Origin of the sequence: Chromobacterium fluminis (assembly GCF_011602385.1) — a bacterium.
Classification (GTDB): domain Bacteria; phylum Pseudomonadota; class Gammaproteobacteria; order Burkholderiales; family Chromobacteriaceae; genus Chromobacterium; species Chromobacterium fluminis.
Map to the genome: position 1 here is coordinate 1 of NZ_JAAOMA010000015.1, position 113,745 is coordinate 113,745.

The 113,745-nt window shown below is 62.8% G+C and carries 105 protein-coding genes and 1 tRNA gene (1 of these 106 only partly in view); 48 read left to right on the top strand and 58 right to left on the bottom strand.

What is annotated here, in order from left to right:
• The 5 genes from HA052_RS12030 to HA052_RS12050 all read right to left on the bottom strand — a co-directional run.
• Positions 1-1,259, bottom strand: a 1,259-nt coding sequence (locus HA052_RS12030) for a bifunctional 5-dehydro-2-deoxygluconokinase/5-dehydro-2-deoxyphosphogluconate aldolase (protein ID WP_166452105.1), incomplete at its 3' end; no start/stop codon positions are given.
• A gap of 14 nt (positions 1,260-1,273) precedes the next feature.
• Positions 1,274-2,068 carry an ATP-binding cassette domain-containing protein gene (locus HA052_RS12035; RefSeq protein WP_166452106.1) on the bottom strand — a complete coding sequence of 265 codons (795 nt, stop codon included), beginning with the start codon at positions 2,066-2,068 and terminating at the stop codon, positions 1,274-1,276.
• On the bottom strand, positions 2,055-2,279 hold the full coding sequence (locus HA052_RS12040; RefSeq protein WP_166452107.1) for a hypothetical protein: 225 nt from the start codon (positions 2,277-2,279) through the stop codon (positions 2,055-2,057). Before HA052_RS12040 ends, HA052_RS12035 begins: the two co-directional genes overlap by 14 nt.
• 65 nt (positions 2,280-2,344) lie before the next feature.
• Entirely contained in the window at positions 2,345-3,490 is a 1,146-nt protein-coding gene (locus tag HA052_RS12045) for an ABC transporter permease (protein WP_166452108.1), read from the bottom strand.
• Positions 3,491-3,553: 63 nt separating this feature from the next.
• Positions 3,554-4,597, bottom strand: a complete 1,044-nt coding sequence (locus HA052_RS12050; RefSeq protein ID WP_166452109.1) for a sugar ABC transporter substrate-binding protein — start codon at positions 4,595-4,597, stop codon at positions 3,554-3,556.
• Between the two features lie 205 nt (positions 4,598-4,802).
• On the opposite strand from HA052_RS12050, the gene HA052_RS12055 reads away from it, so the two are divergent.
• The 7 genes from HA052_RS12055 (at position 4,803) to dcuC (ending at position 12,459) form a co-directional block, all read left to right on the top strand.
• Entirely contained in the window at positions 4,803-5,669 is an 867-nt protein-coding gene (locus tag HA052_RS12055) for a MurR/RpiR family transcriptional regulator (RefSeq protein WP_166452110.1), read from the top strand.
• A complete protein-coding gene (gene iolG / locus HA052_RS12060; protein WP_166452111.1) occupies positions 5,662-6,657 on the top strand; it encodes an inositol 2-dehydrogenase in 996 nt (331 codons plus the stop codon). Before HA052_RS12055 ends, iolG begins: the two co-directional genes overlap by 8 nt.
• Before the next feature lie 161 nt (positions 6,658-6,818).
• Entirely contained in the window at positions 6,819-7,835 is a 1,017-nt protein-coding gene (locus tag HA052_RS12065; protein WP_166452112.1) for a Gfo/Idh/MocA family oxidoreductase, read from the top strand.
• A 278-nt stretch (positions 7,836-8,113) separates the two neighbouring features.
• Entirely contained in the window at positions 8,114-9,190 is a 1,077-nt protein-coding gene (glpQ, locus tag HA052_RS12070) for a glycerophosphodiester phosphodiesterase (protein ID WP_166452113.1), read from the top strand.
• Between the two features lie 424 nt (positions 9,191-9,614).
• Entirely contained in the window at positions 9,615-10,256 is a 642-nt protein-coding gene (locus tag HA052_RS12075) for a DUF5610 domain-containing protein (RefSeq protein ID WP_166452114.1), read from the top strand.
• 153 nt (positions 10,257-10,409) lie between these two features.
• A complete protein-coding gene (locus HA052_RS12080) occupies positions 10,410-10,931 on the top strand; it encodes a DUF5610 domain-containing protein (protein ID WP_166452115.1) in 522 nt (173 codons plus the stop codon).
• Between the two features lie 178 nt (positions 10,932-11,109).
• Positions 11,110-12,459, top strand: a complete 1,350-nt coding sequence (gene dcuC / locus HA052_RS12085) for an anaerobic C4-dicarboxylate transporter DcuC (RefSeq protein WP_081545861.1) — start codon at positions 11,110-11,112, stop codon at positions 12,457-12,459.
• 276 nt (positions 12,460-12,735) lie between these two features.
• Here dcuC and HA052_RS12090 read toward each other — a convergent pair whose 3' ends face one another.
• Positions 12,736-13,848 (bottom strand): M35 family metalloendopeptidase, encoded by a 1,113-nt coding sequence (locus HA052_RS12090; protein WP_166452116.1) that lies wholly within the window; start codon positions 13,846-13,848, stop codon positions 12,736-12,738.
• Positions 13,849-14,209: 361 nt separating this feature from the next.
• Between HA052_RS12090 and queC the strand changes: the two genes are divergently transcribed.
• The 10 genes from queC (at position 14,210) to HA052_RS12140 (ending at position 21,407) form a co-directional block, all read left to right on the top strand.
• The gene (queC, locus tag HA052_RS12095; RefSeq protein ID WP_043590351.1) at positions 14,210-14,908 is read left to right on the top strand and encodes a 7-cyano-7-deazaguanine synthase QueC; all 699 of its coding nucleotides are present in this window, start codon (positions 14,210-14,212) and stop codon (positions 14,906-14,908) included.
• A gap of 1 nt (position 14,909) precedes the next feature.
• Entirely contained in the window at positions 14,910-15,929 is a 1,020-nt protein-coding gene (locus tag HA052_RS28350; RefSeq protein ID WP_166452117.1) for a 6-pyruvoyl trahydropterin synthase family protein, read from the top strand.
• A gap of 185 nt (positions 15,930-16,114) precedes the next feature.
• Complete coding sequence (gene queE / locus HA052_RS12105; protein WP_166452118.1) at positions 16,115-16,750, top strand: 7-carboxy-7-deazaguanine synthase; 636 nt, start codon at positions 16,115-16,117, stop codon at positions 16,748-16,750.
• 309 nt (positions 16,751-17,059) lie between these two features.
• A complete protein-coding gene (locus HA052_RS12110; RefSeq protein WP_166452119.1) occupies positions 17,060-17,320 on the top strand; it encodes a BufA1 family periplasmic bufferin-type metallophore in 261 nt (86 codons plus the stop codon).
• A gap of 163 nt (positions 17,321-17,483) precedes the next feature.
• On the top strand, positions 17,484-17,759 hold the full coding sequence (locus HA052_RS12115) for a BufA1 family periplasmic bufferin-type metallophore (protein ID WP_166452120.1): 276 nt from the start codon (positions 17,484-17,486) through the stop codon (positions 17,757-17,759).
• Positions 17,760-17,805: 46 nt separating this feature from the next.
• Positions 17,806-18,633, top strand: a complete 828-nt coding sequence (gene bufB / locus HA052_RS12120; protein WP_240937347.1) for an MNIO family bufferin maturase — start codon at positions 17,806-17,808, stop codon at positions 18,631-18,633.
• Positions 18,620-19,369 carry an HvfC/BufC N-terminal domain-containing protein gene (locus tag HA052_RS12125; protein ID WP_166452121.1) on the top strand — a complete coding sequence of 250 codons (750 nt, stop codon included), beginning with the start codon at positions 18,620-18,622 and terminating at the stop codon, positions 19,367-19,369. The genes bufB and HA052_RS12125 overlap by 14 nt, the downstream gene beginning before the upstream one ends.
• Positions 19,370-19,489: 120 nt before the next feature.
• Complete coding sequence (locus HA052_RS12130) at positions 19,490-19,960, top strand: DoxX family membrane protein (protein WP_166452122.1); 471 nt, start codon at positions 19,490-19,492, stop codon at positions 19,958-19,960.
• Positions 19,961-20,020: 60 nt separating this feature from the next.
• The gene (gene serB / locus HA052_RS12135) at positions 20,021-20,869 is read left to right on the top strand and encodes a phosphoserine phosphatase SerB (protein WP_166452123.1); all 849 of its coding nucleotides are present in this window, start codon (positions 20,021-20,023) and stop codon (positions 20,867-20,869) included.
• A gap of 25 nt (positions 20,870-20,894) precedes the next feature.
• Positions 20,895-21,407, top strand: coding sequence for a hypothetical protein (locus HA052_RS12140; protein ID WP_166452124.1), 513 nt, complete (start codon positions 20,895-20,897; stop codon positions 21,405-21,407).
• A gap of 140 nt (positions 21,408-21,547) precedes the next feature.
• Here HA052_RS12140 and HA052_RS12145 read toward each other — a convergent pair whose 3' ends face one another.
• From HA052_RS12145 to phhA, 4 genes are all read right to left on the bottom strand, one after another.
• Entirely contained in the window at positions 21,548-22,603 is a 1,056-nt protein-coding gene (locus tag HA052_RS12145) for an ABC transporter ATP-binding protein (protein ID WP_166452125.1), read from the bottom strand.
• 10 nt (positions 22,604-22,613) lie between these two features.
• Positions 22,614-24,224: an ABC transporter permease gene (locus HA052_RS12150; RefSeq protein WP_166452126.1), complete on the bottom strand. Its 1,611-nt coding sequence runs from the start codon at positions 24,222-24,224 to the stop codon at positions 22,614-22,616.
• Positions 24,225-24,332: 108 nt separating this feature from the next.
• Positions 24,333-25,325: an extracellular solute-binding protein gene (locus tag HA052_RS12155; protein ID WP_081545883.1), complete on the bottom strand. Its 993-nt coding sequence runs from the start codon at positions 25,323-25,325 to the stop codon at positions 24,333-24,335.
• Between the two features lie 312 nt (positions 25,326-25,637).
• Positions 25,638-26,531 (bottom strand): phenylalanine 4-monooxygenase, encoded by an 894-nt coding sequence (gene phhA / locus HA052_RS12160; RefSeq protein ID WP_166452127.1) that lies wholly within the window; start codon positions 26,529-26,531, stop codon positions 25,638-25,640.
• 131 nt (positions 26,532-26,662) lie between these two features.
• On the opposite strand from phhA, the gene HA052_RS12165 reads away from it, so the two are divergent.
• Positions 26,663-27,145, top strand: coding sequence for an Lrp/AsnC family transcriptional regulator (locus HA052_RS12165; protein WP_227104270.1), 483 nt, complete (start codon positions 26,663-26,665; stop codon positions 27,143-27,145).
• 41 nt (positions 27,146-27,186) lie between these two features.
• Here the strand turns inward: HA052_RS12165 and HA052_RS12170 are convergent, their stop codons facing one another.
• The 7 genes from HA052_RS12170 to HA052_RS12200 all read right to left on the bottom strand — a co-directional run bounded on the left by HA052_RS12170 (position 27,187) and on the right by HA052_RS12200 (position 34,114).
• Entirely contained in the window at positions 27,187-29,499 is a 2,313-nt protein-coding gene (locus HA052_RS12170; protein ID WP_166452128.1) for a Tex family protein, read from the bottom strand.
• 109 nt (positions 29,500-29,608) lie between these two features.
• Positions 29,609-29,971, bottom strand: coding sequence for a SpoIIAA family protein (locus HA052_RS12175; RefSeq protein WP_081545927.1), 363 nt, complete (start codon positions 29,969-29,971; stop codon positions 29,609-29,611).
• A 67-nt stretch (positions 29,972-30,038) separates the two neighbouring features.
• Complete coding sequence (locus HA052_RS12180; RefSeq protein ID WP_166452129.1) at positions 30,039-30,566, bottom strand: ClbS/DfsB family four-helix bundle protein; 528 nt, start codon at positions 30,564-30,566, stop codon at positions 30,039-30,041.
• 48 nt (positions 30,567-30,614) lie between these two features.
• The gene (locus tag HA052_RS12185; RefSeq protein ID WP_166452183.1) at positions 30,615-31,427 is read right to left on the bottom strand and encodes a DMT family transporter; all 813 of its coding nucleotides are present in this window, start codon (positions 31,425-31,427) and stop codon (positions 30,615-30,617) included.
• An 87-nt stretch (positions 31,428-31,514) separates the two neighbouring features.
• Entirely contained in the window at positions 31,515-32,405 is an 891-nt protein-coding gene (locus HA052_RS12190) for a DMT family transporter (protein WP_240937349.1), read from the bottom strand.
• Positions 32,402-32,929, bottom strand: coding sequence for a hypothetical protein (locus HA052_RS12195; RefSeq protein ID WP_048415453.1), 528 nt, complete (start codon positions 32,927-32,929; stop codon positions 32,402-32,404). The genes HA052_RS12190 and HA052_RS12195 overlap by 4 nt, the downstream gene beginning before the upstream one ends.
• Before the next feature lie 75 nt (positions 32,930-33,004).
• Entirely contained in the window at positions 33,005-34,114 is a 1,110-nt protein-coding gene (locus HA052_RS12200) for an aromatic ring-hydroxylating oxygenase subunit alpha (RefSeq protein ID WP_166452130.1), read from the bottom strand.
• A 672-nt stretch (positions 34,115-34,786) separates the two neighbouring features.
• Here HA052_RS12200 and pta point away from each other — a divergent pair.
• On the top strand, positions 34,787-36,880 hold the full coding sequence (gene pta, locus HA052_RS12205) for a phosphate acetyltransferase (RefSeq protein WP_081545896.1): 2,094 nt from the start codon (positions 34,787-34,789) through the stop codon (positions 36,878-36,880).
• A gap of 204 nt (positions 36,881-37,084) precedes the next feature.
• Positions 37,085-38,569: a methyl-accepting chemotaxis protein gene (locus HA052_RS12210; protein WP_166452131.1), complete on the top strand. Its 1,485-nt coding sequence runs from the start codon at positions 37,085-37,087 to the stop codon at positions 38,567-38,569.
• A 48-nt stretch (positions 38,570-38,617) separates the two neighbouring features.
• On the opposite strand, the gene HA052_RS12215 is transcribed toward HA052_RS12210, so the two are convergent.
• The 3 genes from HA052_RS12215 to HA052_RS12225 all read right to left on the bottom strand — a co-directional run bounded on the left by HA052_RS12215 (position 38,618) and on the right by HA052_RS12225 (position 42,165).
• Positions 38,618-39,088, bottom strand: coding sequence for a serine protease external chaperone (locus HA052_RS12215; RefSeq protein ID WP_166452132.1), 471 nt, complete (start codon positions 39,086-39,088; stop codon positions 38,618-38,620).
• A gap of 2 nt (positions 39,089-39,090) precedes the next feature.
• Positions 39,091-40,881, bottom strand: a complete 1,791-nt coding sequence (locus tag HA052_RS12220) for a S8 family peptidase (RefSeq protein ID WP_166452133.1) — start codon at positions 40,879-40,881, stop codon at positions 39,091-39,093.
• Between the two features lie 594 nt (positions 40,882-41,475).
• Entirely contained in the window at positions 41,476-42,165 is a 690-nt protein-coding gene (locus tag HA052_RS12225) for a Bax inhibitor-1 family protein (protein ID WP_166452134.1), read from the bottom strand.
• A 166-nt stretch (positions 42,166-42,331) separates the two neighbouring features.
• Between HA052_RS12225 and HA052_RS12230 the strand changes: the two genes are divergently transcribed.
• Positions 42,332-42,416 (top strand) — tRNA-Leu (locus HA052_RS12230).
• A gap of 349 nt (positions 42,417-42,765) precedes the next feature.
• On the opposite strand, the gene HA052_RS12235 is transcribed toward HA052_RS12230, so the two are convergent.
• The 4 genes from HA052_RS12235 to HA052_RS12250 all read right to left on the bottom strand — a co-directional run bounded on the left by HA052_RS12235 (position 42,766) and on the right by HA052_RS12250 (position 46,993).
• Positions 42,766-44,082, bottom strand: coding sequence for an L-cysteine desulfidase family protein (locus HA052_RS12235; protein WP_166452135.1), 1,317 nt, complete (start codon positions 44,080-44,082; stop codon positions 42,766-42,768).
• Positions 44,083-44,147: 65 nt separating this feature from the next.
• The gene (locus HA052_RS12240) at positions 44,148-45,464 is read right to left on the bottom strand and encodes an SLC5/6 family protein (RefSeq protein WP_166452136.1); all 1,317 of its coding nucleotides are present in this window, start codon (positions 45,462-45,464) and stop codon (positions 44,148-44,150) included.
• A gap of 126 nt (positions 45,465-45,590) precedes the next feature.
• Positions 45,591-46,223, bottom strand: a complete 633-nt coding sequence (locus HA052_RS12245; RefSeq protein ID WP_166452137.1) for a helix-turn-helix transcriptional regulator — start codon at positions 46,221-46,223, stop codon at positions 45,591-45,593.
• 239 nt (positions 46,224-46,462) lie between these two features.
• Positions 46,463-46,993, bottom strand: coding sequence for a GNAT family N-acetyltransferase (locus tag HA052_RS12250; RefSeq protein WP_166452138.1), 531 nt, complete (start codon positions 46,991-46,993; stop codon positions 46,463-46,465).
• Between the two features lie 163 nt (positions 46,994-47,156).
• Between HA052_RS12250 and HA052_RS12255 the strand changes: the two genes are divergently transcribed.
• Both HA052_RS12255 and serS read left to right on the top strand, forming a co-directional pair.
• Positions 47,157-48,473, top strand: a complete 1,317-nt coding sequence (locus tag HA052_RS12255; protein WP_166452139.1) for a replication-associated recombination protein A — start codon at positions 47,157-47,159, stop codon at positions 48,471-48,473.
• Between the two features lie 26 nt (positions 48,474-48,499).
• The gene (gene serS / locus HA052_RS12260) at positions 48,500-49,786 is read left to right on the top strand and encodes a serine--tRNA ligase (protein ID WP_166452140.1); all 1,287 of its coding nucleotides are present in this window, start codon (positions 48,500-48,502) and stop codon (positions 49,784-49,786) included.
• Positions 49,787-49,844: 58 nt separating this feature from the next.
• Here serS and HA052_RS12265 read toward each other — a convergent pair whose 3' ends face one another.
• The gene (locus HA052_RS12265; protein ID WP_081550981.1) at positions 49,845-52,340 is read right to left on the bottom strand and encodes an EAL domain-containing protein; all 2,496 of its coding nucleotides are present in this window, start codon (positions 52,338-52,340) and stop codon (positions 49,845-49,847) included.
• Between the two features lie 368 nt (positions 52,341-52,708).
• Here HA052_RS12265 and hypF point away from each other — a divergent pair, with 368 nt between their 5' ends.
• Positions 52,709-55,000: a carbamoyltransferase HypF gene (hypF, locus tag HA052_RS12270; protein ID WP_166452141.1), complete on the top strand. Its 2,292-nt coding sequence runs from the start codon at positions 52,709-52,711 to the stop codon at positions 54,998-55,000.
• Positions 55,001-55,060: 60 nt separating this feature from the next.
• On the opposite strand, the gene rimO is transcribed toward hypF, so the two are convergent.
• The gene (rimO, locus tag HA052_RS12275) at positions 55,061-56,386 is read right to left on the bottom strand and encodes a 30S ribosomal protein S12 methylthiotransferase RimO (protein WP_166452142.1); all 1,326 of its coding nucleotides are present in this window, start codon (positions 56,384-56,386) and stop codon (positions 55,061-55,063) included.
• A 229-nt stretch (positions 56,387-56,615) separates the two neighbouring features.
• Between rimO and HA052_RS12280 the strand changes: the two genes are divergently transcribed.
• Positions 56,616-57,143, top strand: coding sequence for a TIGR00645 family protein (locus tag HA052_RS12280; RefSeq protein ID WP_081550985.1), 528 nt, complete (start codon positions 56,616-56,618; stop codon positions 57,141-57,143).
• A 94-nt stretch (positions 57,144-57,237) separates the two neighbouring features.
• On the opposite strand, the gene HA052_RS12285 is transcribed toward HA052_RS12280, so the two are convergent.
• Entirely contained in the window at positions 57,238-58,539 is a 1,302-nt protein-coding gene (locus HA052_RS12285; protein ID WP_166452143.1) for a tetratricopeptide repeat protein, read from the bottom strand.
• A 302-nt stretch (positions 58,540-58,841) separates the two neighbouring features.
• Positions 58,842-59,408, bottom strand: a complete 567-nt coding sequence (gene phaR, locus HA052_RS12290) for a polyhydroxyalkanoate synthesis repressor PhaR (protein WP_081550989.1) — start codon at positions 59,406-59,408, stop codon at positions 58,842-58,844.
• A 199-nt stretch (positions 59,409-59,607) separates the two neighbouring features.
• Here phaR and HA052_RS12295 point away from each other — a divergent pair, with 199 nt between their 5' ends.
• Positions 59,608-60,162, top strand: a complete 555-nt coding sequence (locus HA052_RS12295) for a phasin family protein (protein ID WP_019101299.1) — start codon at positions 59,608-59,610, stop codon at positions 60,160-60,162.
• Between the two features lie 141 nt (positions 60,163-60,303).
• Positions 60,304-61,434, top strand: a complete 1,131-nt coding sequence (locus HA052_RS12300; protein WP_166452144.1) for a M14 family metallopeptidase — start codon at positions 60,304-60,306, stop codon at positions 61,432-61,434.
• 64 nt (positions 61,435-61,498) lie between these two features.
• On the opposite strand, the gene HA052_RS12305 is transcribed toward HA052_RS12300, so the two are convergent.
• Positions 61,499-62,146: an HAD family hydrolase gene (locus tag HA052_RS12305; protein WP_166452145.1), complete on the bottom strand. Its 648-nt coding sequence runs from the start codon at positions 62,144-62,146 to the stop codon at positions 61,499-61,501.
• Positions 62,147-62,209: 63 nt separating this feature from the next.
• Positions 62,210-63,739, bottom strand: coding sequence for a threonine ammonia-lyase, biosynthetic (ilvA, locus tag HA052_RS12310; RefSeq protein WP_166452146.1), 1,530 nt, complete (start codon positions 63,737-63,739; stop codon positions 62,210-62,212).
• A 228-nt stretch (positions 63,740-63,967) separates the two neighbouring features.
• On the opposite strand from ilvA, the gene HA052_RS12315 reads away from it, so the two are divergent.
• The 4 genes from HA052_RS12315 (at position 63,968) to lipA (ending at position 67,292) form a co-directional block, all read left to right on the top strand.
• Entirely contained in the window at positions 63,968-65,113 is a 1,146-nt protein-coding gene (locus HA052_RS12315) for a D-alanyl-D-alanine carboxypeptidase family protein (RefSeq protein WP_166452147.1), read from the top strand.
• A 328-nt stretch (positions 65,114-65,441) separates the two neighbouring features.
• The gene (locus tag HA052_RS12320; protein WP_107798628.1) at positions 65,442-65,708 is read left to right on the top strand and encodes an HP0495 family protein; all 267 of its coding nucleotides are present in this window, start codon (positions 65,442-65,444) and stop codon (positions 65,706-65,708) included.
• Between the two features lie 16 nt (positions 65,709-65,724).
• On the top strand, positions 65,725-66,348 hold the full coding sequence (gene lipB, locus HA052_RS12325; RefSeq protein ID WP_166452148.1) for a lipoyl(octanoyl) transferase LipB: 624 nt from the start codon (positions 65,725-65,727) through the stop codon (positions 66,346-66,348).
• Positions 66,345-67,292 (top strand): lipoyl synthase, encoded by a 948-nt coding sequence (lipA, locus tag HA052_RS12330; RefSeq protein WP_166452149.1) that lies wholly within the window; start codon positions 66,345-66,347, stop codon positions 67,290-67,292. The genes lipB and lipA overlap by 4 nt, the downstream gene beginning before the upstream one ends.
• Before the next feature lie 217 nt (positions 67,293-67,509).
• Here lipA and dctA read toward each other — a convergent pair whose 3' ends face one another.
• Both dctA and HA052_RS12340 read right to left on the bottom strand, forming a co-directional pair.
• Positions 67,510-68,829: a C4-dicarboxylate transporter DctA gene (gene dctA, locus HA052_RS12335; protein ID WP_166452150.1), complete on the bottom strand. Its 1,320-nt coding sequence runs from the start codon at positions 68,827-68,829 to the stop codon at positions 67,510-67,512.
• 114 nt (positions 68,830-68,943) lie between these two features.
• Positions 68,944-69,690 (bottom strand): FadR/GntR family transcriptional regulator, encoded by a 747-nt coding sequence (locus HA052_RS12340; protein WP_206118885.1) that lies wholly within the window; start codon positions 69,688-69,690, stop codon positions 68,944-68,946.
• A 503-nt stretch (positions 69,691-70,193) separates the two neighbouring features.
• On the opposite strand from HA052_RS12340, the gene HA052_RS12345 reads away from it, so the two are divergent.
• Both HA052_RS12345 and HA052_RS12350 read left to right on the top strand, forming a co-directional pair.
• Positions 70,194-71,057: a hypothetical protein gene (locus HA052_RS12345; protein ID WP_166452151.1), complete on the top strand. Its 864-nt coding sequence runs from the start codon at positions 70,194-70,196 to the stop codon at positions 71,055-71,057.
• 12 nt (positions 71,058-71,069) lie between these two features.
• A complete protein-coding gene (locus HA052_RS12350; protein WP_166452152.1) occupies positions 71,070-71,375 on the top strand; it encodes a hypothetical protein in 306 nt (101 codons plus the stop codon).
• Positions 71,376-71,393: 18 nt separating this feature from the next.
• On the opposite strand, the gene HA052_RS12355 is transcribed toward HA052_RS12350, so the two are convergent.
• Positions 71,394-72,761 (bottom strand): sodium:solute symporter family protein, encoded by a 1,368-nt coding sequence (locus tag HA052_RS12355; protein WP_166452153.1) that lies wholly within the window; start codon positions 72,759-72,761, stop codon positions 71,394-71,396.
• A gap of 70 nt (positions 72,762-72,831) precedes the next feature.
• On the bottom strand, positions 72,832-73,782 hold the full coding sequence (gene speB, locus HA052_RS12360) for an agmatinase (RefSeq protein WP_107798622.1): 951 nt from the start codon (positions 73,780-73,782) through the stop codon (positions 72,832-72,834).
• 148 nt (positions 73,783-73,930) lie between these two features.
• Here speB and HA052_RS12365 point away from each other — a divergent pair, with 148 nt between their 5' ends.
• On the top strand, positions 73,931-74,851 hold the full coding sequence (locus tag HA052_RS12365) for a LysR family transcriptional regulator (RefSeq protein WP_166452154.1): 921 nt from the start codon (positions 73,931-73,933) through the stop codon (positions 74,849-74,851).
• A 69-nt stretch (positions 74,852-74,920) separates the two neighbouring features.
• On the opposite strand, the gene HA052_RS12370 is transcribed toward HA052_RS12365, so the two are convergent.
• The 5 genes from HA052_RS12370 to htpX all read right to left on the bottom strand — a co-directional run bounded on the left by HA052_RS12370 (position 74,921) and on the right by htpX (position 80,825).
• Positions 74,921-76,012: a porin gene (locus HA052_RS12370; RefSeq protein WP_166452155.1), complete on the bottom strand. Its 1,092-nt coding sequence runs from the start codon at positions 76,010-76,012 to the stop codon at positions 74,921-74,923.
• A 490-nt stretch (positions 76,013-76,502) separates the two neighbouring features.
• Positions 76,503-77,954, bottom strand: a complete 1,452-nt coding sequence (locus HA052_RS12375) for an ATP-binding protein (protein WP_166452156.1) — start codon at positions 77,952-77,954, stop codon at positions 76,503-76,505.
• Positions 77,951-78,670 carry a response regulator gene (locus HA052_RS12380; protein WP_081550016.1) on the bottom strand — a complete coding sequence of 240 codons (720 nt, stop codon included), beginning with the start codon at positions 78,668-78,670 and terminating at the stop codon, positions 77,951-77,953. The genes HA052_RS12375 and HA052_RS12380 overlap by 4 nt, the downstream gene beginning before the upstream one ends.
• Before the next feature lie 185 nt (positions 78,671-78,855).
• Positions 78,856-79,842 carry a TerC family protein gene (locus HA052_RS12385; RefSeq protein WP_166452157.1) on the bottom strand — a complete coding sequence of 329 codons (987 nt, stop codon included), beginning with the start codon at positions 79,840-79,842 and terminating at the stop codon, positions 78,856-78,858.
• 101 nt (positions 79,843-79,943) lie between these two features.
• Positions 79,944-80,825, bottom strand: coding sequence for a protease HtpX (gene htpX / locus HA052_RS12390; protein ID WP_048414926.1), 882 nt, complete (start codon positions 80,823-80,825; stop codon positions 79,944-79,946).
• 127 nt (positions 80,826-80,952) lie between these two features.
• Here htpX and HA052_RS12395 point away from each other — a divergent pair, with 127 nt between their 5' ends.
• Positions 80,953-81,843, top strand: coding sequence for a LysR family transcriptional regulator (locus tag HA052_RS12395; protein ID WP_166452158.1), 891 nt, complete (start codon positions 80,953-80,955; stop codon positions 81,841-81,843).
• A 48-nt stretch (positions 81,844-81,891) separates the two neighbouring features.
• Here the strand turns inward: HA052_RS12395 and HA052_RS12400 are convergent, their stop codons facing one another.
• The 4 genes from HA052_RS12400 to HA052_RS12415 are packed head-to-tail and all read right to left on the bottom strand — an operon-like array spanning position 81,892 to position 85,415.
• The gene (locus HA052_RS12400) at positions 81,892-82,602 is read right to left on the bottom strand and encodes an ABC transporter ATP-binding protein (protein ID WP_166452159.1); all 711 of its coding nucleotides are present in this window, start codon (positions 82,600-82,602) and stop codon (positions 81,892-81,894) included.
• Positions 82,599-83,369 (bottom strand): ABC transporter ATP-binding protein, encoded by a 771-nt coding sequence (locus tag HA052_RS12405; protein WP_107798614.1) that lies wholly within the window; start codon positions 83,367-83,369, stop codon positions 82,599-82,601. Before HA052_RS12405 ends, HA052_RS12400 begins: the two co-directional genes overlap by 4 nt.
• Positions 83,370-83,372: 3 nt before the next feature.
• Complete coding sequence (locus tag HA052_RS12410; protein ID WP_166452160.1) at positions 83,373-84,473, bottom strand: ABC transporter permease subunit; 1,101 nt, start codon at positions 84,471-84,473, stop codon at positions 83,373-83,375.
• 18 nt (positions 84,474-84,491) lie between these two features.
• On the bottom strand, positions 84,492-85,415 hold the full coding sequence (locus HA052_RS12415) for an ABC transporter permease subunit (RefSeq protein ID WP_166452161.1): 924 nt from the start codon (positions 85,413-85,415) through the stop codon (positions 84,492-84,494).
• A 222-nt stretch (positions 85,416-85,637) separates the two neighbouring features.
• Here HA052_RS12415 and HA052_RS12420 point away from each other — a divergent pair, with 222 nt between their 5' ends.
• The 4 genes from HA052_RS12420 (at position 85,638) to HA052_RS12435 (ending at position 90,232) form a co-directional block, all read left to right on the top strand.
• Entirely contained in the window at positions 85,638-85,961 is a 324-nt protein-coding gene (locus HA052_RS12420) for a hypothetical protein (RefSeq protein ID WP_166452162.1), read from the top strand.
• A gap of 309 nt (positions 85,962-86,270) precedes the next feature.
• Positions 86,271-87,137, top strand: coding sequence for an MBL fold metallo-hydrolase (locus HA052_RS12425; protein WP_166452163.1), 867 nt, complete (start codon positions 86,271-86,273; stop codon positions 87,135-87,137).
• The gene (locus tag HA052_RS12430; protein WP_166452164.1) at positions 87,131-87,829 is read left to right on the top strand and encodes a DsbA family protein; all 699 of its coding nucleotides are present in this window, start codon (positions 87,131-87,133) and stop codon (positions 87,827-87,829) included. Before HA052_RS12425 ends, HA052_RS12430 begins: the two co-directional genes overlap by 7 nt.
• Positions 87,830-88,156: 327 nt before the next feature.
• Entirely contained in the window at positions 88,157-90,232 is a 2,076-nt protein-coding gene (locus HA052_RS12435; protein ID WP_166452165.1) for a prolyl oligopeptidase family serine peptidase, read from the top strand.
• 370 nt (positions 90,233-90,602) lie between these two features.
• Here the strand turns inward: HA052_RS12435 and HA052_RS12445 are convergent, their stop codons facing one another.
• Positions 90,603-91,388: an enoyl-CoA hydratase gene (locus HA052_RS12445; protein WP_081550036.1), complete on the bottom strand. Its 786-nt coding sequence runs from the start codon at positions 91,386-91,388 to the stop codon at positions 90,603-90,605.
• Positions 91,389-91,696: 308 nt separating this feature from the next.
• Between HA052_RS12445 and HA052_RS12450 the strand changes: the two genes are divergently transcribed.
• Complete coding sequence (locus HA052_RS12450; protein ID WP_166452166.1) at positions 91,697-92,362, top strand: sulfite exporter TauE/SafE family protein; 666 nt, start codon at positions 91,697-91,699, stop codon at positions 92,360-92,362.
• On the opposite strand, the gene HA052_RS12455 is transcribed toward HA052_RS12450, so the two are convergent.
• The 6 genes from HA052_RS12455 to HA052_RS12480 are packed head-to-tail and all read right to left on the bottom strand — an operon-like array spanning position 92,355 to position 96,436.
• Positions 92,355-93,260 carry a metal ABC transporter solute-binding protein, Zn/Mn family gene (locus tag HA052_RS12455; RefSeq protein ID WP_166452167.1) on the bottom strand — a complete coding sequence of 302 codons (906 nt, stop codon included), beginning with the start codon at positions 93,258-93,260 and terminating at the stop codon, positions 92,355-92,357. The genes HA052_RS12450 and HA052_RS12455 overlap by 8 nt on opposite strands.
• Positions 93,261-93,281: 21 nt before the next feature.
• Positions 93,282-94,154, bottom strand: a complete 873-nt coding sequence (locus HA052_RS12460) for a metal ABC transporter permease (protein WP_176219620.1) — start codon at positions 94,152-94,154, stop codon at positions 93,282-93,284.
• Positions 94,155-94,156: 2 nt separating this feature from the next.
• Positions 94,157-94,900 carry a metal ABC transporter ATP-binding protein gene (locus tag HA052_RS12465; protein WP_081550044.1) on the bottom strand — a complete coding sequence of 248 codons (744 nt, stop codon included), beginning with the start codon at positions 94,898-94,900 and terminating at the stop codon, positions 94,157-94,159.
• Positions 94,897-95,067, bottom strand: a complete 171-nt coding sequence (locus HA052_RS12470; RefSeq protein ID WP_166452104.1) for a hypothetical protein — start codon at positions 95,065-95,067, stop codon at positions 94,897-94,899. Before HA052_RS12470 ends, HA052_RS12465 begins: the two co-directional genes overlap by 4 nt.
• Positions 95,064-95,981 carry a CobW family GTP-binding protein gene (locus HA052_RS12475; protein WP_166452168.1) on the bottom strand — a complete coding sequence of 306 codons (918 nt, stop codon included), beginning with the start codon at positions 95,979-95,981 and terminating at the stop codon, positions 95,064-95,066. The genes HA052_RS12470 and HA052_RS12475 overlap by 4 nt, the downstream gene beginning before the upstream one ends.
• 20 nt (positions 95,982-96,001) lie before the next feature.
• A complete protein-coding gene (locus HA052_RS12480; protein WP_081550048.1) occupies positions 96,002-96,436 on the bottom strand; it encodes a Fur family transcriptional regulator in 435 nt (144 codons plus the stop codon).
• A 172-nt stretch (positions 96,437-96,608) separates the two neighbouring features.
• On the opposite strand from HA052_RS12480, the gene HA052_RS12485 reads away from it, so the two are divergent.
• Positions 96,609-97,037 carry a c-type cytochrome gene (locus HA052_RS12485; RefSeq protein ID WP_166452169.1) on the top strand — a complete coding sequence of 143 codons (429 nt, stop codon included), beginning with the start codon at positions 96,609-96,611 and terminating at the stop codon, positions 97,035-97,037.
• 88 nt (positions 97,038-97,125) lie between these two features.
• Positions 97,126-97,563, top strand: a complete 438-nt coding sequence (locus HA052_RS12490; RefSeq protein WP_166452170.1) for a c-type cytochrome — start codon at positions 97,126-97,128, stop codon at positions 97,561-97,563.
• Positions 97,564-97,646: 83 nt separating this feature from the next.
• Here HA052_RS12490 and HA052_RS12495 read toward each other — a convergent pair whose 3' ends face one another.
• Positions 97,647-98,306, bottom strand: a complete 660-nt coding sequence (locus HA052_RS12495; RefSeq protein ID WP_166452171.1) for a cytochrome b/b6 domain-containing protein — start codon at positions 98,304-98,306, stop codon at positions 97,647-97,649.
• A gap of 288 nt (positions 98,307-98,594) precedes the next feature.
• Between HA052_RS12495 and tyrS the strand changes: the two genes are divergently transcribed.
• Positions 98,595-99,869 (top strand): tyrosine--tRNA ligase, encoded by a 1,275-nt coding sequence (tyrS, locus tag HA052_RS12500; RefSeq protein ID WP_166452172.1) that lies wholly within the window; start codon positions 98,595-98,597, stop codon positions 99,867-99,869.
• Between the two features lie 59 nt (positions 99,870-99,928).
• Here the strand turns inward: tyrS and HA052_RS12505 are convergent, their stop codons facing one another.
• The 6 genes from HA052_RS12505 to radC form a co-directional block, all read right to left on the bottom strand.
• Entirely contained in the window at positions 99,929-100,492 is a 564-nt protein-coding gene (locus tag HA052_RS12505; RefSeq protein WP_166452173.1) for a flavin reductase family protein, read from the bottom strand.
• 189 nt (positions 100,493-100,681) lie between these two features.
• Entirely contained in the window at positions 100,682-101,911 is a 1,230-nt protein-coding gene (locus HA052_RS12510) for a DUF3443 domain-containing protein (protein WP_166452174.1), read from the bottom strand.
• Between the two features lie 16 nt (positions 101,912-101,927).
• Positions 101,928-102,386, bottom strand: a complete 459-nt coding sequence (locus tag HA052_RS12515) for a DUF2844 domain-containing protein (protein ID WP_166452175.1) — start codon at positions 102,384-102,386, stop codon at positions 101,928-101,930.
• Positions 102,387-102,614: 228 nt separating this feature from the next.
• Positions 102,615-102,992, bottom strand: a complete 378-nt coding sequence (locus tag HA052_RS12520) for an oxidoreductase (RefSeq protein ID WP_081550056.1) — start codon at positions 102,990-102,992, stop codon at positions 102,615-102,617.
• A 156-nt stretch (positions 102,993-103,148) separates the two neighbouring features.
• On the bottom strand, positions 103,149-103,400 hold the full coding sequence (locus HA052_RS12525; protein WP_019101157.1) for a hypothetical protein: 252 nt from the start codon (positions 103,398-103,400) through the stop codon (positions 103,149-103,151).
• A 99-nt stretch (positions 103,401-103,499) separates the two neighbouring features.
• A complete protein-coding gene (gene radC / locus HA052_RS12530; protein WP_166452176.1) occupies positions 103,500-104,174 on the bottom strand; it encodes a RadC family protein in 675 nt (224 codons plus the stop codon).
• 157 nt (positions 104,175-104,331) lie between these two features.
• Here radC and coaBC point away from each other — a divergent pair, with 157 nt between their 5' ends.
• From coaBC to HA052_RS12545, 3 genes are all read left to right on the top strand, one after another.
• Entirely contained in the window at positions 104,332-105,516 is a 1,185-nt protein-coding gene (gene coaBC, locus HA052_RS12535; RefSeq protein WP_166452177.1) for a bifunctional phosphopantothenoylcysteine decarboxylase/phosphopantothenate--cysteine ligase CoaBC, read from the top strand.
• A 48-nt stretch (positions 105,517-105,564) separates the two neighbouring features.
• A complete protein-coding gene (dut, locus tag HA052_RS12540; RefSeq protein WP_081550062.1) occupies positions 105,565-106,020 on the top strand; it encodes a dUTP diphosphatase in 456 nt (151 codons plus the stop codon).
• 148 nt (positions 106,021-106,168) lie between these two features.
• Positions 106,169-107,182: a GGDEF domain-containing protein gene (locus HA052_RS12545; protein ID WP_166452178.1), complete on the top strand. Its 1,014-nt coding sequence runs from the start codon at positions 106,169-106,171 to the stop codon at positions 107,180-107,182.
• A 105-nt stretch (positions 107,183-107,287) separates the two neighbouring features.
• On the opposite strand, the gene HA052_RS12550 is transcribed toward HA052_RS12545, so the two are convergent.
• Positions 107,288-112,099 carry an NAD-glutamate dehydrogenase gene (locus tag HA052_RS12550; RefSeq protein ID WP_166452179.1) on the bottom strand — a complete coding sequence of 1,604 codons (4,812 nt, stop codon included), beginning with the start codon at positions 112,097-112,099 and terminating at the stop codon, positions 107,288-107,290.
• 515 nt (positions 112,100-112,614) lie between these two features.
• Between HA052_RS12550 and HA052_RS12555 the strand changes: the two genes are divergently transcribed.
• Both HA052_RS12555 and HA052_RS12560 read left to right on the top strand, forming a co-directional pair.
• Positions 112,615-113,379: an ABC transporter substrate-binding protein gene (locus tag HA052_RS12555; protein WP_081550068.1), complete on the top strand. Its 765-nt coding sequence runs from the start codon at positions 112,615-112,617 to the stop codon at positions 113,377-113,379.
• Between the two features lie 163 nt (positions 113,380-113,542).
• A protein-coding gene (locus HA052_RS12560; protein ID WP_081550070.1) for an ABC transporter permease crosses the window boundary here: on the top strand, positions 113,543-113,745 show its start. Its footprint extends 487 nt past the window's final position; the window shows 203 of its 690 coding nt (coding positions 1-203); the start codon lies at positions 113,543-113,545; its stop codon lies beyond the right edge, outside the window.

Consider the following 113,745-nt stretch of genomic DNA (forward strand, 5'->3'; position numbering starts at 1 on the left):
TCTATCAGCACCCCCACCCGCCCGCGCAGGCCCAAGCGCTGCTCTACGCCGGCCACCGCTTGCACCAGCAGCTGTTTCAAACGCGGCAGCCGCGCCTCGTCCGCGCCCGCCGCGCGCGCCAGTTCGAAGAACTGGCTGCGGTGGTCGAAGGCGAACACGCACAATTCGTCCCAGCGCGGCCGCGCCGCGCTGACCCGATGCAGCCGGCTCAAGGCCGCGTCCTCGCCAGGCCGCCGCATCGGCGCGGCGAGAAAGCGCTCCAGCTCGGCCGGGGTCGGCATCGCCGGCGCGCAGCCGTGGCGCGACACCACCAGCGCGCCGCAGGCGTTGGCGCGGCGGCAGCATTCGGCGTAGTCGCCGCCGCGCAGCCAGGCGGACAGGAAGCCGGCCAGGAAGGCGTCGCCGGCACCCAACACATTCATCACCTCCACTGGCGCGCCGGCCACGCTGAAGGCGTCCTCGATGCGCGCCGGCACCGCGTCGGGAATCACCGCGCAGCCCAGCGGCCCCAGCTTGACCACCAGCACCGCCCGGCTCAACGCGCGCACTCGGGCCAAGGCCGGCATTAGCTCGGCCTCGCCGCCGGCGATCAGGAACTCCTCCTCGGTGCCGACGATCAGGTCGAACTCGGAGAGCAGGCTCTGCAAATGGGCGCTAACCTCGGCGCTGGCGATGTAGCGGGTTTCGCCGTCGCCTCGGCCGGCCAGGCCCCACAGCACCGGCCGGTAGTCGATGTCCAACACCGTGCGCGCGTCGTGGCGGCGCGCGTATTGCAGCGCTCGGCGGCTGGCCGCCTCCACTCCGGGCCGGGACAGATGGGTGCCGGTGATCAGCAAGGCCCGGCTGCCGGCGATGAAGCCCTCGTCGATATCGTCGGCGCAGATCGCCATATCGGCGCAGTTTTCGCGGTAGAACAGTAAAGGAAAGGTATCCCGGTCCTTGATGCCCAGCAGGGTCAGGCCGGTCAGCCGCTCCGGGTCCACCTTCACCTGGCTGACGTCGCAGCCTTCGGCGCGCAGGGTCTTGAGCAGGAAGCGCCCCATCTGTTCATCGCCGACGCGGGACAGCATCGCCGATTTCAAACCTAGCCGGGCCGCGCCGAAGGCGATGTTGGCGGAGGAGCCGCCCAGGTACTTGGCGAAGCTGGCCGCGTCTTCCAGCGGCGCGCCCAGTTGCTGCGCGTACAGGTCCACCGCCAGCCGGCCCAGGCAGACCAGGTCGCGGTCTCGGCCGCTGGCGAAACGGGTGGTGTTTTGCATGCTAGATCTACCTTTCAGATGTGGACGCCGTCCAGCTCGGCCATCAGTTTCTGCATTTCCGCGCCGCCGGCCATCATGTCCAGCACTTCCTCCTTGCTGACCGAGTCCTTGGCGTAAGTACCCAGCGAGCGGCCGCGATTGAGCAGGGTGAAGCGGTCGCCTATCGGATAGGCGTGGTTGACGTTGTGGGTGATGAAGATCACCGAGATGCCCTTCTCCCGCGCCTTGGAAATCAGCTTGAGCACATTGACGCTCTGCTTGACGCCCAGCGCGGCGGTGGGCTCGTCCAGGATCAGCACCCGCGCGCCGAAGTGAATGGCGCGGGCGATGGCCAGGCATTGCTTTTCGCCGCCGGACAGGGTGCCTATCGCCTGGTGCGGATCGCGAATGTGGATGCCCATTTCCGCCAGCTTGTCGCGCGCCACTTCGCCGGCCAGCTCCAAGTCCAGCACCGGCAGCAGGCCCAGCCATTTCTTCATCGGCTCCCGCCCCAGGAAGAAGTTGCGCGCCACCGACATCAGTGGCACCAGAGCCAAGTCCTGGTAAACAGTGGCGATGCCCTGGTCCAGCGCCTGGCGCGGCGATTCGAAGCGCACCGGCTGTCCGTCCACCCGGTATTCGCCGCCGCTGGGCCGGTGCACCCCGGCCAGGGTCTTGATCAGCGTGGACTTGCCGGCGCCGTTGTCGCCCAGCAGGCAATGCACCTCGCCGCGGCGCAGTTGCAGATCCACCTTCTGCAAGGCGATCACCGAGCCGAAGGTCTTGCTGACCTGGTCCAGCTCCAGGATGTAGTCGTCACACGGTTTCATCTTCGACTCCTTGCGGCCCGCGGCCAGGATTGTTCAGCGCAGCGGCCGCGGCAAGGCGCGCCGACGCGGACAGTACATTGAGTACGGCAAGGAGGCGCAACGCGGCCGCAGGGATTTTGCCGGTCGTGACCCAGAGCCGGCTCACGATCTGGCGAGCTAAAGCGAGACAAGGCGAAAACGGCTGAGAAAGCGGAATGTACGGTTGGTACATGAGCATTTCGAAGACGTACTCACCGTGTAACGCTCCACGACGCGCAGCGGATCGAGGGCCGGCTCTCATTTGGCCTCCGTCACGCGGCGTCGGACATAGTGATTGAACAACACCGCCATCAGCAGCATCAGGCCGAGGAAGACGCGGAACCAATCCGAGTTGATATTGGTGTAGGTGATGCCGATCTGCACCACGCCGAAGATCAGCGCGCCGACGCAGGCGCCCACCACCGAGCCGTAGCCGCCGGTGAGCAGACAGCCGCCTATCACCGCGGCGATGATGGCCTCGAACTCCTTTTGCAGGCCGCGGTCAGCGGCGGCGGAACCGACGTCGCACACTTGCAGCACCGCGAACAGGCAGGCGCAAAAGGCGGTGAACATGAACAGGCCTATCTTCACCTGCTTGACCGGCACCCCCACGTTCTTGGCGGCGTTGGCGTCGCCGCCGGCGGCGAAGATCCAGTTGCCGATCCGGGTGCGCGCCAGCACGAAGGCCGCGATCGCCGCCAGCGCCAGCCACCACAGCAGCACCTTGGGCACGCCGGCCGCCGCCGCGCCGCCGTCCGGCAGGGAAGCGATGGCGCCGATGCCGGCCAGCCAGTGGAACAGGCCGGCGCCGACGTGGCCGACGAACAGCCATTGCGCCAGCGGGTCCGCCGCCGCCAGGTCGCCGACGCCGCTGACGATGGTGCGGTTGGCGAACAGGATGGACAGCGCCAGCGTCAGGCCGCGCAGAATGAACAGAAAAGCCAGGGTGACGATGAAGGACGGCAGCCGGGTCTTGAGCACCAGATAGCCGTTGAGCCAGCCCACCGCCAGCGAGCCGGCGAAGGCGAACAGGACGGCCAGCCAGAACGGCCAGCCGAAGTACAGCGGCGGAATCGCCACCATCATGCCGGCGAAGCCTATCATCGAGCCCAGGCTCAGATCGAACTCGCCGGCTATCATCAGCAGGCAGGCGCCGATGGCGATGATGCCGAGATAGGCCGCCACCTGCGACCAGTTGACGATGCCGTCCACCGCGAACATGCCGGAACCGCCTGCGCCGACGCCGAACACCGCGAACACCAGCGCCGCGCCGGCGACGGCGGCGAACTCCGGCCGGCCCATCAGCCGGTCGAACAGCGACAGCCGCCGCACTCTTTCATCGTCGCCGGGCGGCGCCATACGGATGCCCGCGGCCTTGCCCGGGCTGGCCTTGCTCATGCTCATTGCTATGCTCCTCGCCTCGGAGCCGTCGCGGCGCCGGGCGTCAGATCCATCGGAAAACGGCGGCTAGCGGTACTGCCCGGCGTACTTCTCCACCTTGGCGATATTGTCCTTGGTGACGAAGCCGGGGCCGGAGTTGATGTGACGGCCCTTGTAGAGGGGCGCCAGCCCGTACTCCTTCAGCCTGGCCTGGAACTTGGGACTGGCCTTGAGCGCGGCTTCCACCTTGGCCGGATCCGTGGTCTTGTCGCGCTTCATGATGGCCAAGGCCGCTACCGGGATATAGCCCTGCAGATAGGGCTGCTGGTCGATGGCGAACTTGATGGTGCCGTCCTTGATCGCCTTGGAGATGTCCTCGGACAGGTCGAAGGTGGCGAAGTAGAGCTTGCCGGCCAGGCCCATCTTCTTCACCGCCTTGATCGCCGGGCTGGCCGAGGTCGGCCCCAGCGTCAGCAGCGCCTGGGTGCCGGGGTTGTTGCGCAGATAGGCGCTGACCTTGCTTTCGATGCCGGTGGGGTCGTCGCCGGCGTCCAGCGTGGATTTGCGCACATCGGCGCCGATGGCGTCGGCGAAGCCCTTGCAACGCTCGAAGGAGGCCGGGTTGGTGGCGTAGTGGTTGACGCAGAGAAAGGTCTTGATGCCGGCGGCCTTGGCCTGCTTGCCGGAATCGAAGCCGGCGTCGTATTCCGGCTGGCCGACGTGCAGGGCCGCGCCCAGGCTTTCGCTTTGCTTGACGGTGCCGGAATTGATGGTGATCAGCGGGATCTTCTTGGCCACCACCTGGCCCAGCGGCCGCTTCAGCACATCGTAATCGGCAATGCTGGCGATCACGCCGTCGTAGCGCCGCGCCGCCGCCTGCTCGATCAGCCGCGCCATATCGGCCAGGTCGCCGTTGGGCGGATTGCGGTAATCCACCTGCACGTTGAAATCCTCGCCGGCCTGCTTGATGGCGTTCTTGATGGTGTTCCACCAGGCGTCGGAATCCGGCGCGTGGCTGACCAGCACGAAACGGGCGTCGGCCGCCAAGGCCGGCTGGGCCAGCGCGCAGAACGCCAGCGCCGCCGCGGGCAGCGCCCGCTTCCACTTACTCTTCCAGAGTCGCTGCTGCATCTCTCTCCTCCTTATTCTCCGCCGGCCCATCGTGGGGCCCGCTATGGTGTCGGCCGCGGCCGCTGTCTGGCGGCGGGCGTGAAATCACCTTATGAGCTTTCGCTCTACTCTGCAAATAATTTTCCAAAATTGATTTTCAATAGAAAAATATTTTCGAACACAAGGACAAAACGTATACTGGCCAAAACCTTAGGAAAGCCCGCTCATGGCCAATACCGCCCCCGCGGAGGAATTGATGCAGCGCATTGCCGCCGAATACGACACGCTGAGCAAGCAGCTGAAAGTGATTGCCGCTTACGTGGAGCAGCACCGGGGCACGCTGATGCTGCAGCGCATTACCGACATCGCCCAGGCTTGCGAGGTGCAGCCCTCCGCCATCGTCCGCTTCGCTCAGCGCTTCGGCTTTGCCGGCTTTTCCGATATGCAGGCCGTGTTCCGTGACGCATTTACGCCACAGGGCGCGCCGCAACCCAATTACCGGCAGCGCATCCAGAGCCTGATCGCCAACCGCGACGAGCAGCGCTCCGCCGGCGGCATGACCCGCGACTTCATCGCCGCCTGCCAGCAAGGCCTGCAAGAGCTGGACGCCTCGCTGGACGATGCGCAGCTGGAAGCGGCGGTGGAGCTGCTGTTGAACGCCGACAACATCTATGTGGCCGGGGTGCGGCGCATGTTTCCCATCGCCTCCTACATCGCCTACGCCTTGCAGCACACCGCCAAAAAAGTGCATTTGCTGTCCGGCCTGGGCGGCATGTTTCCGCAGCAAATCCGCAGCATTGGAGAAAAAGACGTGCTGATCGCCATCAGCTTCCAGCCCTACGGCAAGGAAAGCCGCTATTGCGCGCGAGTGGCGGCGCAGCATAAGGCCAAGCTGTTGGTGATCACCGACAGCCAGCTCAGCCCGCTGGCGCGCGGGGCCGACGCGGTATTGACGGTCCGGGAAGGCTCCGCCTTCGCCTTCCGTTCGCTGACCAGCACCATCTGTCTGTGCCAGGCGCTGTTCATCGCACTGGCCTGCCGGCTGGAGCTGAACATAGAAGAAACCAAGGAGACTGGAGGATACGATGATTGACACAGCGCTGTTCGGGGCCGGCCGCATCGGCAAGATCCACGCCGCCAACCTCGCCCGCCTGCCGGGCATGCGGCTCAAGTACGTGGTGGACAGCCATGCGCCGGCGGCGCGGGAACTGGCCGCCGTCCACGGCGCCGAGGCCTGCTCCGCGGAACAGGCGCTGGACGATCCGGCAGTGCGCGCCGTGGTCATCGCCGCCAGCACCGACACCCACGCCGAACTGATCCTGGCCGCCGCCGCGCGCGGCAAGGCCATCTTCTGCGAAAAACCGGTGGACCTGGAGCTGGAGCGCGCACGCCAGTGCGCCCAGGCGGTGGCCGCGGCCGGCGTGCCCTGCCTGATCGGCTTCCAGCGCCGCTACGACCCCACCTTCGCCGCGCTCAAGGCCAGGCTGGCCGCCGGCGAGATCGGCGCGCCGGAAATGCTCATCGTCACCAGCCGCGACCCCGGCGCGCCGCCGCTGGACTATATCCGCCGCTCCGGCGGCATCTTCAAGGACATGCTGATCCACGACTTCGACATCTGCCGCTGGATTCTGGACGACGAAGTCCTCAGCGTGCACGCCAGCGCCAGCGCGCTGAGCGACCCAGCCATCGCCGCCGCCGGCGACGCCGACAGTACGGCGGTGACGCTGCGCACCCGCCAGGGCCGGCTGTGCCAGATCAACACCAGCCGCCGCGCCGCCTACGGCTACGACCAGCGCTTCGAAGTGCTGGGCAGCCGCGGCATGCTGCAGGCCGGCAACCACCGGCCCACCGAGGTGATCGCCTACGGCGAGCGCGCCGTGGCCGCCGACCTGCCCGAGCCCTTCTTCCTGGAGCGCTACCGCCAGGCCTACGCCGCCGAGATGGCCCACTTCCTGGAGGTGATGCGCGACGGCGCCGCGCCGCGCACCACGGTGGAAGACGGCGTGCGCGCGCTGGAGCTGGCCGACGCCGCCACCCGCTCCTGGCGCTCGGGTCAGGTCGTCGAATTGGATCAGGTCTAAGAGCCTGTTCACAATCTCGCGAGCAAGAGCGAGACAAGGCGTTGCGGCTGAGAAAGCGGAATGTACAAATGGTACATCAGCATTTCGAAGCGGTTTTCAACGCGGTATCGCCGCAGCGCAGCAGATCGTGAACAGGTTCTAGCTCAACAGGGAGGCTTGTCATGTCTACATTAAACCTCGGCGTCGCCGGCCTGGGCCGGCTGGGCCGCCGCCACGCGCTCAATCTGCGCGAGCGCATCGTCGGCGCGCGCGTGATCGCCGTCTGCTCGCCGCTACCGGAAGAACTGGACTGGGCGCGCCGGGAACTGCCCGACGCCGCCGGCCACGCCGCGCTGGAGGGCCTGCTGGCCGAACCGGGGCTGGACGCGGTCTTGCTGGCCACCCCCACCGCGCTGCACGCCGAGCAGATCATCGCCTGCCTGGACGCCGGCAAACACGTGTTCTGCGAAAAGCCGCTGGCGCTGAACCTGGACGATTGCCTGCGGGTGGAGCGCGCCGCCGCCCGCCGCCCGGAACTCAAAGCCATGGTGGGTTTCGTGCGCCGTTTCGACCCCAGCTATCAGGACGCCGCCGCCAAATTGGCGCAAGGCCTGGTGGGTCAGCCCTATCTGGTGCGCTCGCAGACTTGCGACCTCAACGACGACAGCGGCTTCTTCGTGCAGTTCGCGGCCAGCAGCGGCGGCATCTTCATGGATTGCAGCATCCACGACATCGACCTGGCGCGCTGGCTGCTGGGCTCGCCGCGCCCGTTGCGGGTATGGGCCAGCGGCGTCAACGCGGTGCACGGCGCGCTGGCGCAATACGGCGACGTGGACAACGGCGTGGCCATGTGCGAGTTCGAGGACGGCAAGCTGGCCTGCTTCTACGCCTCGCGCACTCAGGCGCACGGCCATGAAACGCTGACCGAGATCTTCGCCACCCAGGGCCGGCTGAGCGTGGGCGCCAACCCGCGCGCCAACCGGGTGGAGATCAGCGACCGCCACGGCGTGCGCAATGAATGCGTGACGGATTTCTATCAGCGCTTCGCCGAAGCCTTCGCGCTGGAGCTGCAGCATTTCGTCGACGCCGCGCGCCTGGATCTGCCGCTGGCCTTGAGCCTGGCCGACGCCCGTGAAGCCACCCGCATCGGCCTGGCCATTACCGAGGCCTTGAGGACCCGGCAGGCGGTCGAGTTGTAAGAACCTGTTTACGATCTAGCACACGTCGGCGGGATGAATGGGGCATGGTGAGAGAGCCGCTAGTCCCGCTGTCCCCCTCAAGCATGTGAACATCTTCAAAACTACCGCGCCGGGGAGCTTGCCGCCGGCGCGGCGATACCCTATCGTCCTACTCCTTTCAGCAAAAACAAAACCATGGCGATGCCGATGGACTTGCCGGATTTCATCACGCCGACATCCGCGCATCCGATCATGGCGTCGCGCCAACGCCCCTTGCGAACTTATATAGAGGAGAACCCATGTCATTCGCTTGCAAACCCCTGCTCGCCACCGTCGCGCTGGCCATCGGCCTGGCCGCGTCCGTCCAGGCAGCCGACAAGATCGTCATCGCCCACCGCGGCGCCAGCGGTTACCTGCCGGAACACACGCTGCCGTCCAAAGCGCTGGCCTACGCCCAGGGCGCGGACTATCTGGAGCAGGACCTGGTGATGACCAAGGACGACAGGCTGATCGTGCTGCACGACCATTACCTGGACCGCGTCACCGACGTGGCCGAGCGCTTCCCCGAACGCGCGCGCAAGGACGGACGCTATTACGCGATCGACTTCACCCTGGCCGAGATCAAATCGCTGCGCTTCACCGAAGGCTTCGACATCGACAAGGGCGTCAAGCGTCAGAGCTACCCCGGCCGCTTCCCCATGGGCAAGTCCGATTTCCGCATCCACACTTTTGAAGAGGAAATCGAATTCATCCAGGGCCTGAACCACTCCACCGGCCGAGACATCGGCTTGTACCCGGAGATCAAGGCGCCGTGGTTCCACCGCCAGGAAGGCAAGGACATCACGGTGAAGGCGCTGGAAGTGCTCAAGCGCTACGGCTACACCGGCAAGAACGACAAGGTCTATCTGCAATGCTTCGACTTCAATGAACTCAAGCGCATCAAGACCCAGTTGATGCCCAAGGCCGGCATGGACCTCAAGCTGGTGCAGCTGATCGCTTACACCGACTGGCAGGAAACCTTCGAGCAGAACGCCGCCGGCCAGTGGGTGAACTACAACTACGACTGGATGTTCCGTCCGGAAGGCATGAAGGAAATCGCCAAGTACGCCGACGGCATCGGCCCGCAATACCCGATGCTGATAGACAAGACCTCGACGCTGGGCAAGATCAAGCTCACCGGCATGGGCCGCGCCGCGCACGCCAACGGCCTGGCGATCCACCCTTACACCCTGCGCAAGGACGCGCTGCCGGCCTACGCCAAGAATATGAACCAGTTGCTGGACGCGGTGTACAACCGCGCCCAGGTGGACGGCGCCTTCAGCGACTTCCCGGACCTGGCGGTGGATTTCCTGCGCCGTCAGAAGCAGCACCGCTAAGAGCCGCTAACAAAACCCCTGATCCTGCGTTGCGCCTCCTTGTCGTACCACTTGTACTGCCTGCGTCGGCGCGCCTTGGCTCAGGTACGCTGCGCGGTTTTGTTAGCGGCCCTAAGCCCGCGTTCCGAAGCCGGCGGCCGCCGGCTTTCAAAGGCAGAGCCAGGCCGGCCCAACGCCAGCCCGGCCTCAGCCTGCCGATTGCGCACGCTCACCGAAATAAGCCTCAAGTTTCCGCGGGCCCGGCCGAAAATATGGCCATACTGAGGTAAGGCAGCCCTCGGTTTCCTTGCGCCCGCTGCGCAAGCCCCCAACAACACAGCAGGTTCAGACCAGGTCGACCAACACCAACAGCGCCTTGGGCATGAAGGCGTCGCGCCGCTTCCGGCCGTCGATCACAACCGCCCTTTCCGCTTAGGAGCGCACTATGTCCGTCAATTCCGTGAACACCCCGTCCGTCGGCAGTCAGCTCAGCGCCAGCGTCCAGCAGAGCCAGACCAGCAGCAGCGCCAGCCAGAACGTCAGCAGCTCCGCCACCGCGCGCAATCAATTGAACGCGCAACTGGTGGCCAATCTGGACGTTTCCACCAACGCCGACGGCAAATCGCTGTCCCTGCTCTACCGCACCGCCATCGACAGCATCAACCAGATCCTGGCCGATCAGCTGAACGGCGGCGCGGGTGCCCAGCCCGCGTCCGATGGCCAGAGCGCCCAGGGAGCGCAGCAGACGCCCAACATCCTGCAGCAGAAGATGAGCGAGGACAATTCGCCGGAAGGGACGTCCCAGCGCATCCTATCCGGCGCGCTCAGCTTCTTCAGCACCTACGCCAAACAGCACCCGGAACTGAGCCAGGAAGAACAGGCCAAGAACTTCGTCGACATCGTGCGCGGCGGCTTCGAAAAAGGCTATGCCGAGGCCGTGGACGTCCTCAACGGCCTCAAGGTGTTCAACGGCAATATCGCCGACGAGGTCAAGAAAACCCGCGATCTGGTCAACAAGGGCTTCGACGACTTCGTCGCCAGCATGAAGCCCAAAACCCAAAGCGACGCGGCCGCGGCAACAAGCTGACGGTTAAAACTGAATGCAGCGTTAAATTAAAAATAAAGTTTTCCCCGACCGTGTCGAAAATAGGGCATGGCCGGGGAAACGAATCAGATCCAGACTGCGTTTCCGGCCGAACGCCGCCAGCCAGACCGGCGGCACGCTCGCAAGGAGACCGTCATGCCCATCCTGCCCGTTACCCTGACCCAGGCCGGCCGTTCCGCCGGACACCAGCTCTCGCAACAGGAGCAAGGCGGAAAACACGGCCGCCAGCGCGAGCCCGCCGCCGCCGCGGCCAGCCCCGACGCCGACAGCCGTTTCTCCGCCGACAAGCAATTTCTGGATTTATTCCACCACGCGGTGATGGACCCGCTCAGTTGCGCGCTGGACCTGCCGCTAATGGGCAAGGACCTGCTGACCGGCCTCGGCCTGGAACACAACCCCGGCTACGCGGCGGAACGGATCATCCGCGACTTCTACCAGCTGTTCGCCCTCTATCGGCAGCAACACCCCAAGCAATCGCCGATGCAGCAGCTGTTCATCTTCCTGGCCGTCGCGCGGCAAAGCCTGGATTGCGGCTTCAATGAAACCCATCAGGTGCTGGAAAGCATGAATATGCTTCACGTCGCTTACCACGATCTGGTCTCCGCCAAGGAGCAAGTGACGGTGGCGCTGATCAATTTCGGCCAACCGCCGGTCTAGGCAACGATTCCGGCTCTAGCACGGAACACGCCTCAAGAGCCTGTCCCTCTCTCCCTGCGCTCCCCTAAGCGCGGCCGCGCGCCGCGTTCTTGCCCCATATCAATTTTGATTCATCTAAAAATATGCTCACCCGTATTTTTTAGTAAATTATAATTTTGTTATTTACATTGAGCCGGATATGGAATTACTGATAGGCACGATAGTCACGCTGCTGGTGGGCCGGGCTATCTTCAAAGGCTACTCCGCCACCGGCGTGCTGATGCTGGGCGGCCTGGCGCTGCTGATCGCTACCGCCTTGCAAGGCTTGCCGGTGCTGCCCAAGAACGTGGCGGCCACCGGTCACGCCGCCACCGACATCGCCGAGTTCGTGAAATCCCTGCTCAGCAGCCGCGCCGCGGACCTAGGCCTGATGGTGATGGCGCTGTGCGGCTTCGCCGGCTATATGACCCATATCGGCGCCAACGACATGGTGGTCAAGCTGGCTTCCAAGCCGCTCAGCCGCATCAAGTCGCCGTACGTGCTAATGGTGGCGGCTTACTTCGTCGCCTGCCTGCTGTCGCTGGCGGTGTCCTCCGCCACCGGCCTGGGCGTATTGCTGATGGCCACTTTGTTCCCGCTGATGGTGAACATGGGCATCAGCCGCGGCGCGGCCGCGGCCATCTGCGCATCGCCGGCGGCGCTGATCTTGTCGCCCACCTCCGGCGACGTGGTGATCGCCGCCCAAGCCTCGGGCATGCCGCTGATCGACTTCGCCTTCAAGACCACGCTGCCCATTTCCCTGCTGGCCATCGCCGGCATAGGCTGCGCCCACTTCTTCTGGCAGCGCTACCTGGACCGCAAGGAAAACCTGCCGCTGACGCGCCAGGACGTGCACGAGATCGTCACCGACGCGCCGGCGCTGTACTGCCTGCTGCCGTTCACGCCCATCGCCGGCGTGCTGGTGTTCAACGGCAAGCTGGCGCCGGAACTGCACATCGTCACCGTATTGATCCTGTGCATCGCGCTGGCCGCGCTGGTGGAATTCCTGCGCCATCGCCGCGCCGCGCCGGTGTTCGCTGGCTTGGAAGTGGCTTACAAAGGCATGGGCGACGCCTTCAGCAGCGTGGTGATGCTGATCGTGGCCGCCGGCGTGTTCGCCCACGGCCTATCCGCGCTGGGCTTCATCAATCAGCTGATCGGCCTGGCGCAGTCCTTCGGCTCCGGGGCCATGGTGTTGATGCTGGTGCTGGTGGCGATCACCACGCTGGCCGCGCTGACCACCGGCTCCGGCAACGCGCCCTTCTACGCCTTCGTGGAACTGATCCCCAAACTGGCGGCCGAAGCCGGCATCAACCCCGCCTTCCTCGCCATCCCCATGCTGCAGGCGTCCAATCTGGGCCGCACCGTGTCGCCGGTGTCGGGTGTGGTGGTGGCCTGCGCCGGCATGGGCCAGGTGTCCCCGTTCGAGATCGTCAAGCGCACCTCGGTGCCGGTGATCGTCGGCCTGGTGATTGTGGTGCTGGGCACGCTGGCGCTGGTGCCGGCCTGAGAACCCGTTCAATGTCTGCTGCGCGTCGGCAGGATGGATATAAGAAGCGCGTTGAAAACAGCTCCGAAATGCTCATGTACCGTATGTACATTCCGCTTCCTTAGCCGCAACGCCTTGTCTCGCCCTAGCTCGCGAGACTTTGAACAGGCTCTGAGAACCCGTTTCCGATCTGCTGCGCTTCAGCAATAAGGCGTTTGAAGCGCCGCCAAACCCGGCGCCCGCGAAGAGAAAACGGCCGCCCTCAGGCGGCCGCTTCTCATTGCGCAGGGGTAAAGCTTATTGCTGGGCCGGGGTGTTCTCTGCGAAGTATTCGTGGTTGTCGGCGTTGTTCAAGGCCTGGGTCGGATTGGTCTTCGCCAGGTTCTTGGCGCCCGCCTGGCCATAAACGTGGTCGTCGGTGCCCGCCACCACGGTGAAGTGGGACAACTCATGCACCAGGGTGCCGCCCTTGGAGTCGGTGCCGCTGGTCGGCGCGTTCCAGAAGGCGCCGCACAGATAGATCTTGTACGGCTGCGCCGGATAGACGTAGGCGTAAGTGCCAGCCTGGGTGCAACCGCAATCGATGCTGATCGGCTTGGAGTCCAGCGCGTCCTTGATGCTGACGTAATGGGACTTGGCGGTGTTCCAGTTGGCCAGCGCGTACTTGCCGAACCACGTGGTGTAGCGCGGGGTGCCGGACGGAGAGCCGGACAGATAGCTGACCGAATCGTTGGCCATATTGATGGCCGCGCTGACGCCGCCGTTGGTCTGGCTTTGCTGGGTCACCGAGCAATTGGCCGCGTAAGTGACGCTGGAAGCGGCCGCCTTGCGGCTGAGGATGGACCATTCGCGCTGCGCGTCCAGCGACTGCTTCAGCAGCTTGCTGCTGCGGCCGGCCACCGACACGCTGGCGGTATTGGAGCTGAGCACCTCGTCGGCCACGACGGCGGCGTCCGCGCCGGAGGCGATCTTGGCGTTAAGCTGCGGCGCGGCGCGGTTCAGCACGCGGGAACTGGCCGCCTGGAAGCGCACGTCGAAACGGCCGCTTTTCGACATATCGTAATAGTCGGACACCTTGACCTTGACGCTCAGCGAAGCACCCGGCGCCAGCGCCACGGTATCCTTGATGGTGGGCACAGCGCGCTTGTAGCGCGGCCCCAGATAGCTCACCGGCTTGCCGTCGCGGCTCACCTCGAAAATCTGTTCCTGCAGTTCCTGCCCCGGCACGTACCACTTGTAGATACGCAAGGTTTCTTTGCCGGTATTGCGGTAATTCAGCACCACCTCGACATCCTGATCCGCCGCCACCGAGGCCTGCTGCTTGGCCACGCTCACTTGCAGATCATGCGCCTGAACCAGGCCGCTCCCCAAAGCCATCACGAACAAGGCAATCGGCAACAATTTTTTCATTGATCTTCTCCTGGTGGAAACACCGGCTAGTCCCGCCGCGCTTGTGGCCCGGCAAGGCTTCCAGCCCTTCCAACCCCTTTGTCATCACGTGTTTATTAAAATGGATCGCAAACATATTTCGAATGCGAAAGTCATTAATTACATGACGAAGACATGATTTCAATCAAGAAAAGCGCCCTTGCCGACACGGAATCGGCGGCTGTCTGATTTTTGGCACGCTTCATAAAACAGCCTGTTCTAGGTTAAAGTAGCGGGTTGCCCTGCTTGGTGAGACCGATCCAGGCAGGCGACATGTCGGCAGGCCCGCGCCGCGCCCGGCTCCACATCTCAAGCTTCGACTGTTTATCGAATGGCGAACACAATGAATCAGACACCTGAAAAGGCTCTGGTCGTCCTTTCCGGCGGCCAGGACTCCACTACCTGCCTGTATTGGGCCTTGCAAACCTTCGGCCATGGCAATGTCGAGGCCGTGACCTTCGACTACGGCCAGCGCCATCGCGTCGAGTTGGACTGCGCGCGCAAGATCGCCGCGCTCGCTGGCGTGCGCCAAACAGTGCTGCCCATCGACACCTTCGCCGCCATCGGCGGCAACGCGTTGACCGACGCCGACATTGCGCCGGAAGACGGCGCCCGCGACGACGACGCGCTGCCCAACACCTTCGTGCCCGGTCGCAATCTGATCTTCCTGACCTTCGCCGCCGCGCTGGCCTATACCCGCGGCGCGCGCCACCTGGTCGCCGGCGTCGCGCAGACCGATTACTCCGGCTATCCCGATTGCCGTGAAAACACCCTCAAGGCGCTGGAAGTGGCCTTGCGGCTGGGCATGGACAGCCGGGTGGAGCTGCACGCGCCGCTGATGTATCTATCCAAGGCGGAAACCGTCGCTTTGGCGCAACAAGTTGGCGCGATGGACGCATTATCCTGGAGTCACACCTGTTATAACGGACAGGTGCCGCCTTGCGGCCATTGCGCGTCTTGCGAGTTGCGCGCCAAGGGTTTCGCCGAAGCCGGCGTGCCCGACCCGCTGATCGTCCGCTGCCAAACTCGCCGGGAGGACTAAGATGCACACCTCCAGCCTGATCGCCGGCGCCCGCTTCGAAGCCGCCCGGCAGGTGAGCGGCGCGCCCGACCTCACCGCGCGCCCGCACGGCCACAGCTTCCGCGTCATCGCCCGCGCCGATGCCCAATACCCCGGCCAGGAACAGCTGCAGGCGGCTTTGGATGCCGCCGTCGCGCCGCTGGACTACGCTGATCTCAATCGCCAACTGGCCCAATGCGACGATCTGGCGCTGGCCGCCCACCTGCGTTCCGCCCTGCCCTGCCCGGCGGCGCTGAGCCTGCAAAGCTCGCCGCAGCGCGGCGTGGCCCTGGACGGCGACACCGCCCTCAATTGGATACAGGTTCAGTTCGAAGCCGCCCATCAACTGCCCCATGTGCCGGCTGGCCATAAATGCGGCCGTCTGCACGGCCACGGTTTCGGCGTGCGTCTAGCCGCCGACGCCAGGCTCTGCGGCCATCCGCGGCTGGAGGCCGCCTGGCGGCCGCTGTTCCTCGAACTCAATCACCGTTACCTCAACAACATCGCCGGCCTGGACAATCCCACCAGCGAAGTGTTGGCGCAGTGGCTGCACCAGCGGCTGGCCGACACGCTGCCGGGTCTGGCTTGGGTGGAGGTGCGCGAAACTCATAGCGCCGGCAGCCAGTTCGACGGCCAGCGCTTCCGCATCTGGAAAGAGCAGCGCTTTGAAAGCGCCAGGCCCTTCGACGACAAGGGCGCCTACACCGGCCACAGCTACCTGGTCCGGCTGATGCTCAGCGGCGAACTGGACCAGGCCATGGGCTGGCTGCTGGACTTCGGCGACGTCAAAGACCGCTTCAAGCCCCTCTACCGCCAACTGGACCACAATCCGCTGGACCAGCTCAGCGGCGTGCGCGGCGGCGACACCGTCTCGGTGGCGGAATGGGTGCACGCCCATCTCTCGCCGCTGGTACCGGAACTGGCGCGCATCGATCTGATGGAACAGGAACTGCGCGGCGTGTCGCTGATGTTCCGCGACGATATGCGCTGGCCCCTGCTGTAAGAACCTGTTTACGATCTGCTGCGCGTCGGCGGGATGGATAGAAATGGGCGTTGAAACCGAACTCAGTGCTCATGTACCACGTGTACAGTCCGCTTTTTCGCTCGTTTTCGCCTTGTCTCGCCTTAGCTCGCAAGATCGTAAACACGTTCTAAGCCTGTCCCTTCATTACATTTAGAGAACGCGCTGTGACGACTTACACGGTCAAGGAAATCTTCTACACGCTGCAGGGCGAGGGCCGGCAGGCCGGCCGCGCCGCGGTGTTCTGCCGCTTCGCCGGCTGCAATCTATGGTCCGGCCGCGAGGAGGACCGCGCCAAGGCGGTCTGCCAATTCTGCGATACCGACTTCGTCGGCGTCGGCCCGGACGGCGGCAAGTTCAAGAGCGCGGCGGCGCTGGCCGAGCGCATCGCCTCGGAATGGCCGGCCGGCGCCGGCGGCGCGCCCTATGTGGTGTGCACCGGCGGCGAGCCGCTGCTGCAACTGGACGCCGAGCTGATCGCCGAACTGCACCGGCTCGGCTTCGAAGTGGCGGTGGAAACCAACGGCACCGTGGCCGCGCCGCCGGGGCTGGACTGGATCTGCGTCAGCCCCAAGGCCGGCGCGGAACTGCTGCTGCGCTGCGGCGACGAACTCAAGCTGGTCTACCCGCAGGCGACGCAGATGCCGGAAACCGTAGAGCAACTGGACTTCGACACCTTCTATCTGCAGCCCATGGACGGCCCGAACCTTGCGGCCAACACCCGCGCCGCCATCGCCTACTGCATGACGCACCCGCGCTGGCGGCTGTCGGTTCAGACACATAAAGTTACCAATATCCGCTGAACTTGCCGGGCCCTTCGGGGCCCAATTCTTATCCGCCTCCCCCGCCCCCTTCGTTCCTCCCGCAAAAAATATCGCGCTCCGCTGTAAGGAGGCCGCGCCGACGCCGACTCATGGCCAGGAAGAACTGCCGACCGCATCTGGCGCCACGATAAAAAAAATCGCGACTACAGTGTAAGAATCCGGAAACGACCTCGACTCAATGAATGTCCGGACCCGGCAAGCTTTCTCAATGCGAGAGTCCGGCAGACTGGCTCGTTTATAATCACCCCATCATGATTCGGCCTCCGGCCGTTAAACAGGAGAAACACCATGAGTACCAGCAAAACCCTGATCGCCTCCGCACTTAGCGCCGTCGTCGCCATCGGCGCGCTGGCTTCCGCTCCAGCGGCCGCCGCCGACAAGGAGAAGTGCTACGGCATCGCCCAAGCCGGCAAGAACGACTGCGCGTCCGCCACCGGCGCCCACTCCTGCGCCGGCCAGGCCAAGATGGACAAGGACCCGGGCGACTGGAAATACGTGGCCAAGGGCAGCTGCGAGAAAATGGGCGGCAGCACCGCTCCCAAGAAGTAAGCCGGATCCGGCCGGAGCGCGGCCTTTGTCGCGCTCCGGCCGGAATCTGAACGAAATCTGAAAGAACAAATTTCAAATCCATGTAGTCTCAGCGAGGTTTGCCAAACGTCGGCCTTGAAATGCTCTCCAAGGCTGGCCCGCACCTACCTCACAGGAGACTGACATGAACACCGCTCGCAAACTGCTTGCCTCCGCCGTTGGCGCCGTCATCGCGCTGGGCGTAGCCGCCTCGGCTCAGGCCGAAGACGCGCCTCAGCCCAAGGAAAAATGCTACGGCGTCACCCCGGCCGGCAAGAACGACTGCGCTTCCGCCGACGGCGCCCATTATTGCGCCGGCGAGGCCAAGGTCGACAACGATCCAAACGAGTGGCACAACGTGCCCAAGGGCACATGTGAGGGCCTGGGCGGCCGCACCACGCCGCCCCCCAAACAATCCTAATCGCGCCGCCGGGCCCGCCCGGATAGGCGACCCGAGGTGAATGATGATGGAAACCAAGCTTCCAGCGGTCTGCGGCATCGGCCTGCGCGCCCCGCATTACCGCGAAGCCCTGGACAGCCGCCCGAACCTGGGCTGGGTGGAAGTGCACAGCGAGAACTTCTTCGACGGCGGCATGCCCTGGAGCATGCTGCGCGAGGTGGCCGCCTGTTGGCCGCTGTCGCTGCACGGCGTCGGCCTGGGCCTGGGCTCGGCCGCGCGCCCGGACCCGGCCCATCTGGCCTCGCTCAAGCGGCTGGTGGACGCCGTGCAGCCGGCGGCGGTGTCGGAGCACCTGTCCTTCAATCATTCCGAACGCCGCTTCGTCAACGATCTGCTGCCCATCCCTTATACCCGCGAATCGCTGGCGACGATCGCCGGCCACGTCGAGGAAACCCAGGACACGCTGGGCCGTCCCATCCTGCTGGAAAACCTGTCCAGCTATCTGGAGTTTCCCGGCAACGAGATGCACGAGGGCGAATTCCTCGCGGAACTAGTGCGCCGTACCGGCTGCGGCATCCTGCTGGACATCAATAATCTCTACGTCAACCGCGTCAATCTGGGCGTGGACACCGACGCGGTGCTGGACGCGCTGCCGCCGGCGGCGATAGGCGAGATCCACCTGGCCGGCTACAGCGAACGCGAGGGCATGCTGGTGGACACCCACAGCCAGCCGGTGCACGACGGCGTCTGGCAACTGTACCGCGAGGCCATCGCCCGGCTGGGGCCTCGCCCCACGCTGATCGAATGGGACCTGGAGATTCCGCCGCTGGCCACCTTGCGCGGCGAAGCCGCCAAGGCCCAGGCCATCCTGGAGGCCGCGCATGAGCTGGTCTGATTGGCAGGCGGAACTGCTGGAACAAATCGCCGATCCGGCGCACGCAGCGGAGGCGGCGCCCGCGCTGAACCCGGCCGGACTCGCGGTCTACCGCAACAACTACCGGGTGGGCTTGATCGACACCCTGGCCTTTATTTACCCGGTCTGCCGCCAACTGGTGGGCGAGGACTTCTTCACCGGACTGGCCCGCGTCTTCATCGGCGGCCACCCGTCGCACAGCGGCAATCTGCATCTGTACGGCGCCGCCTTCGGCGACTTCGTCGCCGGCTTCGAACACGCCCGCGAGCTGCCCTATCTGGCGGACGTCGCGCGGCTGGAGTGGCGGGTCCACCGCGCCTACTACGCCGCCGACGCCGCGCCGGCCGACAGCGCCGCGCTGGCCGCCTTCCCGCAACCGCGCTGGGGCGAACTCCGGCTGCGGCCGCTGCCCGATGTCGCCGCTCTGCTCAGCCCCTGGCCAGCGGCGTCGATCTGGCTGGCCCACCAGCGCCAGCCGGTGGAACTGGACGTGGACCTGCACCGGCAGCCGGAAACGATGCTGGTCCACCGCTCCCAAGGCCGGGTTCAGGTCGACATCGTCGGCGCCGGCCTGGCCGCGCTGCTGCAAGCCTTCCTCGACGGCGCGACGCTGGAAAACGCGGTGGAACAGGCACTGGCCGCCGAAGCGGGCTTCGACCTGCAAGCCGGCCTGCTGCGGCTGTTCCAGCAGCGCCTGATCCAAGACGTTACGCTGTAAACACGCTTAAACCCTGAGTGCGGAATCTCATCCAAGCTTGCGGGCATGGAGGGGGAACGCACGCCCGCGGCTTGCCATGCACCGCCGCTGAACCATACTCAACACACAGGAGATACCGCCATGAACCCCTTGACCTGCTCCCGCCTCAACGCGCCCTACCGCTGGCTGATCCGCGGCGGCGATCTGCTGCAGCCGCTGCTCTCGCTGCTGTTCCGGCTGTGGATCGCCAATGTGTTCTTCAAGTCCGGCCTGACCAAGATAGACGACTGGGACACCACCATTCTGTTGTTCACCGAGGAATACCACGTGCCGCTGCTGCCGCCCGCCATCGCCGCGGCCTTGGCCGCCGCCGGCGAACTGGGCCTGTCCGCACTGCTGGCGCTGGGCCTGGGCGCGCGCTTCGCCGCCGCCGGCCTGTTCATCCTCAACGCGGTGGCGGTAATCAGCTACCCGGGCCTGACCGAAGCCACGCGCGAATTCCATTACTACTGGGGCATGCTGATCGCCGTGGTGTTCGCCTTCGGCCCCGGCCTGCTGTCCGTGGACGCGCCACTGCGGCGCTGGGCCGGACGCTGCGCGGCGCGGGACTGAACCAGCTACCGGCGCGGCGTGGCATAATGCCCGTTCCGACACGCATTGACCCGCCACGCCATGAGCCTCGCCTACACCCTGGTGATCCAAGCCGACACGCTAGACCCCCATCATCTGCATGAACTGGCCCACCTCGCCGAGGCCACCCATATGGACCATCCCAGCCCCAGCGTGGCGCGCCTGCGCGGGGCGGCGCCGGCACAACGGACCGCGGCGCTGGCGCTGTGCGAGCAATGGGGCTACGACGGCGCCTATGTCGAAGCCGGCCGCAGCTTCGCCGATTTCGGCCTGCTGGTGTCGGATATGGACTCCACGCTGATCACCATCGAGTGCATAGACGAAATCGCCGACATGAACGGCCTCAAGCCTCAGGTGGCGGCCATCACCGAGCGCTCGATGCATGGCGAACTGGACTTCGCCGCCTCGCTGACGGAGCGGGTGGCGCTGCTGCGCGGGCTGCCGGAAAGCGCGCTGGAACAGGTCTATCGTGAAAGAGTCAGATTGATGCCGGGCGCCGAGGCCTTGCTGGCCGCCTGCAAACGCCACGGCGTCAAATTCATGCTGGTGTCCGGCGGCTTCACCTTCTTCACCGACAGACTGAAAGCCGAGCTGGGCCTGGACTACGCCTTCGCCAATCAGTTGGAAGTGGAAAACGGCGCCTTGACCGGCCGGGTGCGCGGCCCCATCGTCGACGCCGCCGCCAAGAAGCGCTTGCTGATCCAGCAGCGCGAGGCGCTGGGACTGAAGCCGGAGCAAGTGCTGGCGATGGGCGACGGCGCCAACGACTTGCAGATGCTGGCCGAAGCCGGCGTCGGCATCGCCGTGCACGCCAAGCCGGTGGTGCGCGCCCAGGCCGACATCGCCGTCAATCACGGCGGCTTGGACCGCATCCTGAACCTGTATCACTGAACGGCCACGCCGCGGGAGCCGACCGATGAGCTTATTTCCTGAACTGGACAGCGCCAGCTTCGACGCCGAATTGCCGTTCTCGGTCCAGCCCCTGCCTGGCGGGATCTGCCCGGCGCGCCAAGAGCGTGAAACCCGGCTAGCGCTGCGGGTGCTCGCCGCTCCCACCGAAACCCTGCCCGAGGCCGATCCAATGCTGGTCAGGCTGGAGGCCAAGCTGGACCTGGCGCTGGAAGTGTCGCTGCTGTCCCGCCACCCGGAGCGCCCGCCGCTGACGCCGTGCCGGCTGGGCCTGGACAGCATCGCCTGGATCTCAGACCACGCCAACCACGGCAGCGAACCGGTGCTGGTCGCCTTATGCCCCAATCCCGATTCCGCGCTGCTGCTCTTCCTCGCCGCACGCATCAACACAGTGACGCCGGGCGAAAACGGCAATTACCTGATCCGCGCCGACATCGCCGGCGCCTTCGACGAAACCACTCGCCTGCTGTGGGAGAAATGGGTGTTCCGCCGCCATCGCAAGGCGATACTGGAACGCTAAGAGCGTGTTCACGATCTCGCGAGCTAAGGCGAGACAAGGCGAAAACGGCTGAGAAAGCGGAATGTACACACGGTACATGAGCATTTCGAAGCGGGTTTCAACGCGGTATCGCCGACGCGCAGCAGATCGTAAACAGGTTCTTAGCCCTCGCGCGGAAAGGCGATCAAATGATCCAGCTCCAGCCGGATGCCTATCGCCTCCCCCACCGCGTGGTCGTGATGGCTGGGCACCTGGGCCAGCACCCGCTGGCCGGACGGCAGCGCCAGCGTGTAATGGAACTCCGCGCCGCGGAACACCTTGGCGCAGACCAGGGCCCGCGTCGGACTGGCGTCGTCGTGCTGCACATCGTCGGGCCGCACCAGCACGTCCACCTCGTCCCCTGTCTCGAACTGCAAGGGCACGATGCCGCAGAATTCGCCTATCTCCAACGCCACGCAACGCGGCCCGGTCACCTTGCCGGCCAGGAACACGCCCTGGCCGATGAAGTCGGCGACGTAGCGGGTGGCCGGCTCGTGATAAAGCCGGTATGGCGCGTCCCACTGCAATAGCCGGCCCTGCTGCATCACCCCGACGCGGTCGGCGATGGCGAAGGCCTCGTGCTGATCATGGGTCACCATGATGGCGGTGGCGCCCTGGCTTTTCAGTATCTCGCGCACCTCGCGCGACAGGCGCTCGCGCAGGTCCACATCCAGATTGGAAAACGGCTCGTCCAGCAGCAGCAGGCTGGGCCTGGGCGCCAGAGCCCGCGCCAGCGCCACCCGCTGCTGCTGGCCGCCGGACAGCTCGTGCGGGTAACGCCGCGCCCACTCCGCCAGGCCCACCACCTCCAACACCTCCAGCACCCGCGCCGCGCGCTGGGCCTTGGGCAAGGCGTCCAGGCCGAAGCCGACGTTGCCGGCCACGGTCAGGTGCGGGAACAGCGCGTAGTCCTGGAACACCATGCCGATGCGGCGCTGATGCGCCGGAACCTGTTCGCGGATAGAACTGATCACTTCTCCGTTGAGCCGGATCTCGCCGCCCAGCAGGCTCTCGAAACCGGCAATGCAGCGCAACACCGTGGTTTTACCGCAGCCGGAGCTGCCCAACAGGCAAGCGATCTCGCCCGCCTGCAATTCGAAACTCATATTGTCGACCACGCGGGTCTCGCCGTACTTCTGGCTGACCAGGTCGAACTCCAGCAAAGCTTGCCTATCCATACGCTTCATCTCAGACCGCATCCTTCTGCCGCGACAGCACCCATACCGGCAACAAGCCGGCCAGCACGATGGCCACCGCCGGCAGAGCCGCGCGCTCCCATTCGCCCTCGGTCGTCAAATTGAAAATTCTCACCGCCAGCGTGTCCCAGCCGTAAGGCCGGGTCATCAAGGTAATCGGCATCTCCTTCATCACATCGACGAACACCATCAGCGCCGCGGTGAACAGGCCGCCGCGCAGCAGCGGCAGATGCAGGCGCGCCAGCAGGCGCAAGCCGCTGTAGCCCATATTGCGCGCCGCCTCCTCCTGGCTGCGGCTGATGCGATGCATGGCCGCGTCCACCGCGGAATGCCCCACGGCCAGGAAGCGCGCCACATAGGCCAGCATCAGCACCAGCAAAGTGCCCTTGATCACCGCGCTGGCGTCCGCCGCCAGCCAGGGGCGCAGCCAGTCCAGCAGCAGATTGTCGAACCAGGCCACCGGCACGAACACCCCCACCGCCAACACCGTGCCCGGCACCGCGTAGCCCAGGGTCGCCAGCCGGCTCCACAAGCGGGTCCAGCGCGTCGGATCGCGCCGCGTCGCGTAACTCAACAGCAGGGCGATGAAGGCCACCAGAACAGCGGCCAGCGAGGCCAGCAGCAGCGAGTTGGCCACATGGCCGAAAAAGTCCGCGTCCAGGTCCTCGGCCAGGTGGGCGCCGGCCCAGACCAGCAGCTGGCCGAAGGGCAAGACGAAGGCCAGCGCCAGCACCAGCGAGCAGGCGGCGGCGGCCAGCCAGCCGGCCGCGCCTTCCAGCCGCAAGCGCGGCTGCGGCGCCGCCTTGCCGGCCTGGGTATAGGCGCGGCGGCCGCGCGAACGCTGCTCCAGCCACAGCAGCAGCAGCACCATCAACACCAGCAAGGACGCCAGTTGCTTGGCCGCCGGCAAGGAGAACAGGCTGAACCAGGCCTTGTAGATGGCCGAGGTGAAGGCGTCGAAATTGAAAATGGCCACGGTGCCGAAATCCGCCAGCGTTTCCATCAGCGCCAGCATCAGGCCGCCGGCGATCCACGGCCGCGCCATCGGCAGCGCCACGCGGCGGAAGCCCTGCCAGCGCGACAGGCCCAGCGACTGCCCCACCTCCAGCGCGCGCCGGCCCATGGTGGCGAAAGCGTTGCGCGCCAACAGATAGACATAGGGGTAGAAGGCCAGCGACATCACCAGGATCACGCCCGGCGTGGAACGGATATTGGGCACCCAGGACGAATCGCCGAAACGCTCGCGCAGCCAGGTCTGCAAAGGCCCGGTGAAATCGAACAGGCCCAGTTGCGAAAAAGCCAGCACATAGGCCGGCATCGCCAGCGGCAGCATCAGCGCCCAGTGGAAGAAACGGCGGCCGGGGAAATCGTGCACCGCGGTCAGCCAGGCCAGCGGCACGCCCAGCAGCAGCACGCCGGCGCCGACACCGCCTATCAGATACACGGTGTTGAGCAGCAGCTCCGGCAGCGTGTAATCGTACAAATGCCGCCACACCTCCCAATCCGGCGCCAGCAGCGACCATAAAATCACCAGCAAGGGCGCGACGGTCAGCAGGCTGACGCCAAAGGCCAGGCCGCGCCAAGGCGACAGAGAACGGATCATCGGCGGAGAAACCATGTCAAAAACGCAGGGAAACAAGCAAAGACAGCCTGCCGGGGCTTTGGTGCCCGACAGGCTGTAAATAAATGCGGACAGGCTGCCCGCCGCGGCTTATTTGTAGCCGACGCGGTCCATCAGCTTCACCGCTTCCGCCTGGCGCGAACCAGCGTTGGCGACATTGATGTAGCTGTGCTTGAAATCGCCCCAGGCAGCCACGCGCGCGTCAGGCTTGACCTTGGGGTTGACCGGGAACTCCATGTTCACGTCGGCGAACATATTCTGCGCCTTGGCGCTGGACAGCCATTCCAGGAACTTCAGCGCGCCCTTTTCGTTCTTGGCGTACTTGACCACGCCGGCGCCGGAAATGTTCACATGGGCGCCCTTGCCCGCCTGGTCGGCCCAGAAGATGCCCACCGGCAGGTTCGGCGATTTTTCCATCAGCCGGCCGTAGTAATAGGTGTTGGCGATGCCCACTTCGCACTGGCCGGCGGCGATGGCCTCCAGCATCTTGGTGTCGTCCGGGAATTCGCGGGTGGCCAGATTATCCACCCAACCCTTGACCACTTTCTCCGTCTTCACCGGGCCCAGATCGGACAACATCATCGCCACCAGCGACTGGTTGTAGACCTTCTTGGACGTGCGCAGGCACAGCTTGCCCTTCCACTTGGGATCGGCCAGGTCGGCGTAGCTGGACAACTGGCCCGGCTTCACTTTCTGGGTGTTGTAGAAAATGGTGCGCGCGCGGATGGACAGGCCGTACCACTCATGGCCGGGGTCGCGCAGATAAGACGGAATGTTGGCGTCCAACAGCGGCGACTTCACCGGCTTGAACAAGCCCATCTTGGAAGCCTGCCACAGATTGCCGGCATCCACGGTCAATAGCAGATCCGCCGGGCTGTTGCTGCCCTCGGCGCGCAGGCGCTCCATCAGCGGGCCTTCCTTGTCCGACACCAGCTTGATATTGACGCCGGTTTCCTTCTTGTAAACCTCGATGATGGGTTTGAGCAGTTGCTCGGCGCGAGCGCTGTAAACCACTACGTCTTCCGCCACGGCGTGACCGGCGAACCCCGCCAGAACGGCGGCAAGCATCAAGTGCGTTTTCAAGGTGTGTCCCCTGTTGGGTTGAGCGATAGGAATCAGAGCCTCAATCTAAGAGCCTGTTTACGATCTGCTGCGCTGCGGCGATACGGCGTTGAAAACGGCTTCGAAATGCTCATGTACCGTGTGTACATTCCGCTTTCTCAGCCGTTTTCGCCTTGTCTCGCTCTAGCTCGCAAGATCGTAAACGGACTCTAACAAAAATGAGAATGCTTATCAATATAGCAAACATCCCCGCTTTCGTTTTAATCGAAACAAATAAAAAGACCCGCCGCGGCGGATCCTTCTACAGCGTCCGGCGACGATCGCGCCGGGGCCTCATACATCCTCGGAATCGCCCCAGCCGCTGCGGTCGCCAATGTTGAACACCTTGTCTGCCGGAGCCACGTCGCCGGCGCCCAGCGTCGGTTCCGCCGCCAGCCGCGCGTAGATGGGCGCGAAGTCCGGCGCGGTGGCGTCGAACAACTGCTGGAAGCTGTCGATGACGAAATAGGTTTTTTGGAAAGTGTCGATGCGGTAGCGGGTGCGCATGATGCGTTCCAGATCGAAGCCGACTCGGTTGGGGCTGGCGCTGTCCAGGCAGTACACCGATTCGCCCTTGCTGGACACGATGCCCGCGCCGTAGATGCGCATGCCCTTGGGCGTGTTGATCAAGCCGAACTCCACCGTGTACCAGTACAAGCGCGCCAGCATCGGCAAAGCGCCCAAGGCCTTGGCCTTCATGCCGCCCTTGCCGTAAGCCTCCAGGTAGTCGGCGAACACCGGATTGATCAACAGCGGCACATGGCCGAACAAATCATGGAACACATCGGGTTCTTGCAGATAGTCCAGCTGATGCGGCTCGCGCAGCCACCAGGTCACCGGGAAACGGCGGTTGGCCAGATGCTCGAAAAACACATCGTCCGGAATCAGGCCCGGCACCGCGACGATCCGCCAGCCAGTGGCGGCCATCAGTTGTTCATTCAGCTTGGCGAAGTCCGGCACCCGGTCCGCGTCCACGCCCAGGCGCTCCAGGCCTTCCAGGAATTCGTCGCAAACGCGGCCCGGCAGCATCTCGCTCTGGCGGCGGTACAACGTGGCCCAGGTGGCGTGGTCGGCGGCGGTGTAGCGCTCCAGCGGTTGCGGCAGGGTGAAGTCCGCGCTGTCGTGGCTGAGTCCGACGTTCTTGCGCGTGGTGATGTCGGGCACGACGAAATCGGCTCGGTCGTTCATGGCGGTGGGTCCGGATATTTAGGTGGATAACTCTAGTTTAGGCCCGGAGCGATGCGGGAAGACCGCAAAATTTGCCTGTATGCGATTTTTTTTGCACACTTGCCGCATATAACTGCCATGAAATGCTCACTATGCGCAAAATTGAATTGGACCGCTTCGATTACCAGATCCTGGACGCGTTGCAGCACGACGCCCGCGTCACCCATCAGAAACTGGCGCAGCAAGTGGCTTTGTCCGCGTCCCAGATCGGCCGCCGCATCCAGCGCATGGAGGAAAGCGGCGTGATCCAGGGCTATCAGGTGGCGCTGAAGCCGGAACAGGTGGGCTTGTCGGTTATGGCTTTCGCCCACGTCAGCCTGGAGCGCCACAGCGAAAGCGCCTTGCAGGAATTCGCCCAGGCCATCAACGAGCTGCCGGAAGTGCTGGAATGCTACGCCGCCGCCGGCGAGGCGGACTATCTGCTGCGCATCGTGGTGCCGGACCTGCCCTCGCTGTCCACCTTCGTGATGAACCGGCTGATGCGGCTGTCGCTGGTGCGCAGCGTCAAATCCACCATCGCCTTGAACGCGATCAAGCAGACGATGAAACTGCCGCTCTCGTCCGTGCCGGAATGAAAAACGGCGGGCAATGCCCGCCGTTTTTGACTTCAGCCCCCTCAGCGCTTGAGCTTGGCGAACGCCGCCGCCATCGCGGTGTCGCCTGCCGGCTGCTGGCCGCGCTGACGGTCGCCGCCGCGCCGGTCCTGAACGCGCGGGCCATCGTTGCGCGGGCCGCGGCTGTTGCCGGCGCCCGGCGCGTCGTCCAGCCGCATGGTCAGCGCGATGCGCTTGCGCGCCGCATCCACTTCCATCACCTTGACCTTGACCACATCGCCGGCCTTGACCACTTTGCGCGGGTCGTCGACGAACTTGTTGGACAAGGCCGAGATGTGAACCAGGCCGTCCTGGTGCACGCCGATGTCGACGAAGGCGCCAAAGTTGGCGACATTGGTGACTACCCCCTCCAAGACCATGCCCGGCTGCAAGTCCTTGATGTCCTCGACGCCGTCCTGGAAGGTGGCGGTCTTGAACTCCGGACGCGGATCGCGGCCCGGCTTGTCCAGCTCGCGCAGGATATCCATCACCGTGGGCAGACCGAAGCGTTCGTCGGTGTAGTCCACCGCCTTCACCGTTTTCAGGAAGCCGGAATCACCCAGCAGCGATTTCATCTCGCGCCCGGTTTTGAGCACAATCTGCTCCACCACCGGATAGGCTTCCGGATGCACGGCGGAGCCGTCCAGCGGGTTATCGCCATCACGGATGCGCAGGAAGCCGGCCGCCTGTTCGAAGGTCTTGTCGCCCAGCCGCGGCACTTTCAGCAATTGCTTGCGGCTGCGGAAGGCGCCGTTCTGATCGCGGTAGGACACAATATTGGCCGCCAGCGTGGCGTTGAGGCCGGAGATGCGGGTCAGCAGCGGCGCCGAGGCGGTGTTGACGTCGACGCCGACGGCGTTGACGCAGTCTTCCACCACAGCGTCCAAGGCGCGCGCCAACTGACTCTGGTTGACGTCGTGCTGGTACTGGCCGACGCCGATGGACTTGGGATCGATCTTCACCAGTTCGGCCAGCGGGTCCTGCAAACGGCGGGCAATGGACACCGCGCCGCGCAGGGACACGTCCAGATCCGGAAACTCCCGCGCCGCCAGTTCCGACGCCGAATATACCGAGGCGCCGGCTTCGGACACCACGATCTTGGTCATCCCCAGTTGTGGATAGGCGCGGATCAGCTCCTGCGCCAGCTTGTCGGTTTCACGGCTGGCGGTGCCGTTGCCGATGGCGATCAGGTCCACGCGGTGGCGCGCGCACAAAGCGCCCAGCACCGCCAGCGAGCGGTCCCAATCGCGGCGCGGCTCGTGCGGATAGATGGTGGCGGTGTCCAGCAGCTTGCCGGTGTCGTCCACCACCGCCACCTTGCAGCCGGTGCGCAGGCCCGGGTCCAGGCCCAGGGTGGCGCGCCGGCCGGCCGGCGCCGCCAGCAAGAGATCATGCAGATTGTCGGCGAACACCTTGATCGCCTCGGCGTCGGCGGCGTCCTTGAGCCGCGACACCAGCTCCAGTTCCAGCGACAGGAAGATCTTGGCGCGCCAGCACAGGCGCACGCCGTCAAGCAGCCATTTGTCGGCCGGGCGGCCGGCGTCGCGCACGCCGAAGCGCGCGGCGATCAGTTGCTCGTAGGCGGAGCGCTCGGTAATCGGGGTTTCGTCCGGCTGGTATTTCAGCGTCAGGCTGAGCACGCCCTCGTTGCGGCCGCGCAACAGCGCCAGCGCGCGGTGCGAGGGCGTGGCGCGGATGGCTTCGCGGTGTTCGAAATAATCGGAAAACTTGGCACCCTCGTTCTCCTTACCGGCCACGACCTGGCCAACCAGCTCGCCCTCGTTCCACAGCTTTTCGCGCAACTGGCCCAAGAGTTCGGCGTCTTCGGCGAAGCGCTCGATCAGGATGGCGCGCGCCCCGTCCAGCGCCGCCTTGGCGTCGGCCACGCCGGCTTCGGCGTTGACATAGGCGGCCGCGGCGACGTTGGGGTCCTGGCTAGGGTCGGTCAGCAGGCCGTCGGCCAAGGGCTCCAACCCGGCTTCGCGCGCGATCTGCGCCTTGGTCCGGCGCTTGGGTTTGTAGGGGAGGTAAAGGTCTTCCAGCGCGGTCTTGTTGTCGGCGGCGTAGAGCGCGGCCTCCAGTTCGGGACTCAGCTTGCCTTGCTCGGAGATGCTGCCAAGGATGCTGACGCGGCGCTCGTCCAGCTCGCGCAGATAGACCAGGCGCTCGGCCAGAGTACGCAACTGGGTGTCGTCCAGACCGCCGGTGGCTTCCTTGCGGTAGCGGGCGATGAAGGGAACGGTGGCGCCGCCGTCGATCAGGTCGATGGTGGCGGCCACTTGCGCCTCGCGGACGGAGAGTTCGGCCGCCAGGCGGCTGGAAATGCTTTTCAACATCGGTTTTTATTCTTTCGAGTTGAACAAAAACCGCTACTGTACCGCCATCGCCGACAAAATCAACCGGGACGCCGCATAGCGCGTCCCGAAATCAGCGCAACCGGACAAATCAGGTGCCCGCCGCCACCGGGCTTTCCAACCAGGCCTGGGCCTCTTCCGCGGTATCGAAATACTGAGTGCGGGTATTGGACAACAGGCCGGCGATGTGGGCGGCCAGCTTGATCCACACATCGCTGACCACCAGCGCTACGCGGCCAACGTGATTTTCATGGGCGCGCATGAATTTGACCTCTTCCAACGCCATGTCCAGCGTGAAGTCCTTCAGCTCGGTCAGGTCCAGCAGCAGATCGGGCTTGACGCACTCGGACTGGCGCTTGAGCAGGGCCTCCTCCAGTAGTTTGAAGTCCGCCAGCGTGAATTCGTTATACAGCGCCACGTCCAGGCCGTAGTGTTGTTCGCGTATCGAGATCATGTCCTTCTCCATTTAACGGCGGTTTGCTTCATTGTAAATCCAGCCGGTCCGGCGCCGGCAAGCTTTTTCAGCCCTCCGCCCGAACCTGACCCAGGGTCTTGAGCCAGGCGACGAGCCGCCCGCGGGCATTGCGGCAGGGCGAGGCGGTGTTGAACTGAATCATCCGCCCGCGCGTCCATTTGTCGTACCAGGGGCGGCCGTAAAGCGCCTCATCGGAGTAGCTCTCCACCAGCGCCTCCACCCGGTGCTGGCTGTCGTCCAGCATCGCGAGTAGCCGCGCCCAGTCGTCGACATCCTCGTAATCGCGATAGAACTTCTGCGCCAGCAGGCCCAACTGATTCCAGCGGTAGCCGGTGTCGGGAAAGTCTATCGGCAAGCCTTCCCGCTCCAGCCGGTGCCACTTCAACACCAGCGCCTGCCAGCCCAACAGATAGGCTAGCAGGTCCGCGGCGCTCATGCGGCTGCCCTTGGCGTGCCCGTCCAGTTCCTGAGCGAAGGCGTGCTCCGGCGGTACCCGCGCCAGCACCGCGCGCAAGCGCCGGTACTCGTCCCGCATCGCAGCCAACAAGGCGGCCTTGTCCGCAGGCACCGTCATCGCCGTCTCCTCGCCGCGTCCGGTCAAGCGCCGGACCATGGTTGCAGCTTAACGCCGGCTGGCCAGCATGCCGCTGACGATGATCAAACCCATCGCCGCCAGGCTGGCGGCGCTGAGCGGATCTCCCCACAGACCAACGCCCAACAGGGTGGAAAACACCACGGTCAGATAAGACAGATTGGCGGCCAAGAGTTTGCGCCCCACCTTGTAGGCACGGGTCATCGCCAATTGAGCGATGGTAGCGGTGGCGCCCAGGCCCAGCAGCAGCCACGCGTTCTCCAACGTCACCGGATGCCAGCTTTCGAACAACATCAGCAGCAGACCGCCCAGCGTGGAGATCAGGGCGAAATAGAACACCACCTTCCATTCCGGCTCGCCTTGGCGGCCCAGTTCACGCACATGCAGATAGGACCAGCCGGCCAGCAGGCCGGAGCCGACGCCAAGCAAGCCGGCCACCCAGGCCTCGCTGGACAAGGTGGGCCGCAACAACAGCACCACGCCGACGAAGCCCAGCGCCAGGCCGGCCAGCGCCTGCTTGGGCAGGCGCTCGCGCAGCAGCGCCACCGACAGCAACGCCAGGAACATCGGCGAGGTGTAGTTGAGCGTCACCGCCGTGGACAAGGGCAGATGGGCAATGGCGTAGAAATACAATAGCATCGAGACGTAGCCGATCAGGCCGCGCTGAACATGGTAGCGCAACAAGGGGGTGGCGAAGCGCTCGCGCCGCCACAAGGCCGCCGCGCCCAGGGAGACCACGCCCATCAACGTGCGCCAGAACACCAGCTCGGTGGAGGAAAAATACTCGGCACCCAGCTTGACGAACACCCCCATCAAGCCGAAAAACACCGCCGCCACCACCATCCAGCCCGAACCCAGGCGCCACTTTCCACTAGTCAAACCACATTATCCTTTTCACTATTCACCCTTGTTGAACACCCAAGCGCTGTTTCAACGCAAGGCCGCCATCAGGCCGGAACCCACGATCAAGGCCATAGCAGCCAGCGACCAGCCGCTCAGCGGATCGCCCCACAACGCTACGCCCAGCAGCGCGGAAAACAGCACGGTCAGATAGCCGAAACTGGCCACCAGATATTTTCGCCCGTCTTTGTAAGCGCGTGTCATCGCCAATTGTCCCAACATGCCGCAAACGCCGACGCCAAGCAGCGGCAAGACATTGCCCGCCGTCACCGCGCTGAAACCCGGCCCCAAAGCCAGCCAGACGCCGCCGAACACGCTGGAAATGGCGAAAAACCAGAACACCACCTTCCAGGACGGCTCCCCCATCTGCCCCAACTCGCGCACCTGAAACACCGCGAAGCCGGCGCTGACGCCGGACATCAGACCAATCAGGCCGGCCAGCCACTGCTCTGAGCTGAAAGTGGGGCGCAGCAGGATAACGATGCCGGCGAAACCCAACAAAAGGGCCAGGCCGGTGCGCGGCGTTAGCCGGTCTTTCAACTTGATCACGCACAGCAAGGCGAAGAACAGCGAGGAGGTGTAGTTCAGCGTCACCGCCGTGGACAAGGGCAGCCGGGTCAGCGCGTAGAACAGCGCCACCATGGACGCGTAGCCCACGAAGCTGCGCTTGACGTGCCCGCGCCAATGCGGCGTCCGCGGCGACTGGCGCTTCCAGGCCATCGCCGCGCCCAAGGCCAGCGCGCCGATGGCGGTGCGCCAGAACAGCAACTCGGTGGAAGCAAAAGCGTCGGCGCCCAGCTTGACGAACATGCTCATCAGCGCGAAACACAGCGCCGCCACTACCATCCAGCCGGAACCCAGCCGGCCTTGGCGCAAGCGCAGACCCAAGGCCCGCGCGCCGTCGCTCAAAGCCGGTGTCATCGCTTCAACAATTCCAGCGACAGGCAGATGGCCTCCATCTGCCGACGGTAAGTTTTGAATTCAGAGGCGTTGGCGGCGCAGCGCGCCTCGGCCATGCGCTTCTTGTCCCCCAACTGGAACACATGCAGGTTATGGCGGACGATCCACAGCCGGTTGGAAACGAAGCGACCGTCGCGGTATTCGGTCACCAGCCGGCCGCTACGGCTATTGCCGCGGGCGAAATTGGCGGCTTCTCGATTGTCGCCCTCCCGGCGGTATTTTTGCGCCAGCCGGGCCAGGGTGTCGCCGCGCCCCGGCTTGCGCGAGAACACCTGCACATCAATGGCGGCGCGCTCGCGCTGATCGGCTTTGGGCGGCACCACCCGCAGCACGCGCTGGCCGTCCACCACGCTGGGACGAACCTTCCAGCCCGGCGGCACATTGAAACGCACCCGGCTCGCGGCATCGGTGTAAACGGCGGCCTGGGCCAGCGGAGCCAGCAAGGCCAGCGACAAGGGCAAACAGCGGAAAAGCGTTTTGAGCATGGAATCGGGCAAACCAGAATAAGAAAGGCGCGGACTGAGTCCGCGCCTTTGCATTATGACACTGCAAGCCGTCGCTTAACCAGCCGGCGCCTCGCCCATCTTGCGTCGATAGAACTCGTGGAAGTGCAGCATGCCTTCTTCGGTGGGCGATTGATAAGGCCCCACCTCGCTCTCGCCGCGCAGCCACAAGGCGCGTCGGCCTTCGTGCATCCGGTAGCAAATCTCGTCGTCTTCCTTGGCGGTTTCAAAATAAGCCGCCTGTTCCGCCTCGATGAACTCCGGCTCGAACCACACCACATCCTCCGGGTAGTAGAACTCGGTCAACACCGTGCACTGCTCCGGCCCGCGCGGCATCACCACGCTAACCACCAGCACATGCGGATACCACTCCACCATGATGTTGGGGTAGTAGGTCAGCCAGATGGCGCCGAACTCCGGCTGCTGATCGGCGTAGCGGCGGCGGACTTCCTCGTGCCACTTGCCGTAGACGCGGGAGCCGGAGGTCGCCAACTGATTCTTCACGCCCACGGTCTGTACATGGTATTGAGCGCCCCACTCCCACTTCAGATCGCCGCAATCGACGAAATTGCCGAGGCCGGGATGGAAGGGATCGACGTGGTAATCCTCGGAATACACTTCGATGAAGGTCTTCCAGTTGAAGGCGTACTCGGTCAGATGGCTGGAATGGTAGGCGTAGCCGTCAAAGCTCATATGTTTGGCCACGCCCAGGTTTTCCAGGTCGCGCGCCACATTACGGCGCGCGTCGAACAAGAGGCCGTTCCAACACGTCAGTTCGGTCTGGTTCAACTTCAGACACGGCGTCTCCGGGAAATGCGGCGCGCCCAGCAAAGTGCCTTCGGCGTCGTAAGTCCAACCATGCAAATTGCAGACGATATGATTGCCGTTGCCGCGGCCTTTATAAATAACGGCCTGGCGATGACGGCACACATTGGAGATCAGCTTGATCCGGCCATCCACATTCTTGAGCATCTTGCCGTGGCCCATCCACTCCAGGGTCTGATAATCGCCGGCGTTGGGCGTCATCAGCTCATGGCCATAGTAGATGGGCGCGTCTCCAAACAGCAGCCGCTGTTCCTGAGCGTAATAGGCGGGATCAAAATAGGTATAGACGGGTAGCTGGGCAGCAGATGCTTGAAGCAACTGCGCGGAAGCCAGATCAGACATTATTCCCACACCTCCGGTAGAAGATATAAGACCAGCCGAATCTCGCTTAAAACGAGTTTGCGGGACTATCAAAAACAATCAACAAAAACAAGGCCGAACCTTGCGACAGAGGGGCGGATTATGCCCCCGCCCCCCCACCGGGGCAAGCCTTTCCTCTCTGCCGGAAGCGGGTTTTTGGCGTAAAAACATCAGCTTGCCATATCCAAATCATACTTAGAATAATATTTTTGATAGGAATCAAAGATTTAGCATTCACGCTGCAATGCAATATTAGAGTCGCTTAATTCATGATGTTATAATCGTCGTCATCGCCTCCGTCCGGCTTTGAGCCGCGGCCCCATCTGGACTGTAGCCGATATGCCGTCAGTTACAATGCTTGCCCCGTAAAAGCAGGCGCAGCCACGTTTTTCGCCGGTAGCGCCGCAGCGCTGACGCCAGCTTCCGGCAATGCTATACCGATTGAAAAGCCGCGCCCGCCGCAGAGGGAATCCATCCTCGCCGCCACGGCCGCAAGCTTGGGATCAATGGCGACAAAACCGCTGATTTTTGCCTAAATGCCCAATTTAACGACTCATCGCGCCACGCGCCTGCAGCCTGCGACACCGCTCGGTCGGTGCCGGACCGTCGTTCGCGCCCATTCCCCCCGCGCGTCACAGGAAAGCCTCTGAAAACATGCAAACTTTTTTCCTCGCTCCCATCGGCTTCAACGCCGGCCTGACCTCGGTGGCGCTGGGCGCCATCCACAGTCTGGAGCAAGCCGGCCTGCGCGTCGGCTTCGTCAAACCCATCGCCCAGGGCGCGGACCCCAAGGAGCCGGAGCGCTCCACCCATTTCGCCCGCGCCATCTGCCGGCTCAATCCGCCGGAGCCAATTCCGATGGAGCGGGTGGAACGCCTGTTGTCCAAGGGCCAGGTGGATCAATTGATGGAAGAAGTCGTCAGCCTGTACCAACAGGCGGCCAATCAGGTGGACGTGGTGCTGGTGGAAGGCCTGGTGCCGGACCAGAAACAAGTGTTCTCCACCTTCCTCAACACCAAGATCGCACGCAATCTGCAAGCGCAGACCATCCTGGTCAGCGCCGCCGACAACCTGGCCAGCCATGAGATCGCCGAGCAGCTGGAAATGAGCATTCAGGCTTTTGGCGGCGGCCAGGGCGGCCAGATCGCCGGCTACATCCTCAACCGGGTGCCCAAGGACCAGAACGCTCAGGACATCGCCACCGAGGTGCTGGAAAGCGGCAGCTTGATGAAGAAGGCACGGCTGCCGATGCTGGGCGCCATCCCGCACGAGCCGGAACTGCTGGCGCCGCGCACCCTGGACGTGGCCAATCATCTGAAGGCGCGGCTGTTGCACGCCGGCCAATTGACCAGCCGCCGCGTGCGCACCATGGTGGTGACCGCTCGCACCGTGCCCAATATCGTGCACCTGCTCAAGCCCGGCGCGCTGATCATCACGCCGGGCGACCGCGAGGACATCGTACTGGCCACCGCGATGGCGGCGATGAACGGGGTGCCGCTGGCCGGCCTGTTGCTGACCTGCGATTCGATGCCCGACCCGCGCATCATGCTGCTGTGCCAGCAGGCCTTCACCGGCGGCATGCCGGTGATGGCCAGCGAATCCAACACCTTCGACACCAGCAGCGCGCTCAATAATATGAGTTTGCAAGTGCCGTCCGACGACCGCGAACGCATGGAGCGCGTGATCGAATTCGTCGCAGAGCACCTGAACGTGGCACCGCTGAAACAATACATCGGCACGCCGCAGGAACTGCGCCTGCCGCCGCCGGCCTTCCGTTACCAGCTGATGGAAAAAGCGCGCAAGGCCAATAAGCGCATCGTGCTGCCGGAAGGCAACGAACCGCGCACCATCCAGGCCGCCGCCATCTGCCACGAGAAAGGCATCGCCCGCTGCGTGCTGATCGGCCAGCGCGCCGAAATCCTGCAAGTGGCGGAAGCCCAGGGCGTGACGCTGCCGGAGTCGGTGGAAATCATCGATCCCAACGAGGTTCGCGGCCGTTACGTGCCGCCCATGGTGGAACTGCGCAAGAGCAAGGGCCTGAATGCGCCGATGGCCGAGCAGCAACTGGAAGACAATGTGGTGATGGGCACCATGATGCTGGCGCTGGACGAAGTGGACGGCCTGGTGTCCGGCGCGGTGCACACCACCGCCAACACCATCCGCCCGGCCTTGCAGCTGATCAAGACCGCGCCGGGCGCCCGCATCGTCTCCAGCGTGTTCTTCATGCTGATGCCGGAGCAAGTGCTGGTTTACGGCGACTGCGCGGTGAACCCGGACCCGGACGCCGAACAATTGGCCGACATCGCCATCCAGTCGGCGGATTCCGCCGCCGCCTTCGGCATTCCGCCGCGGGTAGCGATGATCTCCTACTCCACCGGCTCTTCCGGCAGTGGCTCGGACGTGGAGAAAGTGCGGGAAGCCACCCGCATCGCCAAGGAAAAACGCCCGGACCTGATGATAGACGGCCCGATGCAGTACGACGCCGCCAGCGTGGAGTCGGTGGGCCGCCAAAAGGCGCCGGACAGCGAAGTGGCCGGCCGCGCCACCGTCTTCGTGTTCCCGGACCTCAACACCGGCAACACCACCTACAAAGCCGTGCAGCGCTCGGCCAACGTGGTGTCGGTGGGCCCGATGCTGCAAGGCCTGCGCAAGCCGGTCAACGATCTGTCGCGCGGCGCGCTGGTGGACGACATTGTCTACACCATTGCCTTGACCGCGCTGCAGGCTGAGCAAGGCGAGTCCGCTTGAACTGAACCCGCTCTCCTCCCAACCGCCTGCCGCCAGGCAGGCGGTTTCGCCGTTCCGCGCAACACCGCCCCTCCCCTTTGCCGCCCCGCCAGGTCATGCCATTGCGTTAATTCAAACAATTGTTTTACATTGGAGCGCCATAAGAGCCGCACAACAACAAGCTGCGTCCGCAGCCGCGTCTACAACGCATCAGAGGGACACTCCATGTCGATTCAAACCATCACCGAATGGTTCATCCCGGACCGCGTCCGCCTATCCCCGGAACAAGCGATCCGCGGCCGCACCGTCGTCGGCGTCGGCCTGCTGGCCGGCCTGGTGGCGCCGCTGTTCGCCATCGAATACCTGCAACTGGGCCATCGCGCCATGGCCGCCGGCATCGCGCTAGGCGGCCTGGGCCTGCTGCTGGGGCCGCTGCTGCTCAAGCTGAGCGGCGCGGTGCGCTTCAGCGCGGAATTCATCACCAGCTGCATGTACGCCATGGTGTGCTGGATGGTCTACGTCAACGGCGGCATCCAATCCACCAGCATTGTCTGGTTCGCCGCCATTCCCTTCACCGCCGTCTTCGTCGCCACCCGCGTCTCCGGCATGGTCTGGCTGGCGCTGACCGCGGCCGCCATCGGCCTGTTCCTGTGGCTGAGCGCCCAGGGACTGCTGCCCGCCAATCCGATCCCCCACGCCGAAATCCCCAAGCTGCAGGCCAAGTCTCTGGCCGGCTTGTCCCTGGTGGTGCTGGCTCTGGCGCTGGCCTTCGACAAGGCCAAGGTCAAAAGCTTTGAGAAACTGGAAGGCGCGCGGCGCGAGGCGGAGCAAGCCCAACAGGCGATGCGGCAGCTGATGGCTCAGTTGACCCAGTCCATCCAGGCCGCTTCCAGCGCCAGCCGCGATATCGCCGGCAGCACCGGCAATATGGCCGAAACCATGGCCAGCCAGCGCGAACGCTCCGAGGACATGGTGGTGATCGCCCAGCAGATGGCGGTGGTCACCAGCCAGAACGCGGAGCAATCGGTGACCGCCACTCAGCTGGCGCACACCGCCGGCCAGGCGGCCTTGGGCGGCGGCGAGGCGATGGACCAGGCGGTGCGACAGCTAAGCAAGGCCGGCGAGGTGATTGCGCTGGCCTCGGGCCGGCTGGAGCAACTGGGCGAGCGCAGCGCCGAAGTCAGCGGCATCGTGCAACTGATCCGCGACATCGCCGACCAGACCAACCTCCTGGCGCTCAACGCCGCCATCGAGGCGGCGCGCGCCGGCGAGCTGGGCCGCGGCTTCGCGGTGGTGGCCGACGAGGTGCGCAAACTAGCCGAGCGCACTCAAAACGCCACCCTGGACATAGAGCAGAAAATCCGGCTGATCGTCGACGGCACCAATCAGGCGCTCGTCGCGATGCGGGACGGCAATCAGCAGATGCAGGCGGGCCGCGACAACTCGCTGGACGCCCAACGCAAGCTGTCCGGCATCATAGGCGAAACCGGCGAGCTGGCCAGCCTGCTCAGTCAGATGTCGCAGGCGGAAGCCAATCAAAACCGCGGCTTCGCCCAGTTCGCCAACGACATCACCGCGGTGGGCGAATCCACCCGCAGCCTGTCCGGCGAAACCCAGGCCATCGCGGACGCCATCGCCCGGCTGGACCGCTTGCTGGTGGATCTGGGCCAAAACACCCGCCACCTTCAAACGCAAAACGCCGTGGCATGAAAAACGCCGGCCTTGGGCCGGCGTCGTCCTTTGGACAAGCGAACGCCCTTACTGCGGCAACTCGCTATTACTGAACACCTCCAACTGCACTTGCTTGACCCGCTTGTCCGCGGACAGGCGCTGTTGCAAGGACAGCAATTCGACCTGGGCCGGCGCGTCGAACACCACCACGCTCTGAGTGCGGTAACGCACGCTCAGGCTGTGGTCGCGCGCCACCGCGGCTTCGTCGCGCGGCGAAGCCAGCTTCACCATCACCACGCCGCTGACTCTGGACGGAGCCAGCTCGCCTTCGGAACGCAACACGTCGCCGCGCTTCAGCGTCACGCCGCCGTCGCTCGTCGCCGAGCGGGCGCTGACGCCTTGCGGCAGCTTGCCGGCCGGCGCCGCTTGTTTGTAATAGGTCTTGCCGTTGATCACCAGCGGCTGGCCGCTCGGCTTCTGCTTGAAGGACGGAACGTCGGCGGCCTGAGCGCCGGCGGCCAAGGCCAGCAGGCCGGCCAGAATCAGGGAATGTTTCATCGTTATGCTCCTTTGTGGCCGATGAAGCGGATGGACCAAGACCGCAGAGTGCCGGTGGCGTTGGGCAGGCTAAGCGTGTTCTGGCCCTGAGCGTTCCGGTAGTCGTAATAGTACTCGGCGCCGTTGGTGTCGATCACGCGCAGCCGCCATTGGCCGCGCGCCGATTCGCCGTAGAAGTGGTTGGACAACAGGCGCTGCTGGTTCAGGCCGTAGCTCTCGTTCACCAGGCCGGTGCGCGGCGACAGCAATACCGAGCGGGTGCCGGCCGGCGAGATCAGCTCCACCGCCAGGTCGTTGGCGCGGCCGTGCTTGGCGTCCACCAGCACCTGCACCGCTTCCACCGTCAAATCCTCGGCATGGGTGTACGCGCTGTCCAACCCAGCCTCGCTGGCGTCCGGAATCGCCTTCATCACCGACACCGTCTGCCAGCGCGTTTTCTCCAGCGCCGCCAGCGGCTTGTGAGTGCGGCCCAGCTCCACCGCCTTGTCCACATCGATCAGGCCAAAGCCGTAGAACGGATGGAAAGCGAGGCCGGCGGCGTTGTTCTGCCACCCCGGCAAAGCCTGGTAGCTGTGTGCGCCGCCCTTGGCGTCCTTGAACGCCAGGGTCACGCCGGCATGGTTGGCGTCCACTTTGCGCGCCGACTTGATCAACAGCTCGCGCACATCGCGCGCGCTCAGGTTGGGATAAGCCGACATCAGCAGAGCGAACGACCCGGAAGCCGCCGGCGCCGCGGCGGAAGTGCCGTTCATGGTGCCGCGGTAATCGCAGTTCGGGTCCAGCGCAGTGCCGCCGTGCAACTGATTGGTGGACGGACGCAGCGTGGAGTTGGAACCTCGGTCGCAACCCACCAGGTCGGTGGTCACCATCGCCGGACTAGCGGTGCCGTACTCGCCGCCCGGGGAGGTCAAGAGCACGTTGGCGCCCACCGAGGAGTAAGACGAGCGCACGCCGTCGGCGTTCAGCGCCGACACCACCACGTTCCAGTAGTTGCTGTTGTCGGTGGTCAGGTTGGAATCCTGAATCGGCAGGCCGTCGTTGCCGGCCTTGGCCAAGACATAGGTGGGTTTGCCGTCATTGTCCGAGCCGGACTGAAAGCTGACGTAGGCGTTGCCCGCCGACTTGACGAACACCGCGCCCTTGCCGCCGTTGCTGCGCAGGCTAACGTCCTCATGCGCCTCGTCGCGCACCCGCAAGGTCATATCGGTGTCTGGATTGCCCGGAATCGAACGGATCGCCGAACTGCCGTAGCTCTGGTTGAACACGCGGGAACTGGTGGACGATTGGCCGGCGCCGTCGCTCGGCGATTTGCCGTGCGACAGCATCCAACCGGCGGTGGTCTGCGCCTTCAGCCAGTTGAAGCCGTTCAAGCTGGCCGCCGGCGCCACGCCACGGCCGCCCAGATTGTTGAAGCCCACCGCGGCGGCGATGCCGGCCACGGCCGTGCCGTGGCTGTCAGTGGCCGCGCTGGGGGTCGGATCGTCGCTATTGTTGGCCAGGTTCTTGGAGCCGGGCACCACATTGCCAGCCAGGTCCGGGTGGCGGATCTCCAGGCCGTCGTCGATAACGGTCACCGTCACGCCGCGCCCCTGGATACTGCGCGAATGGCTGAGCGCCAAGTTCAGATCGATGCCGGCCACGCCGCCGCGCTGCGAGAACGCGTTCTGCCCCGTGTTTTGCAGGAACCATTGCTGGGACACCAGCGGATCTCCCGCTTGCAAGGGCGTTGCGGCCTGACCGGCCAGGGACGCCAGGGCCAGCGAAACCGCGCCCACCGTGATATGGATACGCATTGCATCTCCTAAGTGTCGAAACTGCTGTCGATAGAGAACAACCGCCGCGAGTCCGGGGCTGCCACCCCATCGCTCTCGGCCATTCACCGCCGCCTGCCAGCGGCGGTGAAATCCTCGGTTCTTCGCCGGCGCCCAAACCCGGAACACTAACCGCCCTGCTCCGGGCGCCATGCGGCGAACCTGCGTCGGCGCTCGCGCCGGGCCGCCTAGGCGGCCTCCATCACCGCGCTCCGGCCGGCCCAAGCGGCGTCCGCCCAAGCAGTGAACCATCAAAATCAAAAATGCCAAAGTCCTATTTATTTTTATCGTATATAAAAATTTCATAATACAAAATGCAATAATTCCCATTCTCAAATATGACAAATGAAAGCAACAAAACAAGGGAAAGGGTGTCAAAATCAACCGCTTAGCATGAGACATCCAATAATTACCGCAGCGCGATGGCGCAACGGCCAGCCGCCCTAAACACCGCCAGGCTCGGAGATGAACGTCAGGATTTGTCAGACAGAAGCGCTAAGGAAGAGAAGAAAAAGGAACAAATAAAAAACGCCCCGGACGGGGCGTTTTGATTGGAAGACGATGCCGACGCGGGGTTTAGTCGCGTTCGCCTGCAAAGGCCAGCAACAGTTGCAGCAAGCTGGTGAACAGGTTGTAAATGCTGATGTAGATCGACAGCGCGGCGGAAATGTAGCTGTCCTCGCCTCCGTCCACCACCACCTTGACCTGCCACAGAATCATCAGCGAGCTGAACAAGGCGAAAGCCGCGGAGATCATCAGCTGGAAGGCCGGCATGCGCAGGAAGATGTTGGCCACCACCGCCACCATCAGCACGATGGCGCCCACGGTCAGGAAGTTGCCCAGGCCGGTCAGATCGCGCTTGGTGGTGGTGGCGATGCCCGCCATCACGAAGAACACCAGCGCGGTGGCCGCGCCCGCGGTCATAATCAGCTGGCCGCCGTTGGAAAACTTGAACGCCAGTTGCAACAAAGGCCCCAACAGCAAGCCCATCAGGAAGGTGAAACCCAGCATCAGGAACACGCCGGCCGAGCTGTAGCGGTTTTTCTCGATGGCGAACACCAGACCGTAGAACACGGCCAGGATCGCCAACATGCCGATGATGGGGCTGCCGGCCAGGAAGCCGAAATTCATATTGGTGCCGACAATGGCTCCCATCACGGTGGGAATCATCGACAGGCCCAGCAAACCATAAGTATTGCGAAGAACCTTATGGCGTACCTCGGCCATACCGGTCGTCTGATAGGCCGTCTCAAGGTTCGGGTGCATAATTAAGCCTTTCTCCAAAGGGATTTTTATCAAATTGTACCGACAGTGACAGCCGCCGTGGCAATAAGTTTCCCGGCGGCCCGGCTTGCGCCGGGAAAGCGCTTCGGGTATTCTTGCACTCCCTTGCAAATGAGGGCTGTCGATCTAATTTGCAAGCGGCATCAAAGCGAAAGTGGCGGAATTGGTAGACGCACTGGATTTAGGTTCCAGCGCCGCAAGGCGTGAGAGTTCGAGTCTCTCCTTTCGCACCAACCCTGATTGCACCCATACCTCTCGAAAACGCTTCGGCTAAGCCACCTCCCGCAATAGCAAAGCGACTCGGCTGAACACGCTATTTTCCGTTTATCTTGCATTATCTTTGTCCCGCCCACGCTCCAAACCGTTCCTCAGGATCTGTTCAAAACCTGCTGCGCTTCAGCGATACGTCGTTAAGAACAAGCTCAAAATGCTCATGCACCGTTTGTACACTCCGCTTTCTCTGCCGTTTTCGCCTTAGCTCGCAAGAGCGTAAACACGCTCTCGGGGCCAGCAAACGCACGCCATGAAAAACGCCCTCGAAGGCGGCGGCGCGTCGAGGGCGTTGGATTCAGCGCAAGGGGATCAGGCGCTGGCGGCGGTTTGCTTGTCCATCATGATTTTCAGAATCTGCACATCGGTCTGCACCATGCCCTGGCTGGCCAGCTTGCCTAGGTTGGCGATGGAGGCGTCCAGTTCGCACTCGACGATGCCGTCGCTGCCGGCCACGCACACCCCGTCCAGCGCCATCAACACCGCCTTGTAGGCGGAGCCGGCCGAGGTGGACACCTTCATCGCGCAGCTATTGGACGCGCCGTCGCAGATCATGCCGGCCAGGTCGCCTATCATGCTCGAGATCGCCATGCCGGCCACCGCGTAGCCACCGCCCAACAGATGGGCCATGCCTGCCGCCGCACCCATGGACGCGGTGGTGACCGCGCACAGCGCGGACAGCTTGGGCAGCCGGGCGTGGATGTAAATCGCCATCAAGTGAGACAGCATCAGCGCCCGCGTCAGCGCCTCGCGGTCGGCGCCGACATGCTCTGCCACCACCACCACCGGCATGGTGGCGGCAATGCCCTGATTCCCGGAGCCGGAATTGCTCATCGCCGGCAGGGTGGCGCCGCCCATGCGGGCGTCGGACGCCGCCGTGGTGCGGGTAAGGATGCGGGTCAACAGATTGTCCGACAGCAAACCGGCGCTCACTTGCTTGTGCAGTGTTGCGCCGATGTGCAGGCCAAACTGCCCCCCCATGCCCGCTCGCGACAGCGCCTCGTTCAGCGTGGCTGCCTCGTGGATGAAGTCCATGGTCTCCAGCGGCGCCTGGGTGGAGAAGTCGTAAACATCCCGCGCCGTCGCGTCGGAAAAGTCGTACGCGGCGCCGGCCTGGCCGGAAATGTCGAGTTCAGCGCGGAACAACGCCGCGCCATTGCGCTCGATCAGCACCACATTCGTATGAGAGTCCGCGATGCAGACCCGCGCCGTCTCATCGCCGGCGAAAACCCGGGCTTCCGAATACAGGATGTTGGGCACGTCCGCGATGCTCAGCGTCACGCGATGCTCGGCGAGCATGCGCTTGGCCGCGTCCACCGTTTCACCGCTCAAACCCTTGAGCACCTCCAGCTTGCCGTCCGGGTCGCCGCCCAGCGCGCCCACCGCGGCGGCGATCTGCAAGCCCACCGCGCCGGTGCCCGGCACCGTCACGCCCATGCCGTTTTTCATCAGATTGGGCGAAACCCGCGCCTCGATGCGCTCTGGCGCGCGGCCCAGCGTCTTGGCGGCGATGGCACAGGCCAGGGCCAATGAAATCGGCTCGGTGCAGCCTAGCGCCGGCGCCACTTCCGCGCGCGCCGCCTTGACGAACTTCGGCCACAAATCGGTATTGAGAGTTGGTGTACACATAATGATTACGCTTTCAAATCAAATAAATGCCTTGCCGCCGCCACAAAGCGGGCCGGCGGCGAAAATCAGGAGAAAGCCAGAAACGGCGACACGCAGAGCAACAGGCCGGTGGCGATGATGATCTTGAGCGCGGCGCCCTTGTATTTGTGCAGAAAGGGCACCTGGTAAACCAGATAAGCCGGGATCAAGCAGCCCACCAGGCCGAAGACCGGGCTGCAGATTGAAGTGAAGCTCAGCACCGGGGCGTTCAGCACGATGGCGCCCCAGGACAGCAAAACGGTGAACACCATGATGCCCTTGGCCACCCACTCGGTACGGATGCGCTCCTCCGGCATCGCCCGGCGCAGCAGATTCATCGCCAGGCCCTGACAGGCCTCGCGGAAGCCCAGATAAACGCCGAAATACGCGGTCATCACCGCGAAAATATTCAGGATCAGGCTGAACAGCTTCACCATATCGCCCGGCATGCTGCTGGCCACCATGGCCAAAGCGGAAATGTTTTCATGCGAGGCCTTGACCGCCTGCTCGTGCCCCATCGCCAAAGTAAAGGACACCGCATAGAAAAAGACGGTAACGAAGAGAATGCCGAAGGCGATGTTCATCGCCCGCATCGCCTTGTACTGCGCCACCTTGCGCGACTTTTCCCGCGCGCGGTAGGAAATCACCATCGGGCTCAGGCTTTGGATGAACAGAATGGAGGTCAAGGTGAACGGCAGCATGATGATAGCGTCCTTGACCAAGCTGCCCAGGGACGGGAAAGCGCCCACATTGACCATTCGCCATTCCGAAACCATGGCCAGGCCCAGCACCGCCACCACGCCCAGCTTGGTCAACACCATGCCGGTGGAAATCTTGAACAGCAGTTGCTCGCCGCGGGAGGCCAGCGCCACCAGCAGGCAGATCAGGCCCAAGCCATAGAAGGGATTGGCGGACAGCAAGGTCTTGGTGACGCCGAAGCTGTGCAGAAAGGAGGCGCTGTCGTTGGTGATGGCGGTCGAATACACAAAGACCCAGATCACCAGCATGATGAAGTAGAGCGCCCCCAGCAGAATGCCCCAGTTCTTGCCCAGATAGCCGCTGATCACGCTAGGGTAGTCCTTGCACTCGGGGGACTCCGCCAGGGTGTTGATGAACAGGCGCTGAAACAAATACATCGCCGGATAGCCGATGACGGACGACAGCAGGAAAACCCACAAGCCCATCAGCCCCACCTGAACCGGCAGAAAAACAATGCCGGCGCCTATCGCCATGCCTATGCTCATCACGACCCAACCGCGGTCGGTGCCGTCGAAACGCACCGCCTCCCGCCATTCCGCTTCGCTCATGCCCGCGCGCTCGGCAGCGCTGGCCCTGGGCTTGACGCCCACTTGGGTGATGTCCATACTCGTTGTTCCTTTAGTGGTTCATCTGCTGTCTCAAGCCCTCCGGCGCCAACCGGATGCTTGAATTTCCCCGCTGCGCTGCGCCAACAGCGCGGGAAGGGATTCTCGGACGCGTATCGGAAGCCCTCAGTCGCGACACTGCTTCAGATAGCGGTAAAGAGTGGGTTCGGAAATCTCCAGCGCCTGCGAAGCCTTGCCGACGAATCCGCGGATAGAGAACAAGCCCCGCTGATTCAGCTCCCTGATCACCTCCAGTTTTTCATCGCCGGACAAGCGCGTCGGATCGATTGCGTATTGCTCCAGCACGCCTTGCATAATCCCCACGCCAACATCATCGATGCCTAGCGACAAGGTTTCCTGAGGCGAGTCGTGAGACAGCTCCGCCGGCAGCAGAGCCTGCACCGCCTCCAGCGCGCGTTTGTAGCGGCTGTCGTCGGAGTTGACGCAGAGCATGGCCTGCACGCGGCCGGCCTCGTCCTTGATCACCAGGGTGGACGAACGCAGCGACACCCCGCCTCGGGTCTTGCTGCGGTAGTTCAGCCGATAGTTCTCTCCTCCCTTGACCGAGCACTCCCGCGCCATGCTCAAGGCGAGGTCAGTGGCCGGCGCGCCGACGCTGCGGCCGGATACGTGCCCATTGCGAATGATTTTGAGCGAGGCGCTGGGATCGGACAGATCATGCACAGCCACCTCGCTGTCCGGCCCCAACAGGGCCGACACGAAATCGGCGAGCACTTCGGCGTCTAGTTGCAGTTTCATGGCGATGACAAAAAAATTATCACGGCGAGATTCTATGCATCACCATTCATCCATGTCATGCGCAACCACGAGCGCATTTGATGCGCGTCAAACCCATTCAGGCCGCCGCCTGCCGCCTACGCGGCGCGCCATGAAAAAAACCCGCCAAAATAGCGGGTTACACAATATAGAAACGGCCGTCCGGCCTTTACGGAGTTGAACGCCGGACAGCTAGGTCAGAGCGCTTCCCTCTTTAAAAGTCACAAAGCCTCATCCACCGACAACCCCCTGACGAACAAATCCACCGGCGTGTCCGGAATGAAGTCCAGACGCACCTGCCCCTCCACCGCAAAGCCCAGCTTGCCCAGCACGCGCGCGGACCCGGCGTTGTCGGGGTGCACCAAGCCTACCAGCCTATCCAGCGCGTAGACGTCCCGCGCCAGACGCAGACAGGCGCGGCCGGACTCGGTGGCGAGGCCCAGGCCCCAATACTCGGGCAGAAGTCGATAGCCCAGTTCCACCGCCCCCACCGCCGCCATGTATTTCAGGCCGCTGAAACCGATCACCTCGCCGCTGTCCTTCCACACGCAAGCCAGCCGGCCGAAGCCGTACCGCTCGTAGTCCGCCAGCGGGCCGTCGCGCATCGCCTGCAAGGCCTGTTCGCGCGAGCCGAAGGGCGTATTGCCGACATAGCGGATGGCCTCGGCCACGGTGCCGAGCCGGTAAAAAGCGTCCAGGTCGTTTTCGTCGAAGGGCCGCAGAATCAGACGGCCGGTATCCATGGCTTGCATTGTTTATCCCCTTTATTCCCCGTCTCATGACGATGGAAACAATTTGCCAGCAATCCCCCGTCCTCGCCAGATTTTTGCACCGCAACAAATCCGCGCGGCAGCCGCGCCCGGCGGATCAACTGATATACTGTCGCTTTGATTTTCCCCGCCGCAGAACCCCGCCATGAACGATCTGTTTGCCAATGAACCGAAAAAACCGCTGGCTGAGGCGCTGCGTCCCGGCCGCCTCGACGAGGTGATCGGCCAGCGGCACCTGATCGGCCCCGGCAAGCCGCTGCGGCTGGCGGTGGAAGCGAGCACCCCGCACTCGATGATTCTGTGGGGCCCGCCCGGCGTAGGCAAGACCACGCTGGCGCGCATACTCGCCGCCAGCTTCGACGCCGAGTTCATCCCGCTGTCGGCGGTGTTCTCCGGCGTCAAGGACATACGCGAGGCGGTGGAGCGCGCGCATGCCGCGCTACAGCGCTCCGGCCGCCACACCATTCTGTTCGTCGACGAAGTGCACCGCTTCAACAAGAGCCAGCAGGACGCCTTCCTGCCCTTCGTCGAATCCGGCCTGCTGACCTTTATCGGCGCCACCACGGAAAACCCCTCCTTCGAAGTCAATTCCGCCTTACTGTCTCGCGCTCAGGTCTATGTGCTCAATAGCCTGGACGAGGAAGAGCTACGCCAGTTGTTCGAACGCGCCGCCGCCAACGGCGCGCTGGAGGGACTGAGCTTCGACGACGCCGCCATCGACACCCTGACCGGCTACGCCGACGGCGACGCCCGCCGCTTCCTCAACCTACTGGAGCAGACCCGCACCGCCGCCTACGCCCGCAAGACCGGCCAGATAGACCGCGACTTCCTGTCCGAAGTGCTGACCGTCAACGCGCGCCGCTTCGACAAGGGCGGCGACGACTTCTACGACCAGATCTCCGCGCTGCACAAATCGGTGCGCGGCTCCAATCCGGACGCGGCGCTGTACTGGCTGACGCGGATGCTGGACGGCGGCGCCGACGCGCGCTATCTGGCGCGCCGGCTGGTGCGCATGGCCTGGGAGGACATCGGCCTGGCCGATCCGCGCGCGATGCAGATCGCCAACGACGCCGCCGCCACCTATGAGCGCCTGGGCAGCCCGGAAGGCGAACTTGCGCTGGCTCAAGCCGCGCTGTATTTGGCCATCGCCGCCAAGAGCAACGCCGGCTACAAGGCGTATAATGAGGCCCGCGCCTTCATCAAGCAGGACAAATCCCGGCCGGTGCCGGTACACTTGCGCAATGCGCCCACTCGGCTGATGAAGGAGTTGGGCTACGGCCACGAATACCGTTACGCCCATGACGAACCCCATGCCTACGCCGCCGGCGAGACCTATCTGCCGGAAGGATTGGAGGACATGCGCTGGTATCAGCCGACTCCGCGCGGACTGGAAAGCAAAATAAGGGACAAGCTGGATTTCCTGCGTCAGCTCGACGACGACGCCCGGCAAGACTCCGAATAAGTGAAAGAAACAGGACCAACCTAACCATGCTCGACATCAATCTGCTTCGCAACGACATCGAAGCCGTCGCCGCCCGTCTGGCCGGCCGCGGCTATGCCCTGGACACCACAGCCTTCAATCAGCTGGAATCCGAACGCAAATCCCTGCAAACCCGCATGCAGGAACTGCAAGCCAAGCGCAACGCCTCCTCCAAGCAGATCGGCGTGGCCAAGGGCAAGGGCGAAGACGTGTCAGCCATCCTGGCCGAAGTGGCGACGCTGGGCGATGAGTTGAAAGCCGCCGAACAAGGCTTCGACGCGGTGCAAAAGCAGCTGGACGCCTGGCTGATGTCCATCCCCAACCTGCCGCACGAATCGGTGCCGGCGGGCAAGGACGAAAACGACAATGTGGAAGTGCGCCGCGTGGGCGCGCCGCGCCAGTTCGACTTCGAAGTCAAAGACCACGTCGACGTGGGCGCGCCGCTGGGCCTGGACTTCGACACCGGCGCCAAGCTGTCCGGCGCGCGCTTCACCGTGCTCAAGGGCGACATCGCCCGACTACACCGCGCCATCGCCCAGTTCATGCTGAACACCCATACCGGCGATCACGGCTATATCGAGCATTACACCCCCTACATCGTCAATGACAGCGCGCTGCTGGGCACCGGCCAGCTGCCCAAGTTCGCCGAGGACATGTTCAAGGTGACCAAGGGCGGCGAAGAAGGCAATGTGGACCAGTACCTGATCTCCACCTCGGAAATCACCCTGACCAACACCGTCAGCAACAGCATCCTCAAGGTCGAGGAGCTGCCGCTGAAACTGACCGCGCATTCGCCCTGCTTCCGCTCCGAAGCCGGCAGCTACGGCCGCGACACCCGCGGCATGATCCGCCAGCACCAGTTCGACAAGGTGGAAATGGTGCGCATCGAGAAGCCGGAAGACTCCTACGCTGCGCTGGAGGAAATGGTCGGCCACGCCGAAAACATCCTCAAGGCGCTGGAACTGCCCTACCGTGTGATCACGCTGTGCACCGGCGACATGGGCTTCGGCGCCGCCAAGACTTACGATCTGGAAGTCTGGCTGCCGGCGCAGAACACCTATCGCGAAATCTCCAGCTGCTCCAACTGCGAGTCCTTCCAATCGCGCCGCATGATGGCGCGCTACAAGGACGAAAACGGCAAGAACCAACTGGTGCACACGCTGAACGGCTCCGGCCTGGCGGTGGGACGCACTCTGGTGGCTGTGCTGGAAAACTACCAGAACGCCGACGGCAGCGTGACCATCCCGGCGGTGTTGCGGCCTTACTTTGGCGGCCGCGACAAAATCGGCGGTTAAACTCGAGCCGGGCTTAAGTCCGACACAAGACAACGGCGCCCATTGCGGGCGCCGTTTTTCACATCCGCGCCGCCAGCAACGCTTCGAACTCCGCTCGCGGCAGCGGCTTGCTGAATAGATAGCCCTGGCCCAGCCGGCAGCCCTGCCGCAGCAGGAAATCACGCTGCGACTCCAGCTCTACGCCCTCGGCCACCAGTTCCAACCCCAGGCTGCGTCCTATCGAAATGATGGCGCTGGTGATGGCCGCGTCGTCGCCGTCATGGTGCAGGTCCATGATGAAGGAACGATCGATCTTCAAGCCCTTGACCGGCAGCCGCTTCAAATAGGACAGCGAGGAATAGCCGGTGCCGAAATCGTCGATGGACAAATAAACGCCCAACTCGCGCAGCCGCTGCAAAGCCTCCACCATGCCGCTATCCTCGTCCATCGCCACGCTCTCGGTAATCTCCAGCTCCAACTCGCCGCTATCCAGGCCATGCCGGCGCAGCGTGCACGCCACCGTGTCGGCGAAGCTGCCGTATTTCAGCTGGCGACCGGACACATTGACCGCGATGCGGCCGGGCTCCAGGCCCATGGCATGCCACTGAGCCCAGTCTCGGCAAGCGGTGTCCAGCACCCACTCGCCCATCGGCACCATCAGCGAGCCGTCCTCGGCGATCGGGATGAACTTGGCGGGCGCCATCAGTCCCAGTTCGGGATGACGCCAGCGCAGCAAGGCCTCGGCCCCTACCACCCGCCGCGTGGCCAATTCCACCTTGGGCTGATACCACACCTCCAGCTCCTCCTGCGCCAGCGCGCGGTGCAGGCTGTACTCCAGCTTCAGCCTCTCCATCGCCCGCGCGTTCATGTCCGAGGTGTAGAACTGGAAATTGTTCTTGCCGCGCTCCTTGGCCTGGTACATCGCCGAGTCCGCGTTCACCAACAGGGCGTCCGCGCTGACCCCGTCCTCCGGATACATGCTGATGCCTATGCTGGCCGAGATGAACAGCTCGTGGCCGGTCAGGCCGGACTGTTCGGTGACGCCGTCCAGCAACTGCTGCGCCAGCGCCGCCACCTGGGTCACCCGCTCCACCACCGGCAGCAGCAGGATAAACTCGTCGCCGGACAACCTGGCCACGGTGGAGTGCGGCGGCGCGTACTGCAGCAGCACCGAGGCGATGCGCACCAGCAATTCGTCGCCGGCATGATGACCCAGCGTATCGTTGACCAGCTTGAAGCGGTCTAGGTCGACGAACAACAGCGCGAATTGGGCCCGCGTCGGTTGCGCCCGCTCTATCGCCTCCTGCAGCCGTTCCAGGAACAGGGTCCGGTTGGGCAAGCCGGTCAAGGCGTCGTGATTGGCCAGAAAATGTAGCCGCTCCTCGGACTGCTTGCGCTGGGTGATATCGGAAAACACCGCCACGTAATGCAGGCATTCGCCGTCCGCGTCGCGGATGGCGGTAATGCTCAGGTGCTCGGTGTACAACAGGCCGCCCTTGCGGCGGTTGACCACCTCGCCCTGCCAGACCCCGTTCTCTTTCAGGCTTTGCCACAGCTTCTGATAGAAATCCGCCGGCTGCCGACCGGATTTGAGCAAGGCGGGCGTGCGGCCCAGGGCCTCCTGGCTGCTATAACCGGTGATGCGGCTGAACGCCGGATTCACCATCTGGATCACCCCGTTGCCGTCGGTGATCAGGATGCCTTCCAGCGTTGATTCGAACACCTTGTCCGCCAGCAGCAGGCTGCGCCGCGAATGCAGCAGCGCATCGTCGCGCTCGCGCAAGGCGGAATGCAGCTCCTGCAAAAACTCTTGTTCCACCAACTGGATGATGTCGCGGAACCCCAGCAACTGCAGCAGCCTTCCATCAGCGTCGTACACCGCCAGATGCCGAATCTTGTGCTGCAGGATCAACTGCCTGGCTTGCAACAGGCTGCTGCCCTCGCGCACGCCCAAGAGCGGCCAGGAGCAGGCTTCGGCCAGCGTCGCCGGGGCGCGTCCCTCGGCCAGTAGCCTCAATAGATCGCGCAAGGTCAGGATGCCGTAGTCCCCGTTGTCGAAACTCACCGCCAAAGCCGTGGCGCCTTGACGCCGCATCAAGGCCAGCGCCTCTTCAGGCGAGCCCTGAGCGCCCAGCAAACATAAGGGCGCGGCACGGTCCGCCACCACCCGCCGCACGCTCAGAAAGGATTCGCTGCCCTGGCTCAACACGATATCGGTCAGTGACACCACGCCGCACATCTCGCCAGCCTGTTCCACCAGCGCATGGCGGATGCCGCGTTCGCGGAACAGGACCACCGCCTCGTTCACCGGTAGATTATGCGGCAGCACCACCAAGGGCGTACTCATCGCGCCGCCCACCGGCCTCATGCCGACCACGCCGTCCAACCGGTCCAGCGCCAACGCGTCGGCTTCGGTCCAAATCCCCAGCGGTCGTCCCGCCTCGTCCTGCACCACGATGGAACCGCAGCCCGCCAGCAGCATGCGCCGCGCCGCCTCCGCCAGCGACGTATCCGCCGCGCACGCCAGGATATCCGGGGTAGAGATTTCTTTTATACACTGTTTTAAGCAATACATTAACAATCCAACCCGGGCTATTCACGGAAAAATTCCAAATGGCATTATAACGATGCAAATCGCCGTCATGTAGTCGGATTGCAACAGCCCCGCCCCGCAGCGGCATCTAGGCTTCTTGTCGCCCCTCAGGTCCCACCGGCTTATTCCTTAAGGCATTCCTTTTGCATTCAGTAAATCGTCAAATACTCATATACATGATCTAGGACAAGGCGCGATGCGGAGCGCGGCTGCTAGGCTGACGACAGAATCGGCGAATTTAAACTCGCCACGAAAATGACAAAGGTATTGCGCAGCGCAGCAAATGCACTTTTTGGAACGGCGGCAATGCGCATAGTCAGCCCAACCACCCACACAGCGACACAAGCACCATGAGCCAACAACGCATCCACCTATCGGTTCAGGGCCGGGTTCAAGGCGTCGGCTTCCGTCCCTTCATCTGGCGCACGGCCAGCGAATGCGGCCTCACCGGCTTTGTCCGCAACAGCGGAGAAGGCGTCACGCTGGAACTCCAAGGCGATGCGCAGGCGCTGAGCGCCTTCCGCCAGGCCCTGCGAACCCGCCTGCCGCCGCTGGCCCACATCGACGCGCTGCAGGAACGCGACATTCCGCTGCGCGACACAGAACAGCGCTTTCAAATCGAGGAAAGCAGCGGCGCGGTCACCCACGCCAGGCTGCCGGCCGACGTCGCCACCTGTCCGCGCTGCGTGGAAGAACTGTTCACTCCCGGCGACCGCCGCTACCGCTTTCCTTTCATCAACTGCACCGATTGCGGGCCGCGCTACACTGTCACCCACCGGCTGCCCTACGACCGCGCCAACACCAGCATGCTGGCCTTTCCGCTGTGTCCGGTCTGCCGCCAAGAATACCTTGACCCGAACAGCCGCCGCTTTCACGCCGAACCCACCGCCTGCCCGGTGTGCGGCCCCAAGCTGCAGCTGACCGACCGCTTTGGCCAGAGTCTGAACGGCGACCCCATCGTGGGCGCGGTGCAAATCCTCAATATGGGCCGCAGCATAGCGATGAAAGGCCTGGGCGGCTTCCATCTGGTCTGCGACGCGGCCAGCCCGGCGGCGGTGGCGCGGCTGCGCCAGCTCAAACACCGTCCCGGCAAACCGCTGGCCATCATGGCCTTGAACGTGGAGTCCATTCGCGCGCTCTGCCACGTCAGCGAAGAAGAAGCCGCCTGGCTGCAACGCCCGGAGCGCCCCATCGTGCTGCTGAACAAAAAACCCGAAGCCGACCAACTGCTGCCGGACATTGCGCCCGGCCTGTCGGCTCTGGGCGTGATGCTGCCCTATACCCCGCTGCAATGGCTGCTGTTCCACGAAGCGCTGGGCCGTCCGCCCGGGACCAGTTGGCTGCGTCAGCCCTGTTCGCGGCTATGGGTGATGAGCAGTGCCAATTTGTCCGGCGAACCTATCGTCACCGGCAATCAAGAGGCGCGCGAACGGCTGAATCAGGTAGCCGACGTCTTTCTGCTGCACAACCGCGCCATCGTCACTCGTTGCGACGACAGCGTGGTGTCGCTGGAGCGGCGGCGGCCGCTGCTGTTCCGTCGCGCGCGCGGCTTCGTGCCGGACCCGGTGCCGTTGGCACTGGACGGCCCGCCGGTGCTGGCGCTGGGCGCCTATATGAAGGCCACCGTCACCGTATTGCGCGGCAAGGACGCCTTCGTGTCGCAATACATCGGCGCGCTCAACCACCCGCTAACCTGCGAGGCGCTGCAACAGGCGGCCGATCACTTGCTCGACCTCACCGGCGTCGCTCCGCAGGCGGTGGCTTGCGATCTGGAAACCGGTACCTACTCCAGCCTGCTGGCCGAACACCTGTCCAAACAATGGGAAGTGCCGCTGATCCGGGTTCAGCACCATCACGCCCACCTGGGCGCGGTGCTGGCCGAACACGGCGTGGCGGAGCCGGCTTTGGGCCTGGCGCTGGACGGCTACGGCCTGGGGCACAACAACGGCGCCTGGGGCGGTGAAATGATGCTGGTGGACGGCGACAGCTGCGAACGCATCGGCCATATCTCGCCGTTGCCGCTGCCTGGCGTGGGACGCAGCCGGCTGCCGCCCTGGAAACTCGCCGTGGCCTTATGGCAAACCCTGGACCTGGGACCGCTGCCGCCTCGGCTGGCATCCCAGCCCGGCGCTCAACAATTGGAGAAGCAACTCTCTATCCGCCGAGACTGCCAGGACAGCACCAGCTTGGGCCGCTGGTTCGGCGCCGTCGCCGGCCTGACCCGCCAATGCGGGGTGGAAACCTTCGAAAGCGAAGCCGCGCAAAGACTGGAGGCTCAGGCCGAACCCGCGGAGCCGCTGGCCGGCGGCTGGCGCACCCAAGCCAATCTGCTTGACCTGACGCCGCTGGCGCGCCATCTGTGTCAACTGGACGACGACCAAGCCATCGCCAGCCTATGGCACGCCACATTGGCCGCCGCGCTGGCGGACTGGGCCATCAAGGCGGCGCGCACCACCGGCACCCGCATCGTGGCGCTGGCCGGCGGCTGCTGCGGCAATCGCCAGTTGATGGCGCAACTGCTGCCGCGGCTGGAACAGGCCGGCCTGCGCCCGCTGACCGCGGAACAGCTGCCGCCCAACGACGGCGGCCTGAGCCTGGGCCAAGCCTGGGTGGCGCGCCAGCGCCTGCTGCGCCGGAGCTGAAATGACAACGGCGCGTCGCCCAAGGGCGACGCGCCGCGCATACCGGCTCTTGTCGGCGGATCAGGACGATAGGCGCTCGCCCCATAGATCGTGCTCGCTGCAATCGACGATCTTCACCGAATAGAACTCGCCCGCGCGCATGCCAGCGGCGTCCTCAACGAACACCAGACCGTCGATCTCCGGCGCATCCGCGTAGCTGCGGCAAATCGCCGTGCCTTCGTCGTCGATCTCGTCCACCAACACCTGCATGGTCTGGCCGACTCGGCGCTCCAGGCGACGCGCGCTGATTTCTTCCTGCACCGCCATAAAACGCTCTTTGCGCGCTTCCTTCACCTCTTCCGGCACCGGGTTCGGCAAATCGTTGGCAGTCGCGCCTTCCACCGGCGAATAGGTGAAACAGCCGACGCGGTCCAGCTCCGCCTCGCGGATGAAGGTCAGCAGTTCTTCGAAGTCCTCCTCGGTCTCGCCAGGGAAGCCGACAATGAAGGTGGAGCGGATCACCAGTTCCGGGCAGATCTCGCGCCACTTCTTGATGCGCGCCAGCACATTGTCGCTATTGGCCGGACGCTTCATCAGTTTCAGCACCTTCTGGCTGGCGTGCTGGAACGGGATGTCCAGATAGGGCAGGATCTTGCCGTCGCGCATCAGCGGAATCACCTCGTCCACATGCGGATACGGATAGACGTAGTGCAGACGCACCCAGATGCCGTGGCGGCCCAGTTCCTCGCACAGCTCGGTCATCCGAGTCTTCACCGGACGACCGTTGTGGAAGCCCAGCTTGTACTTGGTGTCCACGCCGTAAGCCGACGTGTCCTGCGAGATCACCAGGATTTCCTTGACTCCGGCCTTGGCCAGATTCTCCGCTTCGCGCAGCACATCGTGAATGGGCCGGCTTTCCAGATCGCCGCGCATGGACGGAATGATGCAGAAGGTGCAACGGTGATTGCAACCTTCGGAAATCTTCAGATACGCGTAATGCTTGGGCGTCAGCCGCACCCCGATGTCCGGCACCAGATCGACGAAGGGATCGTGCGGCTTGGGCAGATGGGCATGCACCGCGCTCATCACCTCGTCGGTGGCGTGCGGGCCGGTCACGGCCAAGACCGACGGATGCGCGTCCCGCACCACGTCGCCCTTGGCCCCCAGACAGCCGGTGACGATGACCTTGCCGTTCTCGTTCAAGGCTTCGCCAATCGCGTCCAAAGACTCGGCCACGGCGGAATCGATGAAACCGCAGGTGTTGACCACCACCAGGTCGGCGCCGGCGTAGCTGCCGGAAATATCGTAGCCTTCGGCGCGAAGGCGGGTCAGGATCTGCTCGGAGTCGCTGGAGGCTTTGGGACAGCCCAGCGACACGAAGCCGATACTTGGAATCTTGTCTGCCATGATGATGGCCTTGCTGAAGAAAAACGCGAGAGTATACAACGATTTGACAGGCGATGCGCAGCGTTGCGAGGGGTTGGGCTCGCGGGCTCGTTGATTCGTTTTCGCCGGCCCCGCGCCGGGCAGGATGCGGACGCCGGCAAGCAACGCTCCCCTTTCAGACCTCACTTGATAGTAAAATCCGACGCCTCCATATAGGCCAGAGCCCGTCAACCCCTCACACCATACCAATATGAAAATTCTCGTTTCACGCATGGAGTCCCTGATTTTCGCCAGCCGCTGGCTGCAGGCTCCGCTCTACCTTGGGCTCATCGTCGCCCAAGGGGTGTATGTCTACAAGTTTCTGCTCGAACTGATCCACTTGGTCGCCGACGCCTCCAGCATGACGGAAACCCAGATCATGCTGATCGTGCTGGGCCTGATCGACGTAGTGATGATCGCCAATCTGCTGATCATGGTGGTGGTGGGCGGCTACGAGACTTTCGTCTCCAAGATCGACAGCCTGAACACCCACGAGGACCGGCCGGAATGGCTGTCCCATGTCAACGCCGGCGTGCTGAAGACCAAGCTGTCGCTGGCGCTGATCAGCATCTCCTCCATTCACCTGCTGAAAACCTTTATCAGCGCGTCCAATCTGGGCAGCCCCGGCAATCCGCTCACCGAACAGGGCGTGATGTGGCAGGTGGTGATCCACTGCACCTTCCTGCTGTCCGCGCTGGTGATGGCCTGGACCGACAAGCTAATGCAAAGCAAGCACTAGGAACCGCGGAGCGGCGCGCGATACGACGCTAAAACGGCGTCGTCAAGCGCAACGCCTTGTCACGCCTTGGCTCACAAAACGTAAACAGACGGGCTCAGTCCAAGCGTTCGGCGCAGTAAAAAGCGCCGGGCACCGGACACCCCGCCTCCTCCCGCAACATCATGTCCTGTCGTTCCATCAGCAGCAGCCCGCACGCCGCCAGTTGCGCCTCCACCCAGTCCGGATCATGCAGATAGCGCCCGCAGGGCTGCAGCTGGTGGCCTTCGGGCAAGGGCCGCGGCGCGCGCTCGATGCTGAACAGCAACAGGCCGCCCGGCTTGAGCGCGCGCGCCATCCAGTTTAAGGCCGGCCCCAAATCGCCAAAATAGCTGAGAGTATCCAGGCAGCAGATCAAATCGCGAGCCGGAGGCTGCTCCATCAGGAATTCGATGATGTCGCCTTGAGTCAAGACGTCGTACACGCCCTTGTCCACGGCGCGCCCCAGCATCTCGCCGCTGAGATCCACGCCCTGCAAACGGCGTGCGTACGGCCGCAGCGCAGCGCCGGCCAACCCGGTGCCGCAGCCCAGATCCAGCGCGTCCAGAGCGGCCGTTGGCGGCCCCAGTCGCTTCAGGCATTGCGCCAACCACTGCGGCCCCTGATAACGCAAGCTGGCCAGGGTCGCGTCAAACGCCTCGGCGTTGGCGTCGAAAGTCCGCCGGATGAACTCGGGACTACATTGCGGAGGCGGCTCCGCTCCGCCGCAGGCGGCAAGCAGATGCAAGGCAACCGGATCGTCCGGCGCCTGCGCCAGCCAGACGCGCAGCAGGGCCAAGGCTTCGTCGCGCCGGTCCAACTCGCAATAGGCCTCTATGCGCGCAATCGGCCCATGCTCGGCCGGCCGCGCCACGATGCCCAGCGCGTTGTGGCGCCGCGCCTCGGCATGGCGTTCCTGGCGCAAATACAGTCCGGCCAGCAGAAAGTGCGCGTCGGCGCAGGCCCCGTCCACCGCCAGCGCGTGCCGGCAAGCCCGTTCCGCGGCGGCCAAATCATCGTCCTGCTCGCAGGCGGCGGCCAGGTTGGTCCAATACATGGGCTGTCCGCCGTCCAGCTCCGCAGCCGCGGCGAAAGCCCGCCTCGCGTCGCCCGCGCGCCCCTGACGCGCCTGCGCCATGCCCAGGCTGAAATACCAGTCCGCATGGTCTGTTTCCGCAGAAATCGCCTCGCTCAACAAAGATTCAGCCTCCTCAGGACGCTGCGTCTGCAGCAACAGGAAAGCCAGGAAGGATTTGGCGGCGGCGCAAGCCGGCCAATTGAACAAGCAGGAGCGATAACGCCGCTCTGCCTCCGCCCAGTCTCCCTCCAGGTGACTGCGCTGCGCCTCTCGCAAGCAGGCGTTCAAGGCCTCGGCGGACATGTCGCGGCACCTTGCCGGCCCAGCCGGCTCGAATCATCCATTGAGAACAGGGAAAAACGAAACGCGGCGAACGCCGCGCGAGAGAAAGAGACGCCGTCAACGGCGGCCGGCATCCAGCATGCGGGGATAAGCATGGCAAGCTCTCCGGGGGAGCGGCGGATGGAAACGGACAGGCGGCCGTTCCAACCGGCCGCCTCTGTTCAATCTTTGGTGCGCTTAGCGAAGCTTCGGAAAACACATGCGCTTTCCGACCCCGTTTTTAACGTCGCATCGCCAAAGCGCGGCAGATCCTAAACAGGTTTTTAGGACGGGTCTTTGTCGTCCTCGCCGTCCTGCTTGTAAGCCGGGAAGCCGAAGCCGCCAAACAGCTGCTTGGTCTGTTCCTGCATCCGGTTCTGCATATCCAGGAACATGCTGGTGCTCTGCTCCATGTAATTGGCCATCATGTTCTGCACTGCCGGCCCCTGAAATTTCATGAACTCGCCCCACAGATTAGCGTTCAACATGGTGTTGTCGCCGTAAATCGCGCGGGTTTGTTCCTGCATCTTCTGCTGCAGCTGGGCGAACAGTTGCAGATTGTTCTCCAGGAAGGGCCCCATCATGCCCTGCATGGCCTGGCCGTAGGAGCGGATGAACTGGGTCAGCACCTCGTAGCTGAACATCGGCATGCCGCCGTTCTCCTCCTCTAGGATGATCTGCAACAGCACACTGCGGGTGATGTCCTCTTGGCTCTTGGCGTCGACGACTTGAATATCCACATTATCAAGCACCAATTGCTTCACATCCCCCAAGGTGATGTAGGAACTGGTGGCGGTATCGTACAGCCGGCGGTTCGGGTACTTTTTGATGACCCGCTTTTCAACACTCATGTAACGCTCCCGGTTTATTTTGGTACGGTGTGCCGTGTGCCGGCAATTTATCATAAATACAACACGCTAGAGTAAATCTTCAGTCAATGCTCCCAATTTTGCTGCAATGCATGATACATTTAGTCGTCATTGTGCAGTGCAAAATTTTTGATTCAGACTATCTCCTTTAAGGTCTCACCCCACAGCCGAGGAATACATTATGTCCATCAGCAATGAGCAACTGAACAAGCTGTCCCTCAACGGTCTGGAAACCATTTTCCGCTTTTCGCAAATCACTCTGGATAGCGCCGAGCGCCTGGTCAAGCTGAACCTGGAAATCTCCAAGCAGTCGCTGGAAGAAAACGTCAAAATCGCCAAACAGCTGAGCGGCGTGACCGACCCGCAAGAAGCGGTCAGCCATCTGAACAAGCTGGCCACCCAGAACATCGACACCGCTCTGGCCAACTCCCGCAATCTGTACGACATCGTTTCCTCCGCTCAAAGCGAACTGACCAAGCTGGCCGAAGAAAATCTGGGCAGCTTCAACAAGTCGTTGATCGGCGCGATCGAGTCCGCGGCCAAAAACGCCCCGGCCGGCTCCGACGCCGCGCTGAACGCGGTGAAAAGCTCGGTGGCCGCCGCCGCCGCCGCGGTCAACACCTTCAGCAAAGCCGCCCAGCAAGTGGTGGAGTTCACCGACAGCAGCGTAAAGGCCGCCACCAGCGCCACCGCCGATGCCGTGAAGACCGCCAGCAAGCGCGCGCCCACCGCTTAAACGCAGTTTGAAGGCTAAAGCACAACCCCGTCCAGCCGACGGGGTTTTTCTTTGCCTTGCGCCGGAGGATGGCATGTGAGCGGCGACAGGTTTACAATCTGCGCCTTAAGCACGTTTCAGGAAACCAATTAGGTTCAGCGCATGAAAATCAGCAGCAATTTTGACGCCGGCAGCATCGAGATCGTCTCCGCCGACAACTACGAAGACATCCAACTGCGCATCCGCCGCGACAATGCGGCCGAATTCGCCCAGTGGTTTTACTTCCGCGTGCAAGGCGCCGCTTATCAGCACTGCACCTTCAACTTTCTGAATGCCGGCGAAAGCGCTTATCCGGATGGCTGGATCGACTACCAGGCGATGGCCTCCTACGACCGCATCAACTGGTTCCGCGTGCCCACCCACTACGAAAACGGGGTGATGACGATAGATCACGTGCCTTTGTCCGGCAGCATCTACTACGCTTATTTCGAACCCTATTCCTACGATCAGCATCTGAACCTGATCGGCCAGGCGCAAGGCTCCGGCCTGTGCCAGGTCAGCGATCTGGGCTTTACCGTGCAGCAGCGCGACATCAATCTGCTGACCATAGGCCACGAGGTGGAATCGGATCTGAAAATCTGGATCATCGCCCGCCAGCACCCCGGTGAAACCATGGCTGAATGGTTCATCGAAGGCCTGCTCAATCGCCTGCTGGACCCGCAAGACCCCACCAGCCGCGCGCTGCTGGACCGCGCCACCTTCTACGTGGTGCCTAACATGAACCCGGACGGCTCGGTGCTGGGCAATCTGCGCACCAACGCCGCCGGCGCCAACCTCAACCGCGAATGGGCGGCCCCCAACGCGGAGACCAGCCCGGAAGTGCTGGCGGTGCGCAACAAGATGCAGGAAACCGGCGTGGACCTGTTCCTGGATATCCACGGCGACGAGAACATCCCCTATGTGTTCCTGGCCGGCACCGAGGGCGTGCCGTCGTGGAACGAACGCCTGGAGGCCCTGGCCGACCAATTCCGCCACCACCTGCTGCTGGCCAGCCCGGACTACCAGACCGAGCACGGCTACCCACGCAACGCGCCGGGCAAGGCCAATATGACCATCGCCACCAACTGGGTGTGTGAAAACTTCGGCTGTCTCGCCTTCACGCTGGAAATGCCGTTCAAGGACAACGCCAATCTGCCGGACGACGACTTCGGCTGGAGCGGACAACGCAGCCTGCGCCTGGGCGAGGCGGCCTTGTCGCCCATCTATGCGATTGCGCAGAACCTGCGCGCCTGAGAACCACCAGGCCGAAACCAAAAAAGCCACGGATCACCGTGGCTTTTTTCATTTCCATTGCCGCTTAAACGTGATCCAGCAATTGCAGCGGATGATCAATGGCGATGTCGGCGCCCCACTCCGCCGGCCGGTCGCTGTCGGCGATGTAGCCCCAATTGGCCAATACCGTTTTCATGCCCACGCTGCGGCCGGCGGCGATGTCGCGCTCGGCGTCGCCCACGTACAGGCAATGCTCGGGCTCGACGCCGATCTGATCGGCCGCATAACGCATCGGCCGCGGGTCCGGCTTGGGCACGCCCACGGTGTCGCCGCTGACCGTCACCGCCGGCGCCGTGATAAAAGGCAACGACGGCACCAAACGGTCGGTGAAGCGCATCGGCTTATTGGTGATGATGCCCCACAGCAATCCCTTGTCCATCAAGCCCTGGATCAGGCCGTTGACGCCGTCGAACAACACAGTCTCGTCGGCGAAGCTGTGCTCGTAATGATCCAAGAAGCGCAAGCGATACTCCTCGAAACGAGGATGTTCGCGGTCGATGCCGAAACCCAGGCTGACCAGCCCGCGCGCGCCGTGACTGGCGATGGGCCGCACCGCCGCGTACGGCTGCGGCGGCAGGCCTTCCTCGGCCAACAGGCGGTTGAGCGCGGCGCCCAGATCGCGCGCGGTGTCGGCCAAGGTGCCGTCCAGATCGAATAGAACTGCCTTGATCATGATTCGCTTCAATGAAGGAGCGCGACGTCAGGCTGCCGACCACGAGCAGCCCGCCGGCCCGATTCAACGTATGGTCTTGCCCAGAAACAGCTTGTAGGCCGGATTCTGGGTTTCCTCAACATAGGGGTAGCCCAGATTATCGAGGAAGCGCTGGAACTCGGCGTCGTCGCTGGACGGCACCTGAATGCCCACCAGCACGCGGCCGTAATCCGCGCCGTGATTGCGATAATGGAACAGGCTGATGTTCCAGTCCACGCTCATCGCCTCCAGGAAACGCATCAGCGCGCCGGGGCGATCAGGAAACTCGAAGCGCAGCACCCGCTCGTCCTTCAACTGCGGCGCGTGGCCGCCCACCAGATGGCGGATATGCAGCTTGGCCAACTCGTTGTCGGTCAGATCAATGCTCTCCAACTCGTGAGCGTTCAGGCTGGCGAGTATGCCCTCCAGATCCGGCTTGCCGCTGATCTGCACGCCGACGAAAACATGAGCGGTGCCTGGATCAGCGAAGCGATAATTGAACTCGGTGATGTTGCGGCCGCCGATCACGGTACAGAAGCGCTTGAAGCTGCCCGGCTTTTCCGGAATGGTCACCGCGATGATGGCCTCGCGCCGCTCCCCCAGCTCGGAACGCTCGGACACATGGCGCAGGCGATCGAAATTCATATTCGCGCCGCAGGAAATCGCCACCAGAGTCTGCTCCACGCAGCCTTCCCGCTCCACGTAAGCCTTGGCGCCGGCCACCGCCAAGGCGCCCGCCGGCTCCACGATGGAGCGGGTGTCTTCAAAAATGTCCTTGATCGCCGCGCAGATGGCGTCGGTGTCCACGAGGATGATCTCGTCCAGCAATTCGCGACAGATACGGAAGGTCTCCTCGCCCACCAGCTTCACCGCCACCCCGTCGGCGAACAAGCCCACGTCCTTCAACTCCACGCGCTCGCCCTTGGCGATGGATTGACGCATCGCGTCGGAATCCACCGGCTGCACGCCTATCACCTTGATCTCCGGCTTCAGCCGCTTGATGAAGCTGGCGATGCCGGCGGCCAGGCCGCCGCCGCCGATGGCGACGAAGATCGCGTTCAAGCCGTCCGGATGCTGACGCAAAATCTCCATGCCTATGGTGCCCTGGCCGGCGATCACATCCGGATCGTCGAACGGCGGAATATAAGTCATGCCGTTTTGCGCCGCCAGCGAGCTGGCGTGATGGAAGGCCTCGTTGAAGGAATCGCCATGCAGCACCACCTGGCCGCCGTATTGCTTGACCGCGTCTATCTTGATCTGCGGCGTGGTCACCGGCATCACGATGATGGCTTCGCAACCCAGCCGGCTGGCGGACAAGGCCACGCCCTGCGCATGGTTGCCGGCGCTGGCGGTGATCACGCCGCGCGCGCGCTGCTCCGCGCTGAGCTTGGCCATCTTGTTGTAGGCGCCACGCAGCTTGAAAGAGAACACCGGCTGCAGATCCTCGCGCTTGAGCAGAATCGTGTTGCGATAGCGGCGCGACAGATTGGGCGCCAACTCCAGCGGCGTTTCGATGGCGACGTCGTAAACCCGCGACGTCAGGATGCGTTCCAGATAGTCTTGCTTCTCTTGCATGGCAAAGCCTTTGTCCCGATCATTATTTTGCTTGAACTGCCAGAGTAGCAGGAACTCCAAGCAGACGGGAAGCCTTGATAATATTGGATTGTTGCATTGCGGTATCGCAACGGCTCCGCCTGCCCCGCTCGCAGAAAATCGCCACTTCGCGGCAACCGGACGGCAATCCGCGTGTATAATCAACGGCTACTATTTGGACCTCAACCCCCAGCGTTGCCCATAGGAACAATGAAAACATTCACCAGCATTCTCACAGCAGCGGCGATCGCGCTGCCGTCCGTCTCTTTCGCCTCCGCCGCCTTTCTGCCGCCCGCGCCCGAAATCGCCGGCAAGGCCTATTACCTGACCGACTTCAACAGTGGGCAAGTGCTGGCCGAACGCGACCCGGATTCCCGTGTGGAACCGGCCTCGCTGACCAAGCTGATGACCGCCTACCTCACCTTCAAAGCCTTGAAGGAAAAACGGCTGACCCTGGAGCAAACGCTGACGGTGTCGCAAAAGGGCTGGAAGACCGAAGGCTCGCGCATGTTCCTGGATCCCAAGGTGCCCGCCAAGGTCGACGACCTGATCAAGGGCATGATCGTGCAATCCGGCAACGACGCCTGCGTGACGCTGGCTGAAGCCATCGCCGGCAGCGAGGAAGTTTTCGCCCAAGTGATGACCCAGCAGGCGCAGAAACTGGGCATGAAGAACACCCAGTTCCGCAACGCCACCGGCCTGCCCAATCCGGAGCACTACACTACCGTGCACGACCTGGGCATCCTGGCCGGCGCGCTGATCCGCGACTTCCCGGAGTTCTACCCGATCTACTCGATCAAGTCCTTCACCTACAACAACATCAAGCAGCCCAACCGCAACCTGCTGCTCTACCGCGACCCCAACGTCGACGGCATGAAGACAGGCTACACCGACAGCGCCGGCTACAACATGATCACCACTAGCCATCGCGATGGCCGTCGCGTGATTTCGGTGGTGGTGGGCACCGCCAGCCCGGAGGCGCGCGCGGTGGAAAGCTCCAAGCTGCTCAACTACGGCTTGCAGTTTTACGATACGCCCAAACTGTATAGCGGAGCCAAACCGGTGTCCGAGCTGCCTATCTACAAGGGCGCAGCCAAAACCGTTTCCATCGGCTTCGCCAGCGACGTCTACGCCACCGTGGCCAAGGGCCAGGCCGCCAAGCTCAAGGCCGACCTGACCACGATGCAGCCGCTGATCGCCCCGGTCAAAGCCGGCCAGGTGGTGGGCAAGCTGGTTGTATCCCAGGACGGCAAACCGCTGTTCGAACGCCCGGTGGTGGCTTTGAAAGCAGTGGAAGAAGGCGGCTTCTTCAGCCGGCTGTGGGACAGCATCAAGCTGATGCTGGGCTGGAAATAAACGGCGTCCGCCGTTGATCGCGGCGCCGGGCATCGCCCGGACGCCGCGGCTGTATTATGATGTGACGTTTTAGCAATAAAGACGACCGTAAAATGTATTGGCGCGGATGGCCCGGTTTACAGTACAACTGGCTGCTGCACCTTTGCCCGTTTCGGGTGCGGCGTCTTTAGAACCTGTTTACGATCTGCTGCGCTTCGGCGATACAGCGTTGAAAACCGCTTCGAAATGCTCATGTACCGTGTGTACACTCCGCTTCCTCAGCTGTTTTCGCCTTGTCTCGCTCTTGCTCGCGCAATCGTAAACACGTTCTTAGCGGATTTGATTGCATATGTCTGAAAAACAGGAACTCATGGAATTCCCCTGTCGCTTCCCCATCAAGGTGATGGGCGAGCGTCACGAGGATTTCGTCCTCACCATCACCGAGGTCGTCCGCGTCAACGCGCCCGACCTGGCCGATCACGACGTGACGCTGCGCGAAAGCGCCAACGGCCGCTTTTACGCGCTGACCGTCACCGTCACCGCCACTTCGCGTCAACAGCTGGACAACATTTATCTGTCGCTGACCGGCCATCCGATGGTGAAAATGGTGCTCTGAGCGCCAGGAGATTGCCGTGTCGCGCATCGTCAAACATCTGGGCCGGGTGGATTACGAACCAACCTGGCGCGCCATGCAGGCGTTCACCGACGCCCGCAACGCAGACACCCCCGATGAACTGTGGGTGGTGGAACACCCGCCCGTCTACACCCAGGGCCTGGCCGGCAAGCCGGAACACCTACTGCACACCACCGCCATCCCGGTGGTGAAAACCGACCGCGGCGGCCAGATCACCTATCACGGCCCCGGCCAATTGGTGGTTTACCTGTTGGTGGATTTCAAACGCATGGGCATAGGCGTGCGCGAGCTGGTGCGCCGCATCGAACAGGCGGTGATAGACACGCTGGCGGAACTGGGCATCCACGGCAACGGCGATGTGGACGCGCCCGGCGTTTACGTGGCCGGCGCCAAAATCGCCTCGCTGGGCCTGCGCATCAAGAACCACGCGGTCTACCATGGCCTCAGCTTCAACGTGGACATGGACCTGAAGCCTTTCGATTCCATCAACCCTTGCGGTTACGCCAACCTCAAGGTGACCGACCTGAAACAACTGGGAGTGGAGCTGAGCCTTGCCGCCGCCGCCGATACGCTGCTGCCGCATCTGGAGCGCCTCCTGAACAGCACCAAGGAACTGACATGAAGCCGGAAAACCAGGCTGGGGTCAAACACAAGGGCGCGGCCAAAACCGCCCGCATCCCCATCAAAATCGTCCCGCTGGACGAAAAGCTGAAAAAACCGGAATGGATCCGCGCCAAGCTGCCCAACGGCCAGCGCTTCCACGAGATCAAACAGATTCTGCGCGAGCAAAAGCTGCACACCGTCTGTGAGGAAGCCACCTGCCCAAACATCGGCGAATGTTTCAGCAAAGGCACCGCCACTTTCATGATCATGGGCGACATCTGCACCCGTCGCTGCCCGTTCTGCGACGTGGGCCACGGCCGCCCCAACCCGCTGGACCCGGACGAACCGCGCCACCTGGCGGAGAGCGTGGCCGCGATGAAGCTGAAATACGTGGTGGTCACCTCGGTGGACCGCGACGATTTGCGCGACGGCGGCGCCCAGCATTTCGCCGACTGCATCAACTCGGTGCGCGAAATGTCGCCCAACACCCAGATCGAAACCCTGGTGCCGGACTTCCGCGGCCGCCTGGACGTAGCCGTCGACATCCTGAGCCAGACCCCACCGGACGTGATGAACCACAACCTGGAAACCGTGCCGCGACTGTACAAGCAGGCCCGTCCGGGTTCGGATTACGCACACTCGCTGCAATTGCTGAAGGACTACAAGGCCAAGAACCCCGACGTCCGCACAAAATCCGGCCTGATGGTGGGCCTGGGCGAGACCGACGAGGAAATCCTGGAAGTGATGCGCGATCTGCGTGCCCACAATGTAGACATGCTGACCATAGGCCAGTACCTGCAACCGTCCGACGGCCACCTGCCGGTACTGCGCTACGTGCATCCGGACGTGTTCAAGATGTTCGAGAAAAAAGCCTATGAAATGGGCTTCGTCCATGCCGCCGTGGGCGCGATGGTGCGCTCCAGCTACCACGCCGACGTGCAGGCGCACGAGGCCGGTGTGTAAGTAACCTTTTAATGCGGCTAAACAACGCTGACGTGCGCTGAACGCCAAACTAAAAAAATGCCTGATCAAATTCATGATCAGGCATTTTTTATGACTTCTCCAGCACATCAACCGGGGAAGGCTCCCAGATATTGCTGCCCCGTTCGAACTATCCGCAACGCCTATGGCTCCCCGCCAAAACAGAGACGCGCTAAAGCCACCACCGCTAAAACCTGATTCAACGATCCGCCAAGGAACCGACGCTGACAGCCGGCTCTGCCACATATTCATAACCCTGCTTACGTCTCAGCACATTGCGCGCCCGCTCCAAGTCCATATCCCGCTCCCAGCGCGCCACTACCACCGCGGCCACGCAATTGCCGATTAAATTGGTCAACGCCCGAGCAATGCCCATGAACCAGTCCACCGACAACACCAACACCAACCCGATCACCGGAATGGCGGGTATTGCCGACAGAGTCGCCGACAGAATCACCAAGGCAGAGCCAGGAATTCCATGCGCGCCCTTGGAGGTCACCAACGACACCGCGAGAATGGTCAACAAATCGTAATTGGACAGCGGCGTATTGGTGGCATGGGCGATAAACACCGCCGCCAGGGTAAGATAAATGGAAAAACCATCGAGATTGAACGAATAACCGGTGGGAATCACCAGGCCCACGGTGGCATTGCCGATGCCCAGATGTTCAAGCTTTCTCATGACTTGCGGCAACACCGCGTCGGACGAGGCCGTCCCCACCACGATCGATAACTCGTCTTTCAGATAGCGTAAAAATGCTACGATGTTAAGACCCGCCAATTGCAAAATCGTCCCCAGCACCACCAGCACAAACAAAGCACAAGTGAGATAAAACATCAGCACCAGACCACCCAATTGCTGCAAGGACGATACCCCGTAACTGGCGGTGGTAAAGGCAATGGAGCCGAACACTCCCAGCGGCGCCAATTGCACCACCAGACCGATCAGCTTGAAAAACACATGGCCCGCCTCATGCACCAGCCGAATCACTCCGCCAGCGGAATCGCGCACTAGATTCAAGGCGCAACCAAACAATAAGGCAAACACCAACACCTGCAAGATATCGCCCGAGGCCAACGCGCCAAACACCGTGCCGGGAATCAAGTTCATGAAAAACGACCAGGCGCTGCCATGCTGCAAAGCCTGGGCTCTATCGGTGTAGGCGGCCATCGCTTGGGTATCCAAGGAGCCGACATCCACGTTCATCCCCAGACCGATGCTGCTATGCAGGGCCAACAGCAAGCCCAAAGCCAGAGCCAGAGTCGTGACCAGCTCAAAATACACAATGGCCTTCAAACCCACCCGGCCCACTTTTTTCAAGTCACCGGCGCCGGTAATCCCGCTCACCACCACACAGAATACAATCGGCGCGATCAGCATCTTGATCAGCTTGATAAAACCATCTCCCAACGGTTTCAACTGTAGAGCCTGTTCCGGCCACAACAAGCCGGCGCAGATGCCGAGGACAAGTCCGATCATGACTCGTACAAACAACGACTTCTTAGTCAAACGCAGCATGGCTTCCCTTTCTCCTAATGAGGAGGTATGGCGAGAAGCCGCCCAGACAAGTCATCCAGGCCAAGACGGTTGACGCGGCGGCCTTCCGGAAACGGCTTCCAACATCCAACTGGCTTAGGTACCACCCTCCCCTTGTTGTGACCAGACGACAGACGTGCCACGAACCGGAATCCCCAAGCGTTCGCAAGCATGAATGATGTGCTGTTGCATGGCGGCGCTGGCCGCCGCGCTGTCATGCGCCTTGATGGCCCGCAAAATGGCCTCTTTCTCAATCAACGCCGCCTGTAACTCCTGCGGTCGCGCCAGCATGATGGCGCGGGCGTGACCAATGGCCTCGCTGGCCTGCTCCATCGACTGCTTGAACACTGGGTTGCGGCTAAATCCCACCAACTGCCGGTGGAACAAAATATCCGCCTCCACCACCGCAGCCATTTCGCCCGCAGCCAGCGCCTCACGCATATCCAGCAGCGTTAGCCGCAACTGCATCAGTTCTTCGGAAGTTATCGACTGCGCGACCAAGCCCACCACGAATGGCTCCAGCGCCAGACGCAGTTGAAACACGTCCTCCGGACGCACCGTCGGCGGCGCCAACGGCTCGCCTTGGGGATCGGTGCTAAGCACAAACACCCCCTTGCCGGGATGGGAGCGGACAAAACCCAAGGCCTCAAGCACCGAAATCGCCTCGCGCAGCGGTGGGCGGCTGATGCCAAACTGCTCTGCCAGATCGCGCTGCGACGGCAGCATCTCTCCAGGCAGCCAAATACCGCGCTTGATGGCATCAAGAATATTGCGGGCGGCGACATCGCCCAGTTTGGAAGAAGTGAACATGGCGGTCAGGCGATCAAAAACATGATTAGTCATAAACGGCAAACTACACTGGTCTAACTGGTATTACCAGTAAGACCAGTATTTTACCCGCTATCAAGCCGCGCCTCCGTCGCCCAAAACCGCCTCCGACCAAGCCAGTTGCGGCATAGCCGCCGGTGACATTTCCGCAACGCACCGGGCGACCGAACTCGCCATCGCCGAAGTTCTGGCGGGCCGCCGGCAATCGACTGGCCTGTGCAGCTTGTTGCCAAGCCTGCGCTCAGATGTCGATATGCTCGTCATTCGCCCCCGCGGCGCTAATGCTTAGATGCGCTCACGCGTGAAGGAACCACCCTAGCCAACCTCGATAGAACGATGAAAACGGCCAAACCAAAGGGAGTACCGGAGCGCCCTTTTCATTGCCATATCATTGGTACAGGCTCGCGGCAACAACGGATCGTCTATACCACGACATGCGCCCGCCATAGCGTCCGCGCACGTTTCATCCCGCAAACCGCGCGGTCGCGTCAGCGCCCGCCTGCCGATGGAGCAGCGCCATGCCCACCAGCCCCCTTCTTCGCCTGCTGCCTTTGCTGCCGCTGCTGGCCGCCTGCGCCAACGCTCCGGACACGCCATTCGCCGATTTCGACAACGCCGCCCGCAGCGTCACGCAAAGCTCCGCCGGTACTTTTGCGCGCATCCAGCAGAATGCGCGACTCAACGCGGTGCTTACCGCGCCCAACGCCCCGCTGCGCACGGATACCTTCCGCCCTCAAGCCGGCAACGGCGCCAGCTACGACCTCGGCCCCGCCCTGGCCCAGCTTCAGGCGACGCTGGACGCGCTGGAAAAATACGCCCGAACCCTGCGCAGTCTGGCCGGCGACCGGGAGGCCGAGTCCCGGGTCGACGCCGCCGCTCAGGACTTGGCCGACAGCGTTCAGGATCTCAAACTGCGCGGTGGCGACGAGACCGCCGCCAAGATTCTGGCCACAGCGGCCGACGCGCTCGGCCACCAACTCACAACGACCCAACGCAAGAACGCACTGCGCAACACCATGGCCACCGCCCAGCCCGGACTAGACCTCTTGGCCCTCAACAGCCACCGCGTCTTGAGCGCGCTACCCGGCTACCTGAGCGTGCTCAGGGACAGCCTGCTGCGTCACGCCAATTTCAGCCGACCGCCCTATGGCAGCTGGGAGCGCTACCAGTTTGACCTCTCCATCTCCGACCGGCTGCGTGAATTCGAGCAGATCGAAGCCGCGCTGCAGGCTAGCGACAAAGCGATTCAAGGCTTTCCCGATACCAACCGCCAGTTGCTGCAAAGCCTGGACACGCCCCAACCCAAACTGCAAGCGCTGCGCGACTTCGCCGCCGAGGCCAGGCGGCTGCGCAATTTTTATCGCGATCTGCCCGCTAAATAAAGGAGGCCGCATATGGACAACCACCAAGTCACCGAGCTTGCCAGCGGCCTGGCATCCCGCATCAACAATCTGGCCGTCGCCAGCCTGGGCGCGGACAGCCGCGCCTTACTGGCGCAACAGGATGAATTGGCCAACCAGACCCTGGCGCTGATCGCGCGGGATCTGAACGCCGACACCGACGACTTCCGCAACGCGATCGTCGCGCTGCAAGCGGCGACCGAGGCGGCCGATCACGCCGGGCGGCAGCTGCAACGCGTGGGCGACACCATCAAGCTGACCGCCAAGGCCATAAGCGCGGTGGCCAAGCTGCTGGCCTGAACGGCCAACGACGGGCGGCTACTCCCGCGCCGGGCGCGGCCGCGCGCGTCCGTCCGCCAGGCTGAACGCCAGCATCAGGCCGGCGCTGGTCAGCAGGCTGAAATAAATCGGCGTATTGGCGTCCAGACCGTCCCGCAGCATGAAGAACACCGCCGCGCTCAAACCGCCCAGCATGGCGCCCACCGCGCCGGCAGTCGTCGCCCGCGGCCAGCAGATCGCCGCCAACAACGGCACCAGCATACTGCCCACCAGCAGGTTGTAGGCCAGGGTCAGCGCCTGGATCACGTCATTCACCCGCATCGCCAGCAGCAGGACCAAGGCCCCGGCCAGCAAGGTGGCCGCCCGGTTGCGTCGCAAACCGGCGCCTCCTCCCGGCAACAAGTCCTCTGTCAAGGTGGTCGACGCGGCCAGCAAGGCGGCGCTGGCGGTGGACATCATCGCCGCCAGCGCCGCCGCGATCACCAAGCCGCGCACGCCGTCCGGCAACACCCCTTTGACGACGGCGGCGAAAGCGTTGTTAGGGTTCTCCAGCTCCGGCAGCACTACCCGCGCCGCCATGCCGATCAGCGCGCAGACCAAACCGTACAACAGGCAATACAGGCCGGCGGCGCTGCCGGCATAGCGCGCCACCTTGTCGTCGCGCGCGGTGAACACCCGCTGCCATACATCCTGACCGATGAGAATGCCGAAGAAATAGATCAGGAAATACGTCAGCACCGTGCCCCAGCCCAGGCCCTCGAAGCTGAACGCGGACGCCGGCAGCCGGACGGCCAGCTGCTCCCAGCCTCCTGCCCGCCACAGACAGATGGGCAGCAGCACCAGCATCAGGCCAACTGTCTTGATGACGAATTGCACGATGTCGGTCAAGGTCAGCGACCACATGCCGCCTATCGCCGAGTAAATCACCACCACGCCGCCACCGATGACGACGGCCAGCCAGAACGGCAGCTCGAACAGCACCTGCATCACCGTGCCTATCGCCAACACCGAAGTCACGCAGATCATCAGCGCGTACGACAACATCACCAGCGCGCTGGCCTTGCGCGCCAGCGGATGATAGCGGCGCTCCAGCACCTGGGTGACCGTGAAAACCCGCAAGCGCAGCAACGGCTTGGCCAGAAACAGATTGAGTACCACAATGCCGCTGCCCAGCGCCGCGCACAACCAAAAGCCGGAAATGCCGTAAACGTAGCCCAGCCGGACTGTGCCCACGGTGGAGGCGCCGCCCAGCACTGTCGCCGCCATCGTGCCCATATACATCACCGGCCCCAGATTGCGTCCCGCCACCAGGTACTGCTCCCGGTCGCTGGCCCGGCGCATGCCCAGCCAACCCAGCCACAACATGGCGCCGATATAGGCGGCCACCGTCAATAGATCCAGGCTCATCTCGTTCTCCTCTTAATTCTCGGAACCGCGACGCATTCTCCGGCGCTCGCGGGCATGGAATCATTGCGGCTTAGCGCGCCGGCGCAGGCAAGACGCACAACATTTCGAACAAGAGATTGGCGCCCAGCAAGGCGGTGTTGCCGCTGGCGTCATACGGCGGCGACACCTCGACCAGATCGCCGCCCACCAGATCCAGGCCCCGGCAGCCGCGCACGATTTCCAAGGCCTGCGCCGAACTCAGGCCCCCCACCTCCGGCGTGCCGGTGCCGGGCGCGAACGCCGGGTCGATGCCGTCGATATCGAAACTCAGATACGCCGGCGCCGCTCCCAGCTGCGCGCGCACCTCGGCCATCAACGGCGCCAGCGAGCGATGCCAGCATTGCTCCGCCGTCTCCACCCGAAAACCGCGCTGGCGCGACCAGTCGAAATCCGCCGCCCCGTAGCCGCTGCCGCGCAGACCGATCTGGACCACCCGCCCCTCGGCCAGCAGCCCCTCCTCCCAGGCGCGGCGGAAGGTGGTGCCGTGCGCGATCTTCTCGCCGAACATCTCGTCGTTGACGTCGGCGTGAGCGTCCACATGCACCAAGCCCAGCGGGCCATGCTTGCGCGCCAGCGCGCGCAGCGCCGGCAAGGTGACGGTGTGGTCTCCGCCCATGCCCAGCAAACGCACCGGGTGCCGCAGCGCCAGATCGTAGGCGGCCTCGATCCGCGCCACGCTGTCCGCCAGGTTATAGGGATTGGTGGCGACATCGCCGAGGTCCGCCACTTGCAGCCGTTCGAACGGCGCCGCGCCGCTGCCCAGGTTGTAGGGGCGCAGCAGCGCCGACTGGCTGCGGATTTCACGCGGGCCAAAGCGGGTGCCGCTGCGATTGGAGGTGCCGATATCCAGCGGCAGGCCGATGAAGGCGGCGTCCAGGCCGGCGGCGCTGTCGCGCAGAGGCAGGCGCATCATGCTGGCGACGCCGCCGAAACGCGGCATCGCATTGCCGCTCAGCGGTTGGTTGAGCAAAGGGGCGGACATAAGACCTCCTGCGTCTTGATGGATGGGATCACGCAGTCTATGCGGCCGCCTCTCCGGCTAACATCACCAAACGCCACGGTTTACATGGATGAAAATGAATGTATTAATCAACGGGTGCCCACTCATTGCGCCGCCGGCGCGGAGGCCCATGCTCAACACCTTAAGCAATATGGATTTGCGGCTGATCCGCGTGTTTCAGGCCGTGGTCGAGGCTGGCGGCGTCTCCGCCGCGCAGGGCACGCTGAACATCAGCCAGTCCACCATCAGCAATCAGCTGGCGGCGCTGGAAACTCGGCTGGGCTATAGGCTGTGCGAGCGCGGTCGCGGCGGCTTCGCGCTGACCGCCAAGGGCGAGCGCCTGCTGGCCGCCAGCCGGCAGCTGTCCGAATCGATGGAATTGTTCTGTCGGGAAGCCCGCCAGCTGGACCGGCAGTTGGTCGGGCAATTGCGCATCGGCGTGATCGGCCATACCGCCCTGGGCGCCAATGCGCGGCTGTCGGCGGCGATCCGGCGCTTTCGCGCGCGGCCGCAAGCGGTGGAGTTGATTCTGTCCATGTTGCCGCCGGGCGGCCTGGAGGAAGCGCTGCTGTCGGGCGGGATTCATCTGGGCATCGGCTATTGCTGGCATCGCGCGCCCCAACTGGAGTACCGGCCGCTATTCGTCGAACGGCAGCTGGCCTACTGCGGCCGCGACCATCCGCTGTTCCCGCAGGCCGGCGCGCTTGGCCCCGCCGAGCTGGCCGCCCACGACTGGGCCTGGCGCAGCTATCCGCTGCCGGACACCGGGCTGCCGGTGGCGGATTGGCGCATCAGCGCCCGCGCCGACAATATGGAGGCGATCGCCGCCCTGATTCTGTCCGGCCGTCATCTGGGCTTTTTGCCGGAACACTATGCCGCACCGCTGGCGGAGCGGGACTTGCTGCGAGCGCTGGACCCGGCGCGCTGGCGCTATCTGGCCGAATTCCAACTGGTCACCCGCAAACGCGGCCATCCCAATCCGACGCTGCAGGCCTTCGTCGACGACCTCGTCGCCGCCCACGGCGAGCCGCTTGCCGAGCGCCGAACATGAAAAATGCCGCCCCTGTTGCCAGGGGCGGCATTCCAAACTGTTCGCAGCTTTACGTCTAGCCCGTAACGCTTAGAACTTGTGTACGACGTTCAGACCGAAGGCCTTGATCTTGTCGGTGGACTGGCCATTGCTCTTCAGATAAGCGCTGTCAGCCTTGATTTCGCCGTACTGAGCGCCCACGGTGGTGCGCTTGGACAGGCTGTAATCAACGCCCAGCAGGAACTGCTTGTAGCCGCTGTCGTCTTGCTTCACGCCGTCAACTTTCATGTCGCGAGCTTGAGCATAGGTGAACTTGGGCATGAAGGCGCCGATCTGGTAGCCGGCGGTCAGCGCGTATTCTTGCGACTCATACTTGCTGCCATCAGTACCCAGGGCAGCATCAGCCAGGAAGTACTTCGGGGTAACAGTGGCGTCACCCTTGTCGTTGCGATAGCCCAGCGCCACGAAGATGTTGTTGGCGTTGTAGCCGGCTTCGATGCGGTGCTTGTTGTTGGCCTTGCTGCTCAGGTTCAGGCCGGCAACGATCGGGCTTTCGTGGATGTACTGATACTTGCCGAAGAAGCCGCTGTTCTCGTAGGACAGGCCCAGGTTGTAGGTTTCGCGATCGTTGTTTTGAGCAACGTTCGGGTTGGTGGAATCAACGATGAAACCACGCTTGTCTTCCTTGGTGCCGTACAGGAAGGCAGCCTTGAAGCCGGCGAATTCCGGGGTGTCGAAACGCACGGCGTTCTTAACATAGCCGTCGCCGCGGGTGAAGGCATTCAGTTGCAGCGCGTTGCTGCTGCTTTCCCACGGGTTAACTTGAGCCATGTCGGACTCGCCGTAGTTGGCCAGGTGACCCAGACGGAAGGTACCGAAGTTGGAGGACAGACCCACGAAGGATTCGCGGCTGGCGAAGGAACCGCTGCTTTCGCCGGTGCGGCTCTGGCCGTCGATGCCGAAGCCGGTTTCAACTTGCCAGATGGCTTTCAGGCCATTGCCCAGATCTTCATTGCCTTTGAAACCAATACGGGAACCCAGGTCGTCGATATTGGTTTGCTTGGTGCCCTTGCTGCTGTCGACGTATTCAACGCCGCCTTTGATGGTACCGAACACGGTTACGTCGGCGAAAGCGGCTGCCGGCAGAGTGGCAACCATCAGAGCGATCAGACTTTTTTTCATGATGTGGCTATCCTTCTTGTTTACTTAGGAAGTGAGCGAATACTAGTTGCTGTGTTTCACATTTGCAACTAGCCATGCAAACTTGTGGTCATTAAACAACAGTAGTGTCAAAAAAACAACATCAGACTTCAGGCAATCAGACTGGAACACTCAGGCGAAGTTTCACTATCAACTTGTTAAAATTCATTAACCACAAGCATTTGAGCAAAAAAATGCCCGCACGCGGCGGGCTGAAGATTGGATAGACTTGACTCGAATTCAAAGAAGCGAAAAAGAATCTGTATCAGTGAATTCTGACACTGATTGTAATCAATCACTTTGTAAATGTCCATTTACAATACGGCTTTAATGTAAATAGAGTGTGAACACATCGTAAATTTTGAGAATTCGGCGGATACAAAGCCACCTCCCGGCACTTTCCCCCATCATCTCCAGGCGAAAGGCCAAGAAAAAAGCCGCGCTAGCGCGGCTTGCCATAAGATCAACGCGTTTAATGTCCAGCAGGCAAACTCAATTGCACACACAAGCCGCCTTGCGGCCGGTTGTTCAGCTTGAGGTCGCCGCCGTGGTCGCGCGCAATCGCCCGCGCGATGGCCAGCCCCAGACCGCTGCCCCCGGTATGGCGCGCCCTGGAATCCTCCAAACGCACATAAGGCTCCATGACCCGTTCCAGGTCGGCTTCAGCGATACCCGGCCCCTGATCCTGAATACGCACCTCCACCCAGTCCTCCCGCTGCCGCAGGCTGACTTCAATCGCCGCGCCGCCATAGCGGCGAGCGTTCTCCAGCAGATTACCCAGACAGCGGCGCAAGGCGCCGACCTTGCCGGTCACCGGCGCCACCGGCTCGCTGTGCAGCTGGATGTCGGCGCCGAAGGCCTCCATATCCTCCACCACGCTTTCCAGCAAGGCGTTGAGATTAAACTTCACCACCTGCTCGCTGCCGCAACCGCCACGCAAATAGGTCAGCGAATCATTGATCAGTTGGTCCATTTCCAGCAGGTCGCGCTCGATCGCCTGTTTTTCCGACGATTCGGCCAAACCTTCCAGACGCAGGCGGATACGGGTGATGGGCAAGCGCAGATCGTGCGACACGCCGGCCAGCATCTGATTGCGGGTTTTCAGCAAGCGCTGCAACTCGGTCTGCATCCGGTTGAAGGTTCTGGCGGCTTCAGCCACCTCTTCGGAACCGGTTTCCGGCAAGGGCGCCTGATTAAGATTGCTGGCCAGACCCCGGGCCGCCTGCGCGAACAGACCCAGCGGTCGGATCAGCTGCCGCACCGCCCAGGCGCCCAGAATAGCGGCGGTCAAGGCCACCAGCAGCAGCCAGGCCAGGATGCGGATGGGCTGATCGGCCAGAGAAATGGGCCGCGAGGCGTTGAAGGTCAGCACCGTGCCGTCGCTCAGCCTGGCCTGCACCGTGGCCAGGTGGGTCTTGAACTCGGCCAGCGGGCCCAGCGCGGTCAACTCCTCACTGACAATGGAGCCGGCGACGCCGGCGTCCCGCGTGGGCGTGAAGTTTTTCATCCCAAGACCGCCCACCCTATCGATCAAGGCCGCGCGGCCGCCCGCCGACGAGTCCTGCTGCTTGGACAACACCTGCAGCTGATAAGGCTTGATCAGGTCGCGCTTGATCAATTGCTGAAACGAGCGGCCATGGCGGCTCAGCGTATTTTCTGGCTGCTCCCAAAACCGGTCCATGCGCACCAGCAGCGTGGGCTGGTTCAGGGCGGAAATCACCTGTTCCCGATATTTGCTTGGGCACTCGTCCAACAGATTGACGATGTCGGCGATGTGTTGCGCGGTGTATTGCACGCGCAAGGAATTGCTCAAGCGATCACGGTCGCTGAGAATGAAATAGATGCCCAAGGCGTTGGCCAACAGCAAGCCCCCCACCAAGGTCAGCAAAATCTGGCCATACAATGTGCGCGGCAACCACTTCATCTCAGCGCTTCCACCTCGCAGGCCAGCATATAGCCGCCGCTGCGTATGGTCTTGAGCAGCACGGGCTCGCGCGCGTCTTCTCCCAGCCGGCGGCGCACCCGCCCTATCATCACATCTACGGTGCGGTCGAACGGTCCGGCTTCTTTGCCGTTCATCGCCTCCATCAGTTGATCGCGCGACATCACGGCGTTGGCGTTTTCCGCCAAAGCCTGCAACAGCTTGAATTCGCCGCCGGACAGCGGAGTGACCACCCCGGCCTCGTCCAGCAGATGCTGGGCGTTCAGGTCCAGCATCCAGCCGGCGAAACGCAGCCGGCGCACGCTGGCCGCGTTCGCCGGCTGATCCGACACCCGGCGCAGAATGCTCTTGATCCGCGCCAGCAGCTCGCGCGGGCTGAACGGCTTGGTCAGATAATCGTCTGCCCCCATCTCCAGGCCGATGATGCGGTCCAGTTCGTCGCCGCGCGCGGTCAGCATCAGGATGGGCATGCAGGAGCGCTCGCGCAGATTGCGGCACAGGGTCAGGCCATCCTCGCCCGGCAACATCAGGTCCAGAATCAACATATTGTAGTTCTGCGCGGCAATCGCCTGATGCATGGCCTGGCCGTCGCCGACGGCGTCGACGGCGAAGCCCTGCTTGCCCAGGTAGTCGCGCAGCAGATCGCGCAGATCGGGGTCGTCATCCACCACCAGCAGTCTTGGCAAATCGACAGTCATAACAGCTCATCTCCATTGCGGCTTTGTTATTAGGATACCGCGCCCGCCCGCAGGGCTGAGGGAGAAATCGTGGGGAAATGAGAAAGGTTTACACAAGGTTTACAAAAACCGGCCACGCACATCTCGCGTGGCCGGCCTCTCTTTCTCCGCCGGAGCCATGCTCCGGCGCTGACTATGCGCCCGCCTCAATCGTTGGGATTCTGGTCGCGCGTCTTGTGCAGCGAATACAGCACGCCCGCCAGCAGCAAGCCCAGCGTCGCCGCCAAGGACCAAGCGGTGGGGATCTTGAAAGCCACCCAACCCACATCGTTGAAGAACACCAGGCCCACCTTGACGCCTATCATCACCAACACCAGCGATAAGGCGTACTTCAGATAATGGAAACGATGCACCATCGCCGCCAGCGCGAAGTACAGCGCGCGCAGGCCCAGGATCGCGAAGATGTTGGAGGTGTAAACCAGGAACGGATCCTGAGTGATGGCGAAAATGGCCGGAATGCTGTCTACCGCGAACACCAGATCGGCGCTCTCCACCATGATCAGCGCCAACAGCAGCGGCGTCGCCCACCAGCCACGGGCCAAGCCATGCGCCTCGCCGCGCACCAGAAACTGTTTGCCGTGCAAGTCCGGCGTCAGCCGCAGGTGGCCGCGCAGCCATTGATACATGCGGTTTTCCTGGATGGGCGCATGCTCGTCGTCGGAAAACAGCATCTTGATCCCGGTGGCGATCAGGAACAGGCCGAACAAAACCAGCACCCACTGGAACTGCGCCACCAGCGCCGCGCCCAGGCCTATCATCAAGGCCCGCATCACGATCACGCCGAGAATGCCCCAGAACAGCACCCGGTGCTGGTACAAGCGCGGCACCGCCAGGCTGGAGAAGATCAGCGACATCACGAAGACATTGTCCATGGACAGCGACTTCTCCACCACATAGCCGGTCAGATACTGCATGCCGGCGTCCGCGCCCTGATACCACCAGATCCAGCCGCCGAAGGCCAGACCGACGCCGATGTAGAAAGCCGACAGCATCAGGCTTTCCTTGACCCCGATCTCCTTTTCCTCTTTGTGCAGCACGCCCAGATCGAAAGCCAGCAGGGCCAGCACGATGGCCATGAACATCAGCCAAACCCACAAGGGATAGCCGGCAAAGCCGGCGCTCAACCATTCCATAAGCATTCCTTTCGACAATAGAAAGGCCCCGGGCCGAGCGAACCGCCCCGGGGCCTGAACTCACAAACGCCGCCCCCGCTAACGCGGAGGCGGATCAAAGCTTAACGACCGTGCTCCAGCGCGCCGATGCGCTCCTCGATGCTGGGATGGCTGGAGAACAGCGCCATCAGGCCGCCGCGCCCGCCGGAGATGCCGGAGGCCGCCATGTTCTGCGGCAGGTCGCCGGCGGCGACACCGCCGAGACGGCGCAAGGCGTTGACCATGGGACGCGCGCCACCCAGCAGCGTGGCGGCGCCGGCATCGGCGCGGAATTCGCGCTGACGCGAGAAATACATCACGATGGCGGAGGCCAGGATGCCGAACACGATCTCACAGACGATCACAGTGACCATATAGCCAATGCCCGGGCCGCTGGATTCTTCGTCGTTGCGGCGCAAAAAGTTGTCCACCAGATAGCCGACCACGCGCGCCAGGAAGAACACGAAAGTGTTGACCACGCCCTGGATCAGCGTCAGCGTCACCATGTCGCCGTTCTGGATGTGGGCAACTTCGTGCGCCAGCACCGCTTCCACTTCTTCTTCCGTCATCGAGGCCAGCAGACCGGTGGACACCGCCACCAGCGAGTTGGATTTGCTCGGGCCGGTGGCGAAGGCGTTGGGCTCGCCCTCGTACACCGCCACTTCCGGCATCGGCAGATTGGCGCGGCTGGCCAGCTTTTGCACGGTGTGCACCAGCCAGCGTTCGGTATCGTTGCTGGGCGTTTCAATCACGCGCGCACCGGTGCTCCATTTGGCCATGGTCTTGGACAGCATCAGCGAGATGAAGGCGCCGCCAAAGCCCATCACCGCGGCGAAGCCCAGCAGCGTGCCCAGGTTCAGGCCGTTGCCCGTCATGTAGCGGTTCAGCCCCAACAAGCTGGCCACAATGCTCAGCACCACCATCACGGCGATGTTGGTGGCGATTAATAGGATGACTCGTTTCATGGTGTTGGCCTTTGCGTTGAATTCGACGGCATTCCGCGGAACGCTCGACAAAGTGCATTCTAGACGCTGCGTTCCTCGGAAAAAATCAAATATAATCAGAAAATACATCAAGTTTTTTCGAACCATTATGTCCGAACGGATCAACTTCAAGCATCTGCATTACTTTTGGGCGGTCGCCCACGCCGGCGGCGTCACCCGCGCGGCGGAACAACTGGGCGTCAGCGCTCAAACCGTCAGCGGCCAGATTTCGCGACTGGAGCAGAGCCTGGAGCGAACCTTGTTCCGACAACAGGGACGCCAGCTGGTTCTGACCGAAGCCGGCCATGTGGCGCTGCGCTACGCCGACCAGATCTTCATGCTGGGCGAGGAATTGCAGGAAACGCTGGAAGACGCCCAGCTGGACAAGACCATCCGCCTGGCGGCTGGCATTTCGGATGTGCTGCCCAAGGCCATCGCGCTCAAGCTGTTGGAACCGGCGCTGCGGCTGGACGCCAAGGTCAGGCTGCAATGCGGCGAAGGCGATTTCGACGAATTGCTGGCCGACTTGACCCGCCACCGGCTGGACGTGGTATTGGCGGACCGGCCGATGGCGGCCGGCGGATCGCAGCCCTTTCAATCCTGGCTGCTGATGCGCTGCCCGGTAAAGATCGCCGGCGCGGCGGAATTGTGGCGGCGCTACGCCGAGGGATTCCCCGCCAGCCTGAACCAAGCGCCGATGTTGCTGCCCAGCCGCCACCATGTGCTGCGCAGCCAGTTGGACCAGTGGTTTGAAGAACGCAGGATCAAGCCGGACATCGTGGCGGAGTTCGACGACGGCGCCTTGCTGGACGCCTTCGGCCGCCAGGGCTTCGGCCTGTTTCCCAGCACGGCGCCCAGCGGCGGGGACGCGAACGCGCCGCAGGCGCTGGGCGAGGTCGACGGCGTCTGGGAACATTATTACGCCATCGCCAACCGCCGCCGGCTACAGCATCCAGGCGTCCAGGCCATGTTGCAAGCCGCCATCGACGCCGCGCTCTGAAAACAAAAAACCCCGGACAAGTCCGGGGTTTGGCGACGCGCGGCGAACTCACTCGCCCAGATAGGCGTTGCGCACGCGTTCGTCGTTGAGCAGGTCCTTGGCCGGGCCGCTCATGGTGATGCGGCCGCTTTCCATCACGTAGCCGCGCTGCGACACTTCCAGCGCCAGCTTGGCGTTTTGCTCCACCAACAGCATGGTCACGCCCTCCTTAGCCACCATCTGAATGATCTCGAAGATCTTCTCCACGATGATGGGAGCCAGGCCCATGGACGGTTCGTCCAGCAGCAGCAGCTTGGGCTTGGACAGCATCGCGCGGCCCATGGCCACCATCTGCTGCTCACCACCGGACAAAGTGCCGGCAAGCTGTTTCTGCCGCTCCTTCAAGCGCGGGAACAGCTCGTACACCCGCTCGGCCTCGCTCAGGATCGCGGCCTTGTCGTCGCGATAGTAAGCGCCCATCAGCAGGTTCTCTTCCACCGTCAGCTTGGCGAACACCCCGCGGCCCTCCGGCACCATGGCCAGGCCGTGGCGCACGAAGTTGTGCGGCGCGATGGTGGAGATATCTTTGCCGTCGTAGTGAATGCTGCCGCCGGATTTTTTCACCATGCCCACCAGGGTTTTCAGCGTGGTGGTCTTGCCGGCGCCGTTGGCGCCGATCAGGGTCACCAACTCGCCCTGCTCGATGTGAAAATCGACGCCCTTGACCGCCTGAATGCCGCCATAGGCCACTTGCAGGTCTTTGACTTCCAAAATGCTCATGCGTGTGCCGCTCCCAGGTAGGCCTCAATCACTTTCGGGTTCTTGCGCACCTCTTCGGGAACGCCTTCGGCAATCTTCTTGCCGTAGTCCAGCACCGCGATGCGGTCGCACAAGCCCATCATCAGTTTGACGTCGTGCTCGATCAGCAGCACCGTCACGCCTCCGGCGCGGATTTTGGACATCAGAGTCTTCAGTTCCTCGGTCTCGCGCGGGTTCATGCCGGCGGCCGGCTCGTCCAGCGCCAGCAGCTTGGGCTCGGTGGCCAGCGCGCGCGCGATTTCCAGTCGGCGCTGATGGCCGTAGGACAGGTTGCGGGCGCGCTCATGGGCCACATCGGCGATGCCCACGTATTCCAGCAATTCCCAGGCCTTGTCGGTGATCGCCTTTTCTTCAGCCATGGTGCGTCTGTCGCGCAGCACCGCGCCCAAGGCGCCGGCCTTGGAGCGAATGTGACGCCCCACCATCACGTTTTCCAAGGCCGTCATTTCGGCGAACAGACGGATGTTCTGAAAGGTGCGGGCGATGCCGGCGGCCACCACCACGTGCGGCTTCTGTTGGAACAGATTGTGGCCATCGAACTCGAACGCGCCTTCGTCCGGCACGTACAAGCCGGTCAACACGTTGAACAGCGTGGTCTTGCCCGCGCCGTTGGGGCCGATCAGGCCGTAAATCTCGCCCTTGTTGATGGTCAGCGCCACGTTGTTGAGCGCGTGCAGGCCGCCAAAGCGTTTATGGATGCCTTCTATCTTCAGCAAAACTTCAGCCATGGCTCAACCTTTCTGCCCTGCGGCTTCTCTATCGTCACGGAACTCGGCTTTACGGCGCTTGGACGGCCACATGCCCTCCGGCCGCACCAGCATCATCACCACCATCGCCAAGCCGAACAACAGCATGCGGGCGTTTTCCGGATCGATCAGCATTTTGCCGAAGGTTTTCATCTGCAGCGGGCCTATCACTTCGCGCAGGATCTCCGGCGCGATGGTCAGCACCACGGCGCCGAGAATCACGCCCGGGATGTGACCCATGCCGCCCAGCACGATCATCGCCAGAATCATGATGGATTCCAGCAGGCTGAACGATTCCGGCGACACGAAGCCCTGGAAGGACGCGAACAGGCCGCCGGCCACGCCGCCGGACAAGGCGCCCAAGGCGAAGGCCAGCAACTTGATGTTGCGGATGTTGATGCCCATCGCCGCGGCGGCGATGTCGTCTTCGCGCAGGGCCACCCAGGCGCGGCCGATGCGCGAATGCTGCAGGCGCCAGGCCATGATCACCACGCCCACGGTCAACACCAGGAACAGGTAGTAGTACAGATAGACGCTGTGGAAGCTGAGTCCGAACAACTCCATGGTATCGCCCAGCGACACGCCGCCTACCTTGATCGGATCGATCAGGTTGATGCCCTGCGGGCCGTTGGTGATGTTGATCGGGGTGTTCAGGTTGTTCATGAAGATGCGCACGATCTCCCCGAAACCCAGCGTCACGATGGCCAGATAGTCGCCCTTGAGCCGCAATACCGGCGTGCCCAGCAAGATGCCGCAGAACGCCGCCACCACCGCGCCCAGCGGGATGCTGATGTAGAACGGCAGATGCAGGCCGAAATGCGGCGAGCCCAACAAGGCGAAGGTATAGGCGCCCACCGCGTAGAAGGCGATGAAGCCCAGATCAAGCAAGCCGGCAAAACCCACCACGATGTTCAGGCCCAGCGCCAGCATCACATAAAGCAAGGCGAAGTCGACGATGCGGACCCAGGAATTGCCCAGCAAGCCGCCCACCAGAAAAGGCAGCACCGCCAGCGCAACCGCGGACAGCACGAACAGGCCGACCTTCTTGCCGGTGTCCATCTTATTGATATTGAGTGCCATGGTCATGATATGTCTGCTCCGTGATCAGGCGCGATCGGCCATCTTTTCGCCCAGCAAGCCGGACGGACGGAAAATCAGCACCAGGATCAGCACCATGAAGGCGATGATGTCCTGATAGTTGGACCCGAGGAAACCGCCGGTCAGCGTGCCGATATAACCGGCGCCCAGGCTTTCAATGATGCCCAGCAGCAAGCCGCCGGCCACCGCGCCACCCAGATTGCCGATGCCGCCCAGCACCGCGGCGGTGAAGGCCTTCAGACCAATCATGAAGCCCATATAGTAATGAGCCTGCTCGTAGTTGGTGGCGACCATCACGCCGGCCACTGCGCCCAGCCCGGAGCCGATGACGAAGGTGGCGGAAATGATGGTGTTGACGTTGACGCCCATCAGGCCGGCCACCGCCGGGTTCTGGCTGGTGGCGCGCATGGCGCGGCCCAGCTTGGTGCGTTCCACCATCAACAGCAGGCCGGCCATGATCACCAGGCACAGCGCGATGATGGTGATCTGCAGCTTGGTGATGCTGGCGCCGAAAAAGGACACCACGTCATGGTCGAGGATTTGCGGAAACGGAATGTAGTTGCGGCCCCAGATCAGGATGGCCACCTGCTGCAGCACGATGGACAGGCCGATCGCGGTGATTAGCGGCGCCAGTCTTTGCTTGCCGCGCAGCGGGCGGTAAGCGATGCGCTCTACGGTGAAGCCCAGCAGCATGCAGGCAGCAATCGCCACCAGCAGACCGATCAGCACCAGGGCGGGACCGGGCAGGCCGGAACCGGACAAGGCATTGACGACGGAGATGGTGACCATGGCGCCGAACATCACCACTTCGCCGTGAGCGAAGTTGATGAGCCCCATGATCCCGTACACCATGGTGTAGCCCAATGCGATCAACGCATAAATGCTACCCAGAACGAGACCGTTCAGGATTTGTTGCAGAAAAATGTCCACGTTGGGAGATCTCCTTTGTATTGACGACCGGCAGCTTGCGGGGCTTTCCCTCTTATTGGCCGCTGCCTGTTCTTGAGTGCCCGGACGAGCCTTGATTATTTGGATTCTGTCAGACAGGCGAACGGATTATGTAGGTGGATTCGAGCGACTGTCAATCTTAAAGATTGGTTAAAACGGCACCAAATCAAGCTCATTTAAAAACAATATAACACATTGTTTTTCATGTGTTTTTTTGAAAAACAAGACGAAACCGGCCAAAGAAATTTTGAATTTCTCTGGATAAAGACAAACCCTAAGCCAGCAGGTTGTTTTTCAGATTTTGATCATGCTTCTGCGCAAAATATGTTCGCTTTCGAAAAGACACCCATCAAAGAATTCGCATTACAACATTCGATCGCTTTCGTGATTCGAATGGATACAATCTCCCAAAAAGACGCCCGACGCAGACAAAAATTGCACAGCGCGACGCATCGTACATCAAGCAAAAACGAGACCATCGCATTCAGCGCCCATCCGACATTCCTCGCTGAACACATTTATGGCTAAAACATAGCCCATCCGACCCATCTTGGCTGCAACTTGTCTTATAGAACGGCCAACACACGCCCCGGTGCGGCGGCGCGCCTTCGATACGCAACCGACTTCCATGCGGCCGCGTCGTCGCGCCGGAGATTGCGGCAGACTGCGTGGACGGTATGGCGAACGCTCCGGTCTCGGCGCCAATTAGATCGAAACAAGCAACAATTTAGTGCGATTTAGATGGTTTATTCCCATTAAGCGCGCGTTTTATAGTGAGCGTCGCCATCCACCACTCACTGCCCGCGATAGATGTCGGGCCATATGGAGAATGAATCGATGCCCCGTCAAATCCTGATCGCCGGCGCCTTGACCCTGGCGGCAACGGCCGCCTTCGCCGCCGAACCGCTGAAACTGTCCATCTACAACGCTGACGGCAATAGCTTCAACGTCAGCTCGGTGCTGGTTAGCGGCGAAAAAGACGCCATCCTGATCGACACCGGCTTCACCCGCGCCGACGCCCACCGCATCGCCGCCAAGGTGCTGGACAGCGGCAAGCGGCTGAAAACCATTTATATCAGCCAAGCCGATCCCGACTACTACTTCGGCGCCGCCGAACTGAAGAAAATCTTCCCGCAGGCCCAAGTGCTCAGCAACGGTCCGACCCTGGCCAAGATCAAGGCCAATATCCAGGGCAAGATCGCCTATTGGGGCCCGAAAATGGGCGCGAACGCGCCAAGCGCTGCGCTGCTGCCCGATGAACTGGAAGACAAACGCCTGGAACTGGAAGGCAAGGCGCTGGAAATCAAGGGCACGCGCGGCGTACTGGCCCACCGCGGCTATGTGTGGATTCCATCCATCCGCGCGATTGTCGGCAATGTCGGCGTCACCGCTCCCAGCATGCACGTCTGGACCGCGGACACCCAGAGCCGCACCGAACGCCAGGCCTGGATCAAGCAGCTGGATGAAATGGAAGCCCTGCAACCGGCGATCGTTGTACCCGGTCACATGCAAGCTGGCGATAAAACCGATCTGAGCGCCGTGCGCTTCACCCGCCAATACCTGCAGCGCTTCGAATTGAATCTGGCCAAGTCGGCCGATAGCGCCCAGTTGATCCAGGCGATGAAGCAAGCCTTCCCGCAAGCGGGTGAAGACATGTCGCTGGAGATCGGCGCCAAGGTCAATAAGGGCGAAATGAAATGGTAAGCGCCTCCACGATCCGGCTGCACTACTTTTACGATCCGCTGTGCGGCTGGTGCTACGGCGCTTCGCCGCTGCTGCTGGCGGCCGCGGCGCGGCCGGAAGTCGAACTGGCGCTGCACGGCGGCGGCATGCTGAGCGCGCCGCACAACCGCCGCGTGAACCTGGAGTGGCGCGGCTATGTGATGCCGCACGATCACCGCATCGCCGCCCTTAGCGGCCAGCCCTTCGGCGACGCCTACTTCGACGGCTTGCTGCGCAGCGACGCGCGCTTGGACTCGACGCCGCCCATCGCCGCCGTCCTGACCGCCCCGGAACTGGGCATCTCGCCACAAACCATGCTGGCCCGCGTACAAGCCGCTCATTATCTGCACGGCCTGGAGATTGCCAATGTCGCCGTGCTCACCCAACTAGCAGCCGAATTGGGCGTGTCCGCCGACCGCTTCGCCGACGCCTACGCCGGCGGTCTGGCGCGCAGTGTAGAGCATATAGACCACAGCCGCCGGCTGATGACCCGCCTGGGCTTGCGCGGCTTCCCGTCCGCGGCGCTGGAAGTGGACGGCCGCTTCCAAGCCCTGGATCTGGGCTCCTATCTGGGCAAGCCGGACATGTTCAGCCAGCACCTGGCGCAACTCGGCGCCGCCACCCTCTCAGGCTCGGCCGAGCTGCCGCCGATGTGCGGACTGGACGGCTGCTAAGCACCTGTTCAAAACCGCGCGCAGGGACGCGATCAGGTGAAAGCAAGCGCTGAAAAAGCGGCCTTGCTCATGGGACGCATGAGCATTCCGAATGCGGCGCACACCGAGTCGCGCTCTAGGCCGCGCAGCCTACCGTGAACGGCTTCCAAGGCCCCGCCCCCCGCCCTCCCCGCCAACGGCGGCCACGTCTGGACATGGCCGCCGTTCGTCTTCTCCGCCCGCGCGGCGCTTGATGACAAACAAATTCACGGGCGCTACAGTATTCGGACACATCAAAACAAATTCACTGTCTACAGCCATTGGCTGAAATAAGGGAAACGCGTCCGGATGAAAACCTTAGGCCCCCCACTATCCTTCGCCCTGCTCGCGCTCAGTGCCGCGGCAAGCGCCGCTCAAGACCCGTATCTATGGCTGGAGGAGATTCAAGGCAAAGAAGCGCTGGCCTGGGTTGGCCAGCAAAACGCGAGCACGCGCCAGGACCTCGGCCGGCAAGCCGACTATCCGACGCTACGCCGCGAACTGCTGACCATCCTGGACTCCAACGACCGCATCCCCTCCGTGGAGAAGATAGGCGGGCTCTACTACAACTTCTGGCGCGACAAAGACCACCCGCGCGGGCTGTGGCGACGCGCCACGCTGGACGAATACCGCAAGGCCGCGCCGCAATGGGAAACGGTGCTGGATCTGGATGGTCTGGCCAAAGACGAAGGGGAAAACTGGGTCTGGCAAGGAGCCGACTGCCTGCGCCCCAATCAAGAGCGCTGCCTACTGCGCCTGAGCCGCGGCGGCGGCGACGCCGCGGTGGTGCGCGAATTCGATCCGGCCGCCAAAGCCTTCGTCAAGGATGGCTTCCAGTTGCCGGAAGCCAAGAGCGAAGTCAGCTGGCAGGACCATGACTCCCTTTATGTAATGAGCGACTTCGGCCCTGGATCGCTGACTGACTCCGGCTACCCCCGCGTCGTCAAAACCTGGCGCCGTGGCCAGCCGCTGGCCCAGGCGCAAACCGTGTTCGAAGGCCGGCAAGCCGACGTCGCCGTGCACGCGGCCAGGATTGACGCCCAAGGCCGCCGCTACGACGTGATCACGCGCGCGCCCACCTTCTTCACCACGGAAACGCGCCTGCTGGTCGCCGGAGAATGGCGACGACTGGACAAGCCCGATCATGTCGGCGTCGACTTTTTCGACAACTGGCTGTTGCTGACGCCCAAGCAGGACTGGAAAATCGGCGCAAAAACCTGGCGAGGCGGCTCCCTGCTGGCCATCGATGTCGAAGCCTACCTGGCCGGGGCGCGTGACTTCACCCCTTTGTTCGAGCCCAGCGCCACCGTCTCGCTAGCGGAACAGACGTCCACCCGCGACAGCCTGCTGCTGACCACGCTGGACAATGTCGGCAGCCGCTTGTGGGAATGGAAGGTCGTGGCCGGTCAATGGCAATCCCGCACCGTGGATACCCCGAACTTCGGCAGCATCAGCGTGCGCGCGGTCGACCCTGATCGGGACAATCGCTACTTCTACAGCTTCACCGACTTTCTAACGCCGCCGACGCTGGCGCTGGCCGAGGCCGGCAGCGATCAACGCCAGACGCTGAAACAGCAACCCGGCTTTTTCGACGCCAGCCCTTACCGCATCCAGCAGTGGTTCGCCGCCTCTCGCGACGGCACTCGGGTGCCCTACTTCCTGGTCAGCCGCAAAGACGTCAAGCTGGACGGCGCCAACCCCACGCTCTTGTACGGCTACGGCGGTTTCGAAGTGTCGCTGACCCCGCGCTACAACGGCGCGCTGGGCAAAGCCTGGCTGGATCGCGGCGGCGTCTACGCGCTGGCCAATATCCGCGGAGGCGGCGAATACGGCCCGGCCTGGCACGAGGCGGCGCGCAAGCACTTGCGCCAGAACGCCTACGACGACTTCGCCGCCATCGCCGAGGACCTGGCAAAGCGCGGCGTGGCCGATGCCCGCCATCTGGGCATCAAAGGGGGCAGCAACGGCGGCCTGCTAATGGGGGTGATGCTCACCCAGCGCCCGGAGCTGTTCAACGCCGTGGTCTGCCAGGTGCCGCTGCTGGACATGCGCCGCTTCAACCGCTTGCTGGCCGGGGCCAGCTGGATGGACGAGTACGGCAACCCGGACCTGCCGGAAGACTGGGCCTATATCCGTCGTTATTCGCCCTATCAGAACCTGAAGCCAGACGCGCGCTACCCGGCTACCCTATTCATGACCTCGACGCTGGATGACCGGGTCCACCCCGGCCATGCCCGCAAGATGTTCGCGGCCATGCAGGCGATGGGCGCCCCGGTGCAGTATTTCGAACGCACCGAAGGCGGGCACGGCGCCGCCGCCAACCACCAACAAGAGGCCGATATCGCGGCGATGGAATACGCCTTCCTGTTGCGCCAACTGCGCTGACTCGCCCCGCCCGACAGGAGACGCGCCAACGATGCAATCCCTGGTTGAACGTTATAGCGCCGCCTACAGGCAATTCGGCATCGTCGGCATGCTGACGCAGCTCAGTCCGGATGTGGAGTTCAAGAATTACGCCAACAGCAAACGTCAGCCGGCGCCCGCATCCATTACCAGACCCTTTTGGCTCAGGTTCTGCCTACCGGCGGCAAGGCAGGGGACACGCTGGAATTGAGCGGACGCTCGGAGTTTCGCTTCGACAACGGCAAGATCAGCTATCTCGCAGGCGACAACTGATGCCGCGCGAGCAGGGCATCAAAACAAACCGCCTGCGGCCGAAACGGCGACAGGCGGTTTTGCATGGGATGCGCGATGTTCAATCATCGCTGGACTCGACCCAACTGGGGCTGCGCTTGGCGATGAAGGCGTTGACGCCCTCGATCTGCTCCGCGCCACCTATCAGCTGACGCACCGCGGCGCGCTCGCGCTCCAGATGCTGGGCCAGCGTCAGGTTGCCGCTCTCCTCGATCAGACGACGCGCCGCGGCCACCGCGCCCGGCGCTTGGTTCGCCACCTTGTTGGCCAGGCTGATCGCCACGATCTTGGCGAAGCCCTGATCCACCACCTCCTCGATCAGCCCTATGGTCAGGGCCTTCTCAGCCGTCACCACTTCGCCGCCCAAAATAATGCGCTTGGCCCAGGAGACACCCACCTTGTCCGCCAGCGTCTTGGTGCCGCCCGCCGCCGGAATGATGCCCACTTTGGCCTCCGGCAGCCCGAGCTTGGCTCCGCGCTCGGCCACCATGTAATCACAGCCCAACGCCAGTTCCAAACCACCGCCCAAAGCGTAGCCGTTGATCGCAGCCACGGTGACGCCGTGGTATTGCTGCAAACTGCGCAAAGCGCCGGCGAAGGCGTCGAATACCTTGTCGGCCTCGGCCGCATCGCCGGACGCGAACTGCTTCAAATCGGCGCCGGCGGAAAAAAACGCGTCGCCCGCCCCGGTCAGCACCACCGAACGCACAGCCGGATCCGCATCCAGCGACCGCATCGTCGTAGCCAGCTCATTCAGGCTCTCCGTGGTCAGCAGATTTGCCGGCGCGTTTTTGAGAGTCACGATCGCTGACTGGCCCAGCCGCTCAAGTGTCAGATACTTGGCCATATTTTCCTCACTCTATCCCCATGGATTACATCGCTTATGCATATGTTTTGACCAGGTCGAGCGCCTGGATCCTCAGCGGGGGACCCATTGCGCATAGGTCCGAAGCCAAAGCAGCATTCTCATTGCAAACTGACCTTTTGACCAGTAGTCGACCTGCAAGACCATCATTTTTTTTATAACTTTCTTTAAGGAGATGCCAAGTAAAATTTTGATAAAGGCAATAAATGCCAAAAGCAAATATGACTACCGCGCGCGCAAGCCAGGGACGCCACTCTGTTACCATAGAGCTTTCTGAGACAGGTTGCGGCATGATTGAAACGAGCGAGTGGATATTGTTTCTGGCGGGCTTGCTGGGCGGCGGCCACTGCATGGGCATGTGCGGCGGCATCGTCGCCGCTCTGACACTGAATCTGCCCCCCGAAACCGGCCGCTGGCGCATCATGCTGGCCTACAACCTGGGGCGCATCGGCAGCTACGCGCTGATAGGCGCGCTGCTGGGCGGCCTGGCCGCCACCAGCCTCGCCCTGCTTAACATCCGCGGCCTTCAACTGGCGTTGGCGCTGTTGGCCAACCTGATGCTGGTGGCCATGGGCCTCTACCTGGCCGGCTTGTCTGGAGCGGTCAATCTGATCGAGCGCTTGGGCGTGCCGATATGGCGACGCTTGCAGCCGCTGCTGGGGCGCCTGCTGCCGGTCCGCTCGCCGCAATCCGCCTTGCTGGCCGGCATGGTCTGGGGCTGGCTGCCCTGTGGCCTGGTTTACAGCGCCTCGCTGTCGGCGCTGGCCACCGGCAGCGCGTCCGGCGGCGCGCTGGCCATGCTGGCCTTCGGCCTCGGCACCTTGCCCAATCTCTTGCTGATGGGCGCCTTCGCCGACAGCCTGCGCCGCTGGATGCAACAACGACCAGTCCGCCTAACGGCGGGACTGGTCGTTGCTGGCATCGGCGCCTGGCAATTGCTGCGAGCGCTTATTTAAACGACTTCAGAATGGTGTCCACGTTGTAGCGGAACATCGCCAGATAGCTGGGCGCGGGGCCGGACGGACCTGACAGCGCGTCGGCATACAGCTTGCCGCCTATCGTCACCTTGGCCTCGCGCGACAACTGCTCCAACAGACGCTTATCGGTCATGTTCTCCATGAACACCGCCGACACTTTCTCCTGCCGCACCTGGCGTACCAGACGCGCCACCGCCTTGGCCGACGCCTCGGACTCGGTGCTCACTCCCTGAATGGCCAGCACTTGCAGTTGGTAACGCTCGCCCAGATAAGCAAAGGCGTCGTGCGAAGTCAGCATCTTGCGCTTGGCTGCCGGCACGGCGGCGAAGGCCTTGGCCGCCCAGGCGTCCATCTCCTTCACCTTGGCCGCGTAGTCGGCGGCACGGCGAGCGTATTCCTGCTTGCCGGCCGGATCCGCCTGGCTCAGGCCGGCTTCGATGTTGCGGATGTAAGTCAGCACGCGCTTGGGATCGTGCCAAGCATGCGGATCGATGGCTCCGTGGTCATGCCCGGCATGGCCGTGATCATGTCCATGGTGATCCTCGTCCTCCGCTTCGCGGGTCTTGATGCCCTTGCCCGCTTCCACTTGCACGCCTTTGAAATGAGCGGCCTTGCTCAGCCGCACCATCCAGCCCTCCATGCCCAGACCGTTGGTGACCAGCAGCTTGGCGCCGGCCACTTTCTTGACGTCGGCCGGCGACGGCTGGAACACGTGGGCGTCCTGGTCCGGTCCCACCAGCGAGGATACGTCGACGCGATCGCCGCCGATCTCCCGCGTCATATCGGCCATGATGCTGAAGCTGGCGACCACCGGCAGCTTGGCCCAGACGGTCAAGGGCAAGCCCAGCAACAACAGGGCCATGATTGATTTCTTCATCGGCGACTTCCTTATAAGGGTTCAGGATTCCAGATGCCGGGCGCGGATGTAGCGCGGCAAAGCCCCGCCCACCGGCGCCAACAGCAACGACAGCAGATAGACCAGGCCCGCCAGCAGAATGATGGCCGGCCCGGAGGGCAGTTCGAAATGGTAGGACAGCAAGAGGCCGCCCAAGCCCGCCAGGAAGGCGATGGCCACCGACAAGCCAAGCAAGGCTTCGATGCGCTCGGTCCACAAGCGGGCGGTGATCGCCGGCAGCATCATCAGGCCCACCGCCATCAAGGTGCCCAGCGCCTGGAAACCGGCCACCAGGTTCAGCACCACCAGCATCAGGAACAACATGTGCCACAAGCCACCACGCGCGCCCACGGCGCGCAAATAGACCGGATCCAGGCTTTCCAGCAGCAGGGGGCGGTAGATCAAGGCCAGCGCCAACAAGGTGAAGGATGCAACGCCGGCCACCAGGAACAGGGCCGCGTCGTCCACCGCCAGCACAGAGCCGAACAAGATGTGCATCAAGTCCACATTGCTGCCCCCTCGCGACACCAGCAATACGCCGATGGATAAGGACAGCAGGTAGAAGGCGGCGAAGCTGGCGTCTTCCTTGATGCTGGTAAAACGCGTGGCCAGACCGGCCAGCAGCGCCACCAGCACGCCGGCGAAGAAACCGCCCACGCTCATCGCCGGCAGGCTGAGGCCCGCCATCATGAAGCCCACCGCGGCGCCGGGCAGCACGGCGTGGCTCATCGCGTCGCCCATCAGGCTCATGCGCCGCATCACCAGAAACAGGCCGATCGGGCCGCTGCCCAAGGCCAGGGCCAGGCAACCGATCAGCGCCCGGCGCATGAAGGCGAACTCGGCGAACGGCGCCACCAGTAAATCGTATAAGTGCAACATCAGGCTTGCGCTCCATCCACTTCGCAGACCGCAGCCTGGGATTGCCAATGCGCGGCGGTGTCCACCGCGCGTTTCAGATTGGCGTCGCACAGCACCTCGGCGGTATCGCCCCAGGCCACCACTTCGCGCGCCAGCAACAAGGTGTGCGGAAAATAGGCCCGCACCTGCTCGTAATCGTGCAGCACCGCCACCACGGTACGGCCCTCTTCCCGCCAATGGCGCACCAGCTCCAGCAGATCGTAGGTGGTCTTGGCGTCCACCGCGTTAAACGGTTCGTCCAGCAAGATCAGGCGGGCGTCCTGCACCAGGATGCGGGCGAACAACACGCGCTGAAACTGGCCGCTGGACAGCGCCGAGATCGGCCGCAGCGCGAAGTCGGCCAGGCCCACCTGCTCCAAGGCCAGCAAGGCCTGATCGCGGCCGCGACGGCTAACGCCACCGAACACGCCGGTGTCGTGCCACAAGCCGGTGCACACCAGATCCAGCACGCTGACCGGCAAGGAGCGGTCGATCTCGGACTGCTGAGGCAGATAGGCGATGTCCCGGCGCCGGAAGCCGCCCAGCTGCACCGAGCCGGAGTCCGGCTTCAAAGCGCCTATCATGGCCTTGAGCAAGGTGCTCTTGCCGGCGCCGTTTGGTCCGAAAATCGCGGTAGCGTCCCCAGCGACGAAACTGCCGCTGACATGGTGCACCGCCGGATGGCGCTGATAAGAGACGGTCAGGTTCCGCAGACTGACGCTCATGCCGCCTCCCTCAAAGCCCAGATCACCAGGACCCACAAGACCGCCAGCGCGGCGCTGGCCAGCCCCAGCCGTTGCCAGGCCGACATCGCCAGAAGACTGAACGGCGCCTTGAAGTTGGCCGGCGTCAGATGCCGATGCGCATGGTCATGCTGATGTTTGGGCGTCATTCGAAGCACCTCCGCAACTTATCCTCGACCACGGCGGCGTCGAAATCCTCGGCAATCAGTTCAAAGCGGCTGTCGCGCCGCCAGGACACCTGGGCCGCGCCCCACTGCCCCGCCGCCCAGTTCAACCACACCCAGCTGTCCAGTACCTTGAACACGCCCTTGGCGCGCACTAGGCCCGGCACCAAGGCCGGCAGCTCATCAAAGAAGCGGGTCAGCCGCTCCCCGTCGAAAGCCAGCTCCGGCTCGAAAGTCCAGCCCATCGAGCGCCATTGGGCAGCGGCGTCGTCCGGCACCGCCGGACGGTAACGCGGCTTGGGCGCGGCGGCGGCGTCCAGCCAAGCCGGATCCAGCTCGCCGTTGCGCACTTCGCCCACCAGCGACTTGGGCGGAAACAAAGCCCCTGCCTGTTGACGAAAAGCCTCCATCGTCGGCACGTCGGCAGTGTCTATCTTGTTGGCCACCAGCACGTCGGCGATGGAAATCTGGTCCCGGTACAGCGGCTGGCGATGGTAATCCGGCAGAATGAACTGGCGGGGGTCCACCAGAGTGAGCACCACGCCTACCTCCAGCGCCTCACCCAAAGGCTTGGCGCGCAATTCGTCGATGACGCCCGCCGCGTGCGCCAGGCCGCTGGCCTCGATCAGCAGGCGGTCCGGGCGTTCGCGGCGCAACAGGGTCGCCACCGTGGCGGTCATCTGCGGACCGGCCACGCAGCACAGGCAGCCGCCGGCGATTTCCGCCACCGCCAGATCGTCCTGACTCAGGGCCGCGCCGTCTATGCCGACTTCGCCGAACTCGTTGACGATGATCGCCCACTTCTCATGCGCGGGACGATGCTCAATCAAATGGCGCAACGCCGTGGTCTTGCCCACCCCGAGAAAACCGGTGAACAAGTTGACTATGGTTTTTTTCATGTATCAGGGAATTCGTGGATTCAGGCGCTGCAGGACTGGCAACGCCCCGTCAACACCAGGTTTTGCGGGCACAGAGAAAAAGCCACCGCCTGCGCGGCCAAACGCAATGCGCTCAAGGCCGGCGCGGCATCGATCTCCTGTACCTGGCCGCAGTCGCCGCAAACCAGGATCAGCCCTTCATGCTGACATTCGAAGTGATCGCAGACGATGAAGCCGTTCAAGGCGTCCACCTTGTGCAGCAGGCCGTGTTCCACCAGGAAATCCAGCGCGCGATACACGGTGGGCGGCGCGGCGGCGCCGCGCTCCTGCTGCAGATCCGCCAGAACCTGATATGCCTTGACCACCCCGCTGTAACGCAGCACCAGTTCCAGCACCTGGCGGCGCAAGGCGGTCAGCTTGCTGCCGCGCCGTTCACAATGCCGCTCCGCAGCGGCCAGATAGGCTTGATGGTCCATTCCGGACACCCGCTTGTTTAATCAGGACTCAATGTTACTGTATAACATCTCAAATTCACAAGGATTAATCATTCATCGGTTTATCAGGCCCGCCAGTCATGATAGCTTTGTGCTCCATAATGTCCATGATAGGCTTATGGCTTACCACCCATCGCTCATATAAGGAAATGACATGAAAAAGCTGTTGATGCTCGCCTTTGCCGCCACTCTCGCCGGCCAGGCCTTTGCCGCCGATCCGATTGCTCAGCGCAAAGACGTCTTCAAGCAATACAAGCCGGTGGTTGGCGGCATGGGCAAGATGGTGAAGGGCGAAACACCCTATAACAAGGATGAGTTCGCCAAGCTGGCCGGCGAGCTGGAAGCTCTGTCCCAAAAACCGTGGCAGCATTTCCCGGCCGGCAGCGCTACCGGTAAGACCGACGCCAAGCCGGAAATCTGGAGCAAGCCCGCCGAATGGCAAAAAGCCATCGACAACCACAAAGCCGCCACAGCCAAACTGAAGCAAGTGGCCGCCGGCGGCGATCTGGGCGCAATCAAGGTGCAGTTCGGCGCCACCCAAAAGACCTGTAAGGCCTGTCACGACGCCTTCCGCAAGGACTAAGATCCTTCGCGTCGGCCCCTGCAGCCCGCACTCCAGCGGGCTGTTTGCTTGCCTATCCGCAGCCAGACCCCACCCCGAAGACCCCGGAATGAAAAAACTGCTGACTGTATTGCTGTTGGGCGCCATCGCGGCGCCGCTGGCGCTGGCCGACACGCCGGCCGAAACACGCACAAAATCCTTCAAGAAAATCTTACTGGCCTTCGAACCCATGGGCGCAGTGGTGCGCGGCCGCGACCCGTACCGGAAAGACGCCTTCATCCGCCAGGCGGACGCCTTGAGCCTGATCGCGGCCGAGCCGTTCAAGCATTTCCCCGCCAACAGCATCAGCGGCAAGAGCCGAGCCAAACCGGAAGTCTGGAGCCAGCCCGCCAAATTTCAGGCCGACAAGGACGCCTTCCTCAAATCCGTGGCCGATCTGGGACAGGCCGCCCGCGGCGGCGACCTCGACGCCATCAAGAAAAACTACGGCGCGGTGGCGCAAAGCTGCAAGTCCTGTCACGACGCCTTCCGCGGCCCGGAAAAATAAATCGCGGCCACAAAAAAGGGCGGTGTTGACCGCCCTTTTTCTTGCCTAGCAACACAACGCGGACTGCTCCCCGCGTCTTGCGCTTACAAACGCGTCAACAACACATAAACGCCGCCGCTGGACACCAGCAAGGCCACCAGCGCGATAACGGCGGGCGCGAACTCCAGACGCGGCACATCGCCGGCGATGGCTTTCTTGCCGGTAATCATCGCCTTCACCAGATTGTTCTTCTTGAACAAGCGGTAAGCGATGATGGCCAGCAAGTGCAGGCCGACCAGACCCAGAATCACATTGAAGAAGCCCTTGTGGAACGAGGTGGCGGCTTCGGCCGCATCGCCGCTCAGCAGCTTGGCCAGCGGGCCGTCGTACAGATAGCTGTCTACGTCGGCGGCGAACAGTCCGGTGCCCACCTGGGCCAGCAAGGCCAACAACATCGCCAACACCATCAGGCCGCCCAGCGGGTTGTGGCCCGGCTGCTCGTTCTCGGTCAACTCGCCGCGCAGATAGCGCACAATGCTGCGCGGCCCCTTGATGAAGTTGCCGAAACGCGCGGTCTGGCTTCCTATCACACCCCAGATCAAACGAAACAGCAACAGGCTGGCGAGGCCGGAGCCGCACCAGATATGGTACTGCAGCCAATCGCCGCCCTGCTCTCCGCTATACCACATGCCGCAGAACAGAATCACCAGCGCCCAGTGAAACAAGCGAGTGGGAACATCCCACACTTTTACCATTTGCGTCATCGCGCTTTCACTCCTTGTATCCAAAAATCCGCCCGCCCAAGCATTACCCGAGTTAGTGCATTGCAACATGATATTACCGTGCCGGACTGACAAACCCTAACTCAAATGGGGTTTTACCCGAATTCTACCGACAAAAAGGGGGCAAAAACCACCGGTTTTCGGTTAATATCCTTAATTGGGCTCGCTTGGCGAGCCCGGCTACGCCGCCCGCCAACGGGCGGCCTAACTTTTTGCGGCAGCGCCTTCATCCCGCCATTGCCGCGCATCACCTTGTTGGAGACCCGATAAATGAACCATGCCCCCCTGATTCAGGATCTACAGGCCCGCGGCCTGATTGCGCAAACCACGGACGCCGTTGCGCTGGAAGAACTTCTGAGCAAGGAGCAGGTAACCCTTTATTGCGGCTTCGATCCCACCGCCGACAGCCTGCACCTGGGCCACCTGGTGCCGGTGCTGATGCTGCGTCGCTTCCAGCAGGCCGGCCATCGCCCGGTGGCGCTGGTGGGCGGCGCCACCGGCATGATAGGCGATCCCAGCTTCAAAGCCGCCGAGCGCAAGCTGAACACCCCGGACGTGATCCAGAGCTGGGTGGATAAGATCCGTGGCCAAGTCGAACCCTTCCTCAGCTTCGAAGGCGACAACGCCGCCTTGATGGCCAATAACTACGACTGGTTCGGCCAAATGAACACGCTGGATTTCCTGCGCGACATCGGCAAGCACTTCTCGGTCAACGCGATGATCAAGAAGGAATCGGTGCAGCAGCGCCTCAACCGCGAAGACCAGGGTATTTCCTTCACCGAGTTCTCCTACAGCCTGTTGCAAGGCTATGACTTCTCCGAGCTGAACCGTCGCTTCGGCTGCAAGCTGCAGATCGGCGGCTCCGACCAGTGGGGCAACATCACCGCCGGCATCGACCTCACCCGCCGCCTGCAACAACAGCAGGTCTTCGGCCTGACCGTGCCGCTGGTGACAAAATCCGACGGCACCAAGTTCGGCAAGACCGAGTCCGGCGCCATCTGGCTGGACGCCAAAAAGACATCGCCGTACGCCTTCTATCAATTCTGGCTGGGCACCGCCGACGCCGACGTATACAAATTCCTGCGCTACTTCACCTTCCTGTCGCTGGAAGAAATCGCCGCGATCGAAGCCGCCGACCAGGCGCGCGACGGCAAGCCGGAAGCGCAGCGCATCCTGGGCGAACAGATGACGACCATGGTGCACGGCTCCGCCGCTCTGGAGGCGGCGCAGCGCATCTCTCAAAGCCTGTTCAACAACGACCTGAGCAGCCTCACCGCCGACGATTTCGCCCAACTGGCTCAGGACGGCCTGCCCAGCATCCGGCTGGAACGCGACGCCGACAGCCTGATCGACGCTCTGGCCGCCGGCGGCCTGGCCAAATCCAAGAGCGAGGCGCGCACCTTCATCCAGAGCGGTGCGGTCAGTGTCAACGGCGACAAAGCCGACAGCCTGGAGCAGCGCTTCAGCGACGCCGAACGCCTGTTTGGCCGCTACACCCTGCTCAAGCGCGGCAAGAAGAATTACGCGCTGGTGGAATGGCGCTGAGCGCAAGGCGCGCATAAGACCAAGCGGCCGTCACGGCCGCTTTTTTTATCGTCGGAACCTTATTTTTTCACCTCGAAAGCCTCCCCTGTCGCGAAAAAAGCGCCGCCGGCAATATAGTGCAAGCTGCGCTTGGCGTCGTCGTCGAAACGCCAATGGCCATCGGCGAACACCTCCGCGTCCGCCTCCGCCGCCACCACTTCCCCGATAAACAGATCATAGCGCTGCTGATTCAGCGGCTCGCTGATCACCTTGCACTCCAGATAGGCGATACAGCCGTCCACTCGCGGCGCGCCCACCCGCTGCGACGGAAGCCGGCTCAGGCCGCTGTGCGTAAACTTGTCCACTTGCCTGCCGTCAGTGCCGCCGGCGCGCAGCACCTCCGCAGCCTGAGCGCGGCAAGGCACGTTGAGCACAAACTCGCCAGACGCCTCGATCAGCTCCCGGGTGTGGGTCGCCTTGTCGATGACGACCGCCACCTTGGGCGGATCGAAATCCAGCGGCATCGCCCAGGCCGCCGCCATCACATTGCTACGCTCCCCCGCCGCGCTGGACACCAACACCGTAGGACCATGGTTCAATAAACGATAGGATTTCGCCAGATCGACTGCGAGCAAACGGGACATGGGCACACTCGAGAAAACACGAAGCGGCTATTCTAGCCGGAGATACCAATAGCTATCCGACGCGGATAAAAAAAGCCCGGCGCTCGCCGGGCGTACAGATTGCTAATTTCAACAAAGGAGAAGTCATCGAGATGACTATCCAGATATAGGACGCTTTATATTGCGTTGCAAGAATCCCGCAAAGCCTTCTCAAAACAGGAACATCGGCCCGCTGCCTAGCGGATTGCTCTTTCCTTCCAGGCCGATATACACGTTGCGGCCATAAAAGAAGGGCAAGCCCCAGTCAAAGTAGCTGCTAAGAAAGCCGCTGGCCGGCGCGCCCACCGCCGGAAGAGCGGAATAACCTTGCGACAACAGTGTCCCGGCATTGCCCAGATTGAAGGCCACGGCGCTGCTGTTGCCGCCGCCGCTCAAGCTGGCGTTGAGGTTGACTGTGCCGCCGGGGCAGAACCAAGTGCTGCTGCCCACCACGCAGGTGGCGATCGTGGCATCGGGGAAAAACAGCCCATTGGAACCGCTATCCAGAAAGCTGCTATAGCTGAGCGATTTATAGCTGGTCGTGATCGCGTCCACGCCATTGCCGTCCAGCGTGGTGGGGAAGGCCTTGGCCGAACCCAAAGCGTTGTTGCTCTGCGTGCCCACGCCGAAATACAACGTCCCGGCGGCGCTGGGCGCGCCGCTGATCGCCACTGCGGGCAATTGCAGCATCACGCCGTTATTGTCGCCGGCGAAACCCACCAGAGGATGGGACACCTGCAAGGACGCAGCCGCCTGGGCCTGCTGACAGGTCAGGGCGGTCGGGCAGGCGTAGTAATAACCGTTATTGCTAAAGTTGACGCAGTTGCTCCCGCAATCCTGCTGCCTCAGGCCGACGCCCAGAATACCGTTGGCTTTCAAAGCCGACAGGCTGCCCAAATTGTTCCCCACCCCGCTGCAGGCGGCCGGGATAAAACTGTAGGCCGGATCGCTGATGATCTGGACGGGCAAGGAAGAGGCCGTCTTGCCCGCCATTTTAACGTCGGCGTAGCGGACGCTGCCCCAGGTGAAGCCGCTGGCGAATTGCATGCACTCCGCCAATTGCCGGCTATTCGTCGTCACTCCGGGCAGACTGCCCAACGTCGATCCACCCACTGCGCTGGCCAACAAACGCAAACCGCTGGAGCCGGTATCCACCAGCACCCGGCTGATCGTCTGGCATTGGCTGCCGCCCGGCGCGCACACCGTCACCGAGACATAGGGCATATTGATCTGATAGACATTGGCCACCGGGCCTCCATCTATCGTCATCGTCACCGAATTGGCCGTCGACCCGCCGTTATCCGGCGGCGCAACGCTGCCGACACCGCCTCCTCCGCCTCCTCCGCACGCCGTCAATAGCAGCGCGCACGTCAGCCCCAGCCACAAGATAGCCTGTTTCATCTCGTCCCCGCCCGAATTATTTGAGTTGATCGATGTCGAGCCCCGCCGGCACCAGCGCGGGCACATAGGCCAGACCGAAAAAAGCGCGAGCGCGCCCGGCGGAGATCACCGTCAGCCCCGGCTTGCGTCCCTCCAAGCGATTAAGCCCCGCCTGATTGGACTGTTGAGAGGAAACATAGCTGGAAAAGTAGTCGCCAAGCAGCTGCCTCATATCCGGCAGCGACGCACCCTGCCACGCCACCGCGAACACCACGCCGTCCGCCTGCCGGGCGAACTCGCGAATAAGGCGGCCGGCCTCGTCCCGGCTCTGCGCCACGGAATAGAGCGCCGACGACGCAGCCTTCAAGGCCAGAGCTTGCGGAGCGACAACCGCGCGCCCCGCCGGCAAGGGCTGCCCCAAGGTGGCCAAGGCAGGGCCGGAGAACAGGCTGAGGCCAAGCAACAAGGCGCGCCCCGCCATAAAAGACGTCTGCATGAATACCCCCCATCAAATGGAAACTACAGCCGCCCCTGGATGCTTTGTCCGGGACTTCAGAATAGGCGCGGCGCCAACGCCGCCATCAAAATATAGCACCTAAGCATGAAAGAGCAGCCCGATCAAGCCGAGGAGAGGAATCGTCAAGAATAAAAAAGGGGGGCGAAAGCCCCCCAGCGTCCTCAAAATTCAACCAGCTGCCCGCCAGTCAAATCCTGGATTTCTCAATCAATACGCCAGCGAATCGTCATGCCGGGTCGCCACCAGCTTGCCCGCTCCCAAGGACAGCATCAGCAAGGCAACGCGCTCGTGGACGATCACCGTATGAGTATTGCCGGAAAACTGCATGTAACGGCGCAAGTCCTCCCGCACTTTGCGCGAGCCGGTCACGTCGATGATGATGTCGATACTGCTGCCCTGCTCGGCCAACTCGATAAAATTATCCGTGACGGAAATACCACGCTGCTGGGCCAGCAGAATGCCTGGCGAATCCAGGTTCAAGTCCGCCACGCCCACCATTCCGACAAACGGCGCGTCCAACAGCTGCCGCAACAGCGGCGTTCCGGTTTCACCCGCGCCTATCATGCCTACTTTGATCTGCTCCATGCGGCCACCCAAATATGACTATCAAATAAACACTGCACTGTAACAGCTTTAACCCTGGTCGCTATTTGAGCCAAATCAAGCGGAGCCGCGGGGGAGCCCCACAATGCAACAGGCCCGGACATTGCCGGGCCTGTGAACATGACGCTTCGGATGAACTCAATGCAGATTCTGCTGCGACAGAAAACGTAAATAACCAACGCCTTCCAACCAAAACCCGCCATCGGCCAGCGGCGTTGCCTCTTCTAGATCCGCCACGGTCAACACAAGCTCCTGACCATCCAGATTGGCTTCCAGCACCACATCATCGTCATCGGAAAACTCTTCGGAAGCCGTATGGAAATCCGGCTTCACGAACTGATTGTTAACCTGAATATAGTCGGACTCATTCAGCAGACGCAGGATGTTCATGGCGACCTCCTAATGATGCGGTGAGAGACAAGGTCCAACAAGACAGCAACCGCGTACTGGTTCCAGGCGTCGCGAGCGCTCCCCGCAACGTCTCAACGCCTACAACCAGCCGCGCTCGGCAAAGGATTCCGCCCGCGCGCCGGTCACAACGAAGTGATCCAGCAACCTTATATCGACCAACTGCAGCGCAGCTTTTAATGTATTAGTTAGAGAATGATCGGCGGCGGATGGTTCGCATACGCCGGATGGATGATTATGGGCAATGATCACCCCCGCCGCGTTATTGGCCAGGGCCCGCCGCACCAGTTCGCGGGGATAGACCCGGGTTTCGGTCAGGGTGCCTCGAAACAATTCTTCTACCGCTATCACACGATTCTGCACAGTCAAGAATACGGCGACGAACACCTCCACGTCCTTGCCCGCAATCGCTAGTCTCAGGAAGTCGCGCACCTGCCGCGGGTTGCGCAAGGCGTCCGTCAGGCTCATATCCTCCGCCAAAGCCCGCTGCGCCAGCTCCTTGCAAGCCATCAACTGCGCGTACTTGGCGGCGCCCAAACCTCGACGCGCCCGAAACTCGTCAAAACTGGCGTTGAGCAAACCAGACAGCGAGCCAAAGTCCAGCATCAACTGTCTGGCCATCTCCACCGCGCTCAGCCCTCGCATGCCGGTGCGCAGAAAAATGGCGAGCAATTCGGAGTCCGACAACGCGGCGGCTCCCTGGGCCAACAGCTTTTCACGGGGACGCTCGGCCTCCGGCCACTGGGCGATAGACATCTGCACGCTCCTCCTCTGGCTATAGCACTGTTTTCAGGGTCAGACCAAACGCGATGAACCATGACCTACCATATCATCGAAGCCGCATGCCGGCCAGCGCGCCCAGTCCGTGGAAATCCGCTAAAATTGGACATTTACCGCCTGTTGCGACAAGCCCATGACAAGCAAGAAAATTCTGCTAGGCATTACCGGCGGCGTCGCCGCCTACAAGGCGGCGGAGTTGACCCGCCTTCTCGTCAAAGCCGGCCACAACGTGGAAGTGGTGATGACGGAGTCGGCCACGCGCTTCGTGACCCCGGCCACATTCCAGGCCTTGTCCGGCCACGCGGTGTACACCGACCTCTGGGACGAGCGCCCCAGCAACGCGATGGCTCATATCGATCTATCGCGCCGCGCTGATGTTTTCCTGATTGCGCCGGCCACCGCCAATACCCTGTTCAAGCTGGCCAACGGCGCCTGCGACGACCTGCTCTCCACGCTGGCCGCCGCCCGCGCCTGTCCGCTGATCGTGGCGCCGGCGATGAACCGGCAAATGTGGGACAATCCGCCCAATCAGCGCAATATGGCGCAGCTGCGCGCCGACGGCGTCGCCGTTTTCGGGCCGGCCAACGGCGCCCAGGCCTGCGGCGAAACCGGCGAAGGCCGCATGCTGGAACCGGAGGAGATCGCGGAATTGCTGGAAGGGTTTTTCTGCGCCAAGGTGCTGGCCGGGAAGAAGGTGCTGCTCACCGCCGGCCCCAGCTACGAGGCCATAGACACGGTGCGCGGCATCACCAACATCAGCTCAGGCAAGATGGGCTACGCGCTGGCGCGCGCCTGCCGCGACGCCGGCGCCGAAGTCACCCTGATCTCCGGCCCCACCGGCATGGAGGCCCCGCTGGGCATGCGTCGCGTGGACGCGGCCAGCGCCCGGCAAATGCACGATGCGGTCATGACCGAAGTGGGCCAAAGCGATATTTTCATTTCCGTCGCAGCAGTGGCCGATTACCGGGTCAAGAACCCGTCCGCCCACAAGATCAAGAAAGGCGCCACGCCACCTAGTCTGGAACTGGAGGAAAATCCGGACATTCTCGCCGCTGTCGCCTCCCTTCCCGCCGCCCCGTTCTGTGTTGGTTTCGCGGCGGAAAGCCAAAACCTGCTGGAGTTCGCCGAAGCCAAGCGCCAGCGCAAGAAATTGCCGCTACTGGTAGCCAACCTGGCGCAGCAGGCCATGGGCGCCGACGACAATCAGGTGGTGCTGCTGGACCGCGACGGCTCCCACCCCCTGCCCAGCATGCCCAAGCCGGACGTGGCCAAGGCCATTGTCCAACATCTGGCCAAGCTGTTGCCGCAAAACCGATAAGCAATCGATACCGCGGCTGCCTCGCGCAGCCGACACGAAAGGACTCTCATGAAAAAACCCATCATCGACGTCAAGATTTTGGACCCGCGTCTGAAACAAAACCTGCCCAACTACGCGACCCCGGGTTCCGCCGGACTCGACTTGCGCGCAGCCATCGAGCAGGACATCACCATCGCCCCGGGCGAAACCCAGTTGATCCCCACCGGCATGGCCATCCATATCGCCAACCCCAACCTGGCCGCCATGCTGCTGCCGCGCTCCGGCCTTGGTCACAAACACGGCATCGTGTTGGGCAATCTGGTGGGCCTGATCGATTCCGATTACCAGGGACAGTTGTTCGTGTCGGTGTGGAACCGCGGCCATGAGCCGTTCCGGCTGACTCCTCTGGAGCGCATCGCGCAGATGATCATCGTGCCCATCGTTCAGGTAGGTTTCAATATCGTCGACGACTTCGAAAGCTCGGAGCGCGGTGACGGCGGCTTCGGCAGCACCGGACGCAACTGAGGCCGGCCGCCTCGCGATTGCCTATACTCACACTGAACGGGAGCGATCCCGCGCGGCCGCGGTGGCCGCACACGCGGCTCCCGTCGGGCCCGGAGCTTGCCGGGTACGCCACGCTGTCCCCAACCCTCGCAAAGAAGGATGCGCCGGCATGAAGCAAAGCCCCCAAGAGGACGACAGCAAGCGGATTCTCGACAATCTCGTCGAGCTGACCTCCCAACGCGAACAGGACATGCTGGAAAGCAGCCTGGCTTCCACTCTGGTCGAGGTGATGCGCGTGGACAAGGTGGAGTTGTTCGCCTGTCGTTGGGTCAACGGCGTCCCCTACACCCGCCGAAGACTGAGCGCCGCCTCCATCGACGGCAAAACTCAGATTACGGAAACCTCCAGCGACAGCTGGCTGCCTCCGCCGATCTTCCTCTACGACCTGCTTAACGCGCTGGACAGGGACGACGGCATTTTCCGTATTCCCCACGGCCTGTGCCTGCCCTTGCGCTGCATGGGCAGCATCGTATCCCTGCTAGTCATTCACGTGACCTCCGAACAGAAAGTCAACAAGGCCATGCTGAAGGCTATGGCCAGGATTCACGAGAACTTCCTGCGCCTGCTGTTCGAGGCGGACCGGGACATGCTCACCGCGCTGAACAATCGCCGCAAATTCGATTTGCGCCTGTTCAACCTAATGGCCACGCAGTTGCAATCTCCAAGCGAAAACCACGCCTGCACCTTGGCGCTGCTGGACGTAGACCATTTCAAGAGGGTCAACGACCAGTTCGGCCACATGGTGGGCGACGAGGTGCTGCTCTTGCTGGCGCAGCTGATGCAGCAGTCGTTTCGCGAAGACGACAGCCTGTTCCGCTACGGCGGCGAGGAGTTCGCTGTCATCTTTCAAGGACTGCCTCCGGCCGAAGCGGCGGTGGCGCTGGAACGCTTCCGCCAGCGCGTCGAGCAATACTCCTTCCCCCAGGTGGGCCGCCTAACCGTCAGCCTCGGCTTCACCCGCATCCTGCCGCAGCTGTTGCCGGGGCAACTGGTGGAGCAGGCGGACCGCGCCTTGTATTACGCCAAGACCCATGGCCGCAATCTGGTGTGCGGTTACGAAGAACTGGTCGCAGGCGGCCAGCTCGACAACGCGCAGCGCTTTGGCGAGATCGACCTGTTCTAAACCAACCCGCCCCACGGCCTAATCCGCTTCCAAGCCCTGCCTTCCAGGCGTAAAAAACCGGCTCCAAAGAGCCGGTTTTCAATTACCGCGATCCGCTGCGGCCGCTTACGACAACAGGTGATTGCTCAGCTCGCGCATGCCGGCCGACAGCATGGCCAAATCCAGCACGCTGAAGGACTGTAGCTCGGCGAACATCTGCGCGCAAACCTCCACCTGCTGGTGGCGCTTCTCCATCCACTGTTGCGCAAAGGCCTCCGCGCCGGCGGCGTCCTGCAACGCCTGCCCCACCAGATTGCGATGCACGCGGTACAGATCGTCGCGCAACGCGGAGCGCGCCAGCGACTGCCAGCGGTTGTCGCGCGGCAGGCTGGTGATCGCATCGCGCAGCCAATCCAACTGCATCGCGTGGCCCAACTGGTAGTAGTTCTTGGCCAAAAGCTCCAGCGGCAGTTTGCTGCCTTCGCTGATTTCGATGATGTCCATCAGCGGCACGGCAAACTCCAGTCGCGCCAATACTTGCGCCAGCGGCTGCGGCATGCCCGGCTGGCTTAGACGCTCTTCCAGCGCCGCCACCGCCGGGTAGCCGCCGGAGGCGATCAGCTGAGGCAGCTGCGCCAACAGGGCCTGCACCTTGGCCGCGTACTGCTCGATCACGGCGTTCACCGAGGTGAACGGACGCTTGTTGCGCAGCACCCAGCGCGTCACGCGTTCCACCAGCGTGCGGACCAGCACCATCATTTCCACCTGATGATCCGCCGGCACCTTGTTGTCCAAAGCTTCGATCTCGCTCCACAGGCGCTCGGCGTCGAACACGCGGCTGGCGATCCACCAGGCGCGGGCGATGTCGCCGGCGGAGAACGGAGACTCTTCCTGCATGCGGAACACGAAAGTGGTGCCCATGCGGTTGATGATCTGGTTGGCCAACTGGTTGGCGATGATCTCGCGCTTCAGCTGATGCTGTTGCATCTGCGCGCCAAAACGCTGCTGCAGCGGTTTCGGGAAGTAATGGGTCAGGATGGACAGGAAGTCCGCGTCGTCCGGCACATCGGTGGCCAAGATCGCCTGATCCAGCGAAATCTTGCTGTATGACAACAGCACCGCGATTTCCGGCACAGTCAGACCCTGGCGGGCCAAACGGCGCTCATTGATCTGGGTTTCAGACGGCAGGTACTCGATCTCACGGTTCAGCTCGCCGGTTTTTTCCATGTGCGCGATCATGCGCGCATGGGTGGTCAGCATCGCGGCGGCCTCCTGACGCTTGATCGCCAGAATCTGGGTCTGCAGGACATTGTTGCGCAACACCAGCTGCGCCACCTCATCGGTCATTTCCGCCAGCAGTTGGTTGCGCTGCTTCAAGGTCATATCGCCGGCCTGCATTACGCCGCCCAGCAGAATCTTGATGTTGACCTCGTGGTCGGAGCAATCCACGCCGGCGGAGTTGTCGATGGCGTCGGTGGCGATGCGGCCGCCATTCAGCGCGAATTCGACGCGTCCCAGCTGAGTGCACGTCAGGTTGCCGCCTTCGGCCACCACCCGGGCTTGCAAATCGCGGCCGTCGACGCGCACCGGATCGTTGGCGCGGTCGCGCGCATCGGCGTGGCTTTGGCTGGACGCCTTGACGTAGGTGCCGATGCCGCCGTTGTACAGCAGGTCGATCTTGGCCTTGAGGATCTCGTGGATCAGCTCGTTCGGCGCCATGCTGTCCTTGTCGGTCTCCAGCCAGGCCTTCACTTCCGGCGACAAGGGGATGGACTTGGCAGAGCGCTCGAAAATGCCGCCGCCCTTGGAGATCAGCTCACGGTTGTAATCGGTCCAGCTGGAACGCGGCAATTTGAACAGGCGCGCGCGCTCCGCATAGCTCTTGGCCGCGTCCGGCGTCGGGTCCAGGAAGATGTGCAGATGGTTGAACGCCGCTTTCAGGCAGATGTGCTCGGACAGCAGCATGCCGTTGCCGAACACGTCGCCGGCCATGTCGCCGATGCCGATCACGCTAAAGTCCTGCTCCTGGGTGTTGACGCCCAGGTGGCGGAAATGACGCTTGACCGATTCCCAGGCGCCGCGAGCGGTAATGCCCATGCCCTTGTGGTCGTAGCCCGCGGAGCCGCCGGAAGCGAAGGCGTCGCCCAGCCAGAAACCATAATCGGCGGAAATGCCGTTGGCGATGTCGGAGAACGTGGCCGTGCCCTTGTCGGCCGCCACCACTAGGTACGGATCGTCCGGATCCAGACGGCGCACATCCGCCGGAGGCACGATCTGGCCGTTCACCAGATTGTCGGTGACGTCCAGCAGCGCGGAGATGAAGATCTTGTAGCAGGCGACGCCTTCGGCCAGGAAGGCCTCGCGGTCGCTAGGCGCCGGCAGTTGCTTGCCGACGAAACCGCCCTTGGAGCCCATGGGCACGATCACCGAGTTCTTGACCATCTGCGCCTTCACCAGGCCCAGTACTTCGGTGCGGAAATCCTCCATGCGATCGGACCAGCGCAAACCGCCGCGCGCCACTTTGGAGCCGCGCAGATGCACGCCCTCCACGCGCGGGCTGTACACCCAGATTTCGAACATCGGGCGCGGTTGCGGCAAGAAGGGAATCCGATTGGACTCCAGCTTGAACGAGATATAGGACTTGAACTCGCCGTCTGCGCCCTTCTGCCAGAAGTTGGTGCGGCGGGTGGCCAGGATCACGGACAGGAAACCGTTCAGGATGCGGTCTTCGTCCAGGTTAGCCACGCCGTCCAGTTGCTCGCGCAACTTGGCCAGCAAGGCGTCGGCGCGCGCGTCGTCGGCATGCGTCGGATCCAGACGCACGGAGAACAGCTCGACCAGCACTCGGGTGATGGCCGGATAATTGGCCACGCACTGCTCGATGTAAGCCTGGCTGAAGGTCAGACCGCCCTGGCGCAGGTACTTGGCCAAGGCGCGCACCAGCGAAATTTCACGCCAGTCCAATCCGGCCACCAGCGCCAGGCGGTTGAAGCCGTCGTTCTCGCAACGTTTGGCGAACACCTGGGTCAGCAGCTCCTGGAAATCCAGCTGCACTTCTTCACTGGCGATCTGCTCTTCCGCAGAACCCACATCCAGGCCGAAATCGCTGATCCACACCTGACGGCCGTCGGCGCGCTGCACGCAGTACGGGTGCTCGTCGCGGACCTTAACGCCCATATTCTCCAAAATCGGCAGACTGGCCGACAGGCCCAGCGCCTCGCCTTCGCGGAACAGTTTCAGATTGAACGCCGAAGCGCCGCGATGGAAGGGCCGGTACAACTTCATCGCCAACGGGGAATCGGCGTTGACCGATTCGATATGCTGGATGTCCAGCACCGCGTTGCGCACCGCGAACTCTTCGCGATAAGCCACCGGGAAAGCGCCCTTGTAGCGGTTGAACAAGGCGTTGCCCAGTTCCTCTCCGTGGGTTTCCACCAGCAGTTGATGCAGTTCCTCCACCCAGCCGCGCACCAGACGGGCGATTTCGGCCTCGATGTCGGCTTCGTGGAATTCCGGCAACTTGGCGGCGTTGGTGCGGATGATGTAATGGACGCGGGCCAACGAGCCGTCGCTGATCTGTACGCTGAACTCGGCGCTGGTGCCGTTGAAAGCGTTCATCAACACTTTTTCGATCTTCAGGCGCACTTCGGTGTTGAAGCTGTCGCGCGGCACGTACACCAGGCAGCTGACATAGCGATGGTAGCGATCCTTGCGCACGAACAGGCGCACGCGCGGACGCTCCTGCAGGCTGACGATGCCCTCGGAGATCGGCCCCAGCACCTCGGCCGGAATTTCGAACAGCTCATCGCGCGGATAAGCCTCCAGCACAAAGCTCAAGGTTTTGGACTTGTAGCTGTCGTCCACATAGTCGCAGTTGCTGACCACGGTCGCCACTTTCTGGCGCAGGATGGGCACGTCCTTGGGCGAGTCCTGGTAGGCGCTGGCGGTGTACAAGCCCAGGAAACGGCGCTCGCCGATCACTTCGCCCTTGTCGTTGAAACGCTTGATGCCGACAAAATCGATATAAGCCGGGCGGTGGATGATGGAGCGGGTCTGAGACTTGTTCAGAATGATCAGTTGAGGCAGATGGGCCAGCTCGCGCAGCTCCTGCGGCAGCTGTTCAAAGCTGGCGGAATATTCTTTGTCGCCCTGGTCTTTCAAAATGCCCAGGCCGGAAGTTTTAACGATCTTCAGGCTGTCTTTGCCGTTGCGGCGCACCAGATCGTAATCGCAATAGCCCATGAACAGGAAGTTGCGCTTGGACATCCAGGCCAGGAAGTCCACCGCTTCCTTGGCTTCCGCCGCGCGCTTACCTTTGACCAGGGACAGGTCTTTGCTGATGTCGGCCAACACTTCGCGCATCGTCGGTTCGTCGCTTACCACCAGGCGAATATCCGAAAGCACGCGATTCAGCTCGGATTCCAGCTGTTTGAGGATGGCCGCATCGGTCACGCGATCAATCTGCACATGGATGAAGGATTCCAGCGGGAGGCTGCGGTCCTCGGTGCGTTTGACCTCTTGGATCACGCCGTTCTTGTCTCGGCCCACCGACAGCACCGGGTGCACCAGCAGGTGCAGGTTCAGGCTATGGCGCGACAGCAGCATGGTGATGGAGTCGATCAGGAACGGCATATCGTCGTTGACCACTTCAATCACGGTATGGGTGCTTTGCCAACCGTCGCGCTCGAAATCGGGGTTGTAAATGCGCGCCTTGTTCTGACCGCCCAGACGCTTGGCGCCGAACGCGTAATGCGCCGACGCGGCACCGAACAAGTCCAGCGACGAAAACTGTCTAAGGTCGGCGTGCTCGGCTTCCTCAAAGTAGATCGGGAAGAAAGGCTCGAGCTGGTGTTTCTCCTTTTCGGAAAGCTTGGTCTCTGCTACGGCCTGAATATCGGCGATCAGGCTCGCGAGTTCGGTCTTATTGGTAAGCGACATGTTGCTTCTCTTGTTGTGTGCACGGAGTGTGTCGAGGCATTGTAGATACCCCCATCATGCCGGGATTTCCTTAATGCGACGTGGACGTACATTTTCATGGAAAAGCCCGCTCGCCCCCTCCTAATGCCGCAAGAATAAATCGTGGCGGACGCCACTTTTAGCCTTATAGCAATGCGACGGCGGCTTACAAGTTTCTCTCCCAGGCCCACATTGTACACAAGTCCAAAAACGAAATATAACTCATTGATTTTTTAGGTATTTCACATCAAGCAAGAATATCGGTTAAAATACGAACACTTGCTCACACCGATTGCCAGACAATGGCCCCATCTTGCGCACGGCGGATAACCGTTGCAAGCTGCGGCCAACTACTGGCAAAAGTAGAAATAACTACAATGGTTCCGGCTTGGGCGAGACACCGTGAGCAGCCTCGTTCCAAGCGCCGGGTTTACAAGCTTGGGTTTGCGTCCGACCAAACGACGCGAACACCCGATAGAGAAGTAGAAAACCACGCCATGAAAAAAGTCCTGATCGCCTCCGCAGCGGCAGCCCTGCTGTCCGGTTTTTCCGTCCAAGCAGAGACACTGCGTTTTGGGGTTGACCTCAACTACCCGCCGTTCTCCAAACAAGGCGCCGATGGCAAGCCGCAAGGTTTCGACATCGATATGGCCAATGCCCTTTGCGCCGCCATGAAAGTCAGCTGTCAAATCGTTCCGCAAGACTGGGACGGCCTGATTCCCGCCCTCAACGCCAACAAATTCGACGCCATCCTGTCCTCGATGCAGATCACCGAGGAGCGCAAGAAAGCCGTCGACTTCAGCCGCAAGTACTACAACATCGCCAGCCGCATCGTGGCCAAATCCGGCACCGCCGTTGACCAGAACAGCTTCAAGGGCAAGAAGATCGGCGTGCTGCGCGCGTCCACCCAGGAGAAGTTCGCCAAGGACTACTGGGGTAAATCGGGCGCCACCGTCGTACCGTACGCCAAATCGCCCGAATCTTTCCTGGACCTGAAATCCGGCCGCGTTGACGCCGTCTTCGTCGACGGCGCCGTTGGCGACCAAGAGTTCCTGAAGACCGCCAACGGCAAGGGCTACGCCTTTGTCGGCCCGAACTACGCCGACGTCAAATACTTCGGCCTGGGCGCGGGCATCGCCGTCAAAAAAGGCAACAAAGCGCTGGCCGATCGCCTGAACAAGGCGATAGACCAAGTACGCAAGGACGGCAGCTACAAGAAAGTCCAAGACAAGTACTTCAGCTTCGACGTCTACGGCGGCTAATCCCCTCAACTATCGCACCGTCCCGGTCGAGCGCCCCATGGCGCCGGGCGGCTTACTGCCGCCCGCTCCACGCGCAAGCCGGGACTTTTTTGTTCGGCCGCCTCCGATAGGCCGAGCAAGGACCGGCCTTGCGCGCAAGGCTGATGAATGAGGCAGTAACACCATGTTTTTGCAAGGTTACCTTCCCAGCATATTGCAAGGAGCAGTGCTCACATTGCAGCTGGCCGGCTCAGCACTGCTCGTATCCATCGTGCTGGGCCTGATTGGCGCGTTGTTCAAGTCCGCCCATTCCAAACCACTGGTCTGGCTGGCGGAACTCTATTCCACCGTGGTCCGGGGCGTGCCCGATCTTGTCTGGATGTTCCT

Bases quoted from the DNA above. Each gene is read 5' to 3' on its own strand.
- HA052_RS12380 (WP_081550016.1), bottom strand. From the start codon at position 78,670: ATGACTGTCGATTTGCCAAGACTGCTGGTGGTGGATGACGACCCCGAT.
- serS (WP_166452140.1), top strand. From the start codon at position 48,500: ATGCTCGACATCAATCTGCTTCGCAACGACATCGAAGCCGTCGCCGCC.
- HA052_RS12080 (WP_166452115.1), top strand. From the start codon at position 10,410: ATGCCCATCCTGCCCGTTACCCTGACCCAGGCCGGCCGTTCCGCCGGA.
- HA052_RS12505 (WP_166452173.1), bottom strand. From the start codon at position 100,492: ATGTCCCGTTTGCTCGCAGTCGATCTGGCGAAATCCTATCGTTTATTG.
- phaR (WP_081550989.1), bottom strand. From the start codon at position 59,408: ATGAGTGTTGAAAAGCGGGTCATCAAAAAGTACCCGAACCGCCGGCTG.
- phhA (WP_166452127.1), bottom strand. From the start codon at position 26,531: ATGAACGACCGAGCCGATTTCGTCGTGCCCGACATCACCACGCGCAAG.
- HA052_RS12435 (WP_166452165.1), top strand. From the start codon at position 88,157: ATGAAAACCTTAGGCCCCCCACTATCCTTCGCCCTGCTCGCGCTCAGT.
- HA052_RS12240 (WP_166452136.1), bottom strand. From the start codon at position 45,464: ATGGACATCACCCAAGTGGGCGTCAAGCCCAGGGCCAGCGCTGCCGAG.
- HA052_RS12510 (WP_166452174.1), bottom strand. From the start codon at position 101,911: ATGAAACAGGCTATCTTGTGGCTGGGGCTGACGTGCGCGCTGCTATTG.
- speB (WP_107798622.1), bottom strand. From the start codon at position 73,782: ATGTCCGCCCCTTTGCTCAACCAACCGCTGAGCGGCAATGCGATGCCG.
- HA052_RS12165 (WP_227104270.1), top strand. From the start codon at position 26,663: ATGCGCAAAATTGAATTGGACCGCTTCGATTACCAGATCCTGGACGCG.
- tyrS (WP_166452172.1), top strand. From the start codon at position 98,595: ATGAACCATGCCCCCCTGATTCAGGATCTACAGGCCCGCGGCCTGATT.
- HA052_RS12355 (WP_166452153.1), bottom strand. From the start codon at position 72,761: ATGAGCCTGGATCTATTGACGGTGGCCGCCTATATCGGCGCCATGTTG.
- HA052_RS12545 (WP_166452178.1), top strand. From the start codon at position 106,169: ATGAAGCAAAGCCCCCAAGAGGACGACAGCAAGCGGATTCTCGACAAT.
- HA052_RS12410 (WP_166452160.1), bottom strand. From the start codon at position 84,473: ATGACCATGGCACTCAATATCAATAAGATGGACACCGGCAAGAAGGTC.
- ilvA (WP_166452146.1), bottom strand. From the start codon at position 63,739: ATGCAAGAGAAGCAAGACTATCTGGAACGCATCCTGACGTCGCGGGTT.
- HA052_RS12285 (WP_166452143.1), bottom strand. From the start codon at position 58,539: ATGTCCGCCGAGGCCTTGAACGCCTGCTTGCGAGAGGCGCAGCGCAGT.
- HA052_RS12195 (WP_048415453.1), bottom strand. From the start codon at position 32,929: ATGCTCAAAACGCTTTTCCGCTGTTTGCCCTTGTCGCTGGCCTTGCTG.
- HA052_RS12075 (WP_166452114.1), top strand. From the start codon at position 9,615: ATGTCCGTCAATTCCGTGAACACCCCGTCCGTCGGCAGTCAGCTCAGC.
- HA052_RS12115 (WP_166452120.1), top strand. From the start codon at position 17,484: ATGAACACCGCTCGCAAACTGCTTGCCTCCGCCGTTGGCGCCGTCATC.
- serB (WP_166452123.1), top strand. From the start codon at position 20,021: ATGAGCCTCGCCTACACCCTGGTGATCCAAGCCGACACGCTAGACCCC.
- coaBC (WP_166452177.1), top strand. From the start codon at position 104,332: ATGACAAGCAAGAAAATTCTGCTAGGCATTACCGGCGGCGTCGCCGCC.
- hypF (WP_166452141.1), top strand. From the start codon at position 52,709: ATGAGCCAACAACGCATCCACCTATCGGTTCAGGGCCGGGTTCAAGGC.
- HA052_RS12455 (WP_166452167.1), bottom strand. From the start codon at position 93,260: ATGAAGAAATCAATCATGGCCCTGTTGTTGCTGGGCTTGCCCTTGACC.
- HA052_RS12200 (WP_166452130.1), bottom strand. From the start codon at position 34,114: ATGTCTGATCTGGCTTCCGCGCAGTTGCTTCAAGCATCTGCTGCCCAG.
- HA052_RS12430 (WP_166452164.1), top strand. From the start codon at position 87,131: ATGGTAAGCGCCTCCACGATCCGGCTGCACTACTTTTACGATCCGCTG.
- HA052_RS12220 (WP_166452133.1), bottom strand. From the start codon at position 40,881: ATGCGTATCCATATCACGGTGGGCGCGGTTTCGCTGGCCCTGGCGTCC.
- HA052_RS12550 (WP_166452179.1), bottom strand. From the start codon at position 112,099: ATGTCGCTTACCAATAAGACCGAACTCGCGAGCCTGATCGCCGATATT.
- HA052_RS12295 (WP_019101299.1), top strand. From the start codon at position 59,608: ATGTCCATCAGCAATGAGCAACTGAACAAGCTGTCCCTCAACGGTCTG.
- radC (WP_166452176.1), bottom strand. From the start codon at position 104,174: ATGTCTATCGCCCAGTGGCCGGAGGCCGAGCGTCCCCGTGAAAAGCTG.
- dut (WP_081550062.1), top strand. From the start codon at position 105,565: ATGAAAAAACCCATCATCGACGTCAAGATTTTGGACCCGCGTCTGAAA.
- HA052_RS12350 (WP_166452152.1), top strand. From the start codon at position 71,070: ATGGACAACCACCAAGTCACCGAGCTTGCCAGCGGCCTGGCATCCCGC.
- HA052_RS12480 (WP_081550048.1), bottom strand. From the start codon at position 96,436: ATGGACCATCAAGCCTATCTGGCCGCTGCGGAGCGGCATTGTGAACGG.
- HA052_RS12515 (WP_166452175.1), bottom strand. From the start codon at position 102,386: ATGCAGACGTCTTTTATGGCGGGGCGCGCCTTGTTGCTTGGCCTCAGC.
- HA052_RS12140 (WP_166452124.1), top strand. From the start codon at position 20,895: ATGAGCTTATTTCCTGAACTGGACAGCGCCAGCTTCGACGCCGAATTG.
- HA052_RS12050 (WP_166452109.1), bottom strand. From the start codon at position 4,597: ATGCAGCAGCGACTCTGGAAGAGTAAGTGGAAGCGGGCGCTGCCCGCG.
- HA052_RS12470 (WP_166452104.1), bottom strand. From the start codon at position 95,067: ATGACGCCCAAACATCAGCATGACCATGCGCATCGGCATCTGACGCCG.
- dctA (WP_166452150.1), bottom strand. From the start codon at position 68,829: ATGCTGCGTTTGACTAAGAAGTCGTTGTTTGTACGAGTCATGATCGGA.
- HA052_RS12555 (WP_081550068.1), top strand. From the start codon at position 112,615: ATGAAAAAAGTCCTGATCGCCTCCGCAGCGGCAGCCCTGCTGTCCGGT.
- HA052_RS12315 (WP_166452147.1), top strand. From the start codon at position 63,968: ATGAAAACATTCACCAGCATTCTCACAGCAGCGGCGATCGCGCTGCCG.
- pta (WP_081545896.1), top strand. From the start codon at position 34,787: ATGCAAACTTTTTTCCTCGCTCCCATCGGCTTCAACGCCGGCCTGACC.
- HA052_RS12255 (WP_166452139.1), top strand. From the start codon at position 47,157: ATGAACGATCTGTTTGCCAATGAACCGAAAAAACCGCTGGCTGAGGCG.
- HA052_RS12040 (WP_166452107.1), bottom strand. From the start codon at position 2,279: ATGTACCAACCGTACATTCCGCTTTCTCAGCCGTTTTCGCCTTGTCTC.
- HA052_RS12525 (WP_019101157.1), bottom strand. From the start codon at position 103,400: ATGAACATCCTGCGTCTGCTGAATGAGTCCGACTATATTCAGGTTAAC.
- dcuC (WP_081545861.1), top strand. From the start codon at position 11,110: ATGGAATTACTGATAGGCACGATAGTCACGCTGCTGGTGGGCCGGGCT.
- HA052_RS12340 (WP_206118885.1), bottom strand. From the start codon at position 69,690: ATGACTAATCATGTTTTTGATCGCCTGACCGCCATGTTCACTTCTTCC.
- HA052_RS12175 (WP_081545927.1), bottom strand. From the start codon at position 29,971: ATGATCTCGATACGCGAACAACACTACGGCCTGGACGTGGCGCTGTAT.
- HA052_RS12250 (WP_166452138.1), bottom strand. From the start codon at position 46,993: ATGCAAGCCATGGATACCGGCCGTCTGATTCTGCGGCCCTTCGACGAA.
- bufB (WP_240937347.1), top strand. From the start codon at position 17,806: ATGGAAACCAAGCTTCCAGCGGTCTGCGGCATCGGCCTGCGCGCCCCG.
- HA052_RS12345 (WP_166452151.1), top strand. From the start codon at position 70,194: ATGCCCACCAGCCCCCTTCTTCGCCTGCTGCCTTTGCTGCCGCTGCTG.
- HA052_RS12045 (WP_166452108.1), bottom strand. From the start codon at position 3,490: ATGAGCATGAGCAAGGCCAGCCCGGGCAAGGCCGCGGGCATCCGTATG.
- HA052_RS12215 (WP_166452132.1), bottom strand. From the start codon at position 39,088: ATGAAACATTCCCTGATTCTGGCCGGCCTGCTGGCCTTGGCCGCCGGC.
- HA052_RS12420 (WP_166452162.1), top strand. From the start codon at position 85,638: ATGTGTTTTTTTGAAAAACAAGACGAAACCGGCCAAAGAAATTTTGAA.
- HA052_RS12485 (WP_166452169.1), top strand. From the start codon at position 96,609: ATGAAAAAGCTGTTGATGCTCGCCTTTGCCGCCACTCTCGCCGGCCAG.
- HA052_RS12280 (WP_081550985.1), top strand. From the start codon at position 56,616: ATGAAAATTCTCGTTTCACGCATGGAGTCCCTGATTTTCGCCAGCCGC.
- HA052_RS12450 (WP_166452166.1), top strand. From the start codon at position 91,697: ATGATTGAAACGAGCGAGTGGATATTGTTTCTGGCGGGCTTGCTGGGC.
- HA052_RS12245 (WP_166452137.1), bottom strand. From the start codon at position 46,223: ATGAAACTGCAACTAGACGCCGAAGTGCTCGCCGATTTCGTGTCGGCC.
- glpQ (WP_166452113.1), top strand. From the start codon at position 8,114: ATGTCATTCGCTTGCAAACCCCTGCTCGCCACCGTCGCGCTGGCCATC.
- iolG (WP_166452111.1), top strand. From the start codon at position 5,662: ATGATTGACACAGCGCTGTTCGGGGCCGGCCGCATCGGCAAGATCCAC.
- HA052_RS12190 (WP_240937349.1), bottom strand. From the start codon at position 32,405: ATGACACCGGCTTTGAGCGACGGCGCGCGGGCCTTGGGTCTGCGCTTG.
- HA052_RS12125 (WP_166452121.1), top strand. From the start codon at position 18,620: ATGAGCTGGTCTGATTGGCAGGCGGAACTGCTGGAACAAATCGCCGAT.
- rimO (WP_166452142.1), bottom strand. From the start codon at position 56,386: ATGGCAGACAAGATTCCAAGTATCGGCTTCGTGTCGCTGGGCTGTCCC.
- HA052_RS12110 (WP_166452119.1), top strand. From the start codon at position 17,060: ATGAGTACCAGCAAAACCCTGATCGCCTCCGCACTTAGCGCCGTCGTC.
- lipA (WP_166452149.1), top strand. From the start codon at position 66,345: ATGAAGCCGGAAAACCAGGCTGGGGTCAAACACAAGGGCGCGGCCAAA.
- HA052_RS12520 (WP_081550056.1), bottom strand. From the start codon at position 102,992: ATGGAGCAGATCAAAGTAGGCATGATAGGCGCGGGTGAAACCGGAACG.
- HA052_RS12185 (WP_166452183.1), bottom strand. From the start codon at position 31,427: ATGGTGGTGGCGGCGGTGTTTTTCGGCTTGATGGGGGTGTTCGTCAAG.
- HA052_RS12370 (WP_166452155.1), bottom strand. From the start codon at position 76,012: ATGAAAAAAAGTCTGATCGCTCTGATGGTTGCCACTCTGCCGGCAGCC.
- queC (WP_043590351.1), top strand. From the start codon at position 14,210: ATGAATCAGACACCTGAAAAGGCTCTGGTCGTCCTTTCCGGCGGCCAG.
- HA052_RS12170 (WP_166452128.1), bottom strand. From the start codon at position 29,499: ATGTTGAAAAGCATTTCCAGCCGCCTGGCGGCCGAACTCTCCGTCCGC.
- HA052_RS12265 (WP_081550981.1), bottom strand. From the start codon at position 52,340: ATGTATTGCTTAAAACAGTGTATAAAAGAAATCTCTACCCCGGATATC.
- HA052_RS12065 (WP_166452112.1), top strand. From the start codon at position 6,819: ATGTCTACATTAAACCTCGGCGTCGCCGGCCTGGGCCGGCTGGGCCGC.
- HA052_RS12180 (WP_166452129.1), bottom strand. From the start codon at position 30,566: ATGACGGTGCCTGCGGACAAGGCCGCCTTGTTGGCTGCGATGCGGGAC.
- HA052_RS12210 (WP_166452131.1), top strand. From the start codon at position 37,085: ATGTCGATTCAAACCATCACCGAATGGTTCATCCCGGACCGCGTCCGC.
- HA052_RS28350 (WP_166452117.1), top strand. From the start codon at position 14,910: ATGCACACCTCCAGCCTGATCGCCGGCGCCCGCTTCGAAGCCGCCCGG.
- HA052_RS12150 (WP_166452126.1), bottom strand. From the start codon at position 24,224: ATGATCCGTTCTCTGTCGCCTTGGCGCGGCCTGGCCTTTGGCGTCAGC.
- HA052_RS12465 (WP_081550044.1), bottom strand. From the start codon at position 94,900: ATGAGCGTCAGTCTGCGGAACCTGACCGTCTCTTATCAGCGCCATCCG.
- HA052_RS12445 (WP_081550036.1), bottom strand. From the start codon at position 91,388: ATGGCCAAGTATCTGACACTTGAGCGGCTGGGCCAGTCAGCGATCGTG.
- HA052_RS12400 (WP_166452159.1), bottom strand. From the start codon at position 82,602: ATGAGCATTTTGGAAGTCAAAGACCTGCAAGTGGCCTATGGCGGCATT.
- HA052_RS12425 (WP_166452163.1), top strand. From the start codon at position 86,271: ATGCCCCGTCAAATCCTGATCGCCGGCGCCTTGACCCTGGCGGCAACG.
- HA052_RS12375 (WP_166452156.1), bottom strand. From the start codon at position 77,954: ATGAAGTGGTTGCCGCGCACATTGTATGGCCAGATTTTGCTGACCTTG.
- HA052_RS12130 (WP_166452122.1), top strand. From the start codon at position 19,490: ATGAACCCCTTGACCTGCTCCCGCCTCAACGCGCCCTACCGCTGGCTG.
- HA052_RS12475 (WP_166452168.1), bottom strand. From the start codon at position 95,981: ATGAAAAAAACCATAGTCAACTTGTTCACCGGTTTTCTCGGGGTGGGC.
- HA052_RS12495 (WP_166452171.1), bottom strand. From the start codon at position 98,306: ATGACGCAAATGGTAAAAGTGTGGGATGTTCCCACTCGCTTGTTTCAC.
- HA052_RS12225 (WP_166452134.1), bottom strand. From the start codon at position 42,165: ATGCACCCGAACCTTGAGACGGCCTATCAGACGACCGGTATGGCCGAG.
- HA052_RS12405 (WP_107798614.1), bottom strand. From the start codon at position 83,369: ATGGCTGAAGTTTTGCTGAAGATAGAAGGCATCCATAAACGCTTTGGC.
- HA052_RS12395 (WP_166452158.1), top strand. From the start codon at position 80,953: ATGTCCGAACGGATCAACTTCAAGCATCTGCATTACTTTTGGGCGGTC.
- HA052_RS12305 (WP_166452145.1), bottom strand. From the start codon at position 62,146: ATGATCAAGGCAGTTCTATTCGATCTGGACGGCACCTTGGCCGACACC.
- HA052_RS12145 (WP_166452125.1), bottom strand. From the start codon at position 22,603: ATGGATAGGCAAGCTTTGCTGGAGTTCGACCTGGTCAGCCAGAAGTAC.
- HA052_RS12490 (WP_166452170.1), top strand. From the start codon at position 97,126: ATGAAAAAACTGCTGACTGTATTGCTGTTGGGCGCCATCGCGGCGCCG.
- HA052_RS12055 (WP_166452110.1), top strand. From the start codon at position 4,803: ATGGCCAATACCGCCCCCGCGGAGGAATTGATGCAGCGCATTGCCGCC.
- HA052_RS12365 (WP_166452154.1), top strand. From the start codon at position 73,931: ATGCTCAACACCTTAAGCAATATGGATTTGCGGCTGATCCGCGTGTTT.
- HA052_RS12090 (WP_166452116.1), bottom strand. From the start codon at position 13,848: ATGAAAAAATTGTTGCCGATTGCCTTGTTCGTGATGGCTTTGGGGAGC.
- HA052_RS12320 (WP_107798628.1), top strand. From the start codon at position 65,442: ATGTCTGAAAAACAGGAACTCATGGAATTCCCCTGTCGCTTCCCCATC.
- HA052_RS12235 (WP_166452135.1), bottom strand. From the start codon at position 44,082: ATGTGTACACCAACTCTCAATACCGATTTGTGGCCGAAGTTCGTCAAG.
- htpX (WP_048414926.1), bottom strand. From the start codon at position 80,825: ATGAAACGAGTCATCCTATTAATCGCCACCAACATCGCCGTGATGGTG.
- HA052_RS12300 (WP_166452144.1), top strand. From the start codon at position 60,304: ATGAAAATCAGCAGCAATTTTGACGCCGGCAGCATCGAGATCGTCTCC.
- HA052_RS12385 (WP_166452157.1), bottom strand. From the start codon at position 79,842: ATGGAATGGTTGAGCGCCGGCTTTGCCGGCTATCCCTTGTGGGTTTGG.
- HA052_RS12035 (WP_166452106.1), bottom strand. From the start codon at position 2,068: ATGAAACCGTGTGACGACTACATCCTGGAGCTGGACCAGGTCAGCAAG.